108 protein-coding genes and 1 pseudogene (2 of these 109 cut by a window edge) are annotated in these 112,957 nt (G+C 69.5%); 59 read left to right on the forward strand and 50 right to left on the reverse strand.

All coding sequences use genetic code 11. The features are described from left to right. The 4 genes in view from ACQP2E_RS34875 to fdxA are tightly spaced (at most 34 nt apart) and all read right to left on the reverse strand, a layout consistent with a single transcriptional unit that may run on beyond the window. On the reverse strand, positions 1-945 hold the 5' portion of the coding sequence (locus ACQP2E_RS34875; protein WP_433827219.1) for a DUF4407 domain-containing protein. Its footprint begins 303 nt before the window's first position; the window shows 945 of its 1,248 coding nt (coding positions 1-945); it begins with the start codon at positions 943-945; its stop codon lies beyond the left edge, outside the window. Positions 946-979: 34 nt separating this feature from the next. Beyond that, complete coding sequence (locus ACQP2E_RS34880; RefSeq protein WP_433827220.1) at positions 980-1,645, reverse strand: SIMPL domain-containing protein; 666 nt, start codon at positions 1,643-1,645, stop codon at positions 980-982. 5 nt (positions 1,646-1,650) lie between these two features. Beyond that, positions 1,651-2,748, reverse strand: coding sequence for a succinyldiaminopimelate transaminase (gene dapC, locus ACQP2E_RS34885; RefSeq protein ID WP_433834184.1), 1,098 nt, complete (start codon positions 2,746-2,748; stop codon positions 1,651-1,653). Continuing rightward, positions 2,745-3,071, reverse strand: a complete 327-nt coding sequence (fdxA, locus tag ACQP2E_RS34890) for a ferredoxin (RefSeq protein ID WP_181557980.1) — start codon at positions 3,069-3,071, stop codon at positions 2,745-2,747. The genes dapC and fdxA overlap by 4 nt, the downstream gene beginning before the upstream one ends. 82 nt (positions 3,072-3,153) lie before the next feature. Here fdxA and ACQP2E_RS34895 point away from each other — a divergent pair, with 82 nt between their 5' ends. Beyond that, positions 3,154-4,116 carry a GNAT family N-acetyltransferase gene (locus tag ACQP2E_RS34895; protein ID WP_433827221.1) on the forward strand — a complete coding sequence of 321 codons (963 nt, stop codon included), beginning with the start codon at positions 3,154-3,156 and terminating at the stop codon, positions 4,114-4,116. On the opposite strand, the gene ACQP2E_RS34900 is transcribed toward ACQP2E_RS34895, so the two are convergent. From ACQP2E_RS34900 to mshB, 3 genes are all read right to left on the reverse strand, one after another. Further along, positions 4,113-4,580, reverse strand: a complete 468-nt coding sequence (locus ACQP2E_RS34900) for a hypothetical protein (protein WP_433827222.1) — start codon at positions 4,578-4,580, stop codon at positions 4,113-4,115. The two genes, ACQP2E_RS34895 and ACQP2E_RS34900, sit on opposite strands and share 4 nt — an antisense overlap. 66 nt (positions 4,581-4,646) lie before the next feature. Next, positions 4,647-5,150 (reverse strand): hypothetical protein, encoded by a 504-nt coding sequence (locus ACQP2E_RS34905; protein WP_433827223.1) that lies wholly within the window; start codon positions 5,148-5,150, stop codon positions 4,647-4,649. Continuing rightward, positions 5,147-6,025, reverse strand: a complete 879-nt coding sequence (gene mshB, locus ACQP2E_RS34910; protein ID WP_433827224.1) for an N-acetyl-1-D-myo-inositol-2-amino-2-deoxy-alpha-D-glucopyranoside deacetylase — start codon at positions 6,023-6,025, stop codon at positions 5,147-5,149. Before mshB ends, ACQP2E_RS34905 begins: the two co-directional genes overlap by 4 nt. Before the next feature lie 82 nt (positions 6,026-6,107). Here mshB and ACQP2E_RS34915 point away from each other — a divergent pair, with 82 nt between their 5' ends. From ACQP2E_RS34915 to ACQP2E_RS35000, 18 genes are all read left to right on the forward strand, one after another. Next, positions 6,108-7,967 (forward strand): S9 family peptidase, encoded by a 1,860-nt coding sequence (locus ACQP2E_RS34915; RefSeq protein ID WP_433827225.1) that lies wholly within the window; start codon positions 6,108-6,110, stop codon positions 7,965-7,967. Between the two features lie 18 nt (positions 7,968-7,985). Then, positions 7,986-8,516 (forward strand): Uma2 family endonuclease, encoded by a 531-nt coding sequence (locus tag ACQP2E_RS34920; protein ID WP_433827226.1) that lies wholly within the window; start codon positions 7,986-7,988, stop codon positions 8,514-8,516. A gap of 31 nt (positions 8,517-8,547) precedes the next feature. Further along, the gene (locus tag ACQP2E_RS34925) at positions 8,548-9,984 is read left to right on the forward strand and encodes a TldD/PmbA family protein (RefSeq protein ID WP_433827227.1); all 1,437 of its coding nucleotides are present in this window, start codon (positions 8,548-8,550) and stop codon (positions 9,982-9,984) included. Beyond that, complete coding sequence (locus ACQP2E_RS34930; RefSeq protein ID WP_433827228.1) at positions 9,981-11,384, forward strand: TldD/PmbA family protein; 1,404 nt, start codon at positions 9,981-9,983, stop codon at positions 11,382-11,384. The genes ACQP2E_RS34925 and ACQP2E_RS34930 overlap by 4 nt, the downstream gene beginning before the upstream one ends. Positions 11,385-11,584: 200 nt before the next feature. Next, positions 11,585-12,376 (forward strand): hypothetical protein, encoded by a 792-nt coding sequence (locus ACQP2E_RS34935; protein ID WP_433827229.1) that lies wholly within the window; start codon positions 11,585-11,587, stop codon positions 12,374-12,376. 9 nt (positions 12,377-12,385) lie between these two features. Next, positions 12,386-14,281 (forward strand): fumarate reductase/succinate dehydrogenase flavoprotein subunit, encoded by a 1,896-nt coding sequence (locus tag ACQP2E_RS34940; protein ID WP_433827230.1) that lies wholly within the window; start codon positions 12,386-12,388, stop codon positions 14,279-14,281. Then, complete coding sequence (locus ACQP2E_RS34945) at positions 14,278-15,240, forward strand: succinate dehydrogenase/fumarate reductase iron-sulfur subunit (RefSeq protein ID WP_433827231.1); 963 nt, start codon at positions 14,278-14,280, stop codon at positions 15,238-15,240. Before ACQP2E_RS34940 ends, ACQP2E_RS34945 begins: the two co-directional genes overlap by 4 nt. Before the next feature lie 29 nt (positions 15,241-15,269). Beyond that, positions 15,270-15,896 (forward strand): alpha-ketoglutarate-dependent dioxygenase AlkB, encoded by a 627-nt coding sequence (locus ACQP2E_RS34950; RefSeq protein ID WP_433827232.1) that lies wholly within the window; start codon positions 15,270-15,272, stop codon positions 15,894-15,896. Between the two features lie 1,089 nt (positions 15,897-16,985). After that, on the forward strand, positions 16,986-17,771 hold the full coding sequence (locus ACQP2E_RS34955) for an ABC transporter ATP-binding protein (RefSeq protein WP_433827233.1): 786 nt from the start codon (positions 16,986-16,988) through the stop codon (positions 17,769-17,771). A gap of 144 nt (positions 17,772-17,915) precedes the next feature. Next, positions 17,916-18,635, forward strand: a complete 720-nt coding sequence (locus tag ACQP2E_RS34960) for an ABC transporter ATP-binding protein (protein WP_433827234.1) — start codon at positions 17,916-17,918, stop codon at positions 18,633-18,635. Beyond that, positions 18,635-19,513 (forward strand): branched-chain amino acid ABC transporter permease, encoded by an 879-nt coding sequence (locus ACQP2E_RS34965; protein WP_433827235.1) that lies wholly within the window; start codon positions 18,635-18,637, stop codon positions 19,511-19,513. Before ACQP2E_RS34960 ends, ACQP2E_RS34965 begins: the two co-directional genes overlap by 1 nt. 55 nt (positions 19,514-19,568) lie before the next feature. Further along, positions 19,569-20,603, forward strand: coding sequence for a branched-chain amino acid ABC transporter permease (locus tag ACQP2E_RS34970; protein WP_433827236.1), 1,035 nt, complete (start codon positions 19,569-19,571; stop codon positions 20,601-20,603). After that, positions 20,600-21,868: an ABC transporter substrate-binding protein gene (locus ACQP2E_RS34975; protein ID WP_433827237.1), complete on the forward strand. Its 1,269-nt coding sequence runs from the start codon at positions 20,600-20,602 to the stop codon at positions 21,866-21,868. The genes ACQP2E_RS34970 and ACQP2E_RS34975 overlap by 4 nt, the downstream gene beginning before the upstream one ends. 46 nt (positions 21,869-21,914) lie before the next feature. After that, positions 21,915-22,661, forward strand: coding sequence for an SDR family oxidoreductase (locus tag ACQP2E_RS34980; RefSeq protein WP_433827238.1), 747 nt, complete (start codon positions 21,915-21,917; stop codon positions 22,659-22,661). A 14-nt stretch (positions 22,662-22,675) separates the two neighbouring features. After that, on the forward strand, positions 22,676-23,452 hold the full coding sequence (locus tag ACQP2E_RS34985) for an SDR family oxidoreductase (RefSeq protein ID WP_433834187.1): 777 nt from the start codon (positions 22,676-22,678) through the stop codon (positions 23,450-23,452). After that, positions 23,449-24,429 carry a phosphotransferase family protein gene (locus ACQP2E_RS34990; RefSeq protein WP_433827239.1) on the forward strand — a complete coding sequence of 327 codons (981 nt, stop codon included), beginning with the start codon at positions 23,449-23,451 and terminating at the stop codon, positions 24,427-24,429. Before ACQP2E_RS34985 ends, ACQP2E_RS34990 begins: the two co-directional genes overlap by 4 nt. A 6-nt stretch (positions 24,430-24,435) precedes the next feature. Beyond that, positions 24,436-25,641, forward strand: coding sequence for an acyl-CoA dehydrogenase family protein (locus ACQP2E_RS34995; RefSeq protein WP_433827240.1), 1,206 nt, complete (start codon positions 24,436-24,438; stop codon positions 25,639-25,641). Continuing rightward, positions 25,638-26,219: a TetR/AcrR family transcriptional regulator gene (locus ACQP2E_RS35000; RefSeq protein WP_433827241.1), complete on the forward strand. Its 582-nt coding sequence runs from the start codon at positions 25,638-25,640 to the stop codon at positions 26,217-26,219. The genes ACQP2E_RS34995 and ACQP2E_RS35000 overlap by 4 nt, the downstream gene beginning before the upstream one ends. A 266-nt stretch (positions 26,220-26,485) precedes the next feature. Here the strand turns inward: ACQP2E_RS35000 and ACQP2E_RS35005 are convergent, their stop codons facing one another. The 3 genes from ACQP2E_RS35005 to ACQP2E_RS35015 are packed head-to-tail and all read right to left on the reverse strand — an operon-like array spanning position 26,486 to position 29,609. Continuing rightward, entirely contained in the window at positions 26,486-27,574 is a 1,089-nt protein-coding gene (locus tag ACQP2E_RS35005) for an alcohol dehydrogenase catalytic domain-containing protein (protein ID WP_433827242.1), read from the reverse strand. Beyond that, entirely contained in the window at positions 27,571-28,980 is a 1,410-nt protein-coding gene (locus ACQP2E_RS35010; protein ID WP_433827243.1) for an aldehyde dehydrogenase family protein, read from the reverse strand. The genes ACQP2E_RS35005 and ACQP2E_RS35010 overlap by 4 nt, the downstream gene beginning before the upstream one ends. Continuing rightward, the gene (locus ACQP2E_RS35015; protein WP_433827244.1) at positions 28,977-29,609 is read right to left on the reverse strand and encodes a TetR/AcrR family transcriptional regulator; all 633 of its coding nucleotides are present in this window, start codon (positions 29,607-29,609) and stop codon (positions 28,977-28,979) included. The genes ACQP2E_RS35010 and ACQP2E_RS35015 overlap by 4 nt, the downstream gene beginning before the upstream one ends. A 121-nt stretch (positions 29,610-29,730) precedes the next feature. Here ACQP2E_RS35015 and ACQP2E_RS35020 point away from each other — a divergent pair, with 121 nt between their 5' ends. Beyond that, complete coding sequence (locus tag ACQP2E_RS35020; protein WP_433827245.1) at positions 29,731-31,269, forward strand: long-chain-fatty-acid--CoA ligase; 1,539 nt, start codon at positions 29,731-29,733, stop codon at positions 31,267-31,269. On the opposite strand, the gene ACQP2E_RS35025 is transcribed toward ACQP2E_RS35020, so the two are convergent. Next, on the reverse strand, positions 31,261-31,698 hold the full coding sequence (locus tag ACQP2E_RS35025; protein ID WP_433827246.1) for a (deoxy)nucleoside triphosphate pyrophosphohydrolase: 438 nt from the start codon (positions 31,696-31,698) through the stop codon (positions 31,261-31,263). The genes ACQP2E_RS35020 and ACQP2E_RS35025 overlap by 9 nt on opposite strands. A 185-nt stretch (positions 31,699-31,883) precedes the next feature. Between ACQP2E_RS35025 and ACQP2E_RS35030 the strand changes: the two genes are divergently transcribed. The 3 genes from ACQP2E_RS35030 (at position 31,884) to ACQP2E_RS35040 (ending at position 32,859) form a co-directional block, all read left to right on the forward strand. Continuing rightward, entirely contained in the window at positions 31,884-32,195 is a 312-nt protein-coding gene (locus ACQP2E_RS35030) for a 4a-hydroxytetrahydrobiopterin dehydratase (protein ID WP_111651861.1), read from the forward strand. Between the two features lie 24 nt (positions 32,196-32,219). Beyond that, on the forward strand, positions 32,220-32,582 hold the full coding sequence (locus tag ACQP2E_RS35035; protein WP_433827247.1) for a PH domain-containing protein: 363 nt from the start codon (positions 32,220-32,222) through the stop codon (positions 32,580-32,582). A gap of 124 nt (positions 32,583-32,706) precedes the next feature. Next, on the forward strand, positions 32,707-32,859 hold the full coding sequence (locus tag ACQP2E_RS35040) for a hypothetical protein (RefSeq protein WP_433827248.1): 153 nt from the start codon (positions 32,707-32,709) through the stop codon (positions 32,857-32,859). Positions 32,860-32,867: 8 nt separating this feature from the next. Here ACQP2E_RS35040 and ACQP2E_RS35045 read toward each other — a convergent pair whose 3' ends face one another. Genes ACQP2E_RS35045 through ACQP2E_RS35055 form a run of 3 tightly spaced genes read right to left on the reverse strand, consistent with a single transcriptional unit; the run spans position 32,868 to position 35,438 of the window. Beyond that, entirely contained in the window at positions 32,868-33,608 is a 741-nt protein-coding gene (locus tag ACQP2E_RS35045) for a Type 1 glutamine amidotransferase-like domain-containing protein (protein WP_433827249.1), read from the reverse strand. Beyond that, entirely contained in the window at positions 33,605-34,438 is an 834-nt protein-coding gene (locus ACQP2E_RS35050; RefSeq protein ID WP_433827250.1) for a nucleotidyltransferase domain-containing protein, read from the reverse strand. The genes ACQP2E_RS35045 and ACQP2E_RS35050 overlap by 4 nt, the downstream gene beginning before the upstream one ends. Before the next feature lie 46 nt (positions 34,439-34,484). Beyond that, positions 34,485-35,438 carry a G5 domain-containing protein gene (locus ACQP2E_RS35055; protein ID WP_433827251.1) on the reverse strand — a complete coding sequence of 318 codons (954 nt, stop codon included), beginning with the start codon at positions 35,436-35,438 and terminating at the stop codon, positions 34,485-34,487. Positions 35,439-35,638: 200 nt separating this feature from the next. Between ACQP2E_RS35055 and ACQP2E_RS35060 the strand changes: the two genes are divergently transcribed. Together ACQP2E_RS35060 and ACQP2E_RS35065 are read left to right on the forward strand one after the other, a co-directional pair. Next, the gene (locus tag ACQP2E_RS35060) at positions 35,639-36,118 is read left to right on the forward strand and encodes a MarR family winged helix-turn-helix transcriptional regulator (protein ID WP_433827252.1); all 480 of its coding nucleotides are present in this window, start codon (positions 35,639-35,641) and stop codon (positions 36,116-36,118) included. Between the two features lie 45 nt (positions 36,119-36,163). Then, a complete protein-coding gene (locus tag ACQP2E_RS35065) occupies positions 36,164-36,787 on the forward strand; it encodes a phosphoesterase PA-phosphatase (protein WP_433827253.1) in 624 nt (207 codons plus the stop codon). Between the two features lie 11 nt (positions 36,788-36,798). Here the strand turns inward: ACQP2E_RS35065 and ACQP2E_RS35070 are convergent, their stop codons facing one another. Further along, the gene (locus tag ACQP2E_RS35070; RefSeq protein WP_433827254.1) at positions 36,799-37,248 is read right to left on the reverse strand and encodes a GNAT family N-acetyltransferase; all 450 of its coding nucleotides are present in this window, start codon (positions 37,246-37,248) and stop codon (positions 36,799-36,801) included. 64 nt (positions 37,249-37,312) lie between these two features. Here ACQP2E_RS35070 and ACQP2E_RS35075 point away from each other — a divergent pair, with 64 nt between their 5' ends. Then, positions 37,313-37,906 (forward strand): TetR/AcrR family transcriptional regulator, encoded by a 594-nt coding sequence (locus tag ACQP2E_RS35075; protein ID WP_433827255.1) that lies wholly within the window; start codon positions 37,313-37,315, stop codon positions 37,904-37,906. Here ACQP2E_RS35075 and ACQP2E_RS35080 read toward each other — a convergent pair. Next, complete coding sequence (locus ACQP2E_RS35080; RefSeq protein ID WP_433827256.1) at positions 37,885-38,340, reverse strand: nucleoside 2-deoxyribosyltransferase domain-containing protein; 456 nt, start codon at positions 38,338-38,340, stop codon at positions 37,885-37,887. The two genes, ACQP2E_RS35075 and ACQP2E_RS35080, sit on opposite strands and share 22 nt — an antisense overlap. A gap of 53 nt (positions 38,341-38,393) precedes the next feature. On the opposite strand from ACQP2E_RS35080, the gene ACQP2E_RS35085 reads away from it, so the two are divergent. After that, complete coding sequence (locus ACQP2E_RS35085; RefSeq protein WP_433827257.1) at positions 38,394-38,978, forward strand: Uma2 family endonuclease; 585 nt, start codon at positions 38,394-38,396, stop codon at positions 38,976-38,978. A gap of 35 nt (positions 38,979-39,013) precedes the next feature. Here the strand turns inward: ACQP2E_RS35085 and ACQP2E_RS35090 are convergent, their stop codons facing one another. From ACQP2E_RS35090 to ACQP2E_RS35105, 4 genes are all read right to left on the reverse strand, one after another. Next, positions 39,014-39,208 carry a hypothetical protein gene (locus tag ACQP2E_RS35090; RefSeq protein ID WP_433827258.1) on the reverse strand — a complete coding sequence of 65 codons (195 nt, stop codon included), beginning with the start codon at positions 39,206-39,208 and terminating at the stop codon, positions 39,014-39,016. Further along, complete coding sequence (locus tag ACQP2E_RS35095) at positions 39,190-39,474, reverse strand: hypothetical protein (RefSeq protein ID WP_433827259.1); 285 nt, start codon at positions 39,472-39,474, stop codon at positions 39,190-39,192. The genes ACQP2E_RS35090 and ACQP2E_RS35095 overlap by 19 nt, the downstream gene beginning before the upstream one ends. A gap of 67 nt (positions 39,475-39,541) precedes the next feature. Continuing rightward, positions 39,542-40,627, reverse strand: a complete 1,086-nt coding sequence (gene ychF / locus ACQP2E_RS35100; RefSeq protein WP_433827260.1) for a redox-regulated ATPase YchF — start codon at positions 40,625-40,627, stop codon at positions 39,542-39,544. A 24-nt stretch (positions 40,628-40,651) separates the two neighbouring features. Beyond that, positions 40,652-41,446 carry an alpha/beta fold hydrolase gene (locus ACQP2E_RS35105; RefSeq protein ID WP_433827261.1) on the reverse strand — a complete coding sequence of 265 codons (795 nt, stop codon included), beginning with the start codon at positions 41,444-41,446 and terminating at the stop codon, positions 40,652-40,654. Between the two features lie 123 nt (positions 41,447-41,569). Between ACQP2E_RS35105 and ACQP2E_RS35110 the strand changes: the two genes are divergently transcribed. From ACQP2E_RS35110 to ACQP2E_RS35125, 4 genes are all read left to right on the forward strand, one after another. Next, on the forward strand, positions 41,570-43,054 hold the full coding sequence (locus tag ACQP2E_RS35110) for an AlkA N-terminal domain-containing protein (RefSeq protein ID WP_433827262.1): 1,485 nt from the start codon (positions 41,570-41,572) through the stop codon (positions 43,052-43,054). Positions 43,055-43,207: 153 nt separating this feature from the next. Then, a complete protein-coding gene (locus ACQP2E_RS35115) occupies positions 43,208-43,702 on the forward strand; it encodes a methylated-DNA--[protein]-cysteine S-methyltransferase (RefSeq protein ID WP_433827263.1) in 495 nt (164 codons plus the stop codon). Positions 43,703-44,413: 711 nt separating this feature from the next. Beyond that, on the forward strand, positions 44,414-46,951 hold the full coding sequence (gene valS, locus ACQP2E_RS35120; RefSeq protein ID WP_433827264.1) for a valine--tRNA ligase: 2,538 nt from the start codon (positions 44,414-44,416) through the stop codon (positions 46,949-46,951). A gap of 73 nt (positions 46,952-47,024) precedes the next feature. Then, on the forward strand, positions 47,025-47,591 hold the full coding sequence (locus ACQP2E_RS35125; protein WP_433827265.1) for a hypothetical protein: 567 nt from the start codon (positions 47,025-47,027) through the stop codon (positions 47,589-47,591). 8 nt (positions 47,592-47,599) lie between these two features. Here ACQP2E_RS35125 and ACQP2E_RS35130 read toward each other — a convergent pair whose 3' ends face one another. Then, the gene (locus tag ACQP2E_RS35130) at positions 47,600-48,391 is read right to left on the reverse strand and encodes a hypothetical protein (RefSeq protein WP_433827266.1); all 792 of its coding nucleotides are present in this window, start codon (positions 48,389-48,391) and stop codon (positions 47,600-47,602) included. 54 nt (positions 48,392-48,445) lie between these two features. On the opposite strand from ACQP2E_RS35130, the gene ACQP2E_RS35135 reads away from it, so the two are divergent. Further along, positions 48,446-49,585: a DNA recombination protein RmuC gene (locus tag ACQP2E_RS35135; protein ID WP_433827267.1), complete on the forward strand. Its 1,140-nt coding sequence runs from the start codon at positions 48,446-48,448 to the stop codon at positions 49,583-49,585. A 43-nt stretch (positions 49,586-49,628) separates the two neighbouring features. Here ACQP2E_RS35135 and ACQP2E_RS35140 read toward each other — a convergent pair whose 3' ends face one another. Next, positions 49,629-50,675: a 4-hydroxy-3-methylbut-2-enyl diphosphate reductase gene (locus ACQP2E_RS35140; protein WP_433834190.1), complete on the reverse strand. Its 1,047-nt coding sequence runs from the start codon at positions 50,673-50,675 to the stop codon at positions 49,629-49,631. Between the two features lie 67 nt (positions 50,676-50,742). Here ACQP2E_RS35140 and ACQP2E_RS35145 point away from each other — a divergent pair, with 67 nt between their 5' ends. The 3 genes from ACQP2E_RS35145 to ACQP2E_RS35155 are packed head-to-tail and all read left to right on the forward strand — an operon-like array spanning position 50,743 to position 52,817. After that, positions 50,743-51,312 (forward strand): hypothetical protein, encoded by a 570-nt coding sequence (locus tag ACQP2E_RS35145; protein WP_433827268.1) that lies wholly within the window; start codon positions 50,743-50,745, stop codon positions 51,310-51,312. A gap of 9 nt (positions 51,313-51,321) precedes the next feature. Then, positions 51,322-52,614 (forward strand): exodeoxyribonuclease VII large subunit, encoded by a 1,293-nt coding sequence (gene xseA, locus ACQP2E_RS35150; RefSeq protein ID WP_433827269.1) that lies wholly within the window; start codon positions 51,322-51,324, stop codon positions 52,612-52,614. Beyond that, positions 52,614-52,817: an exodeoxyribonuclease VII small subunit gene (locus tag ACQP2E_RS35155; protein WP_433827270.1), complete on the forward strand. Its 204-nt coding sequence runs from the start codon at positions 52,614-52,616 to the stop codon at positions 52,815-52,817. The genes xseA and ACQP2E_RS35155 overlap by 1 nt, the downstream gene beginning before the upstream one ends. Positions 52,818-52,882: 65 nt before the next feature. On the opposite strand, the gene ACQP2E_RS35160 is transcribed toward ACQP2E_RS35155, so the two are convergent. Beyond that, on the reverse strand, positions 52,883-53,434 hold the full coding sequence (locus tag ACQP2E_RS35160; protein ID WP_433827271.1) for a DUF4245 domain-containing protein: 552 nt from the start codon (positions 53,432-53,434) through the stop codon (positions 52,883-52,885). 134 nt (positions 53,435-53,568) lie between these two features. Between ACQP2E_RS35160 and glpX the strand changes: the two genes are divergently transcribed. Beyond that, on the forward strand, positions 53,569-54,585 hold the full coding sequence (gene glpX / locus ACQP2E_RS35165) for a class II fructose-bisphosphatase (protein WP_433827272.1): 1,017 nt from the start codon (positions 53,569-53,571) through the stop codon (positions 54,583-54,585). 44 nt (positions 54,586-54,629) lie between these two features. On the opposite strand, the gene ACQP2E_RS35170 is transcribed toward glpX, so the two are convergent. The 4 genes from ACQP2E_RS35170 to ACQP2E_RS35185 form a co-directional block, all read right to left on the reverse strand. Further along, positions 54,630-55,253, reverse strand: coding sequence for a rhomboid family intramembrane serine protease (locus ACQP2E_RS35170; protein WP_433827273.1), 624 nt, complete (start codon positions 55,251-55,253; stop codon positions 54,630-54,632). A 43-nt stretch (positions 55,254-55,296) separates the two neighbouring features. Continuing rightward, positions 55,297-56,073: a S1 family serine peptidase gene (locus tag ACQP2E_RS35175; protein WP_433827274.1), complete on the reverse strand. Its 777-nt coding sequence runs from the start codon at positions 56,071-56,073 to the stop codon at positions 55,297-55,299. A 64-nt stretch (positions 56,074-56,137) separates the two neighbouring features. Further along, positions 56,138-56,839: a lytic transglycosylase domain-containing protein gene (locus tag ACQP2E_RS35180; RefSeq protein ID WP_433827275.1), complete on the reverse strand. Its 702-nt coding sequence runs from the start codon at positions 56,837-56,839 to the stop codon at positions 56,138-56,140. A gap of 269 nt (positions 56,840-57,108) precedes the next feature. Then, entirely contained in the window at positions 57,109-58,527 is a 1,419-nt protein-coding gene (locus ACQP2E_RS35185; protein WP_433827276.1) for a PhoH family protein, read from the reverse strand. 273 nt (positions 58,528-58,800) lie between these two features. On the opposite strand from ACQP2E_RS35185, the gene otsB reads away from it, so the two are divergent. Continuing rightward, complete coding sequence (gene otsB / locus ACQP2E_RS35190) at positions 58,801-59,607, forward strand: trehalose-phosphatase (protein ID WP_433827277.1); 807 nt, start codon at positions 58,801-58,803, stop codon at positions 59,605-59,607. A gap of 933 nt (positions 59,608-60,540) precedes the next feature. Here otsB and ACQP2E_RS35195 read toward each other — a convergent pair. Together ACQP2E_RS35195 and ACQP2E_RS35200 are read right to left on the reverse strand one after the other, a co-directional pair. Continuing rightward, positions 60,541-61,311, reverse strand: coding sequence for an isoprenyl transferase (locus ACQP2E_RS35195; RefSeq protein WP_433827278.1), 771 nt, complete (start codon positions 61,309-61,311; stop codon positions 60,541-60,543). A 32-nt stretch (positions 61,312-61,343) separates the two neighbouring features. Beyond that, a complete protein-coding gene (locus tag ACQP2E_RS35200; RefSeq protein ID WP_433827279.1) occupies positions 61,344-62,465 on the reverse strand; it encodes a geranylgeranyl reductase family protein in 1,122 nt (373 codons plus the stop codon). A gap of 86 nt (positions 62,466-62,551) precedes the next feature. Here ACQP2E_RS35200 and ACQP2E_RS35205 point away from each other — a divergent pair, with 86 nt between their 5' ends. Next, a complete protein-coding gene (locus ACQP2E_RS35205; RefSeq protein WP_433827280.1) occupies positions 62,552-64,048 on the forward strand; it encodes a glycosyltransferase family 39 protein in 1,497 nt (498 codons plus the stop codon). Between the two features lie 61 nt (positions 64,049-64,109). On the opposite strand, the gene ACQP2E_RS35210 is transcribed toward ACQP2E_RS35205, so the two are convergent. Next, positions 64,110-65,978 carry a phosphoenolpyruvate carboxykinase (GTP) gene (locus tag ACQP2E_RS35210; RefSeq protein ID WP_433827281.1) on the reverse strand — a complete coding sequence of 623 codons (1,869 nt, stop codon included), beginning with the start codon at positions 65,976-65,978 and terminating at the stop codon, positions 64,110-64,112. Between the two features lie 249 nt (positions 65,979-66,227). Between ACQP2E_RS35210 and ACQP2E_RS35215 the strand changes: the two genes are divergently transcribed. Genes ACQP2E_RS35215 through ACQP2E_RS35225 form a run of 3 tightly spaced genes read left to right on the forward strand, consistent with a single transcriptional unit; the run spans position 66,228 to position 68,206 of the window. Then, a complete protein-coding gene (locus ACQP2E_RS35215; RefSeq protein ID WP_433827282.1) occupies positions 66,228-66,992 on the forward strand; it encodes a sigma-70 family RNA polymerase sigma factor in 765 nt (254 codons plus the stop codon). A gap of 46 nt (positions 66,993-67,038) precedes the next feature. Further along, positions 67,039-67,608, forward strand: a complete 570-nt coding sequence (locus tag ACQP2E_RS35220) for a GtrA family protein (RefSeq protein ID WP_375790634.1) — start codon at positions 67,039-67,041, stop codon at positions 67,606-67,608. A 40-nt stretch (positions 67,609-67,648) separates the two neighbouring features. Next, positions 67,649-68,206: a GtrA family protein gene (locus tag ACQP2E_RS35225; protein WP_433827283.1), complete on the forward strand. Its 558-nt coding sequence runs from the start codon at positions 67,649-67,651 to the stop codon at positions 68,204-68,206. Between the two features lie 28 nt (positions 68,207-68,234). On the opposite strand, the gene ACQP2E_RS35230 is transcribed toward ACQP2E_RS35225, so the two are convergent. Genes ACQP2E_RS35230 through ACQP2E_RS35240 form a run of 3 tightly spaced genes read right to left on the reverse strand, consistent with a single transcriptional unit; the run spans position 68,235 to position 70,661 of the window. Next, entirely contained in the window at positions 68,235-68,798 is a 564-nt protein-coding gene (locus ACQP2E_RS35230) for a PH domain-containing protein (protein ID WP_433827284.1), read from the reverse strand. A gap of 4 nt (positions 68,799-68,802) precedes the next feature. Continuing rightward, positions 68,803-69,657: a biotin--[acetyl-CoA-carboxylase] ligase gene (locus ACQP2E_RS35235; protein ID WP_433827285.1), complete on the reverse strand. Its 855-nt coding sequence runs from the start codon at positions 69,655-69,657 to the stop codon at positions 68,803-68,805. A 32-nt stretch (positions 69,658-69,689) separates the two neighbouring features. Continuing rightward, positions 69,690-70,661 (reverse strand): hypothetical protein, encoded by a 972-nt coding sequence (locus ACQP2E_RS35240; protein WP_433827286.1) that lies wholly within the window; start codon positions 70,659-70,661, stop codon positions 69,690-69,692. Between the two features lie 141 nt (positions 70,662-70,802). On the opposite strand from ACQP2E_RS35240, the gene ACQP2E_RS35245 reads away from it, so the two are divergent. Further along, positions 70,803-72,374, forward strand: coding sequence for an acyl-CoA carboxylase subunit beta (locus ACQP2E_RS35245; protein ID WP_433827287.1), 1,572 nt, complete (start codon positions 70,803-70,805; stop codon positions 72,372-72,374). 4 nt (positions 72,375-72,378) lie between these two features. Here ACQP2E_RS35245 and ACQP2E_RS35250 read toward each other — a convergent pair whose 3' ends face one another. The 3 genes and pseudogenes from ACQP2E_RS35250 to ACQP2E_RS35260 all read right to left on the reverse strand — a co-directional run. After that, positions 72,379-73,116, reverse strand: coding sequence for a M50 family metallopeptidase (locus ACQP2E_RS35250; RefSeq protein ID WP_433827288.1), 738 nt, complete (start codon positions 73,114-73,116; stop codon positions 72,379-72,381). Between the two features lie 23 nt (positions 73,117-73,139). Beyond that, a complete protein-coding gene (locus tag ACQP2E_RS35255; RefSeq protein WP_433827289.1) occupies positions 73,140-73,355 on the reverse strand; it encodes a hypothetical protein in 216 nt (71 codons plus the stop codon). A gap of 2,063 nt (positions 73,356-75,418) precedes the next feature. Then, positions 75,419-76,642 (reverse strand): annotated as a pseudogene (locus ACQP2E_RS35260) (protein kinase domain-containing protein); the annotation flags it as partial. 101 nt (positions 76,643-76,743) lie between these two features. Here ACQP2E_RS35260 and ACQP2E_RS35265 point away from each other — a divergent pair. From ACQP2E_RS35265 to ACQP2E_RS35280, 4 genes are all read left to right on the forward strand, one after another. Continuing rightward, positions 76,744-76,941 (forward strand): acyl-CoA carboxylase subunit epsilon, encoded by a 198-nt coding sequence (locus tag ACQP2E_RS35265; protein WP_111651854.1) that lies wholly within the window; start codon positions 76,744-76,746, stop codon positions 76,939-76,941. An 83-nt stretch (positions 76,942-77,024) separates the two neighbouring features. Then, the gene (locus ACQP2E_RS35270; RefSeq protein ID WP_433827290.1) at positions 77,025-77,423 is read left to right on the forward strand and encodes a hypothetical protein; all 399 of its coding nucleotides are present in this window, start codon (positions 77,025-77,027) and stop codon (positions 77,421-77,423) included. Next, a complete protein-coding gene (locus ACQP2E_RS35275; RefSeq protein WP_433827291.1) occupies positions 77,420-78,865 on the forward strand; it encodes a hypothetical protein in 1,446 nt (481 codons plus the stop codon). The genes ACQP2E_RS35270 and ACQP2E_RS35275 overlap by 4 nt, the downstream gene beginning before the upstream one ends. 677 nt (positions 78,866-79,542) lie before the next feature. Continuing rightward, on the forward strand, positions 79,543-80,511 hold the full coding sequence (locus tag ACQP2E_RS35280; protein WP_433827292.1) for a GNAT family N-acetyltransferase: 969 nt from the start codon (positions 79,543-79,545) through the stop codon (positions 80,509-80,511). Here ACQP2E_RS35280 and ACQP2E_RS35285 read toward each other — a convergent pair. Next, on the reverse strand, positions 80,497-80,958 hold the full coding sequence (locus ACQP2E_RS35285) for a gamma-glutamylcyclotransferase (protein ID WP_433827293.1): 462 nt from the start codon (positions 80,956-80,958) through the stop codon (positions 80,497-80,499). The two genes, ACQP2E_RS35280 and ACQP2E_RS35285, sit on opposite strands and share 15 nt — an antisense overlap. Before the next feature lie 97 nt (positions 80,959-81,055). Between ACQP2E_RS35285 and ACQP2E_RS35290 the strand changes: the two genes are divergently transcribed. Continuing rightward, on the forward strand, positions 81,056-82,456 hold the full coding sequence (locus ACQP2E_RS35290; protein WP_433827294.1) for an NAD(P)H-quinone dehydrogenase: 1,401 nt from the start codon (positions 81,056-81,058) through the stop codon (positions 82,454-82,456). On the opposite strand, the gene ACQP2E_RS35295 is transcribed toward ACQP2E_RS35290, so the two are convergent. Continuing rightward, complete coding sequence (locus tag ACQP2E_RS35295) at positions 82,383-83,093, reverse strand: DedA family protein (RefSeq protein ID WP_433827295.1); 711 nt, start codon at positions 83,091-83,093, stop codon at positions 82,383-82,385. The two genes, ACQP2E_RS35290 and ACQP2E_RS35295, sit on opposite strands and share 74 nt — an antisense overlap. Before the next feature lie 344 nt (positions 83,094-83,437). Here ACQP2E_RS35295 and ACQP2E_RS35300 point away from each other — a divergent pair, with 344 nt between their 5' ends. From ACQP2E_RS35300 to ACQP2E_RS35310, 3 genes are read left to right on the forward strand one after another with little or no spacing between them, the layout of a single operon-like run. Continuing rightward, positions 83,438-84,997, forward strand: coding sequence for a circularly permuted type 2 ATP-grasp protein (locus tag ACQP2E_RS35300; RefSeq protein WP_433827296.1), 1,560 nt, complete (start codon positions 83,438-83,440; stop codon positions 84,995-84,997). Then, positions 84,966-85,949, forward strand: coding sequence for an alpha-E domain-containing protein (locus ACQP2E_RS35305; RefSeq protein WP_433827297.1), 984 nt, complete (start codon positions 84,966-84,968; stop codon positions 85,947-85,949). Before ACQP2E_RS35300 ends, ACQP2E_RS35305 begins: the two co-directional genes overlap by 32 nt. After that, positions 85,946-86,803: a transglutaminase family protein gene (locus tag ACQP2E_RS35310; protein WP_433827298.1), complete on the forward strand. Its 858-nt coding sequence runs from the start codon at positions 85,946-85,948 to the stop codon at positions 86,801-86,803. Before ACQP2E_RS35305 ends, ACQP2E_RS35310 begins: the two co-directional genes overlap by 4 nt. Here the strand turns inward: ACQP2E_RS35310 and ACQP2E_RS35315 are convergent. From ACQP2E_RS35315 to ACQP2E_RS35335, 5 genes are all read right to left on the reverse strand, one after another. Further along, entirely contained in the window at positions 86,787-88,541 is a 1,755-nt protein-coding gene (locus ACQP2E_RS35315) for an acetyl/propionyl/methylcrotonyl-CoA carboxylase subunit alpha (protein ID WP_433827299.1), read from the reverse strand. The two genes, ACQP2E_RS35310 and ACQP2E_RS35315, sit on opposite strands and share 17 nt — an antisense overlap. A gap of 67 nt (positions 88,542-88,608) precedes the next feature. Then, positions 88,609-89,223, reverse strand: a complete 615-nt coding sequence (locus ACQP2E_RS35320; RefSeq protein ID WP_433827300.1) for a Maf family protein — start codon at positions 89,221-89,223, stop codon at positions 88,609-88,611. 78 nt (positions 89,224-89,301) lie between these two features. Next, entirely contained in the window at positions 89,302-90,039 is a 738-nt protein-coding gene (locus ACQP2E_RS35325) for an SCO6745 family protein (RefSeq protein ID WP_433827301.1), read from the reverse strand. Positions 90,040-90,097: 58 nt separating this feature from the next. Next, a complete protein-coding gene (locus tag ACQP2E_RS35330; protein ID WP_433827302.1) occupies positions 90,098-91,021 on the reverse strand; it encodes a hypothetical protein in 924 nt (307 codons plus the stop codon). A 1-nt stretch (position 91,022) separates the two neighbouring features. Beyond that, the gene (locus ACQP2E_RS35335; protein WP_433827303.1) at positions 91,023-91,655 is read right to left on the reverse strand and encodes an MBL fold metallo-hydrolase; all 633 of its coding nucleotides are present in this window, start codon (positions 91,653-91,655) and stop codon (positions 91,023-91,025) included. 108 nt (positions 91,656-91,763) lie between these two features. Here ACQP2E_RS35335 and ACQP2E_RS35340 point away from each other — a divergent pair, with 108 nt between their 5' ends. Then, positions 91,764-92,687 (forward strand): DUF4349 domain-containing protein, encoded by a 924-nt coding sequence (locus ACQP2E_RS35340; RefSeq protein WP_433827304.1) that lies wholly within the window; start codon positions 91,764-91,766, stop codon positions 92,685-92,687. Between the two features lie 105 nt (positions 92,688-92,792). Here ACQP2E_RS35340 and ACQP2E_RS35345 read toward each other — a convergent pair whose 3' ends face one another. Beyond that, complete coding sequence (locus ACQP2E_RS35345) at positions 92,793-94,049, reverse strand: amidohydrolase (protein ID WP_433827305.1); 1,257 nt, start codon at positions 94,047-94,049, stop codon at positions 92,793-92,795. Positions 94,050-94,475: 426 nt separating this feature from the next. On the opposite strand from ACQP2E_RS35345, the gene ACQP2E_RS35350 reads away from it, so the two are divergent. After that, complete coding sequence (locus tag ACQP2E_RS35350; protein ID WP_433827306.1) at positions 94,476-96,419, forward strand: serine/threonine-protein kinase; 1,944 nt, start codon at positions 94,476-94,478, stop codon at positions 96,417-96,419. 20 nt (positions 96,420-96,439) lie between these two features. Then, positions 96,440-98,089: a phospho-sugar mutase gene (locus tag ACQP2E_RS35355; RefSeq protein ID WP_433827307.1), complete on the forward strand. Its 1,650-nt coding sequence runs from the start codon at positions 96,440-96,442 to the stop codon at positions 98,087-98,089. A gap of 48 nt (positions 98,090-98,137) precedes the next feature. On the opposite strand, the gene ACQP2E_RS35360 is transcribed toward ACQP2E_RS35355, so the two are convergent. Together ACQP2E_RS35360 and ACQP2E_RS35365 are read right to left on the reverse strand one after the other, a co-directional pair. After that, the gene (locus tag ACQP2E_RS35360) at positions 98,138-98,824 is read right to left on the reverse strand and encodes a GOLPH3/VPS74 family protein (RefSeq protein WP_433827308.1); all 687 of its coding nucleotides are present in this window, start codon (positions 98,822-98,824) and stop codon (positions 98,138-98,140) included. Between the two features lie 49 nt (positions 98,825-98,873). Beyond that, on the reverse strand, positions 98,874-102,380 hold the full coding sequence (locus tag ACQP2E_RS35365) for a bifunctional glycosyltransferase/CDP-glycerol:glycerophosphate glycerophosphotransferase (RefSeq protein ID WP_433827309.1): 3,507 nt from the start codon (positions 102,378-102,380) through the stop codon (positions 98,874-98,876). Positions 102,381-102,556: 176 nt separating this feature from the next. On the opposite strand from ACQP2E_RS35365, the gene ACQP2E_RS35370 reads away from it, so the two are divergent. Next, a complete protein-coding gene (locus ACQP2E_RS35370; protein ID WP_433827310.1) occupies positions 102,557-103,075 on the forward strand; it encodes an NUDIX hydrolase in 519 nt (172 codons plus the stop codon). A 308-nt stretch (positions 103,076-103,383) separates the two neighbouring features. On the opposite strand, the gene upp is transcribed toward ACQP2E_RS35370, so the two are convergent. Next, entirely contained in the window at positions 103,384-104,016 is a 633-nt protein-coding gene (upp, locus tag ACQP2E_RS35375) for a uracil phosphoribosyltransferase (protein ID WP_433827311.1), read from the reverse strand. A 60-nt stretch (positions 104,017-104,076) separates the two neighbouring features. Between upp and deoC the strand changes: the two genes are divergently transcribed. The 5 genes from deoC (at position 104,077) to ACQP2E_RS35400 (ending at position 110,604) form a co-directional block, all read left to right on the forward strand. Continuing rightward, positions 104,077-105,006: a deoxyribose-phosphate aldolase gene (gene deoC, locus ACQP2E_RS35380; RefSeq protein ID WP_433827312.1), complete on the forward strand. Its 930-nt coding sequence runs from the start codon at positions 104,077-104,079 to the stop codon at positions 105,004-105,006. 5 nt (positions 105,007-105,011) lie between these two features. Continuing rightward, a complete protein-coding gene (locus ACQP2E_RS35385; protein ID WP_433827313.1) occupies positions 105,012-106,436 on the forward strand; it encodes an aldehyde dehydrogenase family protein in 1,425 nt (474 codons plus the stop codon). Next, positions 106,429-107,244, forward strand: coding sequence for an aldehyde dehydrogenase family protein (locus tag ACQP2E_RS35390; RefSeq protein WP_433827314.1), 816 nt, complete (start codon positions 106,429-106,431; stop codon positions 107,242-107,244). The genes ACQP2E_RS35385 and ACQP2E_RS35390 overlap by 8 nt, the downstream gene beginning before the upstream one ends. A 95-nt stretch (positions 107,245-107,339) precedes the next feature. Continuing rightward, positions 107,340-108,233: a DNA primase gene (locus tag ACQP2E_RS35395; RefSeq protein ID WP_433827315.1), complete on the forward strand. Its 894-nt coding sequence runs from the start codon at positions 107,340-107,342 to the stop codon at positions 108,231-108,233. 82 nt (positions 108,234-108,315) lie between these two features. After that, positions 108,316-110,604, forward strand: coding sequence for a transposase (locus tag ACQP2E_RS35400; protein WP_433827316.1), 2,289 nt, complete (start codon positions 108,316-108,318; stop codon positions 110,602-110,604). Between the two features lie 940 nt (positions 110,605-111,544). Here the strand turns inward: ACQP2E_RS35400 and ACQP2E_RS35405 are convergent. The 3 genes from ACQP2E_RS35405 to ACQP2E_RS35415 all read right to left on the reverse strand — a co-directional run. Next, positions 111,545-112,132, reverse strand: a complete 588-nt coding sequence (locus tag ACQP2E_RS35405; protein ID WP_111649937.1) for a GTP-binding protein — start codon at positions 112,130-112,132, stop codon at positions 111,545-111,547. A 1-nt stretch (position 112,133) separates the two neighbouring features. Then, the gene (locus ACQP2E_RS35410) at positions 112,134-112,514 is read right to left on the reverse strand and encodes a DUF742 domain-containing protein (protein ID WP_433834192.1); all 381 of its coding nucleotides are present in this window, start codon (positions 112,512-112,514) and stop codon (positions 112,134-112,136) included. Between the two features lie 132 nt (positions 112,515-112,646). After that, positions 112,647-112,957, reverse strand: partial view of a roadblock/LC7 domain-containing protein gene (locus ACQP2E_RS35415; RefSeq protein WP_014447580.1) — the 3' portion only. It continues 94 nt past the right edge of the window; the window shows 311 of its 405 coding nt (coding positions 95-405); the start codon falls outside the window, past its right edge; the stop codon is at positions 112,647-112,649.

Here is a 112,957-nt window from a genome sequence, read left to right on the forward strand (position 1 = left end):
CAGCGCCACGAGCAGCAGCGCGATGCCGAAGTAGAAGAGGCCGACTCCCCAGAAATCGGCCAAGATCAAATTCCATATCGCAGCGGTACGCGCACCGAACCCCGAGTCCCCACGCACCACAGCCGCGTTCGCCGCCTGCTCCGCGCTGATCTGTTCACCGAGCCGCACCTGCTCGGCGGCCCGCTGCGCCCGAGCCGTCCGCTGCTGCTTCTGCAGTGCGGCCGCCTGCCGGTCCAGGGCGAGCGCCTGGTCGTCCAGCCGGCGGGAACGCTGCACCAGCTGGTGGCAGTACCCACCGCGCGGGCAGCCCGGACTGCGGGTGACGCCACGGCCGCCCGCGTCGGCGAGCGCCTGCCGGTACAGCAGCTGGGCGTCGTCGCGTTTACCGGCGGCCCGGTCGGTCAGTGCCCGTACCTCGGTGTCCTCGCGCACGGTGTCCCGGCGCAGCTCGGCGAGACGGGCCGTGTACGCGCCAACCGGCCCATCCGCGTCCAGCCGCTCCCTCTGAGCACCGTGGACCGTGGCGAGCCGGGCGTCGATCTCACCCCGGTACCGGGCCAGCATCAACGGCTCGGTGATCACCACGGCGAACAGCAGCGCCAGCCCGACCCGGCCCAGATAGAGCCCGAGCGTCGGCGGCCGCAGCAGGTGCCGCGGATCGGGCGAGTCGAGCCGCTCGTAGTTGACCGCGACCCGGCCCACCACGCTGCGGTCGTACGCCACCACGCCGATCGCCACCAGCGGGCCGACCAGCCACTGATACCAGGGGTGGGCGTAACCGGTGCTGGCGTCGATGAAGGCGGCGCCGCCGACGGTCGCATAAACGAAGTACAGAAGGATGAAGACGCCGATCGAGCGGTACAGGACGCGATCCGAATGTGTGGTCACGCTTCGCGGATTCACGTTCGCCACCCGCAGCAGCAGGTGGCCGAGGCCCGTGCGCATGCGGTCGAGTCTTGCCGAAAGGCCGTCGGACCGTTCAGGAAACGGCGGGATCGCTCCCCAGCACGGACGGCTCGGTGATGGTGACCGTGAGCCGGACCCGGGCCGACACGGTCTGCGCCTGCGGGAACAGCGTGAAGCCCTCGTCGGCCATCTCGAAGGAGGCCGCTCGCATCATCATCGGGTGCCCGCCGCCACCCGCCTCGGCGTCGGCGATCTCGACGATCCGGTCCACCCGGGCGCCGACGGCATCGGCGTACTCACGGGCTCGCTCCAGTGCGTCGGTGACGGCCTCCCGGCGTACCTCAGCTCCTGGCCGACCGCCTGGCCGCAGCTGCCACCAAGGCCCGGCCACCGCCGTCTGCTCGCCTGAGGCGAGCTGCGCAAGCAGATCGCCGAGCGGATCAAAATCGGACACGGTGACGGTGGTCGTGACGGTGCCCGAATATCGCTGGGCTCGCTCGCCGCGCCGATTGAAGTCGGCGTTCACCTGCACGCCGGTGGTTTCCCGGCGCTCGATCGACGTGCCGAACCGGTCAAGGATCTCGCCGACCTCGGAGGCCCGACGGGTCAGGCGAGTGACCACGGCCGTCTTGTCGCGGTCCGAGGCGGACACCGTCACCGAGAAGACCGCCAGCTCGGGCGGGATCTCCCGGAGCGCCTCGCCGTGAACCACCACGATCGGAGCGCTGCCGGGAGCCATCGCTGTCACCAGTCCGCGAGCCGGCCGGCGGCAGCGGCCACCCGCTCGTCGGTCGCGGTCAGGGCGATCCGCACGTGCTTGGCCGCCGCGGGACCGTAGAACGCGCCGGGCGCGGCCAGGATGCCCCGGCGGGCCAGCGCGTCGACGGTCGCCCAGCAGTCCTCGTCGCGGGTGGACCAGAGGTACAGGCCCGCTTCCGACTGGCTGATCTCGAAGCCGGCCTTGGTGAGCGCCGTCCGCAGGATGTCGCGGCGCGCCGCGTAACGGGCGCGCTGCTCGGCCACGTGCGCCTCGTCGTCGAGCGCCGCGACCATGGCGGCCTGCACCGGCGCCGGCACGATCATGCCCGCGTGCTTACGGACCGCCAGCAGCTCGCGGATCAGGGCCGGGTCGCCACCGACGAACCCGGCGCGGTAACCGGCCAGGTTGGAGCGTTTGGAGAGCGAGTGCACGGCGAGGACACCGGTGTAGTCGCCCCCGGTCACCTCGTCGGACAGCACCGAGACCGGGTTGGTGTCCCAGCCGAGCGAGAGGTAGCACTCGTCGCTGACCACGACGACGCCGCGCTCACGCCCCCAGTCGACCACCTTGCGCAGGTGGTCCGTGGGGAGCACCTTGCCGGTCGGGTTGGACGGCGAGTTGATCCAGATCAGCTTTACTCGTCGATCAGGGCCGATCGCGGTGAGCGAGTCGGCGCGGATCACCTCGGCGCCGGCCAGCTTGGCGCCCATCTCGTACGTCGGGTAGCAGACGGACGGGATCACCACGACGTCGCCAGGGCCGACGCCGAGCAGTGTCGGCAGCCAGGCCACCAGCTCTTTCGAGCCGATCGTGGGCAGCACGCCGAACTCGCCGGACGCGCCACAGGCACGGGCCAGCCAACCGGCGATCGCGGCACGCAGCCGCGGGGTGCCGGCGGTCAGCGGGTAACCGGGCGCGTCGGAAGCGTCCGCCAGGGCCTGCCGGACGGCCTGCGGGACCGGGTCGACAGGGGTGCCGACCGAGAGGTCCACGATGCCGTCCGGATGCGCCGCGGCGATCGCCTTGGCCGGCTCCAGCAGGTCCCAGGGGAAGTCCGGCAGGGCCGACGACAGAGCGCTCAGTGCCCTTCTCCACGCGGAGGCTGCGAGATCACGAACGGGGTGTCCTTGTCGATCTTGCCGACCTTGGAGGCGCCACCGGGCGAACCGAGATCCTCGAAGAACTCGTAGTTCGCGTTGGTGTAGTCCTTCCACTGGTCCGGGACGTCGTCTTCGTAGAAGATCGCCTCGACCGGGCAGACCGGTTCACACGCACCGCAGTCGACGCACTCATCGGGGTGGATGTAGAGCATCCGGTTGCCCTCGTAGATGCAGTCGACAGGGCACTCTTCGATGCATGCCTTGTCGAGAACATCGACGCAGGGCTCAGCGATGATGTAGGTCACGGGTCTTCCCTTCAAAGCCACGCCGCGAGAACCGCCGACGACGAATTGCAGAGCCTAGTATTCCCGCCGAGGGAGGTAATGCGTGCTCCGACAACAGGATGTGGGACACCGGGTGGTGGTACGCCGAATTGTAGGCGTAACCGGTGACCGCACGCTCTTCACGGATGCCCTCGGCGAATTGGTCGACCTGACGGAGACCGATCTCACACTCGCGACCGCCAAGGGTACGGTCCGCGTGCCGCTGCGCGAGGTGCACCGGGCGAAACGGGTTCCGCCGGCCCGCCGCGCCGTCGCCTCCCAGGTGATCGCCCTGGAACTCGCGGCCGACGAGGCCTGGCCGGCGCCGGTCCGCGCCCGGCTCGGCGGCTGGATCCTGCGTGCCGCGGACAACTGGACCGGCCGCGCCAACTCGGCGCTGGCCGTCGGTGACCCGGACCGCACGCTTGAGGAAGCGATCGACGCGGTGGTCCGCTGGTACACCGAGCGCGGCCAGCAACCGTTGATCAACGCGCCGATGCCGCTCGCCGCGCCGGTGAACGCGGCCCTCGACGAGCGCGGCTGGACGTCCCGGCATCTCACGCTGGTGCAGACCACGCATCTGGCGCCGCTGCTGGAGGCGCCGGCCCGGCCCGGCCTGCCACCTGTCGACCTGGCCGACACCGCGTCCGACGACTGGTACGCCATGGTCGCTGAGCACAAAGGTGCCCTGCCCGGGACGGCGTTGCGCATTCTCAACGGCGTACCGGAAAGGGTTTTCGCCCAGGTCCGGGACGCGGACGGATCGCTGCTGGCGGTGGCCCGCGGCGCGGTGACCGGCCCGGACCGGTGGCTCGGCGTCTCGCTGCTGCAGACCGCGCCGGCCGCACGCCGGCGTGGCCTCGGCGCGCATGTCGTGCGCGCTCTCGCCCAGTGGGCGTCGCAGCGCGGGTCGGCACACGCTTATCTGCAGGTGGAGGAGCGGAACGCGGGCGCGGTGGCGCTGTACAACCGGCTCGGGTTCAGCACCCACCACACCTATCTGACCCGCGAAGCGCCGACGGCTTAGCGGCGGACGACCCGGCGCGGCCTGGTGGTGCGGGCCTGGGTGAACGCGGCGAGGGAGCGCGAGCGGTAATCGCGGCCCAGCGCCACCGAGACGCCGTAACCGAGCGCGACGCCGACGATCGCGCAGGCCGCGTAGATCCAGACCTGGGTGAAAAAGTCGCCGGCCCCGTTCGTGAACGGGCTGCTACCGCTCAGGAACGGCCCGGCCAGCACGGTCAGCAGCATGCCGCCCAGCGCGCCGAAGCCGATCTCGGGCAGCCAGGTCTCCGGCTTGACGTCGTGCGATCGGACGAAGGTGAGCGCCGCCAGGGTCAGGCCGATGAGCGCGAACATCGTGATCGACGCCCGGGTCTGTGCGGTGTCCGAGCCGTCGAAACCGAAGCGGACCACCAGCCGGGCGACCGCATTGATCACGAACAAGCCGACCGCCAGCACCGCGATCCGGAACCAGCGCTGCTGCCTCATCTCATCCTCCAGGGGAAACGACCACTCGTTGTCCCGGTCATCTTGGCGGATGACACGCGTGGATTCCTAGACGCTGCCTGAGAGTCGGCTGTCAGCTGCCACAACAGGCTTCAAGATCATTTTGTACGAGTAGACGGCGTAGGTGAGGCTGCCGGTCAGGATCGTCACGAGCGCCACCCAGTTCGTCTCGCTGAGAAGGTAGTCGCCCTCGGTGGTCCGGGTGCCCGCCGCCGCCAGCATGAGCAGCGTCCAGAGCGCCCACGGCGGCCCCAGCCCCCAGCGCCGGCCGGTCACCGTCACGGCGAACCAGCAGATCGCCAGGTTCGCCCCGATCGCCACCGGGACGGCGAGCGGGATCAGCACCCCGCCGCCCTCCCAGGGTGAATTGCCTTTCGCCAGGCTGACCAGGCCGCCGGAGCGCAGCGTGGTCAGCTCCAGCTCGATCAACGCGGTGATCACGGTGGCCAGGACCGCGATCACCACGCCGGCGACCCGGATGATCGTGTCCCAGCCGGCCCACGGCTCGCGGGGCACGACAGTGGGCTGCTCAGTGGCTTCGTCGACAGTCATTCTTTGATCTCCAGACCCGCGAACAGGTCGTCCTCCCACTGGAACGGACCCGAGCCCGGGCCGCGCTCCCCCTTGACCAGTGTGTAGTACTCCAGGCCCATGAACTCGCCGCCGAAGTCGCCGGCGATGCCGTAGAGCCACGAGTTGTCCGGGATCTGGGTCGCGTGCGCGCGCATGGCCGCCGTCTTTTTCGCCGAGTGGTCGGTGCCGTCGATCCGCGCGGCGATCTCCGCGTCCGGTGTGCCGAACGGCAGGTCCTCCACTTTCTCCACCTCGGAGAACGGGTTGCCCTCGGACTCGCGGAACGCGTCCATGCCGTCCTGCATCACGCTCAGCGGCATGGCGCTCCAGTAGATCTTCTCCGGGCCGTCCGCCCCGGCCAGCTCGGCGGCGCGCATCGCCACCCGATGGGCCTGGATGTGGTCCGGGTGACCGTAGAAGCCGTTCTCGTCGTACGTGATCATCACCTGCGGGCGGACCTCACGGATGATCTCCACGAGGTGGGCGGCCGCCTCGTCCAGGCCGGCGCCCCAGAAGGCGCGCGGGTGCTGGTTGGTCGGCAGGCCCATCATCCCGGAGTCGCGGTAACGACCAGGGCCGCCGAGGATCCGGTGGTCGGTCACGCCGAGGGCCGCACACGCCCGATGCCACTCCACGAGCCGGTAACCGCCGAGCTGGTCGGCCTCCGCGGCGGCGAGCTGGGACAGCTCGGGAACGTGGATCTCGCCTTCCTCACCGAGGGTGCAGGTCACCAGGGTCACGTGCACGCCCTCGGAGACGTAGTGCGCCATGGTGGCGCCGGTGCCGATGACCTCGTCGTCGGGGTGCGCGTGCACCAGCAGCAGTCGGCGTGCGGGCAGGGACTCGTTAGTCACGGCCGATACTGTACGCGCGACCACCGACGAACTCGCCGCACGAGCCCGCGGTTTGACCCGCGCGAGACCCTGTTGATCAGCGATGCTGGGTGACGTGGAGTACCCCGGACTCGCCGAGCGCACCGGCGGATTCAAGCACGGCGCGCCGCACACCGTGACGATCGGCGCCGGCGGTGCCCGCGTCGTGTTCCTTCGCTCCGCCGGACCGGACGATCCGGAGTCGGCGCTCTGGGTGCTCGACCGCGACACCGGCGCCGAACGCCAGGTCGCGGACGGCCCGATCACGTCGTACGCGACCGACCGCGAGGCCGGTGTGGCCGCGTTCACCCGGGACGGCGAGCTGTTCCGCGCCGACCTGGTCGCCGGGACGCTCACCGCGGTACCGGCCTCGGGGCCGGTGCACGACCCGCGGCCCTCGCCGTCCGGCCGCGACATCGGGTACGTCTCCGACCCCGCCGGATCGGCGTCCCTGCGGGTGGCCGGGCCGGACGGTGACCGGCTGCTGGCCGGCGAACCCGGTGCGGCCTGGCGGGAGCACGGCGGCACGATCTCCTGGGGCATGGCCGGTGAGCAGGCCGGGGCGTTCGGGCGTACCCGAGGGTGGTGGTGGTCGCCGGAAGGCGGCCAGATCCTTGCGGTACGCACGGCGAAGGCCGCGAGTCTGCACTTGCTCGACATCGACGACGGCTGGGTCGACGTGCACTGGGATCGCGAGACCTATCCCTATCTGGCGCAGGTGTGCTGGGAATCGGGCGGTCCGCTGATCACCGTGCTGCGCCGGATGCAGCAGCACGGCCTCGTTCTCTCGGTCGACCCGCGCACCGGCGAGACCCAGGTGCACGCCGAGCTCGCCGACGCGCGCTGGGTGGAACCGGTGCCCGGTACGCCGCGTCACCTGCCGGACGGGCGGGTGCTGGTCGGTGGCGAGCTGGCACACGACGGCTTCGACGCCCGCTGCCTCTTCGCCGACGGCAGCCTGCTGACACCGCCCGGCTTCTATGTGAACCGGGTGGCCGGCACGCTGCCCCGCGAAGCCGGGCCGGCCGGCGCGCCCGATCTCGTGGTCGAGGGCAGCCTCGGCGATCCGGCGCTGCGCGAGGTGTTCCGGGTGCGTACCGCCCTGATCGGCAGCGGGCCCGAGGTGACCCGGATCGCCGGGCTGACCGGGCGCTCCGGTGTGGTCGTCGGCGGTGACCTGCTGGTCGCCGGTGACCAGGTGTGGCGCGGGACCGAGTTGGTGGCGACGCTGCGGTCGTTCGCGGCCGAGCTGCCGTACCGGCCGGAACCGGTTCTGGAACGGGTCACCGATCGCCGGCTGCCGGCTGCCGTTCTCTATCCGTCCGGATTCGTCGCCGGCTCCCGGCTTCCGGTGCTGCTCACCCTGGGCGCCGGGCCCGGGCACCAGCAGGTCGGCACCGACGCGGCCGCCTGGCAGGAACGGCAGTGGTTCGCCGACGCCGGCTTCGCCGTCGTCAGCGTCGATCCCAGGGGTACGCCCGGAGTGGCCCCCAGCTTCGAGAAAGCGGTGCATCGACGGCTCGGCGACGTGATGCTCGCCGACCTGGCCGACGCGTTGCAGACCCTGCTCGGCAAGCATCCCGACCTGGACCTGACCCGGGTTGCCGTACGCGGCCACGGCCTCGGCGGCTGGCTCGCGGCCCTTGCGGTGTTGCGCCGGCCGGAGGATTTCCACCGAGCCGCCGCCCGCAACCCGGTGCTCGACTGGGCCGATCTACCCGCCCCGATCGCCGAGCGTTATCTGGGCGACCGCACCGACGCGGCCGACGTCTACGCCCACCACAGCCTGCTCACGGCCGGCACATCCTCGTCGGTCCTGCTGATCGGCGCCGATCTGCCGGGCTGCCCGTCGGCCCCGTCCGCGACCCTCCCCGAAGAGCTAGCCTTCCTGTGCGGGCACCATGCGGAGGTCACCCAAACGTAGTCATGGGGAAGGGCGGTCATGAAACCTGTGACGGAGTCGGAGTTCCTGTCGATCGGCGAGACGCCCGAGCGCATCGAGCTTTTCGACGGGAGCTTGCACGTGACTCCATCACCTACACCCCGGCATCAACGCATCTCCACCCGACTCGCCATCATGCTCACTCCGGTGGTCGAGAGTGCCGGGTTACTCCTTCACGAAGCCGTGAACGTCCGCGTGGGACCCGGTCGGATCCCCATTCCGGATCTGGTCATCACCGCGGATATCGACTTCGACCAGCTGGTAGTCGACGCCTCGGCGGTTCGCCTGGTCTGCGAGATTCTCTCGCCGTCCAACGGGGACACCAACAGAGTGCTGAAGATGCACTACTACGCAGCTGCCGGCATCCCGTGGTACCTACTGGTCGATCCGAGGGACGGGACTCTGCAGCTCTTCGCGCTCGACGGGTCGGTTTACCGGGAGCATGCGGCCGGGGCGCCTGGCAGCCCGCTTCAGCTCACCGAGCCGGTGGCCGTGACCATCGATCCGGCGGAGTTGCTGCCGCCTCGCTGACGTTGTCGCACCCGCGGCCTAGGGTCGGTTCATGACCCACTTCGATGAAGCGGGCGCGGCTGTGCAAGCTGCGCTCGACGCGGGCGCGCGATATGCGGACGCCCGTGTCATGGTGCGCCGCACCGAGGCGATGTCGGCACGGGACGGCGACGTCGAGGACATCAGTTTCGACGAGAGCGCCGGCATCGGCGTGCGGGCGCTGGTCGGCTCGGGGTGGGGCTTCTACGCCGTACCCGATCTGTCGGAGCCCGCGGCGCGCGCGGCCGGGCGGCGAGCCGCTCAGATCGCCGCCGCCAGTGCTTCGGTCGCAGGGCGACCGGCCGATCTCGTCCCGGCCGGCGCCGGAGTGGCGAGCTGGGCCAGCGACTGTCTGATCGACCCGCTCGGTGTCTCCCTCGCCACCAAGGGTGACCTGCTGGTCCGGGCCACGGCGGCGGCCAAGGAGGCCGGCGCCGACCTGGCCGAGGCGAATTACTCCATCTGGGACACCCGCAAGTGGTTCGCCTCCAGCGACGGGCACCGCATCGACCAGCACATCCGTGAGTGCGGTGCGGGCGTGACCGCGAGTGCGTTCGGCGACGGGGAGATCCAGCGGCGGTCCTGGCCGTCGTTCCGGGGGCAGTTCGGCACCCGTGGCTGGGAGACGGTCGAGGAGCTCGACCTGGTCGGCAACGCGCCCCGGATGGCCGAGGAGGCCCGCGCCCTGCTGACCGCGCCGCTCTGCCCGTCCGGCGAGACCACCCTGGTCCTCGGCGGTGAGCAGCTCGCCCTGCAGATCCACGAGTCGGTGGGGCACGCCATCGAGCTGGACCGGATCCTCGGCTGGGAAGCGGCCTTCGCCGGCACCAGCTGGCTCGACCTGGACGCACTCGGCTCGCTGCGGTACGGCTCCGACCTGATGAACATCACGATCGACCCGACGTTCCCCGGCGCACTCGGCAGCTTCGGCTTCGACGACGAGGGCACCCCGGCGGCGAAACGGTACGCCGTCCGCGACGGCATCTGGGTAGGCGTGCTCGCCGGGCGTGACTCGGCCGCCGTGGCCGGGCTCGACTACGCCGGCAGCGTCCGCTCGGACGGCTGGTCCCGGCTGCCGATGGTCCGGATGACGAACGTCGGGCTGGAACCCGGCCCGCACACCCTCGACGAGATCATCGCGGCCACCGACGACGGCGTGTTCATGGACGTCAACCGCTCCTGGTCGATCGACGACCGGCGGCTGAACTTCCAGTTCGGCTGCGAGATCGGCTACGAGATCAAGAACGGGAAACTGGGCCGGATGCTGCGCAACCCGACCTACACCGGGATCGGCCCGAAGTTCTGGCAGTCGATGGACATGCTCTCCTCCGAGACCATCGCCTGGGGCACACCGAATTGTGGCAAGGGCCAGCCCGGCCAGATCGGGCACACCGGGCATCCGGCGGCGCCGGCCCGGTTCACCAACGTACGGGTGGGAGTGCACGGATGAGCGCCGAGCTGCAGGTCGCGGGCCGGGTCGTCGAGCTGGTCCGCGAGCTGGCCGGGAGCAGTGCCGAGGCCGAGGTGATGGTCCGGCACGACGCCGAGGCGCTGACCCGGTTCGCGAATTCGTCGATCCATCAGAACGTGGCGAGCGCGACCACCAATGTCCGGCTGCGGCTGCACGCCGAGGGGCGGACGACCGGCGGATCCACCACGGTGGTCGACGCCGATGGTCTGCGCGCGCTTGTGGAGAGGACGCTCGCGGCCGCTCGGGTGAGTCCGGTGGACGCCGCCTGGCCGGGCCTGGCGCCGCCGGCCGGGCTGCATCCCGCTTCTCCGGAGGCCGCCGCGTTCGACGAGATGACGGCCCGTGCCGACCCGGCACTGCGCGCCGCTCGGGTCCGCGACTTCGTGGACGCGGCCGAAGGGCTGGAGACCGCCGGTTACTGCCGGACCGGGTACGTCTCGGCGGCCTTCGCGAACACCGCCGGCCAGGCCGTCGAGGGACGCTCGGTGGAGGCCGCGATGGACGGCATCGCGCGGCTCGATGGAGCAGACGGAGTGGCCCGGCTGGCCGCGTCCCGGCTCTCCGCGATCGACGGCGCGCAACTCGGCGCCCGTGCCGCCGCGAAAGCCCGCGCCGCCGGCAGCCCGGCCGAGCTGCCACCGGGCCATTACCAGGTGGTGCTCGAACCGGACGCGGTCAAGGACCTGCTGGAAAACCTCGCCACCTTCGGATTCAACGGCAAGTCGTGGGCTCAGCGCCAGTCCTTCGCCGAGCTGGGCAAGGAGCAGTTCGACCCGTCGGTGACCATCGTGGACGAACCGCTCGGCAGCCGGGGCGAGCCCGCGGCCGGGCTGCCCTTCGACGACGAGGGCACACCGCGCCGGTCGCTGGTCCTGGTCCGGGACGGCGTGACCAAGGCGGTCACCCACGACCGGACGTCGGCGGCGCAGGCCGGCGCGGAATCGACCGGGCACGCGTCGCCGTACTCACGGTCGTGGGGTCCGCAGGCCGGCAACCTGCGGCTGGAGGCCGCGGGCCTGCCGTCGTCCTCGACCGGCGGCACCGGATCCGTCGCCGAGTCGGCGCGGCCGCTCGTCGCCCGGGTCGCTCGGGGTCTGCTGATCACCGATCTCTGGTACACCCGGGTGCTCGACCCGAAAAGCCTGGTGGTGACCGGCCTGACCCGCAACGGTGTCTGGCTGATCGAGGACGGCGAGATCGTCTCGGCGGTCGGCAACCTGCGGTTCACCCAGTCGTACCCGCAGGCCCTCGGCCCGGGGCGGGTGCTCGGCATCGGCGCCGAGTCGGTGCTGCTGCCGGAGTCCTGGGGCCGGGCCCGGTACGCCGCTCCGGCCCTGCACCTGGCCGGATGGAACATCACCGGCAACGCTTCTGGATGATCCTTTACATCATCCATGATCGTCCAATCGATGCGGGATGGTGGTTTTGTGGTCCACTTCGCATACCCGCCCCGCAAAGTGTCGGACCTTCGGCGTAACGTGTGCCCCACATCACTGTCGCTTCGCGACGGCTGAGGTGGGGCACCGCTGTGTCCGATCCCGGCCGGCCGCGACCTGAACGGCACATTCAGGGAGATGGAATGACGACGGCAACGAAGCCGGGCGGCGGCGGGCGACCTCGCGCGGCCATCGCGGCGAAAACGCTGCGGACCGACCGGTGGTGGCTCGCTCCACTGATCACTTTCGTCGGCCTGGGCGCCTGGGTCACGTACGCGACGGTCCGCGTCTTCATGCACAAGTGGTTCTTCGTGGAGGAGTTCCACTACCTCACACCGTTCTACTCACCGTGCCTCACCGAGCGGTGCGGCGCCGCGGCCGAGTTCGGTACACCACTGCCCAACTTCTTCCTCCTCCCGGAGGCCGCGCTCACCCTGCCGTTCCTGCTGCTCTTCCGCCTGACCTGCTATTACTACCGGAAGGCTTACTACCGAGCCTTCTGGCTGTCGCCGCCGGCCTGCGCGGTCCCGGACGGCCACGAGCGCTACTCCGGCGAGACTCGCTTCCCGCTCATCTTCCAGAACGCACATCGGTACGCCTTCTACGCCGCCGTGATCATCTCGGTGATCAACACGTGGGACGCGGTTCGGGCGCAGACGACCGGAATCGGACTTGGCAACGCGATTCTGTGGATCAACGTGATCATGCTCTGGGCGTACACATTGTCCTGTCATTCGTGCCGGCACATCGCCGGCGGCAGGCTGAAGCACTTCTCCAAGCATCCGGTGCGGTACCGCTTCTGGACCTTCGTGTCGAAGCTCAACACCCGGCACATGCAGCTGGCCTGGATCACGCTCGGCACCCTGGCGCTGACCGACTTCTACGTCATGGGTCTCGCCGCCGGCTGGTTCTCCGACCTCCGCATTCTCAACTGAGGGGCCGTCATGACCACCGCGATCGAGCGACACCTGTACGACGTCGTCGTGATCGGCGCCGGCGGCGCCGGACTGCGCGCGGCGATCGAGGCCCGGCTGGCCGGCAAACGCACCGCGATCATCTCGAAATCGCTGTTCGGCAAGGCGCACACCGTGATGGCCGAGGGCGGCGCCGCCGCCGCGATGGGTAATGCGAACAGCCGCGACAACTGGATGGTCCACTTCCGGGACACCATGCGGGGCGGCAAATTCCTCAACAACTTCCGGATGGCGGAGCTGCACGCCAAAGAAGCACCGGAGCGGATCTGGGAGCTGGAGACGTACGGCGCTCTTTTCGACCGTACGAAAGATGGGAAAATCTCCCAGCGCAACTTTGGCGGCCATGAGTACCCGCGCCTCGCGCACGTCGGCGACCGGACCGGCCTGGAGCTGATCCGCACCCTCCAGCAGAAGATCGTCTCGCTCCAGCAGGAGGATTACGCCGAGACCGGCAGTTACGACGCGCGGATCCGGGTCTTCCAGGAGACCACCGTCACCGAGCTGCTGCTGGACGGCGACCGGGTGGCCGGCGCGTTCGGTTACTACCGCGAGTCCGGCGAGTTCGTGCTCTTCGAGGCGCCGGCCGTGGTCCTCGCCACCGGCGGTGTCGGCCGCAGCTACAAGGTCACGTCGAACAGCTGGGAATACACCGGCGACGGCCACGCCCTGGCCCTGCGCGCCGGCGCGACTCTGATCAACATGGAGTTCCTGCAGTTCCACCCGACCGGCATGGTCTGGCCGCCCAGTGTGAAAGGCATCCTGGTCACCGAGTCGGTGCGCGGCGACGGCGGTGTGCTGCGCAACTCCGAGCAGAAACGCTTCATGTTCGACTACGTGCCCGACGTCTTCCGCAAGCAGTACGCAGAGACCGAGGAGGAAGCCGACCGCTGGTACGCCGACCCGGACAACAACCGCCGCCCGCCCGAGCTGCTACCCCGCGACGAGGTGGCCCGCGCCATCAACAGCGAGGTCAAGGCGGGCCGTGGCAGCCCGGCCGGCGGGGTCTTCCTGGACATCGCGTCCCGGTTGCCGGCCGAGCAGATCATCCGGCGGCTGCCGTCGATGCACCACCAGTTCAAGGAACTGGCCGACGTCGACATCACCAAGGAGCCGATGGAGGTCGGCCCGACCTGCCATTACGTGATGGGTGGCGTCGAGGTCGACCCCGACTCGACGGCGGCTTTCGGCAGCGTGCAGGGGCTCTTCGCCGCCGGTGAAGTCTCCGGCGGCATGCACGGGTCCAACCGGCTGGGCGGCAACTCCCTCTCCGACCTGCTGGTCTTCGGCAAGCGGGCCGGTGAGCACGCTTCGGCGTACGTCGACACGCTCGGCAAACGGCCCAGGCCGTCGAAAGTGGACGTGGCCTCGGCCGTGGAGGTCGCGCTCGCTCCTTTGGTACGCAGCGGGGGCGAGAACCCGTACACATTGCAGCAGGATCTTCAGGCGGTGATGGGCGACCTGGTCGGCATCATCCGCCGCGAGGGTGAGCTGACCGACGCGCTGAAACGGCTGCACGAGCTGCGCCTGCGGGTGGCGAACGTGTCGAGTGAGGGCGGCCGCCGTTACAACCCCGGCTGGCACCTGGCGATCGACCTGCGCAACATGCTCGTTGTCTCGGAGTGCACGGCGAAAGCAGCGCTGGAGCGCGAGGAGTCCCGCGGCGGCCACACCCGCGAGGACTTCCCGAAGATGAGCCCGCAGTGGCGCTTGATCAACCTGATCTGCTCGGTCGACGAGTCCGGCGACGTGCACCTGGAACGCAAACCGGTGCCGCGGATGCGTGACGAGCTGATCGCACTGTTCGAGCGGACCGAGCTCTCCAAGTACCTGACCGACGAGGAACTGGCCGAGTTGGAGGCAGAATGAAACGCCACTTCCGGGTCTGGCGCGGCGATTCGTCGGGCGGCGATCTGACCGATTTCGACGTCGAGGTGAACGAGGGCGAGGTCGTCCTCGACATCATCCATCGACTCCAGGCCACCGAGGTGCCCGACCTGGCCTGCCGGTGGAACTGCAAGGCCGGCAAGTGCGGCTCCTGCTCCATGGAGATCAACGGCAAGCCGCGGCTGGGCTGCATGACCCGGATGTCGACGTTCACCGAGGACGAGACGGTCACGATCACCCCGTTGCGTACGTTCCCGGTGATCCGCGACCTGGTCACCGATGTGTCCTTCAACTACGAGAAAGCCCGGGAGACGCCGGCGTTCGCCCCGCCGGTCGGTGTCGCGCCCGGCGAATACCGGATGCAGCAGATCGATGTGGAACGCAGCCAGGAGTTCCGCAAGTGCATCGAGTGCTTCCTCTGCCAGAACACCTGCCACGTGGTCCGCGACCACGAGGAGAACAAGGAGGCCTTCGCCGGCCCGCGGTACTTCATCCGGGCCGCCGAGCTCGACATGCACCCGCTCGACGATCGCACCGACCGCAAGGAGTACGCACAGGCCAGCCAGGGTCTCGGATACTGCAACATCACCAAGTGCTGCACCGAGGTCTGCCCGGAACACATCAAGATCACGGATAACGCGATCATCCCGATGAAGGAGCGCGTGGTGGACCGCCGTTACGACCCGCTCGTCTGGCTCGGCCGCAAGATTTTCCGCCGGGACGAGCTGGAGTCCGGCACGCCTGACGTCCCCACTCATTTTGTTCCGCTTTCCAGTGCCCGGCTACCCGAAGGGCCCCCGGTCGGACCGGACGGTCACATGGACGTCGCCGAGCTGGCCGCGCCCACTCAGGGCGGGCCGTCCCCGTTCGGGGAGGACCTGACGTTCCCGCTCCCGCCGGAGCACGTGGTCTACCACCACCCGTCCCCGCAGAAGGACTGATGGTCGAACATTCGTACTAACATGGGGGCATGTACCAGCCTTCGATGTTCGACCTGATGACGCCCGGGCCGGCCGGCAGCTTCGCACCGCTGGCCGGCCTGACCCGTCACCGCCTGACCGCGGGCGCCTGGGTCGACGTGCTGCCCGGCTGGCTGCACGGCTCCGACGAGGTCTTCTCCCGGTTGCTCGGCATCGACTGGCGGGCCGAGCGTCGCAAGATGTATGACGACGTCGTCGACGTTCCCCGCCTGCTCCGCTGGTTCGGCGCTCGCGAGGAGCTGCCCCACCCTCTGCTGACCGAGGCCAAGGCGCTGCTCAACTCGCACTACGCCGACGAGCTGGGCGAGGACTTCACGACGGCCGGCATGTGCCTGTACCGCGACGGCCGCGACAGCGTCGCCTGGCACGGGGACACACTGGGCCGCTCAGCCCGCGAGGACACCATGGTCGCGATCGTGTCCTTCGGGTCACCGCGAAACCTGCTGCTGCGCCCCAGAGCGGGCGGCCACGAAACGCTCCGGTTCCCCTTGGGCCACGGCGACCTGATCGTGATGGGCGGCTCCTGCCAGCGCACATGGGAGCACGCGGTACCGAAGACAGCCCGCGCGGTGGGCCCAAGGGTGAGCGTCCAGTTCCGCCCCACCGACGTCGCCTAGCCACCGCCGCACCAGTTACCGACCTACCACCGCTTCACCCCGCGCACCCGCCACCCCGCGCCGCCACCCCGGAACCGCCCAGCGCCGCACCACCCGCCACTTCACCCCGCGCACCCGCCACCCCGCGCCGCTTCACCCCGCGCGCCCACCGCCCCGCGCCGCACCACCCGCCACTTCACCCCGCGCACCCACCGCCCCGCGCCGCCACCCCGGAGCCGCATCACTCACCGCTTTACCCAAGCTCAGCGTCACTCGCCGCCTCACCAGGCGCAGCCACCGCCTCGCCATCCGCCGATTCGCCGCGCCCCGCACCCCGCACCCCGCACCCCGCACCCCGCACCCCGCGCCCCGCGCGATCTTGGCAAGTTGCGGCGGCCCCGTTTGCGCATAACTCCGCAAGATCGCGGGGAGATTTGTAGTCGCAGGGACTGCCGCTGCGGCCGGTGCCGGTTTTGTCATGGTTGGCGCGCGTTGCCGGTCACTTGTTGTGAGTTTGCGCCAGCCCAGCAGCCAGTAACTCACAAGATCTCGGTCGAGCTGGGCAGCTGCCCCTCGGCCGGCGGAGATCTTGTGCGGCTGCGCCGCCCGAGCCGCCCCAAACTCACAAGATCTCAGTGGGTGGCAGGCAGGGGACGAGAACGCACGGTGACCCGGCGGCCCGGCGAGAGCGCAGCACACCGTGAGCCCCCGGCACGGCGAGACCGCAGCACACCATGAGCCCCCGGCACGGCGAGACCGCAGCACACCATGAGCCCCCGGCACGGCGAGACCGCAGCACACCGTGAGCTCCCGGCACGGCGAGACCGCAGCACACCGTGAGCCCCCGGCACGGCGAGACCGCAGCACACCGTGGGCGCTGGGTATGGCGAGACCGTGGTGCACCGTGTGCCCGGGTCTTGGCCGGAGTCGGCGCCGGAATCAGTGCCGGGCACCTGGGTGGGCTGTGGGCACCCCGTCTGAGCTGCTCTGAAATCTCGAGGTAACAGGGGGATTGCAAGTGGTTGACGGCGGGGCCGAGAAAGTTACACTCCTAGTGTAAATAGTTGACCATCACTCCATGTAGGACTTCCACCGGTCCGAGAGGTGGCTATGGCAACAGGTGAGCTCAACCTTCAACACATAGGCGTTCGCTTCGGCGGGCTGGTTGCTCTTGATGACGTGTCCCTGCGCGTGGCGCCGGGGAAGGTTGTCGGGGTGATCGGGCCCAACGGGGCGGGTAAGACGACTCTTTTCAATGTCATCAGCGGCTTCGTGGCGCCGTCCGAGGGCAGCATCACTTTGGACGGCAAGCCCTGGCGGCCCAGGCCGCATCGGCTCAGCGGGCTCGGGATCGCCCGGACTCTGCAGGGTGTCGGGCAGTTCGGCGGCATGACTGTGCTGGAGAACGTGATGGTCGGCGTGCGAGGCCGGCGGGCCGAGGCCGAAGCGTTCGCCGCGCTGGATCGGTGCGGCGTCGCGCAGTACGCGGCGGTTCGCCCCGGCACACTGCCCTACGCGATTCGCAAACGGGTCGAGTTGGCCCGCGCCCTGGCGTCGAAGCCTCGCATCCTGATGCTCGACGAGCCGGCCGGTGGCCTCGACACCGACGAGATCCGCTGGCTAGGCGACCTGATCAAAAACGACCTGGTCAAAAACAATCGGGCCGAAAACGATCGGGCCGAAAGCCATCGGACCGAAAACGATCGGGGCGACAGCAACCCGAGCAACGAGGCCGGCACCACGGTACTGCTGGTCGAGCACCACATGGACCTGGTCATGTCGGTCTGCGACGAGATCCTGGTCCTCGATTTCGGCAAGCCGATCGCGCTCGGCACCCCGAGCGAGATCAGCACGAACGAACGGGTCACCGAGGCATACCTCGGCGCCCCCGCCTAAAAAAGCAAAACCCAAGACACACCCCCAGACCAAGCCGGTCCCACGGACCCGGCTCCCCTCGCCGTACCCGAAATTTCACGAAACGACCGGAGGAGTCACGTCGATGGCAGGAGACACCGCAGGAGACACCGCAGGAGGCACGGCATGAGCAGCGCACTGCTCCAGGTCGAAGGACTCACTGCCGGGTACGGCGCGGCGCCCGTCCTGCACGATGTGTTCCTCAGCGTCCAACCCGGAGAGATCGTCGCCGTCCTGGGTGCCAACGGTGCCGGCAAGACCACGCTGTTGCGTACCCTCTCCGGCCTGGTCCGGACCACCGGCGGCCGCGTCGTCTTCGACGGCGAGGACCTGAAAGGCACCAAGGTCGAGCAAATGGTACGGCGAGGTATCGCGCACGTCCCGGAGGGACGTGGCGTGGTCACCGAGCTGACCGTCGACGAAAATCTCCGGCTCGGCGGCCTGTGGCGACGCGATCAGGCCGACGCGAAACGTGCCCTCGACGAGGTGTACGAGCTGTTCCCGGCGTTGGCACAACGGCGTGCCTCCGCCGGGCACCAGCTCTCCGGCGGGGAGCGGCAGATGCTGGCGCTGGGCCGGGCGCTGGTGAGCGGGCCGAAGTTGCTGCTGCTGGACGAGCCTTCGCTGGGCCTCGCTCCGAAGATCACCGCGCAGATCATGGCGCTCCTGCGCGATCTACAAAAAAGGAAGGGTCTCGCGGTTCTGCTCGTGGAGCAGAACGTGCGCAGCGCACTGTCCATCGCGGACGAGGGTGTGGTGCTCGCCCTCGGCCGGGTGGTGACCCGCAACAAGGCCGCGGCGCTGCGCGACGACGCCGATCTCCGACACGCGTACCTGGGGTTCTGATGAACCAATTCGTCTATCTGACCTTCGACGGGCTGAGCCGGGGCGCTGTCTACGCGGCGTTCGCGCTGGCTCTGGTGCTGATCTGGCGGGCCGCCCGGATTGTGAACTTTGCGCAGGGCGCGATGGCTGTCGCCGCCGTCTACGTGGCGTACTCGGTCACCAGCGCGACCGGGTCGTACTGGCTCGGGTTCGTGGCGGCGCTGGTGGCCGGGCTGGCGCTCGGCGTGATCGTCGAGCGGGTGGTGATGCGGTTCGTCGATCACTCGTCGCCGCTGAACGGCGTGGTGGTGGCGCTCGGCCTGGTCCTGGTGATCCAGGGCGTGCTCGGCATCATCTACGGCAGCGAGTTCCACCCGGTCGAGACGCCGTTCAGCCGGGACGCCTTCGAAATCGGCGGAATCGCACTGCTCTCCCGCTATGACCTGTTCGTTTTCGCCGCGGTGGGCGCGGTGGTCGCTTCACTCACTCTTCTTTTCACCCGTACGCCGATAGGGCTGCGGATGCGAGCAGCAGCATTCGCTCCGGATGTGTCTCGCCTGCTCGGCGTGTCGGTCGGCGGGATGCTGACGCTCGGCTGGGCACTCGCCTCGGCGGTCGGTTCGCTGGCCGGGATGCTCGTGGTCCCCACCGAGCTGGGACTTCATCCGACAGCGATGGACGTGGTGTTCATCTCCGCGTTCACCGCCGCGGTCGTCGGTGGCCTGGACAGTCCGATCGGCGCGGTCACCGGCGGGCTGATCGTCGGGCTGCTGCTCTCGTACGTCAGCGGTTACGTCGAACCGACCGTCGCTCCGATGGCCGTGCTGCTCCTGCTCGTGGTCGTGCTTCTCGGTAAGCCGGGCGGGCTCTTCTCCAGCTCGAAGGCGAGGGTGGCATGACGGACTGCACCGCAGCGAAGCAAGGGCCAGGAGGGCATGCCGGAGGTGGCTCAGCATGACGGATATGAAGACGAAGGCGAGCGCGAGACCCGTACCCACGGAGGGCTTGAAGCGACCCCGGACCGGAAGCCGCCTCGCTCCGATCGCCACGATCCTGGCCGGCGGGGTTTTGGTTCTGATTCTGAGTTACACGCTGGAGCCGTTCCGGAACTATCAGCTCGCGACGGTCGGCGCCTACTTCTGTGTGACCGCCGGGCTGACCGTCCTCACCGGACTGAACGGCCAGCTCAGCCTCGGGCACGGCGCGCTGATGGCAACCGGCGCGTACGCCTTCGCGCTGACCCAGAACACATGGCTCAGCCTGCCGCTCAGCTTCGTCGTGGCGATCGTGGTGACCACTGTGGCCGGCGCGGTGATCGGGCTGGCCGCGGCCCGGCTGCGCGGTCCCTACCTGGCGGGTCTGACACTCGCCGTCGCGATCGTGGTCCCGTCGGTGACCAGCACGTTCGACGAGACGTTCAACAGTGATCAGGGCCTGTCGGTGGTGCTCGACCCGCCGCCCGGGACGATCCCGATGGAACGCTGGCAGGCCTGGCTGGCGTGGACCGGCGCGCTGCTCACCGTGCTGCTGCTGGCCTTCCTGGTACGCGGCGCGTTCGGGCGGCGGCTACGGGCGGTACGCGACGACGAGACCGCCGCGAAGCTCGCCGGCGTCAACGTCGCGCGTACCCAGGTCCTGGCTTTTGTGGTGAGCGCTGTCTGCGCCGGTGTGTCCGGCGCCCTGTTCGCCGTGCTCGCGCAGAGCGTGTCGCCGGGCGCGTTCCCGCTGACGCTCTCCCTCTTCCTCGTCATGGCGATCGTGATCGGCGGCCTGGGCAGCCTGTTCGGCGCTCTGCTCGGCGCGATCCTGCTGGTCGCCCTCCCCACGTTCGCCCAGTCGGTCGCCGAACAGACCGGCTCTCATCGACTCGAAGGGAACCTCGCCCTTGTCGTCTTCGGCGTGGTGCTCATCGTCGTGATGCTCGCCGCACCGGGGGGCCTCGCATCCATCCGCTTCACCTTCATCCGCAGATTCAGGAGGCAACGATGAAACGCATAACGACAGCGTTCGTCGCCGCGGTCGTGCTGCTCGCCGCAGGCTGCAGCGACGATGGCGATGGCGGCGGTGGAACCAGCGGCGCCGACGTGCCGGGGGTGACCGACACCGAGGTCGTGGTGGGAACCCACCAGCCGCTGACCGGTCCGGCAGCCGCCGGGTACGCCAGCATCTCGCCGGCCACCAAGGCGTACTTCGACTTCGTGAACGCGAATGGCGGCGTGCACGGCCGCAAGATCACGTACAAGGTCAAGGACGACGGCTACAACCCGGCGACCACCCAGCAGGTGGTCCGTGAGCTGGTGCTGCAGGACAAGGTGTTCGCGGTCCTCAACGGCCTCGGCACCCCGACGCACACCGGTGTCCTGGACTTCCTGAAGACCAACCGGGTTCCCGACCTGTTCGTGGCGAGCGGCAGCCGCAGCTGGAACCAGCCCGACAAATATCCGGGCACGTTCGGCTTCAACCCCGACTACACCGTCGAAGGCAAGATCCTCGGTACGTACGTGAAGGACAACCTGGCCGGCAAGAAGGTCTGCTTCCTCGGCCAGGACGACGACTTCGGCCGGGACAGCCTGCTCGGCCTGGAGAAGGTCGTCGGCACGGTCGCGGCCAAGGGCACGTACGTGACGAGCAACCCGAACGTCGGACCGCAGTTCGGCCAGTTCAAGGCGGCCGGCTGTGAGGTCGTCGTGCTGGCGACCATCCCCGGCTTCACCGCGCTGTCGATCGGAACGGCCGCGAAGATCGCCTTCAAACCGCAGTTCGTGGTGAGTAACGTTGGCGCTGACCCGACCACCGTCGGCAAGGCCCTCGGTGCCGCCGCCCCGCTGATGGAGGGCCTGGTGGCGGCGAACTACCTGCCGCTGAGCACGGACGAGGCCAACCCGTGGATCTCGCTCTTCAAGAAGGTCAACACGGAGTACAACAACGGCGCCGAGTTCGACAACAACGTCGTCTACGGCATGTCGGTGGCGTACCTGTTCGTGCAGTCGCTGCAGGCCGCGGGCAAGGACCTGACCCGCGACGGGATCGTCGAGGCGGTCAAGAAGAACGGCTTCGGAGGACCCGGATTGGTTCCGCTGCGCTTCTCGGCCACGGATCATGCCGGGTACGGCGGAACGCAGCTCACCAAGATCGAAGGGGGTAAGGCGGTCTTCTTCGGTACCGCGTACACCACCGACGACGCTGAGGGCGCTGTCGCTCCGCACACTGCCCAGGTCGTGACGCCGCCGTCCAACGGCGTACCGGCCGCGTAGTATCTGCACTCACTCTGCATAAACAAGACTTCAGGAGGTTGTAGCGATGGCGGACCAGGTAGCGATCGTGACCGGAGCCAGCCGGGGAATCGGGTTCGCCATCGCGCAACGCTTCGTCGCGCAGGGCGCGAAAGTCTGTGTCACCGGCCGCGACGCCGACGCTCTCGATGCCGCCGTGAAGGAACTCGGCGGCCCCGAGGTGGCGCTCGGCGTCGCCGGCAAGGGTGACGACCCGGCCCACCGGGCCGCCGTGATCGACACGGTCACCGACCGGTTCGGCACGATCACCACATTGATCAACAACATCGGGATCAACCCGGCGTACGGGCCGCTCGCCACCCTCGATCTGGGTGCCGCCCGCAAGATGGCCGAGGTCAACCTGATCGGCACGCTCGGCTGGGTGCAGGAAGCGCTGCGCGGCGGGCTCGGTTCGGCCGGCGGTTCGATCGTGAACATCTCGTCGGTCTCCGGCGTACGCCCGGCGCCCGGCATCGGGTTCTACGGCACCACCAAGGCCGCGCTGATCCACCTCACCGAGGAACTCGCCATCGAGCTGGCCCCGAAGATCCGGGTCAACGCGGTCGCTCCGGCTGTCGTGAAAACGCGGTTCGCCTCCGCGCTGTACGAGGGCCGCGAGGAGCAGGTGGCGGCGACATATCCGCTGGCCCGGCTCGGCAACACCGACGACGTGGCCGGCACCGTGGCGTTCCTCTGCTCGGCGGACGCCGCCTGGATCACCGGGCAGACCATCGTGCTCGACGGTGGCATCACCCTCACCGGGAACGTCCAGTGACCCGGGATGATCAGCTGAAGCGGGTTGTCGTCACCGGCGCCGGTGGCGGGATCGGCGCCGCCCTCGCCCGTAAGTTCGCCGCCGAGGGCGCCCGGGTCGTGGTCAACGACCTGAACGCCGACGCGGCCCGCACGGTCGCCGGCGAGATCGGTGGCATCGCGGTGCCCGGCGACGCCGCCAGCGAGACCGACGTCCAGCATCTGATCGACACCGCTTTCGCCGAGCTCGGCGGGATCGACCTGTTCTGCTCGAACGCCGGCGTGCTGTCGTCCGGCGACGAGAACACCCCGGACGCGCAGTGGCAGCGCGACTTCGGCGTGAACGTGATGTCGCACGTCTATGTGAGCCGGGCGCTGCTGCCCCGCTGGCTCGACAGCGGCTCGCCGAAGCGCCTGCTCATCACGGTGAGCGCGGCCGGCCTGCTCACCCTTCTGGGCAGCGCGACCTACTCGGTCACCAAACACGCGGCCCTTGCGTACGCCGAATGGCTCCGCGCCACGTACGCGCACCGGGGTCTGGTCGTGCAGGCGCTCTGCCCGCAGGGTGTGCGTACCGACATGCTGACCCGGGGCAACGAGCGCGGCAGTGGCAGCGCCGCGGTCCTCGCCGAGGGCGCGCTCGCGCCCGAGGCCGTGGCCGACCTGGTCGCCGAGTCGCTCGGCGGCAGCAACTTCCTGATCCTGCCGCACGCCGAAGTCGCGGACTACTACCGCTTGCGCGCGGGCGATCCGGACCGTTGGCTGGGTGGCATGAACAAGATGCAGCGTGGTTTCGAGGCGGCGTCGTCATGAAAGGCCTTGATCTTTCGAAGCTTCAGGCCTATCTGGACAGTCCACCGCTGACGGCGACGATGTTCGCGGGTGGGCGGTCGAACCTGACCTACGCCGTGACCGACGGGTCGAACCGGTGGGTGTTGCGGCGGCCGCCGCTCGGGCACGTGCTGCCGACCGCGCACGACATGGTCCGGGAATATCGGGTTTTGTCCGCCCTGTCGGCCACGGGCTTCCCGGTGCCGGCGCCGGTGCGCATTTGCGACGATATTTCGGTCATCGGTGCTCCGTTCTATCTCATGGAACACGTTGATGGACATATCTACCGAGATGCCGACGACCTGGCTGCCGTCGATCTTGAAGAGTTGACGCTCCGGCTCGTCGACACGCTCGCCGACCTGCACGCCCTCGACCCGGAGAAGATCGGGCTCGGCGACTTCGGCCGCCCCGAGGGATTCAACGAACGCCAGGTCCGCCGGTGGAAGAAGCAACTCGACGCGTCCCGCAGCCGTGACCTCTCCGGCATCGAGGAGCTGCACGCCCGGCTCGCCATCGACATCCCGGCCGGTGGCCCCGGCGCCGTGGTGCACGGCGACTTCCGCCTCGACAACGTGCTGATCGGCCCGTCGCTGCAGGTCAAGGCGGTGCTCGACTGGGAGATGTCCACACTGGGCGACCCGCTCAGCGACCTTGCCCTGATGCTCGTCTACGCCGGCCGGCCGCTGCTCTTCCGCGACGGCAAGCCGATCGCACCGACCGACATCGACGGCCACCCCTCCCTCGACGAGATGGCCACCCGGTACGCCGGACGCAGCGGCCGCGACGTCAGCGACCTGCACTGGTACGTCGGTTTCGCCGCGTTCAAGCTCGCCGTCATCCTCGAGGGCGTGCACTACCGATTTACCAAGGGCCAGACCGTCGGCGCCGGTTTCGACACCGTCGGCGCGATGGTGCCCGAACTGATCGAGCAGGGCCATCGAGCGCTGGAAGGACACTGAATTCCCATGGACTTCGAGTACGACGCGAAGACTGAGGATTACCGCAAGAGGTTGCTCGCCTTCATGGACGAGTACGTGTATCCGGCAGAGTCCGCTTTTCACACCGCTGACGGCAGCTGGGAGCCGCCGGCAGCGCTGGCCTCGTTGCAGGCCGCCGCGAAAGAGGCCGGCCTCTGGAACCTCTTCCTGCCCGGCGAGCACGGCGCCGGCCTGACCAACCTCCAGTACGCGCCGCTCGCCGAGATCACCGGCCGCAGCCCGGGCATCGCCCCGGCCGCGCTGAACTGTGCCGCGCCGGACACCGGCAACATGGAGGTCCTCGCCGAGTTCGGCAGCCCTGAGCAGCAGGAACGCTGGCTCAAGCCGCTGCTGGCCGGGGAGATCAGGTCCGCGTTCGCGATGACCGAGCCGCAGGTCGCCTCCTCCGACGCCACAAACATCGGCACCCGGATCGAGCGCGACGGCGACGACTACGTCATCAATGGGCGCAAGTTCTACATCACCGGCGCGATGAACCCGAACTGCAAGATCTTCATCGTGATGGGCAAGACCGACCCGGACGCCGCCCGGCATGTGCAGCAGAGCCAGATCCTGGTTCCGCGGGACACCCCCGGCGTCACGGTCTCCCGCGGCATGACCGTTTTCGGTTACACCGATGGAGACCACGGCGGGCATGCCGAGATCATCTTCGAGAACGTACGCGTACCGGCCACCAACCTGATCGGCGAGGAGGGCGGCGGTTTCGCCATCTCGCAGGCCCGGCTCGGACCGGGGCGGATCCACCACTGCATGCGGCTCATCGGGATGGCCGAGCGGGCTCTGGAACTGCTCTGCCTTCGGGCGCTGTCGCGTACGCCGTTCGGCAAACCCCTCGCCGAGCAGGGCGTCGTCCAGGACTGGATCGCCGAGTCCCGGGTCCGGATCGAGCAGGCCCGGTTGCTGGTGCTCAAGGCCGCCTGGCTGATGGACACCGTCGGCAACAAGGGCGCGCACACCGAGATCCAGGCCATCAAGATCGTGGTGCCGTCGACCGTCGAGTGGATCCTCGACAAGGCGATCCAGGCCCACGGCGCCGCCGGGACCAGCCAGGACACCCCGCTCGCAGCGCTCTGGGCGTCCGCGCGCACGCTGCGCCTCGCCGACGGCCCGGACGAAGTACACAAGCGATCGCTGGCGCACCGCGAGCTGAAGCGTTACCGGAGTGGTTCGTGACGACACCGCCCCGTGTCGACGGTCGCACCGCCCGGTCCGAACGGACCCGCAACGCGATCGTGGACGCCCACCTCCGCCTGATCGGCGAAGGCGACCTGCGCCCCACCGCGGACCGGATCGCCAAACTGGCCGGGGTGTCACTGCGCGCCCTGTGGAGCCACTTCGCCGACATGGAAGCCCTGATGACCGCTAGTGGTCAGCGGGTGCTTGACCAGCGGGACACCTCGTACCAGCCGGTTCCCGCCGATCTGCCGCTGACCGAGCGGATCGCGGCGTTCTGCGAGCAGCGAGCCCGCCTGCTGGAGGAGATCGGGCCCGCGGCGCGGGCCTCCGCACTCAAGGAACCTTTCTCAGCCGGGTTGCAGCACTACCGCAGGCTGCATGTCGCCCGGGTACGCGACGAGCTGACCACCACGTTCGCCACCGAGATCGGCCAGGACGAGGAGTTGCTGAACGCCCTGACGTCGATCAGCCAGTGGCCGACCTGGTCAACCTGGCGCGACGTGATGGAGATGCCGGTGGAGACAGCCCAGTCAGCCCTCCACCGATCCGTCACAGCCCTGCTGGCGCCGGCCTAGCCAGGGCCATATGTGTTGATAGAACGCCACACCCGTTGCGGGTGTAACCACACCCGCAACGGGTGTGGGCGTCATCAAGCACTTGGCCCCCGAGGACGAGCGTTGCGCAGGCGGATGCGACCAGGTCACCGACCCGGCCCCGACGATCCGATCCCGGTCTCGCCAAGATCTCGCAGGTCCGCGCAGGTGGTCAGCAGCAGCGCCAGCGCATCCGGCCAGCAGGCTCACTGCTGCCTCGCATACGCTGAGGCAGCAGTGAGCTCGGGTCAGAACTCGACCACTGAGCGGGCGCCCTCGCCCCGGCTCATGCGGTCGAAGGCGGCCGGCACGTCGGCCAGGCCGATCCGGTCGGTCACCAGGAAGTCCAGGTTCAGCTCGCCGGCCAGCACAGCTCGCGCCAGGGCCGGGACCTCCAGGTCGGTGTCCGCCTGGCCGTAGACCGACGCCCGCAGGATCCGCGCCGAGCTGAAGATCTCCAGAGCGCTCAGCTGGACCATGTCGTCGGCCGCGCCCATCCCGACCACGGTGACCTGGCCGCCGGAACGGGTGGCTCGCCACGCCGCCCGGATCGTCGACGCACGGCCCACGCACTCGATGGCGTGGTCGACGCCGCGCCGGGACGTGCGGGAGCGGATCTCCTTGGACAGGTTTTCCGAGGACACCACGAAATCAGTGGCGCCGGCCGCCTCGGCGAGGCCCTTTTTCGCCTCGCTGACGTCGACCGCGATCACCTGGCCGGCACCGGCCGCGCGGGCTGCCGCGACTGCCGACAGTCCCACTCCACCCAGCCCGATGACCAGCACCGATTCACCGGGCTTGACCTGCGCGGTGTTGCGGATCGCGCCGGTTCCGGTCAGAACCGCACACCCCAGCAGAGCGGCCAGATCAAAACCCAGCGACGACGGTACGGAGATGACGGCGTTCTCCGGCACGACGACCTGCTCCGCGAACGCGCCCACGCCGAGCGTCACGTGCACCGGAGCGTCGTCGAGAGTCATGCCGTTCTCCAGCGCGGCGACACCGTGCGAAGTGGAGCAGAGCCACGGCTCGCCGTTCTCGCAGAACCAGCAGGTCCGGCAGGCCGGCTGCCAGTTCAGCACCACGTGGTCGCCGACGGACGTCCGGGTGACGTGCTCGCCCACCTCCACGACCTCGCCGGCCGCCTCGTGGCCGAGCACCAGCGGGTGCGGCGGCCGGAGCGTGCCGTTGATCATCGAGAGGTCGGAGTGGCAGACGCCGGCCGCGCGGATCTTCACGCGTACCTGGCCCGGGCCGATCTCGGGGAGCCGCAGCTCGACGAGCTCGGCCGGGGTGCCTTCGGTCCGCACGACCAGGCCGGTCATGTAATGGGTCATCGCTGAATGGCCTTCACCTGCTGGAATTCCGCCAGGCCGTACGCGCCCAGCTCCCGGCCGATGCCGGACTGCTTGTAACCGCCGAACGGCGCGAACGGGTTGAACGAGCCACCGTTCACGTCGACGGCTCCGGTGCGCAGCCGCCGGGCCACGGCAAGAGCCCGCTCGTCGGAGCCCCAGACCGCGCCGGCCAGGCCGTACTTCGAGTTGTTGGCGATCGCCACGGCCTCGTCGTCGGAGTCGAAGGGGATGATCGAGAGGACCGGGCCGAAGATCTCCTCCTGGGCCAGCTCGCTGTCCGGGTCGACGTCGGCGAAGACGGTCGGCGCCACGAAGTGCCCGGTGGCCGGCAGCGGTGCGTCCAGACCACCGGCGACCAGCCTCGCTGTCGCACGTGAGATGAATCCGCGTACCCGATTCTGCTGGGCTGCGGAGACCAGCGGGCCGAGCCGGGTCGCGGGGTCGAAGGGGTCACCCAGTGTGTAACCGGCGGCGGTCTTGGCGGCCAGTTCCACCGCCTCGTCGTAGAGGTCGCGGTGCACCAGCATCCGGGTCCACGCCGTGCACGTCTGGCCGGAGTTGAGGAACGCGTTGCCGACACCGACCTTCACGGCCCTGACCACGTCGGCGTCGGCGAGGATCACGTTGGCGGACTTGCCGCCCAGCTCCAGGGAGACCTTGGCGATCCGGTCGGCGGCCGCGTGCGAGATGGCCCGGCCGGTCGCAGTGGAGCCGGTGAACGAGACCAGGTCGACGTCCGGGTGCCCGGCGATCGACGCGCCGACCGCCTGGCCGGTGCCGGTGACCAGGTTGAGGACGCCGGCCGGCAGGCCCGACTCATGTGCCGCGTCGGCGAGCAGACAGGCCACCAGGGGCGTCAGCTCGCTCGGTTTGAGCACCACGGTGCAGCCTGCGGCCAGGGCCCCGGCGACTTTCGCCACCACCTGATGCAGGGGGTAGTTCCACGGGGTGATCGCGCCGACCACCCCGGCCGGCTCGTGGACGACGAGCGAGTTTCCGATCGTCTCGTCCGGCTCGGGGCGGGCGGCCATTTCGGCGTACCCGGAAAGGACCGTGAGCGGAAGTCCTGCCTGGACCGCCTTCGCGATCTTGAGAGGCGTGCCGAGCTCGCGCCCGACGGTCTCGGCGATCTCGCCGGCGCGCGCCGCGAGGGCCTGGTGCAGGCGCCCCAGCGCCGCGCCGCGCTCACCGGCCGGCGTCGCGGCCCAGCCCTCGAAGGCCTGGCGAGCCGCGGAGACAGCGAGGTTCACGTCCTCAGCGGTGCCCGCGGGCACGTGCCCGAAGACCTCCTCGGTGTACGGGTTCTCCACTTCGATCCGCTCGGCGGACTCCGGCGGCACCCACTGGCCGCCGATGTAGAGCTGATCACGGAATACCGACGTCATCGGCGTACCCCCTGGTCGTAGCGTTCGGTGAGGCCGGCGATCAACAGGTCCAGCCCCAGTTCGAATGCGCCCTCGTCGACCGCGTCACGGTGTGCCGCGAGTTCATGGGCGCGGTGCAGGTGCGGATAGCGCTCGTCGTAGAGCCCCGGGTCCGCGTCGAAGCCCAGCGCGAAGGATCCGAGCGCCGAGCCGGTGATCAGGTAGCGCATCAGCGCGCCGATGTGGGTGGCCCGGGCTCGCGACCATCCGGCATCCAGCAGCGCGCCGTAGACCGCCTCGGCCATCGCCAGACCGGCCGGCCGGCGCCCGGGACCGGTGGCCAGCACCGGAACGATGTTCGGATGCGCGGTGAGCACCGCGTGGTACGACTTCGCCCAAAGCCGCAGCGCCTCGCGCCAGTCACCGCGGTGAAAGACGTCGATGTCGACCTGCGCGACCACCGACTCGGCCACCGCGTCGACGATCTCCGCCTTGGTGGCGAAGTGGTTGTAGAGCGACGGACCCTGCACGCCGAGCTCGGTGGCGAGCCGCCGCATCGAGAGCGCGTCCAGGCCTTCCGCGTCGATCAGCGCGGCCGCCGCCTCGACGATGCGCTCCCGGGTGAGCAGCGCCTGCCGGGGCCGAGCCATCCGAACTCCCTGGGTCACGAAGCGAAATTACGAAATCAGCACTGGACGTGTAAAAACTTACACCGCTAGTTTAGGCAGAACTGCGACCTACATCACTGTGTTTGTTTCAAGGAGGTTCAGCATGACGACGCTGTCGCTGGCGACCGTTCTGGCCGAGGCCGCACGCCGGCATCCCGACAAGGTGGCGATCGTCGACGCCGGCGGTGAGCGCATCACCTACCGCGAACTCTGGGCACAGACCAGGGCGTACGCGGCGGGCCTCCAGGAGCTCGGCATCAAGCGGGGCGACACGATCGCCGTGATGATCCCGAACGTCGGGGACTTCCCGCGGGTCTACTACGCGGCCCTCGCGGTCGGTGCCCGGATCGTGCCGGTCTCGCTGCTCCTCACGCCGGAGGAGGTCGGTTATGTCCTCACCGACAGCCAGGCCGACCTGCTGGTCACGCATTCCGCGTTCCTGCAGGCCGGCGGGGCCGCGGCACACGCCACCGGCACCAAGCTGGTGAACGTCGGCCCGCTTCCGGCCGAGCTTCCGAACCCACCGGCCCGGCTCGAAGAGATATCAGCGAAGGTCGAGCCGCTGGTCACGTACGCGACCACCCAGGCCGAGGACGTCGCGGTGATCCTCTACACCAGCGGCACCACCGGCAAGCCGAAGGGCGCCCTGCTCACCCACCTCAACCTGGTGATGAACGCGGCCGTCAACGTCTTCGACGTGCACCCGCTGACCGGCGACGACGTGGTGCTCGGCTGCCTGCCGCTGTTCCACACGTTCGGCCAGACCGTCGGCATGAACGCGACGTTCCGTCTCGGCGGCACGCTCGTGCTGCTGCCGCGCTTCTCCGGCGAGGCCGCGATCGAGCTGATGATCCGGGAGAACGTGACGATCTTCCACGGCGTGCCGACGATGTACATCGGCCTGCTGGAGGCCGCGCCGAAAGCCGCGGTGCTGCCGAAACTCAAGCTCTGCGTGTCCGGCGGCGCCTCACTGCCGGTCGCGGTGCTGGAGAAGTTCGCCGAAGCGTTCGGCTCACCGATCTGGGAGGGGTACGGGCTCTCCGAGACCTCACCGACCGCCACCACGAACCAGCCGGTGTTCGGCGCGAAGCCGGGCACCGTCGGACACCCGATCTGGGGCGTCGACGTGGAGATCGCCCGGCCGGAGATCCCGGAGCGCATCGAGTTCGTACCGACCGGCGAGCTCGGCGAGATCGTGATCCGCGGCCACAACGTCTTCGCCGGTTACCTGAACCGGCCGGAGGCGACCGCCGAGGCCCTGGTCGACGGCTGGTTCCGTACCGGTGACCTGGGCGCGAAGGACGACGAGGGCTTCATCCGTATCGTCGACCGGACCAAGGACCTGGTCATCCGCGGCGGGTTCAACGTCTACCCGCGCGAGGTGGAGGAGGTCCTGGCCCGGCACCCGGCGATTCAGCAGGTCGCGGTGATCGGGGTGCCGGACGCCACGCTCGGTGAGGAGATCTGCGCCGTGGTCGTCCTGGAGGACAAGGGCCTCAGCGAGCAGGAGCTGATCGAGTGGTCCAAGGAACGGCTCGGCAAGCACAAGTACCCGCGGCAGATCCGGTTCGCCGAGACGCTCCCGCTCGGGCCCAGCATGAAGGTTCTCAAGCGGGAGCTGCGTAAGCAGTACTCAGAGTAGTTTTCCTGCCCCGAGTAGCGCGGGCAACTCCGCGACGATCGGTTTGTCGGCGGGCAGCCAGGTGACGCTGTCCAGCTGGTCCACGGTCAGCCAGCGCATGGAGGTGTGCTCCAGCGCCTGCGGCACGTCGCCGTCCTGCACGGTGACGGCGTAAACCCGCAGTACGGCACGGCCGTGGGCCAGCGGCACGTCTGGTCCGACCCGTTCGCCGACCTTTACGCGTACGCCGAGCTCCTCGACGCACTCACGGGCGAGAGCTTGGTCGTCGGTCTCCCCCGACTCGACCTTTCCACCCGGGAATTCCCATTTGCCCGCCGCCTCGGGCGGTGCGCTGCGCTGGCAGGCGAGCACCCGCCCGTCGGTGATGATCACCGCCGCTACGATCACCCTGGGTGATGGCGAGGTTTTGACGTTCGGTTCCGGCGGCATGGATACAAAGATCGCACAAAAGTTCACCGATCAGGTTGCCCGTTGGTGCCCCGATCGTCACGCAAACACGGATATGTGGGCGTGGACAGTTGTGTCCCAACGGACGAAACTGTGGGGCACCGACCATGACGACACGGCGACAGTTCGGCCACAAGCCGGCAACGACGCCAAGGGGGGTGCGGCAGATGCGGTCCAGACGACGCCGGAGCAACGGCGCCGACTATCTGAGCGACGCGATCACGTTACTGAGCGGGTGGACACGAGACGGAGTGCAGCTCCGGCGGGATCTTCCCTGTGACGACAGTCAGCATGCCGCATTGACCGAACGGATCAAGGTGGCGGCGGACACACTGCACATCCGCCCCAGCATCCGCCGGGTCGACGGTCACACTCAGATCTGCCTCGGCTCCTCCGACGGCGCGGCGATTACCGATGGTGAGGTGACCCTCGCCGCTCGGATCGAGGATTTCTATCGCACCGTGGTGGGCCGGCCCTAGATCAGCGGCGATACGCTGCGCCGCATGAGCGATGTGGTGTACGACAACAAGGGCCAGCTCGAGCAGGTGCAGAGCGGGCTGATCGAGGGCGAGCAGGTCATCGCCGTCTATGACGCGATCGGTGCGGGCACCGGGTTCATCGGTCTCACCGACCGCCGGATCATCGTGCAGGACAAGTCCTTCGTCGGGAAGCGGGTCGCCATCACCAGCATCCCGTACTCCAAGGTGAGCAGCGTGAGCGTGGTGAGCAACAAGAGCTGGGCCGGCCAGTTCTTCTCCTCCGGCATCATCGCGATCACGGTGGGCACCCATGTGTACGAGGTCGAGTTCCGCGGGTCCGACAAGGCGCACGCCGTGCACAACCTGATCCTGAGCCGGGCCGCCTGAGCAGTCCGGAGACGTGCCACTTCGGGCATCCGCAATGGTTACCCGCCGGTAACCATTGCTTCCCGATTTCCCGGCGCTGGATGCTACCGATGACCGCACCCTCTATCCCCGGAGGCGATCACCGGTGCTGACTCACTTCGAGCGACCGCAGACCCAGAGATACCGTGCCGAGCTGGTCCTTCCCAGCCCGCCGCACCGCTTCGGCAACGCTCTGCTCGCGACGGCATTCCTGCTCTGCGCGGTGCTGGTGGGCGTGGTCACGATCGTTCTGAACTAGGGCCTGTTTTACAAGGAGGGCAGGACCCGGGTCGGCAGCGCGGTCTCGACCACCGAACCGTCGGCCGCGCGCTTCAGCTCGTACCCGAGCGGCCCCTCCCGGTCGGCGACCACCTCAGCGAGCGCGGTGCCCCGATAGACCAGGCCGGCGCCGTCGTCGGTCGCGTACCCGTCACCGAGTGTCCCGTCGCTGATCAGCTCGTGCATCTTCGGCCGGCGCTGCTCCTCGGCGTCGTAGTGCACGCCGTTGCTGTACGGCAGCCAGCCCAGCCCTTCGGTGAATCCGCGCAGCTTCAGCCCGTAACTGTCGGTGCTGCCGCCGGCGTGCCAGCAGATCGAGCCGGCCGACACCCCGCTCATCACCACGCCGGCCTGCCACGCCTCGTGCAGGATCTCGTCCAGGCCGTGCACCCGCCACACCGCGCAGAGGTTCGCCACGCTGCCGCCGTCCACCCAGATGATGTCCTGGGCCAGGATGTGCGCGCGGATGTCCTCGACGTTCGGCATCGGGAACAGCTGCAGGTGCGACATGGTGAACTCGCTGCCGGCGAAGGCCGCGTAGAACGCGCCGATCCGCGACTCCGGATCACCGGTCGCCTGGGTCAGCACGCAGATCTTCGGCGCTTTCCGCGCGTTCGCCAACTCCGCGGCGAAGTAGTGGATCGCGCCGGGTCGCAGGCTCATCGGACCGTAGCTGCCACGCCGGAAAAACGCACTTGTGGCCAGGATGGTGGGAACGTCGGCTGTCACCGCAACATCATGGCGCACGCGTCGACGGTCTCCAGCACGAGATCCGCCGCAAGGTCGATCGCCAGGCTCAGATGCAGCGGATCACCGCTCACCGCCGTGAACACCGCGTCCACCCGGGTCGCGAACCGCGCCGGTGCTCCGGGCAGCGCATCTGCTGCCGCCACTGCGCCCTTCTCGTTGATCAGCCACTGGCCGGCGGCGCCGTGCAGTGCGTGCGTACACACCCCGACCAGCCGGAACAGGCACCCCGAGACGTAGGCGCTGTCACCGCGCGACACCGCCTTGCGGGCCAGCCCGATCAGAAAATCGGCCTCCCACAGCCCTTCGACCAGCGCCTGCGCAAGCGGCCGCGGATAAACCCGGACGCGGCCCTGGAGCGCGGCCAGCTCACCGGTCGGGTCACTCAGGATGCGCCCCAGCGCCAATTCACCGGGGTACGCGTGATCGGCGGCGCCGAGGGGATGGCCGGCCTGCGTATGGAAGGCGTAACGGCCCTGCTCGGCCTCCGCCCAGCAGCCGTGCACCCGGTCGAGATCCCGGTAGATCCAGTCGACCGTGCTGCCGCCGATGTCGAGCCAGCCGCCGCCGTCGACCCACGGGCCCCACCCGCCCGGCTCGGTCACCGTGGCGCCCGGGCCGCCGGCGGCGGTCGCGACCATCCGCAGACCGGCCGTGTCCAGCGGCGCCCGGTAGTAGATGCCGAGGTCGGTGTCCGAGTCCGGGGTGTGCGTGCCCCGGGCCCGGCTGCCGCCGAGCACCACCCCGATCACACCGGGCACGGCGACCAGCCGGGCAGCGAGCTCGGTCAGGTCAGCGTCGGTCAGAGCCATGCCAATACGGTGATCGGCTCGGCCCTCCCGGCGCAATCGTCAATGGTCATCGACACATTCCGGCGGTGTCGAGGCGTACCCGATCCAGGGTTTCCGCGTCGAGCAGGCCGAGTTCCTCCTGAGTCAGGATCACCGGCGTGCCGAGCAGGCCGCCGCGCCGCTCGCCGGCCTCGTCCTCGGGCTTCGCGGCCAGGTCGGCCGGCTGCTTGATGCCCTCACCGGAACCGTCCGCCGGGCAGATCGCGGACCGGCCCAGCGGCACGCAGACCCGCAGTGGACCTTCGCAGTCGCGGTCCCACTTGCGCCGGGCGCCGAAGACCACGACCCGCGGCTCCGGATCGCGGGTGATCTCGCTGCCGGTGAGAATCCGGGCAGTCGGCCGGCCGTCGGTCAGCGTCACCAGGTAGCTCAGCGTCTCCTCGCCGAACTCGCCCGGCGACTCGATCATGCGGGTGCCCCGGGGCAGCGACGGATCCCGGATCACCCGCGTGTCGTACGGGATCGCCCGCGTCTCGACATCGGTCCGGGTGGTCACGATCGGTTGCGCGGCCGCGGGCGGTGCGGCCGCCTGGCGAGGCGACTCCCTCTCCGAGGAAGCCTTCCCAGGGGTACGCGTGAGGCGCGGCCCGGTCCGATCCGCGTGCTCGTCCTTCGTCCGGGCCTCGCTGAGCTTCTCGGCATCAGCCTCGGCCGCTGTCGTGGCCGCGCGCGACGGTGCCGGCAGGTGCCGCCTCGGCAGCGGCTCGGCAGCGGCCGCGGCCCGGCTCACCACCTCGGGGCTCTCCTCGAGCTCCGGCGCGCCGAGGTCCGGGCCGCCCTCGTCGGACGGCTGCCCCGCGTCACCCATCTCACCGGCCGCGACCGAACCTCGCGAGTCGTCGCCGCCGGTCAGGGTCGCCACCCCGGCCACACCGCCTCCGACGAGCACGAGCAGCGCGGTCGTGCCCGCGGTCATCCGGACACCGAACGGCAGACGAGCCCACCAAGACTTTCGTGGCATTTCGAGCATTTGCTGGAGAGAGTCACTAGTTGTCTGGTTTTGCACCGATGCATTGTTACGTGGAACCGCCCGCAGACAAATCACCACAATGTCACCCGAAATGCTTACCGCCATGCCCCGCGACCACTCTCACGCGTTTGCCCTGCGAGGCGGAAAGTCGACAGGGACCCGGTAAGCGCCCCAGCCGTACGATCGGAACCATGTCCGCCATCACGTCGTCCGCGGCCTCGCGCATGTCACAGGTTCCGCTGACCCCGCAGGAGGAAGCGGTGATGCGCGCGCTCGGCCGGTTCCTGCTCGTGATGCCCCGCGCGCTGGACGCCGACCTGATGCGCGAGCAGCGCATGTCCGCCAGTGAGTACTCGGTGCTGCGCCACCTCTCCGAGACACCCGGGCGAATGATGCGGATGAGCGAGCTGGCCACCGCGTGCGACATGTCGTTGAGCGGCATGACCCGGCTCGCCGCGAAGCTGGAGTCGCTCGGCCACCTGCACCGCACCCGGTGCGTCGAGGACGCCCGCGGCGCGAACGCGGTGCTCACCGAGAAAGGCCTGGCCCGTCTTCAGGAGGCCTGGCCGACCCACCTGGCGAGCGTGCGCCGGCACATCTTCGACCACCTCGACGGCCTCGACCTGGAGCGTCTGGCCGGCGCGTTCTCCGCGATGACCTCCGACACCTGAGCATGCCTTTCCGGCTATTCGGGCCTCGGGTTGCGATGATGGGGCGTGCTCAACGCTGGTGCCACGCTCGTCGCCGAGCCCCGCGACGACTTCCCGACCCGGCTCGCCCGGATCGTGTCCGAAGTGCTCGCCCCGGCCGTTCTGGTCGCGGCCCTGCTGCTGATCGTCGGCTGGCACGCCGGCGACACGCCGGGGGTGTCCCGCTGGTGGGGCCTGCCCGGCGCGCTCTTCGCCGCCGTCATCCCCCTCGGTTACGTGCTGCACGGCGTTCGCAAGGGCCGGCTCACCGACCACCACATCCCGGAACGCGCCGACCGGCGGATCCCGCTGCTCTTCGGCACCGCGTCGCTGGTGGTCGGCCTGGTTTTCTTGATACTGCTCGGCGCCCCGCGCGAGGTGCTCGCCCTGCTCGGCGCCGGCGGCTGCGGCCTGGCCGTCTTCGCCCTGGTCACGCACTGGTGGAAGATGTCCATCCACGCCGGCGTGGCGGCCGGCACGGTGGCCGCGCTGGCCGCTGTCTACGGCCCGATCGCCCTGCTCGGGGTGCCGCTGGTGCTGCTCGGCTGCTGGGCCCGGGTCCGCCTCACCGCGCACACACCCGCGCAGGTCGTGGTCGGCGCCCTGGCCGGGGCCCTGATCGCCGGCACCATCTTCCCGGCGCTGCGCTGAGCGCCTGGTCCTCATAGGGTCCGTTCGTAACAGACCGACAGGTCAGAGCCGGCGTAGGCGCCGAAGAGCGGGATCTCCCGATAACCCTCGCGCTCGTAGAACCGCATCGCGTCGGGCTGCGCCGGCCCGGTCTCCAGCCGGATCGTCGTCCAGCCGCGTTCCACCGCGGCCGCCTCCAGCGCTCGCAGGATCGCCGTCGACACCCCGGATCCACGGGACTCCGGCGTCACGTACATCCGCTTGACCTCGGCACTGGCCTCGTCCAGCCGGCGCAGTGCCCCGCACCCCACCGCCTTGCCGGCTGCGGTCGCCACGAGGAACAGGTCGATGTCGGCGGCTGACGGTGGCGTACCCGGCTCGTGGTCGCCGGTCCCGTAGCGCGCGTCCAGCTCAGCCCGTTGCGCGGTCCGCAGCGCGACACCGTCGGCGTCGTCCCAGGCACGTTCGGCGATCTCCACCATGATGCTCTCCCTCCGTAACAAGCGTTACGGTAACATCCGTTACGACTGGAGAGAGGTGCGACGCGTGTCACGAACAGCAGACCGGCCGGCCCAGGGCGAACGGCTGTCCCAGGCGGTCTGGAGCGTCCTGGCCGAGCAGGGCCTGGAACGGCTCACCGTGCGAGCGGTGGCAACTGCCGCGGGCTGCACGACCGGCCTGGTCATGCACCGGTTCCCGAACCGCCGGGCGCTCCTGCTGCACGCGCGCGAGCTGCTGCACGCGAGCACCCGGGCCCGGGTGGAGGCGCTGGAGGCCGCCGCGCAGGGACCACGAGAGGCACTGCGGGCGGTACTGCACCAGGGCATGGCGATCGACGAGCAGACCCGCCAGGAGGCGATCGTCTGGATGGGCTTCCTCGCGGCCGCCGTCTCCGACGACAACCTGATCGAGGAGCACCGCCGCAACAACCGGGCTTGGCGCTCCCGCGTCGAACGCCTGATCACCGCGGCCGCGCCCGGGTGGCCGCCACACCGGGTGGCAACGACAGCCCTGGCCCTGATCGCCATGACCGAGGGCGTCGCTGCCTACGCCGCCGCCGACCCGGATTCCTTCCCCGCGGCGGATCAGGAGGCGATGCTGGACGCGGCTCTGGCGGCTTACGACCTGAATCCTTCGTAGCCCTCCGCCGCGGCACAGGTCGCCTGAAGGCTGTCGTGGACGGTGAGCCCGGGGCGGATCAGGGCAAGCTGGTGGACCACGTCGAAGCGGCGGGCGTAACCCGGGTGGGCACCGACAGCAAGGGGCTTGTCCGAGGCCGCCCAGCGCCCCAGTTCGAAGAGGACAATCGGCTGAACCGTCTCGTGGGAGAACCAGAAGAGGATCGCGTCAGCGTTCGCCAGATGGTCGAACTCCCATCTGATCTGCCGGGCGCCCTCAGCCGCGTCACCCATCGGGAAATCATCACGCCGGGGGTTGTAGATGACCGGCCAGGCGTCCCGGAGGAGCTCGACCGCCACCTGTTGCCAATCACCGACCCCACTGATGCCGCCGGCCAGAAAAATTCCCGCCCCCGGCACCCCCCGGAGCCTCTCCGGCGCGACGACCACGGTCATAGCCGCTCATTCTGGCAGCTCAACCGCTAAATACGGAATGCTACGGTGGCGGAATGACTGCGGTGCCCGAGTGGATGCGGCCGCCTCGCATCGAGGGATGGTTCGCCGACGACCTCGATCATCTTCCCGAGGCGCCTCGGCACACCGAGCTGATCGACGGAGCACTCGTCTTCATGATGTCCCCCCAGCGGGCTTGGCACGGCCGGGCTGTCTCCGCCCTGTTGCTCGCTCTTTCAGAGCAGGCACCGGCGGGCGTCGAGGTGGAGCGGGAGATGACGATCCGGCTCGACGAACGGAACCGGCCCGAACCCGATCTCCTCGCCACGAAGGCGCCCTACTACGAGCCAGATCGCACCTTCTACCTGCCTGACCAGGTGCTATTGGTCGTCGAAGTCGTCTCGCCGGAATCGGCGCACCGTGATCGGACCGTCAAGCTTCGGAAGTACGCGGAGGCCGGCATCGCGCACTACTGGCGGGTCGAGGACGAGGACGGATCACCGGTGGTCCACGCCTACGAAATCGACGGACCCACTCGGTCTTACGTGCCGACCGGAATCCATCGGCATGAGCTGCGCACCACCAAACCGTTCGCGATCACGATTGATCTGAACAGGCTGGTGCCCGGCCGCAAGGGTTGAGCCATTGAACGGCTGCCCGTGCAGCTTCGCCTCCTTCAGGAGACCGGCGCTGCCGCGGCAGGCCTCACACAACCGGCATCGATCAGCAGCTTTGACGCCGCCCTCGCCTCCTCGTCGCCGACCGGGACCACTCGCAACCCAGAAAGCACCCAGTTGAGGCGTGCCTTGTGTGTGCGGGCGTGGACGGCCTCGATCAGCGTGCCTTGGTGGATCAACTTGCGGCGGGCCATTCGCCCTCCTCAGCGAACACCTCGTCGAAGACCTGCCGCGCCCGCTGACGAGCCTGCTTGGAGACTGGCCCGTTGCGGCTCTCATAGTCGGCCAGGTACTCATCGAGCACCTGGCCACGCAATGCCCGCTCGACCACCTCGGCGATGAAGGCAGAAAACTCCCGTTTACCCACCCTCGCCCGGATGGCCTCAACGGTTCCCTCCGGCAGCGACAGGCTTACCCGCGTCGCCGGCCCTTCCCCGATACGGAACACCGCTTCGCCCATAGCCCTAGTGTGTCAACGAGTAGGAAAGCTGCCACGCACAACCTGGGCGGCAGACGATGAACCGGAATCAGACGTTGAAGCGGAACTCGACCACGTCGCCGTCTTTCATGATGTAGTCCTTGCCCTCCATGCGAACCTTGCCGGCGGACTTGGCGGCTGACATGGAGCCCGCGGCGACCAGGTCGTCGAAGCTGACGATCTCGGCCTTGATGAAGCCTCGCTGGAAGTCGGAGTGGATGACGCCGGCAGCCTCGGGGGCGGTGGCGCCGACCGGGACGGTCCAGGCGCGGGACTCCTTCGGGCCGGCCGTCAGGTAGGTCTGCAGGCCCAGGGTGTCGAAGCCGACGCGGATCAGGCGGTTCAGGCCGGGCTCGGACTGGCCGGTGGACTGGAGAAGCTCGAGGGCCTCCTCGTCGTCCAGCTCGATCAGCTCGGACTCGATCTTCGCGTCCATGAAGACGGCCTCGGCCGGGGCGACCAGGGCGCGCAGCTCGTCGAGGAACGCGGCGTTGCCGAGCTCGGCCTCGTCGACGTTGAAGACGTACAGGAAGGGCTTCGTGGTGAGCAGGTGCAGCTCGTCGAGGAGCTCCAGCTCGATGCCCGCCGCCTTCGCGCCCTGGTAGAGGGTCACGCCGTCGTTGAGCAGCTTGAACGCGGCCTCTGCGGCGGCCACCGTGGAAGCCTTCTCCTTCTTGAGCTTCGCCTCTTTCTGCAGGCGGGGCAGCGCCTTCTCGACCGTCTGCAGGTCGGCCAGGATCAGCTCGGTGTTGATCGTCTCGATGTCGTCGGACGGCGAGACCTTGCCGTCGACGTGCAGCACGTTCGGGTCGGAGAACGCGCGGACCACCTGGCAGATCGCCGACGCGTCGCGGATGTTCGCGAGGAACGCGTTGCCGCGGCCCTGGCCTTTCGACGCGCCGCGGACCAGGCCGGCGATGTCGACGAAGCTGACCGGCGCCGGCAGGATCTTCTCACTGCCGAACAGCTCGGCCAGCTTGTTCAGCCGGTCGTCGGGCAGGCCGACCACGCCGACGTTGGGCTCGATCGTCGCGAACGGGTAGTTCGCGGCGAGCACGTCGTTCTTGGTCAGGGCGTTGAAAAGGGTGCTCTTGCCGACGTTGGGCAGGCCGACGATCCCGATGGTGAGGCTCACGGAACGCCAGTCTACGGGGTTCGGCTATCCGAAGAACCGCCGCAGTTCGGCCGCGACCAACTCAGGCTTACCACTGTTGTCCGCAGCGAGATGACCCACGCCGGTCAAGGTCACCCGCCGCACTCGCGGCAGGACCGGCTCCAGGCCGTTCAACACCCCTTTCAGGTACGCCGATGAGCGCTCGCCGCCGAGCAACAGCGTGTCGGCCTGGACGCCGCCGTACAGGTTCAGCGGACCGGCCGCGTCCTCGACCACCGCCGCGTCCAGCCGCATCGTCGGGATCAGATCGCCGATCTCCCGGCCCCGCCCGTTGCGGATGACGAGACCGATGAACGGGACGACCGCCGCGCGGGGGACGTGTGGCATGTCGCCGGCGCCCTTCGCGGCGGTGACGAACGCGGCGGCTCGACGGCCGCCGGCGAGCTCCTTCTCGTACCGGGGAAGCCAAGCGACCGGGTCGTGATCGCCGTGCTTGAGCGGCGGTTCGTAGAGCGCGAGGCGCGCGATCGGCAGCTCCATGGCCGCGCGCAGCGCGATCACCGCGCCCGAGCTGAGACCGAACACGTCACGCGCGCCGGTCTCGTCGAGGACCGCGCGCAGGTCGTCGATCTCCGCGCGGAGGCCGTGACCGGCGGCGGCGGGACCGCTGTGCGCCCGGCCGCGCCGATCCGGGACGTAGACGGTGTGCGTGGTTGCGAGCAACCGCGCCAGTTTCGTGAAGTTGGCCGAGGTCTGCATGCCGCCGTGCAGAAGCACGACCTTGGGGCCGCCACCGAAGGTGCGCCAGCCGATGTCCGTTCTCACCGCGATTCCGTCCATGTGTCAACCGTAGTTGACATATAGGCCGGCGTCAACTTTGGTTGACACGGGCCTTCGTCCCCGGCACGGCCATGTCCGATTCCCGCCAGCATGAGGGTGGGAACGGGGAGCAGACTCGACAGCATGGAGCTGGACTTCGAGCGTTGTTACCGCGCTGTCGACAGCCGTGATCAGCGGTTCGACGGGTGCTTCTACACGGCTGTGCGGACCACCGGGATCTACTGCCGGCCGTCCTGCCCCGCCGTCACACCGAAACGGGAGAACGTCACGTTCTATCCGAGCTCGGCCGCCTCCCAGCGCGCCGGCTTCCGTGCCTGCCGCCGATGCCGGCCCGACGCCGCACCCGGATCCCCCGAATGGGACGTACGTGCCGACACCATCGGACGGGCCATGCGGCTCATCGGCGACGGCGTCGTCGACCGCGAAGGAGTCACCGGGCTGGCCGGCCGGCTCGGATACACCGAACGGCACCTCAACCGGATGCTCACCGCCGAACTCGGCGCCGGACCGCTCGCGCTCGCCCGCGCGCAACGGGCACAGACCGCGAGGATCCTCGTCGAGACAACCGAACTGGGGTTGGCCGAGATCGCGTTCGCGGCCGGGTTCGGGAGCGTGCGGCAGTTCAACGACACGATGCTTGAGGTATATGCCGGATCGCCCAGCCAGTTGCGGGAGAAACGGCCCGCCGGCCGCGCCGAAGCCGGCGTGATCAATCTGCGGCTGGCGTATCGGCCACCGTTTCACGCGGCGTCGCTTCTCGAATTTCTTGAGGCACGAACCCTGCCGGGTGTGGATGAAGTGTGCGGTGACACGTACCAAAGGGGCCTGGTCCTGCCGCATGGGAGCGCGACTGTGGCGCTCAGGCCTGGGGAGCGGTGGGTTTTCGCGACGTTGAGGCTCAGCGATGTGCGGGATCTGGCGCCGGCGGTGGCGCGGTGCCGGAGGTTGTTCGATCTGGATGCGGATCCGGTGGCGGTGGACGGGATGTTGGGGGCGGATCCGGCGTTTGCAGAGGCGGTGCGGAGGGAGGCGGGGGTGCGGGTGCCGCGGGCTGTTGATGGGTTTGAGATGGCGGTGCGGGCTGTGGTGGGGCAGCAGGTGAGTGTGGTGGGGGCGCGGACTACTTTGCGGCGGATTTTGCGGGCCGCTGGGGATTTGGGCGGAGTGGTGGCCCTCTCCGAGGGCCCCTCCCCCACCACCGAACCAACCGCCCTGGCGGGCGCCTCCGAACTGACCGGCTTTCCCACGGCAGCCGTCATCGCCGGCCTTCCCGACTCCGCGTTCGGGATGCCGGCCTCTCGCCGGGCGACCATCCGCGCCCTGGCCTCCGCGGTAGCCGACGGCAAACTCGACCTCGAACCGGGCGCCGACCGGCCAGAAACCGTCGCCCGCCTGCTCGAACTCCCCGGCATCGGCCCGTGGACGGCCGGTTATGTCGCCATGCGCGCGATCGGCGACCCGGACGTCTTCCTGGAGACCGACCTGGCGGCTCGCCGCGGTGCGGCCGCGCTGGATCTCCCGGACTCGCCGAAAGCCTTGGCAAAGCACGCGGAACGCTGGCGCCCCTGGCGTTCGTACGCGCTGATCCGGCTCTGGCGGGCCGCCTGAAACTTACTCGCCTGACAGCAGCCCGTTGGAGTTATCCACATTCCACGGTTATCCACAGGCCTGCGTCTGGCGATCCGCATTTCGCGCCATCATCGGGCACTCATCAAGCCCCAGCGAGCTCTCATCAAGCTCTCATCGAGCAAGGAGACAACGATGCTTCGTCATTCGACGTTGGACACACCCACCGGCCCATTCACCGTGATCGCCACGGATACCGGCGCGGTTCGGGCAGCCGGTTTCACCACGGACGTTCCCGAGTTGATGCGGCTCGTGCATCCCCAGCTGAGGGGACCGGTCGAGCCTGACGACGTGGGCCCGGTACGCGACGCGGTGCGTGCGTATCTTGACGGCGACCTGGGCGCGCTGGATGCGATCGAGGTGCAGCAGTTCACCAAGGGCGGCTTTATGGGTCACGCCTGGGAAGTGATGCGGGAGATCAAGCCGGGTACGCCGGTGACATATACCCAATATGCGGAGTTGGCCGGTCGACCGGAGGCTATCCGGGGTGCGGCGCAGGCTTGTGCCCGCAATGCGGTGGCGCTGATCCTGCCGTGTCATCGGGTGTTGCGTACGGACGGTTCGCTGGGCGGTTATCGGTGGGGGCTGCCAGTGAAGTCCTGGCTGCTGGCGCACGAATCACGGGGCTGATCTCCGGCAAGCCAATCCCGGGTCAATTCGTCGCAGTCGGCTCGTCGCAGCCGGCTCATCGCGGGCCGGTCAGTCGCGGGCCGGTCAGTCGCGGGCCGGTCAGTCGCAGGCCGGTCAGTCGCCGGCAGTCAGCCACGGGCCAGGTCGTCGCGGGCAAGCCGGCCGAGATGCGGGCACACGTTGAATGCCGCCAGCGGTGACGAGCGCTCACATTACTCGTCCGTGTGCCGCTGTCTCGGCCCTGGCGTAGATGAAATCGCACGTTGCCATTGCGTGTTCCCGCATCCACGCTGCCGACCGATTTGTCCAGGCCACTGCCCCGCCAGCTACCCACAGAAGGGGGCGGTCAGCGCACACAGAACGCGGGCGCGTGCGCTCGCCACCGCCCTGGGGCCGGCCGGTCAGCGCACACAGAACACGTGCGCTCACCGCCACCCTGGGGCGGTAAGCGCACAGAACGCGTGCGCCCACCACCCCTTGTCAGCGGTCCGCCCCGCGAACGGCGCGCGGCGAACGACGACGAACGACGACGAACGACGGCGAAGGGCGGCGAAGGGCGCGCGGCGAGACAAGGCCTGAAGACGTCGAAGCAAGACCGGAACCCAGTCAAAACAGGACCCCGAAGAAAACCGGAGCCCCGGACGACCCCACAACCCCCCGACCCGCAAACCGCCTCGCCGACACCCGCACCGGAAAACTAGGCTGGCCGGCATGACTGATACGGGAACCGGCCGTCACGGTCTCCCCGAGCGCCCGTCGCTGGACGGCCTCGAGGAGAAGTGGGCGCCACACTGGCAGGGGGAGGGTACGTACGCGTTCGACCGTTCCAAGGAGCGTTCGGACGTATTCTCGATCGACACGCCCCCGCCGACCGTATCGGGGTCGCTGCACATCGGGCACGTCTTCTCCTACACGCACACCGACACCATCGCGCGCTTCCAGCGGATGCACGGAAAGACCGTCTTCTATCCGATGGGCTGGGACGACAACGGCCTGCCCACCGAGCGCCGCGTCCAGAACGTCTACGGCGTGCGCTGTGACCCGAGCCTGCCCTACCAACCGGACTGGGAACCGCCGGCGAAGCCACCGAAACCGCCTGTCTCCATCTCCCGGCGCAACTTCGTCGAGCTCTGCGAGAAGCTGACCGCCGAGGACGAAAAGGCGTTCGAGTCCCTGTGGCGCAAGCTCGGGCTGTCCGTCGACTGGGGACTGACCTATTCGACGATCGGGCGCAAGTCGCGGGCGGTGTCGCAGCGGGCGTTCCTGAACAACCTGCAAAACAATCTCGCCTACACCGCCGAGGCCCCGACTCTCTGGGACGTCGGCTTCCGTACCGCGGTCGCGCAGGCCGAGCTGGAGGATCGGGAGCGGCCGGGCGCGTACCACAAGCTGCGCTTCCACAGCCAGGACGGCCCGATCGAGGTCGAGACCACGCGACCGGAGCTGCTGCCTGCGTGTGTCGCCCTGGTGCATCATCCGGGCGATCCCCGCTTCGCGGGTCTCACCTCGGTCCGGACCCCCTTCTTCGATGTGAAGGTTCCGGTTCTGGCCCATCCGCTTGCCGCAACCGACAAAGGTACGGGAATAGCAATGGTCTGCACGTTCGGTGACCTCACCGACGTGACGTGGTGGCGTGATCTGAAACTCGACACGCGCGTGGTCCTCGGCCGGGACGGGCGTTACCTGCCGGACGCGCCCAAGGGTGTCCCGGTCGCCGCCTACCAGGGTTTCGCCGGGCTGACCGTGGCAGCGGCCCGCAGGGAGATGATCCGGCTGCTGCAGCAGACGGGTGATCTTCTCGGGGAGCCGCGGCCGATCACGCATCCGGTGAAGTTCTACGAGCGCGGCGAGAGCCCGCTGGAGATCGTCACGAGCCGGCAGTGGTTCATCCGCAACGGCGGGCGTGACCCGGAGCTGCGGGAGCGCCTGCTGGCGCGCGGGCAGGAGCTGCGCTGGGTGCCGGAGAGCATGCGCCATCGGTACGACCACTGGGTGGGCGGCCTGACCGGCGACTGGCTGATCAGCCGGCAGCGGTTCTTCGGCGTGCCGATCCCGATCTGGTACCGGGTCGGTGAGTCGGGGGAACCGGACTACGACCAGCTGCTGACACCGGACGACGCCACGCTGCCGGTGGACCCGTCGTCGGACTGCCCGCCGGGCTTCACCGAGGAGCAGCGTGACGTGCCGGGTGGCTTCACCGCCGATCCGGACGTGATGGACACCTGGGCGACGTCGTCGCTGACCCCGCAGATCGTCACGGGCTGGAGCACCGACGAGGACCTGCACGCCCGGACGTACCCGATGGACCTGCGCCCGCAGGGTCAGGAGATCATCCGGACCTGGCTGTTCACGTCGGTCCTGCGCGGTGAGCAGTTGTCCGACGCGCTGCCGTGGGAGCGGGCGGTGGTGTCCGGCTGGATCCTGGACCCGGACCACAAGAAGATCTCCAAGTCGATGGGCAACGAGGTGGAGACCCCGGGCCCGCTGCTGGAGAAATACGGTTCGGACGCCGTCCGGTACTGGGCGGCGAGTGGCCGGCCCGGCGCTGACCTGGCGTTCGAGCCGGCGCAGCTGAAGGTCGGCCGGAGGCTGGCGACGAAGCTGCTGAACGCGTCGAAGTTCGCGCTCGGCCTTGGCGCGGCCGAGGCGCTGCGGCAGCCGGTCACCGAGCCGCTGGACCGGGCCATGCTGGGCCGGCTCGCCGAGGTCGTGACCGAGGCGACGGCGGCTTTCGAGCGGTTCCAGCACACCGACGCGCTGCAGGTCACCGAGACGTTCTTCTGGACGTTCTGCGACGACTACATCGAGCTGGTGAAGGAACGGGCGTACGGCGAGGGCACGGGCGCCGACTCGGCGCGGGCGGCTCTCGCTGCCGGCCTGTCGGTGCTGTTGCGGCTGTTCGCGCCGTTCCTGCCGTACGTCACCGAGGAGGTCTGGTCGTGGTGGAGTCACGGTTCGGTGCACCAGGCGACGTGGCCGACTCGGCACGAGCTGACCCGGGTGGCGCCGGACAGTGACCCGTCGCTTCTCGATCTGGCGGGTGACGCGCTGCGGCAGGTCCGCCGGGCCAAGTCCGACCGGAAGCTGTCGATGAAGACGGAGGTGCCGCTCGCCGAGGCGCTCGGCCCGGCAGAGCTGCTCGACCGGCTGACCCTGATCGACGGCGATTTCCGGGCGGCGGGCCGCATCGTGAAACTCGACCTGCTCCGCGACCGCACCCCGGAGCTGGTCATCGCCTGCGCGTTCTGATCACCGCGAAGGCCCCTCGCTACCTGGCCCAAATGCCGGTAGTGAGGGGCCTGAGCAGTCCATCATTGAAGGCATGTCCTTCGCCCCGGAACAGGTCGAGGCCCCGGCTCGGGACGCGGTGCTGTTCCGGTCCTCGCCGGCGCGCTCCTTCGCGACGCTCTTCGCCGCGCTGATCGTCGCGTACCTTCTGGCCTCGCCCGCGGTGGCCTGGTTCGCTCGCGAGACGGGCGACCCCTGGTGGGTGATCGCCTTGCAGGCGATCGCGGTCGCGGCCGGCGCCGCCGGCCTTTACACGGTCTCAGCGCGCGCGGCACTTCCCACTTGGGTACGCGTATCCGAGGTCGGCCTGGAACTGGCCGCCCAGGACAGCGACCCGATCCTGCTGGAGTGGCCGGACATCTCCGCAGTGGTGATCCGCCGCGTCGGACTGCGCACGGTGCTCGAAGTGGTGCCGGGCGACATGGACACGGTGCATCCGGTGCAGGACGCCGCCGACGGCGCCCCGGCGCTGACCGACACCCCGCGCGGCCAGGCGTTCACCGCCGACCTGAGTCAGCTGTGGCCGAACCCGAAGGCGCTGCGCCGGGAGCTGGAGCACTGGATGCTGGTCAAGAAGAACCAACCGGTCCGCCGGTTCTGACGGCAGGGTCAGAAGTCCCCGCCGCCGCCGAAGTCGCCGCCGCCGCCCCAATCTCCGCCGCCGCCGCCCCAGTCGCCGCCACCGCCGAAGTCGGAACCGCCGCCGAAGTCGGAGCCGCCGTCGAAGCCGCCGGCCGTCACGTCGCCGCCGCCCCAGTCGCCGCTGTCGAAGCCCGGGTCGCCGAAGCCACCGTCACCGAAGCCCGGCGAGAAGAGCGCGTCGAAGATCAGCATGCCGCCGAGAACACCGGCACCGGCGCCGAGCGCGGTTTTCCACACCGGTGTCGAGTACCACCCGGCGGGCACCGGCCGGCCCTGCACCCGGCCGCCGGGGTAGTAGTAGGGCGTCGCCGTACCGGGCTGCGGGCCGGCGCGGTACTGATGGCCCTGCACGGTGACCTCGCGCTCCTGGGTGAGCCGCCCGGTGCCCTGGGAGGCGGCCAGCGGGGGCACCTCGGGACCAGGGTCGAGGCCCATCGCGGAGCGGGCGGCCCGCACGTACGCCAGGCCTTCGAGCGCTGACTCGCGGGCCAGCTCGAACTGGCGTACCGAATTGGCCTGCTGGAGCTGACCGCCGGCCGCGTTGTAACGCTCGCTCGCGTCAGCGAGCGCCTGGCGCGCGGCCGGGTCCTCGGAGACCAGGTTCATCACCTGGCCGCCGAGCCGTTCGTACCACCTCTGCGCCTCGGCCCGGGCGTCGTCGAGCTGCGTCTGCTTGCGGGCTTGTCCACTGCGTTGTGCCACGGCGATGACCAGGGCGACGATCGCGAGGATGACCAGGATGAGTAACACGCCCTTCATGTTTCACACGGTACCTCCGCAAGGCTTGTCCTACCTTTCTGGCAATCTGCGGAGGTGACGTTCTCGACGCTCGCTGTGATCCTCGTCTGCCTCGCTGCCGGCGCCGCCCTGGGATGGCTGGTCGCCCGGGCGCACGCCGCCACCGACATCGCCCGGCTGGAGGCGACCCTGGCCGCCGCCCGCGAGGGTGAACAGCGTCTCGAACAGTCGCTGCGGGCGCTGTCCTACGAGTCGACCGCCCAGTCGCAGGAGGCGGTGGCCCGTGCCGTGGCGCCGCTGCAGGACACCCTGCGGCGTTACGAGGACCGGGTCGCCCAGCTGGAACATGACCGGGTGGACGCGTACGCGGAACTGCGCGAGCAGGTCCGGGCCATGGGTGTCGTCTCCGGTGAGCTGCGCACCGAGACCCGGCAGCTGGTGTCGGCGCTGCGTGCCCCGCAGGTGCGGGGCCGCTGGGGTGAGCACCAGCTGCGGCGCATCGTGGAGGCGGCCGGCCTGCTGGAGCACTGCGATTTCGCCGAGCAGGTCACCGCGTCCACCGACGATCAGGGTGTCCGCCCCGACCTGGTGGTGAGGCTGCACGGCGGCCGGGCCGTGGTGGTCGACGCGAAAGCGCCGCTGGAGGGTTATCTGTCGGCGATGGAGGCCCGCGACGAGCGGACCCGCGACTCCCACCTGGACATGCACGCCCGCCACCTGCGGGCGCACGTGGACCAGCTGTCGGCGAAGAAGTACTGGGCGGCGTTCGACGAGGCCACCGATTTCGTGGTCCTGTTCGTCCCGGCCGACCCGTTCCTGGACGCGGCCCTGCAACGCGACCCTTCGCTGATGGAGCACGCGTTCCGCCGCCACGTGGTGCTGGCCACCCCGGCGACGCTGATCGCGCTGCTGCGCACGGTGGCGTACTCGTGGCGGCAGGAGGCCCTGGCCCGCAACGCGGTGGCGGTGCACACCCTGGCCCGTGAGCTGTACGGGCGGCTGTCCACGCTCGGCGACCACGTGTCCAAGCTGGGCACGTCGCTGACCGGGGCGGTCACCGCGTACAACAAGGCGGTCGGCTCGCTGGAGTCACGGGTGCTGGTGAGCGCCCGCAAGCTGGCGGAGATGGGCGTGACCGGCGACGACCTCGTCGAGGTCCCCCAGGTCGAGGTGATGCCCCGCCAGCCCCAGGCCCCCGAACTCAGCCAGCCCTAGCCGCCGCGAGCCGTCAGCCACGAGCGCCCCGCCTCCTCACCGGTTACGAGGCGTTTTGCCCGCGGAGCGAAGCGGAGCCGGCAAGCCCAGCGAGCTTCATGTCGCGGCGCAGCTCCTGCGGCAGCGAGAAGGTCAGCCGCTCCTCGGCTGTCGTGTACTCGGTGACCTCGCCGAAGCCGCGCGAGCCGAGGTGTGCGAGCACCTCCATGACCAGCTCTTCCGGAACGCTCGCGCCGGACGAGACGCCGACCGTGGTGGCGCCCTCCAGCCACTCGTCCTGGATCTCGGAGGCGAAGTCGACGAGGTGACCGGCCCGGGCGCCGGCGCCGAGGGCGACCTCGACGAGGCGTACCGAATTGGAGGAGTTCGTCGAGCCGACGACGATGACCACGTCGCAGTCCGGGGCGATCTCCTTGATCACGTGCTGCCGGTTGGATGTCGCGTAGCAGATGTCGTCGCTCGGCGGCGACTGCAGCAGCGGCAGCCGGGTCTTGAGCCGGGCCACCGTCTCCATCGTCTCGTCGACCGACAGGGTGGTCTGTGACAGCCAGACGACCTTGTTCGGGTCGCGGATGACGATGTTGTCCACGTCGTCGGGGCCGTCGACCAGCTGGATGTGCGCGGGAGCCTCACCGGCGGTGCCGATGACCTCCTCGTGCCCCTCATGGCCGATCAGCAGGATGTCGTAGTCGTCGGCGGCGAACCGTTTCGCCTCGTGGTGCACCTTCGTCACCAGCGGGCAGGTCGCGTCGATCGCCTTGAGGTTGCGCTCGCGGGCCTGCTCGTGGACCTCGGGCGCCACGCCGTGGGCGGAGAAGACCACGGTTGACCCCTCGGGGACCTCGTAGTTCTCCTCCACGAAGATCGCACCGCGGGCTTCCAGGGTGCTGACCACGTGCTTGTTGTGCACGATCTGCTTGCGCACGTAGACCGGGGCGCCATAGAGCTTCAGCGCCTCCTCGACGGTCTGCACGGCGCGGTCGACGCCGGCGCAGTATCCACGCGGCTTGGCGAGCAACACACGCTTACGAGGTTCAGTCACCCGGCCATGGTACGTGGACCGCTCCCTTGCCTGTCGATGTGCGATCAGCGCCACAGGGCGGGCAGAGCGACCGTTTTGCCCCGAAAGTCAGAGATCGGGCGCGATACTGACGTTCATGGGCGGCGCGCATCGGGGTGAGGATCCCTGGGCCGCGTGGCCGTCGATCCCGGCCGTGCTGCGGGTGATGGCCGGCTGGTTCTTCGTCGGTATCGGCGTACTGAATCTCGCGGTCGAGGTGGACGGCGGCCTGACCGCCCCCTATCTGACCTTCCACGCGGTGCTGCTGGCCGGCGGGATGCTGCTGCTGTCCTGGCACCGGTTCGCCCCGAGCCGGGCCGCTGGCCTGGTCGCCGCGCTGCTCGCGCTGGCCGGCATGGCGGCCACCGCGGTCCCGGTCACGTCCGGGTGCTGCCTCGCTGATCATCCGCAGCGGCGCGGTTACCCGTTCCCGTTCCTCGGCACCGGCGACGGTGTGCACGTCGACCCGGAGTACGTCGTCACCGACCTGATCTTCTGGGGTTGCGCGGGCCTGATGCTGCTCGTCGTGCTCAGCGGAATCGAGCGGCTGCTGCCGGAACGGCGTACCCCGGTCGACCTCGGCGGTTATCAGGCCAAGCACGCCGAGACACGAGCGATGGACGCCACCACCGATCGTGCCGAGGAGAATGTCGGTGGTCTTACGTAATCTAGCCGGGTGACCCAGCCAGAAGCCAACGGGACCGATCCCAAGAGCAGCGCCGACGAGCCGTGGCCGGTCCGCGTGGTCAGCCAGAAACTCGGCGCCTGGATCGCGAAACTCGGCTGGGTCTGGGTCGACGGGCAGGTCGCCCAGATCAGCCGCCGTCCCGGCTCCGGCGTGGTCTTCCTGACCCTGCGCGACCCGTCCGCCGACCTCAGCCTCACCGTCACCGCCCACCGCGACGTGCTCGACGCCGGCGCGCCGGAGCTGGCCGAGGGCGCCCGGGTCACCATGCACGCGAAACCCGAGTTCTACCCCGGCCGGGGGACGCTGAGCCTGCGCGCCGACGAGATCCGCCAGGTCGGTCTCGGTGAGCTGCTGGCCCGGCTGGAAAAGCTGAAAAAGCTGCTCGGCGCCGAAGGCCTGTTCGCCCGCGACCGCAAGCGGCGGCTGCCGTTCCTGCCCGGCCGGATCGGCCTGATCACCGGGCGGGCCAGCGCCGCCGAGCGCGACGTCCTGATGAACACTCGCCGCCGCTGGCCGGCCGTGGACTTCCGCGTGGTCAACGTCGCGGTGCAGGGCCCGACCGCGGTGCCGCAGATCATCGACGCGCTCAAGGTGCTGGACAACGACGACACCATCGACCTCATCGTGATCGCGCGCGGTGGCGGCAGCGTCGAGGACCTGCTGCCCTTCTCCGACGAGGCGCTGTGCCGGGCGGTCTTCGCGGCCCGCACCCCGGTGGTCAGCGCGATCGGGCACGAGACCGACGCGCCGCTGCTCGACTACGTGGCTGACCTGCGCGCCTCCACCCCGACCGACGCGGCGAAGCGGATCGTGCCGGACCTCGCCGACGAGATGCGCCTCATCGAGATGGCCCGTAACCGGCTGGACCGCGCGGTCATCACCCTGATCGAGCGGGAACGGCAGCGGATCGAGGCGTGGCGGTCCCGGCCGGTGCTGGCCCGGCCGGAGTCGCTCATCGACCAGCGGTCCGCCGAGGCGGTCGCCCTGCGGGAGCGGGCCGGGCGCAGCCTGGAGCACCGCCTGCGCCGCGCCGACGACGACCTGCGGCACACCGTGGCCCGGCTGCGCGCGCTGTCGCCGGCCGCGACCCTGCAGCGTGGTTATGCGATCGTGCAGCGCGCCGACGGTCACGTCGTCCGCGCCGCGGACGACGTGACCGCGAAAGACCTTCTCCGGATCCGGCTCGCCGAGGGCGAGATCCAAGCGACGGTACGCGTCAAAGCAGCCAAGCCAGCCAAAGCAGTCGAACCAGTCGAACCAGTCGATGCACAGGAGAACTGATGACCGACGAGAACCTCAGCTACGAGCAGGCCCGCACCGAGCTGGCCTCCGTGGTGGAACGACTGGAGCAGGGCGGCGGCTCGCTGGAGGAGTCGCTGGCCCTGTGGGAGCGCGGCGAGAAACTGGCCGACGTCTGCCAGCGCTGGCTCGACGGCGCCCGCGAGCGGATCGAGGCCGCCCGCGCAGCCCGAGCCGGCGACTGACCGCCCGCCCAGCCCGAGCCGGCGACTGACCGCCCGCCCAGCCCGAGCCGGCGACCAGCCGAGCGTCAGGGCAGCGCCGACGCCAGCGTCTCCAGGTTCTTCTGGTCGGTCTTGCCGACCAGCACGATCGTGCGGTTCTCCTCGGTCACGATGAACGCGATCTCGCCCGGCCGCCCGGCGTACGTCATCCAGGCCCGGTTCGCCGAGCGGAACGTGCCGGTCCGCTTGCCCTCGTCGCCCACCTCGGCGGGGACCAGGGTGGCCGCCGGCACAGTGCTCTGCACCATCAGGATCGGGTCGGCGTCCGGATCGGCGTAACCGATGCGCAGCGTCGCCCCGCCGTTCTCGTTGCGGAAATTGGCCGACGTGACGGTCCAGTCCTCGCCGAGGCCGGTCGGCTGCACGACGGTGAAATGGGCCGAGGCCAGCTGGACGGCCGACGACGGGTCCTTCGCGATCGGCTTGTCGCCGTCGAGCACCACGCGCCAATACGTCATCCCCAGTCCGATCGGGATGAGCAGCACCAGCAACGACAGGATCATGTCGCGGTGACGGCGGCCCTCACGCGGGGCGAGCCGCGGGGACGGAGCGGCAGGGGCAGACGCAGCGGGTTCCACGCATCCCATTGTTAACCATGTCGCTGAACCGAGACTTGGCGCGTCCTCGGATGCCAGGATCGGAAGACTTACCAGGAACCGGCTCCGCTTCACCGCGCCCGGCTTCTGCCCCGCAACGTCGCGAGGAGGCCCCCGTGCCAGCCCGAGTCCCCCAGGACCTCGACCGCAACATCGCCCTCGACCTGGTCCGAGTGACCGAGGCGGCCGCCATGGCCGCTGGGCGCTGGGTCGGTCGCGGTGACAAGAACGGCGGAGACGGCGCCGCCGTCGACGCCATGCGCAAACTCATCAACTCGATCCAGATGCGCGGCGTCGTGGTGATCGGTGAGGGTGAGAAAGACGAAGCGCCGATGCTTTTCAACGGGGAGCGGGTCGGTGACGGCACCGGTCCTGAGGTGGACGTCGCGGTCGACCCGGTCGACGGCACCACGCTGATGAGCAAGGGTATGCCGGGCGCGGTGGCGGTCCTCGCGGTGGCCGAGCGCGGCGCGATGTTCGACCCGAGCGCCGTCTTCTACATGGAGAAGATCGCGGTCGGCCCGGACTGCGCCGACGTCATCGACATCAACGCCGGTGCCACCGAGAACCTGCGGCGCATCGCCAAGGCGAAGAAGTCGAGCGTCTCCGACGTCACGGTGTGCATCCTGGACCGTCCGCGGCACTCCAAGCTGGTCGAGGAGGTCCGGCAGGCCGGCGCGAACATCCGGTTCATCTCGGACGGTGACATCGCCGGCGCCATCGCGGCGGCGCGGGAGGAGTCCGATGTCGACGTGCTGATGGGCATCGGCGGCACCCCCGAGGGCATCACCGCGGCGTGTGCGCTCAAGTGTCTCGGCGGCATGATCCAGGCGAAGCTGTGGCCGCTCGACGAGTCGGAGCGGGAGAAAGCGGTCGCCGGCGGGCACGACCTGGACCGGGTGCTGTCCACCGACGACCTGGTCACCGGCGACAACTGCTTCTTCGTGGCGACCGGCGTGACCTCGGGCGACCTGCTCAAGGGCGTGCGGTACCGGGCCGGTGGCGCACACACCCAGTCGATCGTGATGCGATCCAAGAGCGGCACGATCCGGGTGATCGACTCGTATCACCGGCTGGAGAAACTCGCGCTGTACTCAGCGGTGGACTTCGACGGGCACCTGCCCACTCTGTAAACGAAACGCGGGTAAAACGAAACGCGGGTAGAACGAAACGCGGGTCAGCGCCGGCGGCGGAACAGCACCGCCGCCAGCGCGCCGCCCACCAGGCCGAGCAGGTGCCCCTGCCAGGAGACCCGCGCGTCGGTGGGCAGGATGCCGTACAGCTGGTACCAGTACAGCAAGCCGATGAAGACGGCCACCGCGAAGTTCCACCAGCTGCGCTCGACCAGGCCGCGGGTCAGCAGGATGCCGAGGTATCCGAAGATGACGCCGCTGGCGCCGACCACGACACTGCGCGGGTCGCCGATGATCCAGACGCCGAGCCCGGACACCCCCATGATCAGTACGGTCGACCAGATGAACCGGCGCACGCCTCCGGCCAGCACGAACGTGCCTAGCAGGATCAACGGGACCGCGTTGCCGTACAGATGCTCCCAGTCGGCGTGCAGGAACGGGCTGAACAGGACGCCGTCGAGCCCCTGGATGTGCCGGGGAATGATGCCGCCGGCCACGTCGAGCGTGCCGGGACCGAGGGCGACGTCCAGCGCCTCGATCAGGAAGAGTCCCGGGACGATGGCGCACATCGTGACGAAGGCGCGGCCCAGCGCCGCGTAGAACGCCTCGGTGCCGAACTTCGCCGCCTCGTCCTCACGTGCCTGCTGCGCCCACCCGCCGTACCCCATGCTCCTGATGGTGTCAGCCGGGCGCACCCGCGGCCACTCAGGTTCAGCTCAGCTTGCGAGTAGCTGCAAGGATCGCCTCACGAAACTTCGACACCTGCGTATATACGCCGAAATAGCCGTCGCGGGCACATCCGAGTCCCCAGCTGACGATCCCGACCTGTACCCACTTGCCGTCCCGGTCCCGGCGCACCATCGGACCCCCGGAATCCCCCTGGCAGGTGTCCACGCCGTGCTTTCCCGCGCAGATCGACTCGTCGCGGACCAGATCGACGCCGACCCGGTGGAATGCCTTGGCGCAATCCTCGTCCGGGATGGTGGGCACGTCCGCGTAGTGCAACCGGCGCTCCTGCCGCAGCGCGGTCTCCTGGGTCTGCCCCCAGCCCATCACGGTGAACGTGCCCTCGTCGCGGCTGCCGTCCGGGACCAGATCCAGGGTGGGCAGGTCGAGGGCGCGTTCCAGCCGGACCACGGCCCAGTCGTCGCCACTGGTCTCGGTGATGAAATCGGGTGATCGAAACACCTCGACCGATTTCACCGTGATCGCCTTCTTCGACTTCAGATCGGGCGCCCCGGCCGTGACGGTGATCTTCCGGTTCGGACCGGTCTTGCCGACGCAGTGGCCGGCCGTGAGCACCACCCGGGGCGCGGTCAGCGTCCCGCCGCAGCCCATCGAGAGCCGCACCGCCCACGGGAACCTGCCGGCCGTGGCGACCTTGCCGCCGATGACCTCTCGGATGCGCCCGTCCGCCCGGGCCGGCATGGCTCCGACCGGCAGCACCAATGCGGCAGCCAGGACAAGCGAAGCGGCATTTCGGACCATACGGACATTGGATCACAGCAAAAGAGGGCTGCGCGGCGTGCCGCGCAGCCCTCTTTACGTCAGATCAGTACCAGCCGACGTTCTGCGAGTGGCTCCATGCTCCACAGGGCGTGCTGTACCGGCCCTTGATGTAGCCGAGGCCCCACTCGATCTGGGTGGCCGGGTTGGTCTTCCAGTCCGAGCCCTCCGACGCCATTTTGCTGCCGGGCAGGGCCTGCGGGATCCCGTACGCGCCGGAGCTGCGGTTCGTGGCCTTGTAGTTCCAGCCACTCTCCTTTTTCCACAGCTTGTCCAGGCAGGGGAACTGGGCGAGGCCGAAACCGGCGTCGAGCATCAGGGCACAGCCGATCTTGCGGCTGCCGCTGTAGTCGTTGCAGGAATCCGGGATCTCGCCGGTGTAGACCACCGGTCCGCCGGACTCCTCGGCTTTCTTCGCCTCGGCCGCCTTCTTCTCGGCTGCCTCCGCGGCGATCGCCTTTTTCTCCAGCGTGCGCGCCTTGCCGGCGGCGGCCTTGGCCTCGGTGGCCGCCTTCGCCGCTGCGGCGTCCTCCGCCTTGCTCCGGAAGGCCCGGGCAGCCGCGTGTTCCGCCTGACGCGCTTTCAGCAGCTGAATCTCATCCGCGTTCGCCTGCATGACGAGCTGGGACTCAGCGCTGGCTTGCTGGATCTCCCGGTTCTGTCCGAGGTAGACACCGCCGACCAGTCCCGCGAGGAGAAGACCGACAGACGCCGCACGAACACCGAGCCGGCTCCAGAGCCGCTTCACGAAGAATCCCTTCGTCGGGGGCAATGACGCGGTGCGATCCTGCCGTCACCGGCAGTTACGCACCGCGAGCACCGCGACCACGTGGGGCCGCCACCTCGAACTACCGAGGGGGTGGCTCCAGTCGATCTCCGACGTCGTTGCCACGCGATGGCGCTCGCCAGACACCATGGCGCAACGTGAAGTGGATGTGAAATGCCAACGCGGTCTTGTGACGTTAGTCACTCGTTTTTTTAGCTCATTTCGGCACAAAGTCCCGCGCTGGCGTCATCTCACAGGGGGATTTCCTCCAACAGGTCGGTGACCACCTCAGCGATGGGAGACCGCTCCGAACGGGTCAGCGTGACATGGGCGAAGATCGGATGCCCCTTCAGCGCTTCGATCACCGCGGTCACACCGTCGTGCCGGCCGACCCGCAGATTGTCACGCTGGGCCACGTCATGGGTGAGCACCACCCGTGAGTTCTGGCCGATGCGGGACAGCACGGTCAGCAGCACGTTGCGCTCCAGCGACTGTGCCTCGTCGACGATGACGAACGCGTCGTGCAGGCTCCGGCCCCGGATGTGGGTCAACGGCAGGACCTCGAGCATCCCGCGGGCCATCACCTCCTCGACCACGTTGGCGTGCGCCACCGAGCCGAGGGTGTCGAAGACGGCCTGCGCCCAGGGCGACATCTTCTCCGACTCGCTGCCGGGCAGGTAGCCGAGTTCCTGGCCACCGACCGCATAGAGAGGCCGGAAGACGATCACCTTCTTGTGGCGGTTGCGCTCCATCGTCGCTTCCAGGCCGGCGCAGAGCGCCAGCGCGGATTTGCCGGTGCCGGCCCGGCCGCCCAGCGAGACGATCCCGACCGACTCGTCGAGCAGGATGTCCAGCGCCACCCGTTGCTCGGCCGAACGGCCCCGCAGCCCGAAGGCATCCCGGTCACCGCGGACCAGCCTGACGCTCTTGTCCGGGTTGACCCGGGCCAGCGCCGAGCCCTTCGAGGAGTGGATCACCAGGCCGGTGTGGCAGGGCAGGTTCTCCGCCTCCTCCAGCTCCAGCTCGTCGCCGGCGTAGAGGGAGACCACCTGATCCTCGGTAAGTTTCAGGTCGGCCATGCCGGTCCACGTCGGGTCGCTGGCCTGGCCGTGCCGGTACTCGTCGGCGGTCAGACCGACCGAGGCGGCTTTCACCCGTAGCGGCATGTCCTTGCTGACCAGCGTGACGTCGCGGCCTTCCGCGGCCAGCCCGAGCGCCACCGACAGGATGCGGGTGTCGTTCGAGTCGTTGCGGAAGCCCTGCGGCAGCGCGCTCTGGTCGGCGTGGTTGAGCTCGACGCGGACCGTGCCGCCCTCGTCGTTGCAGAGCACCGGCTGATCCAGCCGGCCGAACTTGATCCGCAGCTCGTCCAGCATCCGCAGAGCCTGCCGGGCGAACCAGCCGAGCTCGGCGTGGTGACGTTTGCCCTCCAGTTCGGAGATGACCACGAGGGGAATGATCACCTCGTGATCGGTGAACCGGCGGAACGCCGCCGGGTCGGACAGCAGGACCGAAGTGTCCAGGACGAAGACGCGGCCGGCCGGGGCGGGCTCAGCGTCGGTGTGCCGGTCTCGCACCTTGCGGCGCGAGGTGGTGGCACGAGTCGTGGTCACCTTGTCGGCCGGGTCGGAGTTCGAAGCGACACCGGCATCGGTACGGCGAGATGTCACAGGCCTGCTCCAGCGAGCGTGCAACCCGCCGCCCGCGGTCCGCCACCTCCGGCCGCCGGCACATGCACAGGGCAGGATTGCGGGCCCTGTGGCGCAAGTTGTCGCAGGTCCGGGCCGGCCGGCTGGCTCGGGATGACCCCGTGCCATGACTCAAACGCTAGCGGTCAACTGCGTCCTGCGGTAGTGCGCAAATTCGGGCACTCAGGGGTGACGCTCACCCCACGCGAAATCGTCGCGCTTAAAAGACGACCTTCCGCGGGTAGTCTGGCTTGCGTGGCAGAGATTGCGCGTCCGACACATCCCCTGACCACCGACGAGGCCTGGGCTTTCACAGCCGAGCGGGCCTCCTCCACCACCTTCTTCTTTGATTTCGACGGTGTGCTGTCGCCGGTGACCGACGACCCCGACGCCTCCCAGCCGGTTCCGGCCGTCCTCGGCGTGCTGGATCGGCTGGCGTCGGTGGTCGCTCGTGTGGCGATCGTCTCAGCCCGACCAGTCAGTTTCCTGCGGTCGCGCTTCGAGACTCTGGAAGGCGTCGACCTCTACGGGCTCTACGGCCTCGAGGTGTGGCACGACGGTCAGGTGGTGACCGAGCCGGCCGCGCTGGAGTTCGTGCCCACCATGAGCGAGCTCGCCGAGCAGGCACGCACCGAGCTGCCCGCCGAGACCCTGGTGGAATACAAGCGGCTCTCCGTCGCCCTGCACTACCGGACCGCGCCCGACCTGGCCGGGACCGTCGAGCGCTGGGGTCACGAGCAGGCCGAGCGCCTGGGCCTGCGGATTCAGAACGGCCGCATGGTCGTCGAGCTCAAACCCCCGGTCGACCAGGACAAGGGCATGGTCATCACCGAGGGCGTGCGCAACGCGGGCTGCGCGTGGTACTTCGGCGACGACATGTCCGACATCAAGGCCTTCGACGCGCTGCGCGCCCGGGAGGCCGTCGACCCGCGCTTCTTCGGCATGGCGGTGGCCGTGGCCAACCCGGAGACCGGCGCCGAGGTGTCCAGCGCCGCCGACCTCACGCTGGAGTCACCGGACGCCGTGGCAGCTTTCCTGACCGAAGGCCTGCGCCGCTTCTGACCCATCCCGATCTCGGCGATGCACCCGCCACTCGGGCCTCGCCCCCGCGCCGCTGTGCCCCGCCCTGCCCGCCCCGCTGTGTCCCGCGCCGTTCTGCCCGCCCCGCTGTGTCCCGCGCCGTTCTGCCCGCCCCGCTGTGTCCCGCGCCGTTCTGCCCGCCCCGCTGTGTCCCGCGCCGTTCTGCCCGCGCCGCTGTGCCCGCGCCGCTGTGCCCGCGCCGCTGTACCCGCCCTGCCCCGCTCTGCCCGCCCCGCTGTGTCCCGCGCCGCTGTGTCCGCGCCGCTCGCCCCGCCCCGCTGTCCCGCGCCGCCCCGCGCCGTTCTGCGCGCGCCGCCCTGCCCCGCCCCGCCCCGCCCCGCCCCGCCCCGCCCCGCCCCGCCCCGCCCCGCCCCGCCCCGCCTGGATCTTGTGAACTTCCCCGCAGACGTGTTCGCACAACTCCACAAGATCGAACAAACCCTGCCGATCTTGCGGAGTTACGCACAAACGGTTCGCCGAACTCCACAAGATCGGCGGGGCTCCGCGTTCACGACGCCGGAACTATGGAGCACATGTTCACCACATCGAACCGTGAAGCACCGCGCTCACCACATCGAACCGTGAAGCACGTCGGCCGAAACTTGGAGACCGGCGGGGCATAGAACACCCACGACTCTCCAAGATCCAGCACCGTCCACCTGCCGTGGTGACAGAGCATCACCACAAAGCCCCCACACCACCCGAAACCGACATGCCACGGGTGGCCCACCCGCGAACTCGTGCACTCGTGGTCGATCGGCCGGCCAAACCGCACAAGATCTCCGAGCGGCACCTCGCATCGAGAATCCGCTACACAGCCCCCGCCCCGCTACCGCCCCGCTACCGCCTACAAATGGCGAAACCCGAGTGCCGCACAGAACCATCAAGATCGCGACGAAGAAGCGGGAAGCGCCCTCACGCCCCGTAACGGCGCTGCCTGCTGCCGTACGACCGGAGGGCCCGCAGGAAGTCGATCCGCCGGAAATCTGGCCAGTTCGCGTCGTGGAAGTAGAACTCCGAGTGCGCGGACTGCCAGAGCAGGAACCCGGAGAGCCGCTGCTCGCCGCTGGTCCGGATGACCAGGTCCGGGTCGGGCTGGCCGCGGGTGTACAGGTGCTCGGCAATGTGCTCCACGTCGAGGATCTCGGCGAGCTCCTCGATGGTGCCGCCGGTCGCCGCGTGTTCGTAGAGAAGCGAGCGCACCGCGTCGGTGATCTCGCGCCGGCCGCCGTAACCGACCGCCATGTTGACCTCGACACCGTCACCGCGGTTCTGGGTCTTCTCCTGTGCGGCCTTGAGCGTCGCCGCGGTCGCCGACGGCAGCACATCGAGCGCGCCCACCATCCGCAGCCGCCACGGGTTGCCTTCCTCGGCCAGCTCGGTCGCGAGGTCCTCGATGATCCTCACGAGCGGGTCCAGCTCGGCGGACGGGCGTTGAAGGTTGTCGGTTGCCAGCAGGTAGAGCGTGACGTGCTCTATGCCGGCCTGATCGCACCAGGTCAGCAGCTCCTTGATGCGGGACGCGCCGACTCGGTGGCCGTCGTTGGGGTCGACGAAACCCATCTCGCGGGCCCAGCGCCGGTTGCCGTCGCACATGACGCCGACGTGCCGGGGCACGGGCTTGCCGACGAGCTTTCCGGCAAGCCGCCGCTCGTAAAAGGAATAGACCAGGGAACGCAGACTCATCACCGCAAAGGGTAGCCACACCCGCCGAGGGCTCAAGCGGCGACGGCCCGCCACTGCACCATCTGCCATCCGATGCGCCCGATCGTGCGAGCGTCCAGCAGCCCGTCCGCGAGTCCCAGCTCCACCATCCGGTTGAACGTGCGGGCGTCCGAGGCGGCCGCGCTGACCGCGGCGTCGGCGACATGCGGCCATCCGGTCAGCCCGGCCGCGAGCGCCGAATGCCGCAGGTGACGCCCGAGCCGCCGCCGCAGCGCGTCCCGGTAACGCCGCGCCACGTCCTTCGGGCCGCGTGCCGCTTCGGCGCCGGCCAGCGCGCCGGAGAGCACCGCGTAGAAGATCCCCTCCCCGGTCAGCGGGTTGATCAGCGACAGCGCGTCGCCGGCGAGCAGCACGCTCCCGCGACCCGCCGCCGGGCGGCGGGTGGACAACGGCAGGTGGTGCCCGCTCACCCTTTCCGGTTCGCTGCCGGGCAGCAGTTCGTCGAGCCGCTTGCGCAGGTACGCCCGAGACACCCCCCGCCCCCGCAACAGTTCCCCGTAACCCACGTTCGCCGTCCCGTCCCCGATCGGGAACCGCCAGGCGTACGCCGGCCAGCGCTGCCGGGTCGTCACGATGACCTGCTCGCCGGTGTCCGCCGCAGGTGCGTAGCCCCGGATCGCGATCGCCAGATGCCCGGCCGGGTTCGCGCCGTGCCCGAGCGCGCGGCGCACCACCGATCCGGCCCCGTCGGCCCCGATCAGCACCCGTGCCCGGTACGTCTCGTCGATCACGATCGGGTCGTCCTCGCGTACCCGATGGGCCTTGTGCAAGCGCAGGTCCGCGCCCTGCGCGACCGCCGCACGGACCAGGCGTTCGTCGAAGATCTCACGCGGCACGGTGTGCGCCGGGCGCGGCAGCGTCCGGGCCACCGCCGCGCCGCCGGGAGCGACCAGCCGCAGCCGTTCGACGGACCGGAACCCGGCGGCGGCGTCCGGCACGCCCAGCTCGGTGAGCACGTCGAGGGCCTCGGCGGCGATGCCGTCACCGCACGTTTTGTCCCTGGGGAAGGCGGCCCGGTCCAGCAGCAGCACGCTGGCGCCGGACCGCAGCGCGGCCAGGGCGGCGGCGGAACCGGCCGGACCGGCGCCGACCACGGCCACGTCATAGACGTCCATCAGCACAGCCTGCCGACTCCCCGGCTCGGGGGCCACTGTTCACCCGCAAGGCCCGTGCTGGTCATCCACTGCTCGTACCCCGGAGCATGACCCTCACGATCCCGGACCTGCGGGTGATCGCGCCGGCCGGGACCCGGCGGTGGCCGCCGCTGTACCCGTCGGTCTTCCCGGCACTGATCATGCTGGCGATCGGGTCGACAGCGCTGCGGCGGCCGGCGCTCGGCTGGGACGAGCACGCCACCTGGTCGGTCGCGACCCGCACGCCCGCCGAGATCGTCCGGATGGCCGGCGAGATCGACGGGGTGATCGCGCCCTATTACCTGTTCATGCATTACTGGATCGAGATCTTCGGCGACAGGACGGCGGTGATGCGGCTGCCGTCGCTGCTGGCCGTCGCGGTCGCGGTGGGCATCGCCGGCGAGTGGGGTCGCGTCCTGTTCGGCCCGGTCACCGGCCTGACCGGCGCCCTGATCCTGGTCACCGTCCCGCAGCTGTCCCGTTACGCCACCGAGGCGCGGGTTTACGGGATCGCGCTGCTCGCCGGGGTGCTCACGATGTGGCTCTTCCACCGCGCCACGGCGCGGCCCGCCTGGCGGCGATGGCTGGGCTACGGACTTTCGGTGACCATTCTTGGGTACGCCCACCTGCTCGGCCTGCTGATCCTGATGGCCCACCTGACGATTCTCGGCAGCCGCCGGCGTGGCGGCGATCGGCGGCTGTGGCGCGGGCCGCTGGTGATGGCCGGCGCCGTGGCGCTGACCGCTCCGCTGATCCGGCTCGGCCTGGCCCAGCGCGGCGCCCAGCTGGACTGGATCCCGCCGGTGAACGCGCACGACGTGCTGACCGCGCCCGGCGCCGTCTTCGGCGCGACCGTGACCGCGCCGGCCGGGCTGCTCTACGGCGCCCAGCTGGCCGGCCTCTTCCTGATCGGGCTGGCCTTCACCGCGCGGTTGCCGGGACCGTGGTCCGCCCAGCGGCCGATCGTCGAGCTGGCCGTCCTCGCGGTGCTGCCGCCGGCGCTGCTGCTGGGCGCGTCGTTGGCCGGCGCCTCGATCTGGGTGCCGCGGTACGTCCTCGTCGTCATCGTCCCGGTGGCCCTGCTCGCTGCCCTGGCCCTGCGCGAGTTCCGGCTGCGGCAGATCGCGGCGCTGCTCCTGCTGGTTGCGCTCACCCTGGAGACACACCAGGCGGTACGCCGGCCGGCGAGCCGCGACGGGATGAACTTCCGTACCGTCGCCTCGGTCGTCTCGGCCGGGCTGCGGCCGGGCGACGGAGTGGTCTACGGCCGGGTCGGCACGTGGTCGCTGCGGGCCGGGCTCGACTACGAGCTGCGCGACCGTCCCCGGCCGGCGGACGTGCTGCTGGTGCGGCCGGCCGCGCGGGCCGGCGCGCTGGACGCCGACGAGTGCGCGACGCTGACGTGCTTCGACACAGCCCGGGTCTGGTATGTCGGGGCGCGGCGCGGCGAGGATCCGATGTCCGATGCTGCGGGTCCGCTGGGGGCGAAGCTGGACCGGGATTACCGGCGGACCGAGGTCTGGCTTCAGCCGCTCGGAGTGGTTGCCCTGTTCGAGCGGCGCTGAACGTGTTCTCGGCGCGGGGCCGCGCCCGCCCCCGGAGGTCCGGAAGCGGGCGCGGACTGGCTCACGCGTCGGCGAGGCGGGCGCGCAGCGCGTCCAGCTCGGCCCAGAGCACGGCCGGCAGCTTGTCACCGAACTTGTTGAACCACTCGGTGACCTGCGGGATCTCGGCCAGCCACTCCTGCGGGTCGACCCGGAGCACCGCTTCCAGAGCGGCCGGGTCGATGTCCAGGCCGGTCAGGTCGAGCGACTCCGGCGTCGGCACGTGGCCGATCGGGGTCTCGACCGCGTCGGCCTTGCCGTCGAGGCGGTCGACGACCCACTTGAGCACCCGGCTGTTCTCGCCGAAGCCCGGCCAGAGGAACCCGCCGTCCTCGTCACGCCGGAACCAGTTGACGTAGAAGACCTTGGGCAGCTTGTCGGCGTCGCCCGAGGCGCCCTTCGCCATGTCGATCCAGTGCTGGAAGTAGTCGCCGGCGTGGTAACCGATGAACGGCAGCATCGCCATCGGGTCGCGGCGCACCACACCGACCTGGCCGACCGCGGCCGCGGTGGTCTCGCTGGAGAGCGTGGCCCCGAGGTACACCCCGTGGACCCAGTCCCGGGCCTCGCTGACCAGCGGGATGGTGGTCTTGCGGCGGCCGCCGAACAGGATCGCGTCGATCGGCACACCACGCGGGTCGTAGTACTCGTCGGCGAGGATCGGGCACTGTTCGATCGGCGTACAGAAGCGGCTGTTGGGGTGGCTGGAGACCGCTTCCGAATCCGGCGTCCAGTCCTTGCCCTTCCAGTCGGTCAGGTGCGCGGGCGGCTCGCCCATGCCCTCCCACCAGATGTCGCCGTCGTCGGTGAGCGCCACGTTGGTGAAGACCGAGTTGCCCTTGGCGAGCGTGCGCATCGCGTTCGGGTTGGTGTGGAAGTCGGTGCCGGGCGCGACGCCGAACAGCCCGAACTCGGGGTTGGTGGCCCAGAGCCGGCCGTCCTCGCCGAAACGCATCCAGGCGATGTCGTCGCCGACCGTCTCGACCTTCCAGCCGGGCAGGGTCGGCTCCAGCATGGCGAGGTTGGTCTTGCCGCAGGCCGACGGGAACGCGCCGGCGACGTACCGGACCTGGCCCTCAGGCGAGGTCAGCTTCATGATCAGCATGTGCTCGGCGAGCCAGCCCTCGTCGCGGGCGGCCACGCTGGCGATCCGCAGCGAGTAGCACTTCTTGCCGAGCAGCGAGTTGCCGCCGTACCCCGAGCCGAACGACCAGATCTCCCGGGTCTCCGGGAAGTGCGAGATGTACTTGGTCTCGTTGCACGGCCAGGCGGCGTCCTCCTGGCCCGGCGCCAGCGGCGCGCCGATCGAGTGCAGCGCCGGCACGAAGTCCGCGTCGTCACCCATCGCCTCCAGGACCCCGGCCCCCATCCGGGTCATGATGCGCATGCTGGCCACGACGTATGGGCTGTCCGTGAGCTCGACACCGAACATCGGCTGCTCCGCGTCGAGCGGGCCCATGCAGAACGGGACCACGTACAGCGTGCGGCCGCGCATGGAACCCCGGTACAGCTCGGTCATGAGCTGCTTCATCTCGGCCGGGGCCATCCAGTTGTTCGTCGGGCCGGCGTCGGCCTCGTCGACCGAGCAGATGTACGTACGCTCCTCGACACGCGCCACATCGGACGGGTCGGTACGCGCCCAGAACGAGTTCGGTTTCTTCTCCGGATCGAGCCGGACCAGTGAGCCGGCCTCGACGAGCGCGTCGGTGAGGCTGGTCCACTCGGCCTCCGAGCCGTCGCACCAGACGATCCGGTCAGGCGTGGTCAAGGCTGCGACCTCGTCGACCCACGCCAGCAGGCGGGGATGCGAGGTAGGGGGCAGAGACAAGATGAAGCTCCTTCGGTCGGCACTGACCAATGACGAATCAGCCGGAAAATCCGGCGCTGTCATGGGAGTCACATCAGCGTAAGCCCGACTGTGCATGGAGTTCATCGGTAGAACTTGTGGACAACCGCACAATCTATGGTTGCGATGCTCGTAGACGATCGATTCTTCGCCGCTTAGCGCACCTGCGCGCAGCCGAGTCCGTTACGAAGCCGAGGCTCACCGTCCCGCCTGACAACTTTCACAAAAAGGACTTAACGACCTAGACTTTCACCTAATGGGGCTTTCCTCGCGGTTCCTGCCACAGGAGGCGGAATGACGACCCCGGACAACGTCGCGGACTCGGACACCGATCTGCTGAGCGCCGTCCGGGCTGGCGACACCGCCGCGTTCGGCACGCTCTACGAGCGGCATCGTGCGGCAGTGCGGCAGTTCGCGTTCGGCCTGGTTCGCGATCCTGCCGACGTCGACGACCTGGTCGCCGAGACGTTCGCCAAGGTGTTCGCGACGCTGCGCGCCGGACGGGGACCGCTCGTGGCGTTCCGGGCGTACCTGAACACCACGATGCGGCACGTCTGTTACCACCGGGCCAAGCAGGACCGGCGGCTGGAGTTCACCGACGACCTCACCCCGTACGACGAGGGTGAGCCGTACACCGACCCGGCCCTGGACCGGCTGGAGCGCAAGTACGCCGCTGCCGCGTTCCGCCAGCTGCCCCCGCGCTGGCGCGACGTGCTCTGGCAGACCGAGGTGGAAGGAACCACGCCGGCCGAGCTGGCGCCGCTGATGGGCCTCACGCCGAACGCCGTGGCGGTCCTTGCCCACCGGGCACGCGAGGGCCTGCGCAGTCTCTATCTGCAACAGCACGTGACCGTTGCTGATCACCCGGAGTGCCGGTGGGCCGGCGAACGGCTGGGCGGGCAGGTACGCGGCCGGCTCGCCGCCCGCGACGCCCACCGGATGCGCGCCCACCTCTCCTGGTGCGGCGACTGCCGGGTCCGGCTCGCCGAGATCCGCGAAGTGGACGGATTTCGGCACACACCGTTACGGCCACGTCACCATGCCGGGAGCCACGGTTAAGACTCGGTCGCGAGCGGTAAAGACTCGGCAGCGCGGACAGCGACACGTGACCCCCACCGGTACCCTCGGAGCCGTGCCCCCGAACCCAGCGCAGCCATCCAGCCTGCGTACACGGCTGCGGGCCCTCGTTCACGAGGTGGGCAAGTTCGGCACGGTCGGTGGCATCGCGTTCGCCATCGACTTGATGATCTTCAACGTGCTGCTCCGCGCCGGCGCCGAGACGCTGACCGCCAAGACGGTCTCCACGACCATCGCGACGACGTTCGCGTTCCTCGGCAACCGGTTCTGGACCTGGCGCGGCGGCCGGCACACCAACATGGCCCGGCAGTACACGACATTCTTCGTGCTGAACGCGATCGGCCTCGGCATCGCCCTGGCATGCCTCGCCATCAGCCATTACGGTCTCGGCCAGATCTGGCCCGCACTGCGGAGCCCAGTGGCCGACAACATAGCGGGACAGTTCGTGGGAACCGCTATGGGTACCATGTTCCGCTTCTGGTCATATCGCCGCTTCGTCTTCCGGGCCACCGACGCCCCGGTCGAGGACAACGAGGCGAAACCGGCCGGATCCCCGCCGAACCGGAGCGTGACGCCATCGTCGTCGTCCGCGCTGTGACACATCGGCGTCATTGCCCCTGTTCCCGTAAGGTTGCCCAATGCCCTCAGCCAGCACGCTGACGGAACGCCTGCGCCGTCTCGCCCCGGAAGCCATCGCCTTCGGCATCATCGGGGCCGGCAACACGCTGCTCTACATCGCGATCACGTACGCCCTGCTCGACATCGGCGCCGTCAAGGCCAGCATCGTCGGCACGGTCGTCACCACGACGCTGGCGTACGTGGCGAACCGGTACTGGACGTACCGGCATCACACCCGCACGGCGCTGCGCCGGGAGTACAGCCTCTTCTTCGGGTTCAACCTGATCGGCATGGTGATCCAGTCGGGCACCATCGCGATCGGCAAGTACGGCTTCGGTCTCACCGAGGAGCACGACGAGCTGCTCTTCATGATGACCACCCTGATCGGCATCGGCATCGGCACGATCTTCCGCTTCTGGGCGTACCGCACGTTCGTCTTCCTGAAGCCGCCGGTCGACGGGCACGAGGCCGCGATCACCGAGCTGGACGCCACGGCCGGTCTCGCCGAGCTGAGCGCCGCCGACGAGCCGGGCAGTGTGGCAAGCCTCGACCTGCAGGCGGAGCTCGACGCCCGCTAGGTGTTCCGCCCCGAGAGGTTAGGAAAGGTCAGCGCCGGAACAGGCCGCGACGCGGCGCCGGCGCTGTTTCTTCTTCCGGTTCGGCCTCTTCGTCCTCGTCGTCCGGCGCCGGGCTGTGCTCGATCAGCTCGTACAGCGTGTTCTGCACTCGCTGGGCGTGCGGCAGCCCGGCCAGCACGGCGCTCTGGTCGCCGATCGAGTCGACAGTGAGCGTGCCGCTGCCGAGCATCCGGTCCAGCACCGACTGGGCCAGAGCGTGGTCGTTGACCCGGTTCAGCGGGAGGTCGCGCCGCTCCCGGACGAGCACACCGTGCTGGAGCAGGATCCGCTCGTCGGTCAGCACGTAGTGGGTGAAACGCCAGATCACCAGCGGGCGGACGGCGTACCGCACCGAGTACCAGAGCAGGATCGCGGTGACCAGCCACAGGCCGATCCGGCCGCCCTCGGTGCCCGGCAGCATCACCCAGGCCAGGATCTCGCCGGTCACCGACAGCAGCAGGACCGCGATCGGCAGCACCGCCACTTTCCAGTGCGGAGCCAGGTGGAGGACAACCTCCTCCTGCTCCGTGAGCACATCCTCCGGGAACGCCACGCGGTCAGCGTACGTGCAGCACGTCACCCGCTGAGACACGATGTTCGGCGCCGTCCACCGTACGGATCACCAGCTGGCCGTCCCGGTCCACCGTGGTCGCCTCGCCGGTCAGCTCGCCACCGCTGGGCAGCAGCACCCGGACCTGGCGGCCGATCGTGGCGCAGCCCCGCCGGTACTCCCCGGTCAGCCCGCACATCTCGGCGTCGCCGCCGGCGTCCCGCCAGCCCTCGTACCACCTGGCGAAACTGCGCAGCAGGGCACGCAGCAGCGGGTCCCGGTCGAAGGTCTCGGCGCCGGCCACCCGCAGCGAGGTGGCCGGCACACCGTTCGTGGGCGGCAGCTCGTCCTCGCGGGTGCTGACGTTGAGGCCGATTCCGATCACGATGGCGTCGCCCGCGACCTCGGCCAGGATCCCGGCGCACTTGCGGTCGCCGACGAGCAGGTCGTTCGGCCATTTCAGCGCGGCCTCGACACCGGCCACCCGGGTCACCGCCTCCCGCAGGGCAACCCCGGCGAGCAACGGCAGCCATCCGTACGCGCTGGGCGGCGCCGCCGGCCAGTCCCGCTCGGCGATCGGCGCCGACGGTCGCAACAGGACACTCAGGGTGAGGCCGGCCCGGGGTGGTGAACTCCACAGCCGGTCCCGGCGGCCCCGGCCGGCCGACTGGCTCTCGGCGATCACGACCAGGCCCTCGGGCTCGTCGTGGCGGGCCGCCTCGGCGGCGTCGGCGTTCGTCGAACCGGTCTCGGCACGCACGTCGATCCGGGACCAGAAGCCGCCCGGCACCACCACGGCGCGGGTCAGCGCCCGTCCGGACAGCGGCGGCCGGTCAAGATCGGCGTACGACGAAGAACTCATCCCGGAAGCCTATGCCGCACGCCGAAATCGGCTCAGGGGTGCGGGCCCGCCGCGTGCCGGCTCACATAACCGGAGGCCTGCGCGGTCGGGCGAGGGCGAGGACGCGGTCGCTCGCGGCGGCCGCGGCCCTCCTGCTGGAAGTCACGGTCACGCCAGGAGCGACGCTCGTCGTAATCCCGGAAGGCGCGCAGCTCGTCGGGACGCTTCTCGTCCCGGTCACGCCACGAGCGAGGCTGCCGTACGCGCAGGTCCTCGGACTCCGGCGGCCACGTCCTCGGCACGGACCTCGGCACGAAGGCGGTCGGTTCGGCGGCCTCCACCGGGCTCAGATCAAAACCGGTCGCCGGCTCGTACGCGGGCGCCTGCGGCAGCCGTTCCACCGGCACCGGCCAGCCGTAACCGCGGGCCGACGGCTCCGGGTCGGCGTACAGCTCGTCCGGGACGGGGGTCCAGTACTCGCCGGACGGCGGGCTGTCGTCCAGGTCCTGGTAGTCGGGCCGGACCCAGCCCTTGACCCGGTCGCCGTACCCCAGATCGGTTCGGTCGACGGCGGATCGGGCTTCGGGGACGCGGCTTTGGGCGTACCCAAGAGGGTTGAAAGCGCCCGCGAAGCAGGCGTCCTCAAACGGCTCCGGCAGCTCCACAAAAACCTGCGGCTCCTCCATGAAGGCCTGCGGCTCCTCCGCGAAGACCTGGGGCTGCTCCACGAAGACCTGGGGCTGCTCCACGAAGATCGGGCCCGGCTTGGTGGGCAGCGGCGCCGGCTCCAGGAGCATCGGAGCGGCGGGCAGAGCCAGGAGCACCGGCTCGGGTTCGATCGGCGGGGCCTCAGGCAGCGCGATCGCCGGACGGTTCTGCGCCTTCGCGCGACGGCCTCGGGGATCGGGGCCGTTCCGGTTCGCGCGACGGGCACCGCCACCGAAGATCACCGACCAGAAACTGATCAATGTGGCGAGGCCGCCTGCGATGAGCGCTAGTCCTGCCGCTGTCATCCAGTTCGTCACGGGGGGAGTAACGAATGGGGAGCGAATGGGGCATTGGGTACCAAACTCTCCCGTAACGACGGCCTCTCGCCTGAACGCCCGCTTGGTTACGATCAACCCCGAGTGCACCGTCGCACCGTCACATCGGAGCGGGAGATCACCGTGACTACGCAGCCCGACATACACACCACCGCGGGAAAGCTCGCCGACCACGCTCGCCGCACAGACGAGGCCGTGCACGCGGGATCCGAGCGGGCAATCGAGAAGCAGCATGCCCGCGGCAAGAAGACCGCCCGCGAGCGCATCGAGTTGCTGCTCGACAAGGACTCGTTCGTCGAGCTCGACGAACTGGCGCGGCACCGCTCCACCGCCTTCGGCCTGGAGAAGAACCGTCCGTACGGCGATGGCGTGGTCACCGGCCACGGCACCATCGACGGCCGGCAGGTCTGCGTCTTCTCCCAGGACTTCACGATCTTCGGCGGGTCGCTCGGCGAGGTCTTCGGCGAGAAGATCGTCAAAGTGCTCGACCTGGCCATGAAGATCGGCTGCCCGATCATCGGGATCAACGACTCCGGCGGCGCACGGATCCAGGAGGGCGTCGTCGCGCTCGGCCTCTACGCCGACATCTTCTTCCGCAACGTCCGGGCCAGCGGCGTCATCCCGCAGATCTCGCTGATCATGGGCCCGTGCGCGGGTGGCGCTGTCTACTCCCCCGCGATCACCGACTTCACCGTGATGGTCGACCAGACCTCGCACATGTTCATCACCGGTCCGGACGTCATCAAGACGGTCACCGGTGAGGAGGTGGGCATGGAGGAACTCGGCGGAGCGCGTACCCACAACACGCGCAGCGGCAACGCGCACTACCTCGCCAGCGACGAGGAGGACGCGATCGACTACGTCCGGGCGCTGCTCTCCTACCTGCCGTCGAACAACCTCGACGAGCCGGTCTCGTTCTCGTCCGAGGCTGACCTCGGTGCTCTCGATGCGGACCGCGCTCTCGACACACTCATCCCGGACTCACCGAACCAGCCGTACGACATCAAGAAGGTCGTCGAGACCGTCGTCGACGAATTCCTCGAGGTCCAGCCGCTCTACGCGCAGAACATCGTGGTCGGGTTCGGCCGGGTCGAAGGGCGGCCGGTCGGGGTCGTCGCCAACCAGCCGATCAGCCTGGCCGGCACGCTCGACATCGCCGCCTCCGAGAAAGCGGCCCGGTTCGTGCGTACCTGCGACGCGTTCAACATCCCGGTGCTGACGTTCGTCGACGTGCCCGGCTTCCTGCCCGGCACCGGACAGGAGTGGGACGGCATCATCCGGCGCGGCGCCAAGCTGATTTACGCGTACGCCGAGGCCACGGTTCCGAAGGTCACCGTGATCACGCGGAAGGCGTACGGCGGCGCTTACGACGTGATGGGCTCCAAGCACCTCGGTGCCGACGTCAACTTCGCCTGGCCGACCGCGCAGATCGCGGTGATGGGTGCACAGGGCGCGGTCAACATCCTTTACCGGGGCGACCTGGCTTCAGCGGAGGATCCGGTCGCGCGGCGGTCGGAGCTGATCCAGGAGTACGAGGACACGCTGGCGAATCCGTACATCGCGGCCGAGCGGGGTTATGTCGACGCGGTCATCCAGCCGTCGCAGACCCGGGCCCAGGTGACCCGGGCGCTGCGGATGCTGCGGACCAAGCGGGAGACCTTGCCGCCCAAGAAGCACGGCAACATTCCGCTGTAGCTTTTTACACCGTCGCGGTGTCGGGGAGCCACTGGCCGGCCAGGAGGAAGGCGCCGACCGCCAGAGCGATCAGGTTGACCGCCAGGAACACGCCCACCCAGAAAACGGCGGGCAGGTGGGTCAGCCGGCTCAGCTGGTCGGCGTCCGAATCACGCATCCGGCCCCGGCTCCGCAGCTTCTGCAGCTCGAAGACCGGACGAACCCCACCGAAAAGCAAGAACCAGACACCTGCGTACGCGAAAGCGGCCTGCACCTGCGGGGACGCGTACCAGGAGACGGCGAAGACGATCGCGCCGGTGATGACCAGCGAGACCACGCCGAACAGGTTCCTGATGTTGATGAGCATGAGCAGCAGCAGGACCACGGCCAGCCAGAGCAGCAGCGTGATCCGGTTGCCGCCGAGCAGCCAGGCGCCGAGAACACCGACAAGCGACGGCGCGATGTAACCGCCGAGCAGGGTCAGGATCATGCCGGGCCCGGTCGGCCGGCCGGCCGACAGAGTGAGGCCGGACGTGTCGAACTCGAGACGGATGCCGCGCAGCTTACGACCGGTCAGCAGAGCGATCAGCGCATGACCACCCTCGTGAGCGATCGTCACCGCGTTGCGAGCGACCCGCCACGCCGGACGGAACGCGACCGCCACGAACCCGGCCACCGCCGTGAGCAGAACGAGCAGTCCGGGCGGATCGGGCTGGGCGCCGAGAAGTTGGTCCCAGAGGTCAGTCACACCGTCGATCGACACGCCGGGGACTGTATCCGATCACGCTATGCCCGGCGGCGCACGACCGCTTCGACCGGCTCGGACTGTGGCCTGCGCAACGAGCGGACAGCGATGAAACCGCCGGCCACGACGGCCAGCACGAGTACGGTGAGCAGCGCGGTGAGAAGACCGGTGGCAGCGACGACCAGAGCGATGTCGGCGACAGCGACAAGCATCCAGAGAGCGATCGTCGGCTTACTGCCGTGACGTCGGCAGTTCATGGTGTACCTCCATCCGTGATGCTGGATCTACTACCCAGCAACTCGGATCTCACGCCTTACCGGGTTTTGAAGCCCTGGAAGATCGCGTCGAGGTCCGCCTTGGCCGCGTCCCAGTCCTCCGGCGAGGTGTAGAAGCCCAGCGTCCACGCAGTGTCGTCGATCTCGAAGACCCGCTTCACCACGTGCTGCGCGTTGTTGCCGCTGTTTGTGGTGTAGGTGAACTCCCAGTCCGCGGCGTCGTCCTGGTAGTCGACCTCTTTGACACCGAGGTTGTTGTAGTTCCGGTAGTGGCTGGTGCTCTGCTGCTCCAGGTACTCCACCGGGTCGTCGATCTCCTGGTTCACCTTGTTGATGATGAGCAGGCGATTGCTGTAGTTGACCCGGGTCTCGCTGCCGCCACCGGAGACCGAAGCGCCCTTCGGCAGCGACAGGCTGAACCCGGAACCGCTGTAGGAGCGCCAGCCCGCCGGGATGCCGGCCGCCGCGGAACTCGCGGCCGTGCTCGGTGCCGCGCTGGGTGAGTTGTTCGCCGCCGGTTTGGAGGCCTCACCCTGGCTCGCCGGGCTCTCCGCTTCCGACGGGTTGCCGGCCGCGACAGCGCCCTTGCTCGGTGTCGTGCCGGTGGCGCCCTCGGCGTCGTCACCGAACGCCTGCACCACGATGATGCCGATCAGCAGGATGAACGTGAGCACGATGCCGAGACCGATCGCCGCCTGGCGGTGGGTCAGCGTCGTGCCGAGCACGGTGATGCCGCGGCGCTCGGACGGGCGCATCGGCATGGGCGTCCACGCCGGACGGCTCGGCCGATTGAACTCGGCGCCCGCACCGGCACCTGCGCGCGCGCCTCCGCCGACGATCGAGGTCCGGTCGTTGTCCGGGGTCGGAACACGCCGCGGACCGGGCGGCGAGAGCGGAGCGACGATCGAGGTCCGGTCCGCGTCCGGCCCACGTCCGACAACCGAGGTCCGGTCATCATCCGGGATCCGGTTGACGGCCGGGGTGCGCTCGACGATCGAGGTCTTGTCGGCGTCCGAGGGTTTCCGGGCGGCCGGGGTCAGGATCGCGGCCGGGGCCACGATCGTGCGGTCGTCGGAGACCTCGGTGGCCGGCTCTTCGGTGGCTGACTTTTGCTTGACCGGCTCATTTGTGGCCGGCTCATCTGTGGCCGGCTCATTGTTGGCCGGCTCTTTGTTGGCCGGCTCATCTGTGGCTGGTTCTTCGGTGGCTGGTTCTTCCTTGGCGGCCGGGGCCGCTTGCGGAGTTTCCGGCTGCTCGGTGGTGGCTTCCGGCTGGTGCTCGGGGGCAGCGTCCTGGGCCTGACCGGCGTTGCCGGCCGAATCGGCCTGGTCCGCCTGGGCTGCTTGCTGCTCCGGGAGCGGCCCAGCCTCGACCAGGTCTGTCTGGTCTGCATCGTTCGCGGTGGCCGGTTCGTCCTCCTGGACGATCGCGACAGCCGCGTCCTGGGATGTCTCGTCCTGGGATGTCTCGTCCTGGGACACCCCGTCCCGGGACGTCTCGTCCGAGGGCCAGGGCTCCGGGGTGACCTGCGCCTGAGCATCGGTCGCGGAGTCCTGAGGAGTCGCCTCCTGGGAGGTTGGCTTCCCGGGCGGGGAGGCTTCTTTCGCCGGCTCGACCACGGTCTCCTGGGAGCCCGACGGCTGGGAGCCCGACGACTGGGAGCCGCGTTCCTGGGACGGGACCGGTGGGGTGCCGGTGGGCATCAGCGTGGTTGCCTGTGCGGCCTCGGACGCGGCCACGATCGGGTAGGCCCCGGTCGCCGCGGCCAGCGACTTCTCGTGCTCCGGTGCTGCCTTCTTCCGCCGGTTCGCGGCCACGTCGGCCGCGGTGAACCCGACGCGGGCCGGGCTCACCGGGGCGCTGGACGGCGTACCCGTGGAGAACTGCGGGCGGCCGGGCGGCGCGGGCGGATAAGGCGTACCCGGGATGTCGTGAACCGCGGGTGAATCGACGCGCGTGGCATCGAGGGGTTTCGGGTCGCGGCCGGGAGGCTGCAGGCCGCGCGGCGGAGCGTCCGACGGCGCGGGACCACCGACCGGCGCCTTGCCCGGCGCGTAGATCGGCGGGCGACCGTCAGCGGGACGGCCCTGCTGCGGGTTCCCACCCGGCCGGTTCCCGAACTGCGGGTTCCCACCCTGGGGATTGCCGGCCTGGGGATTTCCGGCCTGCGGGCGGCCCGGCTGCTGCGGGTTGGCGGCGGCGGGGCGCTGAGGCGGGTTGCCGGCGGGCGGGCGGCCCTGCGGCGTGTTCGTGACCGGCGGGCGGCCCTGCGGCGTGTTCGTGACCGGCGGGCGTGGCGTGGGCACCACCGGTGCCGAACCTGTCGCGGTCACCCAGCCGGAACCGGGCAGAACGGGCGGACCACCCGGGCCGCTCGGCAGCGAGGGACGCTCCCGGCCGACACCCGGGCGGCGCATCGTCGGGCTCATCGGGAAGGCGATCTTCGATCGCCGGCCGGCGGCTCGCGCCAGCAGGCGCTCGGCCTCCTCCGCATCGATGCGGTGAGCGGGATCCTTGCGCAGCAACCCGTTGAGTACGGACTTGAGCGGTCCCGCGTTCCGTGAAGGCGGAACGTTTTCGGTCGCCAGCGCGGCGAGCGTGGCGATGGCGGACGGCCGCGCGAACGGCGACTGGCCCTCCACCGCGGCGAACAGCGTGGCGCCGAGCGACCAGAGGTCGGCTGCCGGACCCGCTGTGCCGTCCCGGGCACGCTCCGGCGCGATGTACGCCGGGGAGCCCAGAACGAGGCCGGTGCGTGTCACGTTGGGGTCGCCGGGCACTGTGGCGAGACCGAAATCGGTCAGCACCACACGGCCGTCGGCGCCCATCAGCACGTTGCCCGGTTTGACGTCGCGGTGCACGACGCCGGCCCGGTGCGCGGCGCGCAACGCGTTCAGCACACCGAGACCGATCTCGGCGGCACGAACCGGATTGAAGGGACCGTCGGCGGCGAGGGTGTCCTGCAGCGAACGGGAAGCCACGTACTCCATGACGATCCATGGGTCGGCGTCCGTCCGCAGCACGTCGAAGACACGCACCACGTTGACGTTGTTGAGCCTGGCGATGGCGCGTGCCTCACGCAGTGAGCGCTCGCGCATCTCCTGCCGCTCGGCCGGGGTCAGACCCGGAGGCGGAACGAGCTCCTTGATGGCGACGTCCCGGTGAAGGACGACGTCAGTGGCCCGCCAGACACGCCCCATCCCGCCCTGACCGAGCGGCGCAACGAGCCGGTACCGATCAGCGACAACGAGTGGGGGAGAAGAAGACATCACGCAGAAAATACCTGGTTCTGTCGAGCGGCCGCGAATTGATCAGCCGAGTGTGGGACACGTGTCACCGGATCTCCGGTCACCCGTCGTACGCTCGGTTGATGAATGCGGAACCGCTGGTCAGCGTCGTACGAGGAAGCCTAGACGATCATGAGCTGGCCGCGCTGGCCGCCATCCTGACATCTCGATCCACTTCGGTCAATTCCGAAACTCCGTCGCAAGACACCTCCGAATGGACGCGATCCGCCCGCCCAGCAGGTGCTGCGCGCGGGTGGCGAGCCTCCGGCCTGCCCCGATAACGGCTGTCCACAGGGGGCAGTCATACACGGTGTGAGCGGATAACCTCGGAGGGAAATCACACCACACGTTCCGGGAGGCCGGGATGACCGTCCCACTGGGCGACCACTGTCACATCGAGGCGGACATCCGCGCCATGGAAAAGATCGCAGCCGGGCTGGCGGATTCGGTCGAACGTGACTACACCCCTCGCGCGATCACAGTCAGCGACACGATGCTCACGCAGATGACCGGCAACGCTAGCTTCACCGAGCTTGACCTCTTTGTGCACGCTCACGCACGGGCACAGGAGGTCACGCTGCGCAACGTCTGCGACTACGCGGACGGGACCTACGGCCTGGCGGCGGCGGCACGCGAGGCCGGCGCGCTATACGCGGAAAGCGACGCGAACGCGCAGGCCGTTCTTGAAGGACTGGCCTCACCCGGCTCGCAGATCGCTCCCGGCCGGCAGACTGCACCCGGCTCGCGGGCCGCTCTCGGATGATCGCGGCGACGGGCGGCGGCGGGGGTACGAACTGGGCGTCGCTGCGCGTCGACCAGATGTGGGCCATGCTCGCCTCCCACGACGAGGCCACCCACGCCCGCCTGGCCGGTGGCTGGCGCCGATCGTCCGAACTCGTGCAGGAACACATCGAACAGGTCCGGCGATACCGGGAGAGCCTGGCCGACGCCTGGCCTCCGTCCCGCAGCCCGGCCGCGGCGGCATATTTCACCCGGTTGGACGCACTGATCACCAACCTGGAGGAGACGTACGAGGCCGCGGTCGCGAATCAGCGCGCCTTCGGCGGGGCATCGGGCGCCCTGCGAGCAGCCCGGCGGGAGATGGCGGCGATCGCCCGGGAGCACGCGGCCAACGAGATGCTGCTCGCCGGCTTCGCCGAGGAGAAGCGGCTGCACCAGCTGGTCGGCGGCAAGGCCCGCGGCCCGGCGCCGCAGAGGCCGGTGTCGGTGGGCCGGCAGGCGGTGCTGGAGGCCAGGGCGCGGGCGGTGATGCAGTCACTGAGCGCCGAACTGGCCCAGGCACAGACGGCGCTGGTGGTCCCCTCCCCCTACAAGCCGGCCTCCTATTCACTTCCGGTCAGACCGCCCGGGTTGCTGGACGCAGGTCGCCAGCCGGCCGGGGTCCAGCCGAGGGCAGGGCGGGGTGCGGGCTTGGGCGCGGGCTTGGGCGCGGGCTTGGGCGCGGGCTTGGGCGCGGGTGCCGGCCTGGCCTCAGGTGGCGATCCAGACCGAAATGCCGGTTCCGGCGCGAGTGCTGGTCTTGGACCACGTGCTGGTCTCGGACCACGTGCTGGTCTTGGACCACGTGCTGGTCTTGGCGCAGGTGCAGGTGCAGGTGCCGGCCGCGGTGCGAGCACTGACGCGTCCGGTGGCACGGGCCCTGGTCCTGGCCTTGGTGCAGGCGCCCGCGGTGGCGCGGGCAGTGATGGAGCGGGCGGCGGCGGGGGCGAGGGCAGTGGTGGAGCGGGCGGCGGGGGCGCGGGCGGCGGGGGCGCGCGTGCTGGGCTCGGCGCGAAACCGGAGCGGACGGCGGCCGGCACGGTCATCGGCTCGGTCCCGGCCGGACGCTCCTCGGGAAGCTGGCAAAACGGAGTTGTCCAGCCGAATGAAGCGTCCGAACCTTCGGAGGCCGCACCCTCGAAGGACCCGCGAACGCACCCGGTCGGCGGCGTAATCGGCGGCGTTCCCGCCACAGGCCAGCACCCGTCGTCAGATCAGCGGCCGCCCACCAGGGTCAACCCGGTCGGCGGGCTGATCGGGCAGCCGCACCAGCCGTCCCAGCCCAGTCCACCGCAGCAGGCCCGGCCCGCCAGAGGAAAGCCCACCGAAGCCCACTGGAAGACGAAAAAGGGCGTGAACCCCGTCATTTCGCCAGCTCCGGAGCAACCGATAGACCCCGGCCCCGTAATCGGCCATAACCCCTGACGAACCGGTAGCTCCTCCAGCCATAGCCGAGCGCTCTTGTCGGACTGCAGTGGCATGTCTGGCCTACGCATTCGGGTGCTCTACGCCCCGGTCCCCGATCTTGAGAACTCCCCCGAACCGTTTGCGGCGAATTCCACAAGATCGGGAGGCCCTCGTCGATCTTGTGGAATTGAGCGGCAGCGTGTTCGGGAAACTCACCAAGATCGAGGAAAGCCAGCCACCACCGACCCGGCAGGACCGGCACCCGACACCCGGCGGTCGGCGCGGCGCCCAGCGGTCAGCGCAGTACCCAGCGGTCAGCGCAGTACCCAGCGGTCAGCGCAGTACCCAGCGGTCAGCGCAGTACCCAGCGGTCAGCGCAGTGCCCAGCGGTCAGCGCAGTGCCCAGCGGGCGGCGGGCGGCGGGCGGCGGGCGGGTCGGCGCCTGACGGGCGGCGGGCGGCGGTACTGCACGCTCACCCGTCCGTCGATCTTGCTGGATCCCGCGATGCCGTCGGCCGACTGGCGCTTGTGGTCGTCATGTGGGTGGAACTCACCTAGATCAGGACAAGCCTCCCGCTTTACCTGGAAGCGAGTTCGCGTGACACCTGCCAGCGGCAGTGGCTGGCTCGCCGTCGGGCCGGTACGCCGGCTGAAAATTGGTTGGCGAGGGCCGGAGGGCGTGGTCGGATGCCGGGGTGGGTGAGCTTCCGGATGGGTGGGTTCTGCGGCGGCCGACGCTTGGCGACGCCGGCGCGATTCTTGCGATGGTGCACGCCAGTGACGTTGCCGCTGTGGGTGAGCCGGACTTCACGCTGGACGAGGTCCACGAGGAGCTGACCGGGCCGCACACCGACATGAGCCGGGACAGCTGGCTCGCGATCGAGCCGGGTGGTTCGGTCGCCGGGTGGGCGTACCCGCGTAACCCCACTGGGAAGGCCCGTGACTTCGTCGAGGTCTACGTTCACCCGGAGACCGGGCTGCCGGCTCAGCGGCCGCTCCTGCGCCTTCTGATGGCGCGGACGGCCGAGCGGGCGGCGGAGCTCGGGCACGAGGTCTACACGGTGCGGGCCGCGGCAATTCCGAGCGAGATCGCGTACATCGCGGCGCTTGCCGACGCGGGCTTCGTCTTTGTGAAGCAGCACGCTCGGATGCAGATGCCGCTCGCCGGTGTGCCGCACGAGGCGCCCCCGCCGCCGCCGGGCGTGGTCGTCCGGCCGGTCCGGGCCGGCGACGAGGGCGAGATGCGCCGTTTCCACGGGGTTGTCGAGGAGGCGTTCCGCGACTCCGACCACCGGGCGCCGGGCTTCGAGGACTGGCGGGAGCAGTTCCTGGCCGAGTCCGGGGTCGACTTCGGCGAATGGTTCGTCGCCGAGGTGGACGGCGTGCTCGCTGGCGCACTGCAGTCCGGCGGCTCGGGTGGCGACGACGCCAACGACGAGGGCTGGGTCAAATCACTGGCGGTGCTCCGGGCGTACCGAAGGAGGGGTGTCGGTGAGGCGCTGCTGCGCCGAGCGTTCGCGGCGTATGCGGCTGGAGGGCGCACCAAGGCCGGCCTCGGCGTCGATCTGGCGAACCCGACCGACGCCGCGAGCCTCTATCGCAAGGCCGGGATGACCGCGCTGTACCGCGCGAACATCTATGAGACGACGCTAGACCTCGGGTGAGGCCGTCCCGGTCGGGCGGCTGCGCAGTTCGTGCACGTAATCGTCGGGCGCGCCGGCTTTCTCCGCTGCGTTGGCGATCTCGGAGAGGTACCACGCGGTGGGCAGGCCGCCCTCGTAACCGGCGTAGACGTAGATCCAGGCGGGTATGTCACCTTCAAGTGTCGATACACGGACGGTGAGCTTCTGGTAGGCGCCGGCAGTCACCCCCTCGACTTCGTCGAGCTGGGAGGCATCCCATGGGTGGACGTCGTAGAGCGAGACGAACACCCGGTCGCCCGGTGACTCGACGACCGTGGTTACTGCCCCCTCCCAGCCCATTTGTCCCTCACCGGCAAAGGTGAGGCGCCAGCCTTCGATCCACCCCACGCCAACCATCGGCGAGTGCGGACAGTAGGCCCGCATGCGGGCAGGGTCCAGGTTCGAGCCATACGCGGCGTAGTGACGCACGGCGACGACGATAGCCGCAGTGAGGGGTGGTGAGAATATGGAACGTGCGTGTCGGCACGTCTGGTCGGATTTAAATGGTTTTGTGGAGGTCGTTAGCGTGAGTCGGATCGTGATCATCGGTGGGGGACCGGGGGGATACGAGGCCGCCCTGGTCGCCGCGCAGCTCGGCGCGGACGTCACCCTCGTCGAGGCGGACGGTCCGGGTGGCGCATGCGTGCTGACCGACTGTGTGCCCTCCAAGACGTTCATCGCCAGTTCGGAGGTGATGACCGGTTACCGGCACAACGAGCGGTTCGGCATCTCCTCGTCCGGTCTGGACGGGGTGAGCGTCGACGCGGCAGCGGTGAACCAGCGGGTCAAGTCGCTGGCGCTGGCTCAGTCGGGCGACATCCAGACCAAGCTGATCAAGGCGGGCGTGGACGTGGTCCGCGGCCGGGCCCGGCTCGGCGAGGACCGGCTCGGTCACACCCACCAGGTGCTGATCACGCCGGAGAACGGCGAGACGTACGCGGTGGAGGCCGGCACCGTCCTGCTCGCCACCGGCGCCACCCCGCGGGTGCTCTCCTCGATGCGCCCGGACGGCGAGCGCATCCTCGACTGGCGGCAGGTGTACGACCTGACCGAGCTGCCCAGCCACCTCGTGGTGATCGGTTCCGGTGTGACCGGCGCCGAGTTCGCGAGCGCCTACCTCGCGATGGGCGTACAGGTGACGCTCGTCTCCAGCCGTGAGCGGGTGATGCCGCACGAGGACGCGGACGCCGCGATGGCGATAGAGCGGGTGTTCCGTGAGCGGGGCATGACGATCCTGAGCCAGGCCCGTGGTCAGTCGGTGGTGAACACCGGCGACGGCGTCCAGGTCACCCTCGGCGACGGCAAGGTGATCGAGGCCTCGCACGCGCTGATCGCGGTCGGCGCCATCCCGAACACTGCTGACCTGGGTCTCGCCGAGTACGGCGTAGGGGTCGGCGACGGCGGTTACGTGACCGTCGACCGGGTGTCCCGGACCAACGTGCCGGGCATCTACGCGGCAGGCGACTGCACCGGTGTGCTGCCGCTGGCCAGTGTCGCCGCGATGCAGGGCCGGATCGCGATCTGGCATGCGATGGGTGAGGCGGTGGCACCGTTGCGGCTGCGTACCGTCTCGGCGAACGTTTTCACCGACCCGGAACTCGCCACGGTCGGCATCTCGCAGAACGAGGTGGACTCCGGGCGTACGCCGGCCCGCCAGGTGATGCTGCCGCTGACCGGTAACGCCCGGGCCAAGATGGCCGGCCTGCAGGACGGTTTCGTCAAACTGTTCTGCCGCCTGGCGACTGGCCAGATCATCGGCGGTGTCGTGGTGGCGCCGAAAGCCAGCGAGCTGATCCTGCCGATCACCATGGCGATCGAGAACAACCTGACGGTCGATCAGCTGGCGCACACCATCACGATCTACCCGTCGCTCTCCGGCTCGATCGCGGAAGCGGCGCGGCAGCTGATGCAGCACGAGATTCAGTAGGAGCTGCGGCAGGCTCTTCGGCGGCCGGTCCGCCGCCGAAGAGCGCGAGGACCCAGCCGGCCGTGCCGAAGATCACAGCGGCCGCTGCGGCGACCGCGAAGAGCCGCCAGGCCGACTGGGTGATGGCGGTGCCGCCCAGGTGGCCGACCAGCCCGCCGTAACAGGCCCAGCACAGCGAGGCCAGTCCGTCGTACGCGACGAAGAGCTTGACCGGGTAACCGGAGCGGCCCGCGTGGTAACCCGACGCCATCCGCCCGCCGGGGACGAACCGGCAGAGCAGCATCACCAGCGGACCGGGCCGGCGCAGGCCGCGGGTGAACCGTTCGGCCGCCCGCCGGGTCCGGCCGGGCTCGCCGGCATCCTCGCCGCGCGGGGCGAACCGTTCGCGTAATGCGCTCAATCGGGCACCGGTTGAGCGTCCCAGGACGAACGCGACGGCATCACCGGCGAACATGCCGATCGCGCCGACGGCGATCACCGCGGCGAGATCGAGATTGCCGTAAACGGTGAGTGCCCCAGAAGTGATCATGATGGCCTGGATCGGTACGACCGGCACCAAAGCGTCCACCGCCAGGAAGCCGAACAGGGCCAGGTAGGCCCATGCCGGCGTGGCCAGCATGGTCAGCAGTTCGGTCATCGGCGTGTCACCTCGCGGCTTCGGGGCTCACGGCATTGTGCGTGGCCGTAGCTGAGAGTGCGCTGTGCTGGTGTAAGAACTCTTTATTCAGAATGCTCCCCGTCCAGACGCTCTCCGTCGTGACGCCGGACACGGTACGTCCGAAGTTCATCCCTGCGCGCCTGGTTTTCGATGGCACCGGGGTCCGCGGCGTACGGTTGGACTAGCCCGTGCCGCCGGGTCTCGGAGTGCCCCGGCAGTGCGGCGCGGGCCGCCGGTAGGTCCCGTATCGGCGGCCCGCCCACGGTGACATGCGATGACACAGCTGAAATCCCTGCGCAACGAACCGTCCGTATGTTCGCGCCATGGCGGATCTTTTCGAGGAGTACCGCCTCGGCCCCGGCTGGGACGAGATGTTCGCCGAGCTGGGTGTGCCCCGTGAGAGCTACGAGGCGCTGCACGCTACGTTGCAGCCGCTGTCGAGCGCCGAACTGGGCGTGCGCGCCGAGGTGCTGGCCCGGGCGTTTCTCGACCAGGGCATCACTTTCGCCCTCAAGGGCGTGGAACGGCCGTTCCCACTGGACATCGTCCCCCGGATCATCGCTGCTCAGGAGTGGCGCTCGGTCGAGGTCGGCGTCGCACAGCGGATTCGGGCGCTGGAAGCGTTCCTGGCCGACGTGTACGGCGCGGGCCAGGTCCTTGCCGACGGCGTGGTGCCGCGACGGATCATCGCGACGAGCGCACACTTCCTGCGCGCGGCGGCCGGGATCAACCCGCCCAACGGGGTACGCGTACACGTGGCGGGCGTCGACCTGATCCGCGACGAGCAGGGCACGTTCCGGGTTCTCGAGGACAACGTACGGATCCCGTCCGGGGTCAGTTACGTCATGGAGAACCGGCGGGCCATGGCCCAGGTGCTGCCCGAGGTCTTCGCGGCGTCCCGGATCCTGCCTGTCGAGTCGTACCCGGCCATGCTGCTGCGGGCGCTGCGCGCGGCAGCGCCGACCGGGGTGAACGATCCGACGGTCGTGGTGCTCAGTCCGGGTGTCTTCAACTCGGCGTACTTCGAGCACACGCTGATCGCCCGGGAGATGGGTGTCGAGCTGGTCGAGGGACGTGACCTGATCTGCGTCGGCAACGGGGTCGCGATGCGGACCACGGCCGGCGAGCAGCGGGTCGATGTGATCTATCGCCGGATCGACGACGACTTCCTCGACCCGGTTCAGTTCCGGGCCGACTCGATGATCGGTGTCGCGGGCCTGCTCAACGCGGCCCGGGCCGGCCGGGTCACCATCGCCAACGCGGTCGGCAACGGTGTCGCCGACGACAAGCTGCTCTACACGTACGTGCCGGACCTGATCCGGTACTACCTGAACGAAGAGCCGCTGCTGCCGAACGTCGACACGTACCGGCTGGACGAGCCCGGCGTGCTGGAGCACGTGCTGGACCACCTGAACGAACTGGTGCTCAAGCCGGTCGACGGCGCCGGCGGCGCCGGCATCGTGATCGGCTCGGCCGCGATGAACCACGAGCTGGACGCGGTACGCGAGAAGATCGTCGCCAACCCGCGCGGCTGGATCGCCCAGCGCGAGGTGAAGCTCTCGATGGTGCCGACCCTGATCGGTGACCGGCTGCGTGGCCGGCACGTCGACCTGCGGCCGTTCGCGGTGAACGACGGCGAGAAGATCTGGGTCCTGCCCGGTGGACTGACCCGGGTGGCGCTGCCGGAAGGCGAGCTGGTCGTCAACTCCAGCCAGGGCGGTGGCTCCAAGGACACCTGGGTCCTGGCGTCGCCGGACGACACCATCCCGTTCGAGGTGCCGCATCTGCCCGCCGACCCGGCGCCGCTCAAGGCGGCCGGGCGTCCCGAACCCGGGCCGGCCGGCGCCGCCGATGCGGCCGAGCAGCAACAGCAGCAGCAGTGAGGCGGGCGCGGACATGCTGAGCCGGATCGCGGAGTCCCTCTACTGGATAGGCCGGTACGTCGAGCGGGCCGAGGACACCGCCCGCATCCTGGACGTGCACCTGCAGCGGATCCTGGCCGACCCGTGGACCAACGAGGAGACGGCAGTCCGGTCGCTTTTCGGGGTCATGGGCCTGCCGGTGGAAGCGGGCCAGGTCACCTCCGCGCAAGTGGTGGACCTGCTCGGGCTCGATTCCCGGAACCCCAGCTCGGTGGTGGGCGCCCTGGCCGCGGCCCGGGAGAACGCCCGTGGCTGCCGGGAGATCGTCTCCTCGGAGATGTGGGAGTGCCTGAACGCCACGTACCACGGCCTGCCGAGTGCTCGCCGCACGGTGGAGCAGCAGGGTGTGCACGCGTTCTTCCGCTGGGTGCGGGACCGCTGCGCCGTGATGGCCGGGCTGACCGACGCCACCATGAGCCGTGACGAGGGCTGGGTCTTCCTGGTGCTGGGACGCAACATCGAGCGCGTCGACATGACCGCCCGGCTGCTGCGGACCCACGAGCGGGCCGGCGGCAGCATCCCGTCCTGGCTGACGCTGCTGCGGTCCAGCGGGGCGTGGGAGACATTCTTGCGTACCTATCGAGGCTCGCTCGACGATCGGCACGCGGCCGAGTTCCTGCTGCTCGACCGGCTCTTCCCGCGGTCGGTCTTCGCGGCGCTGTCGGCGGCCGAGGGCTGCCTGGCCGACCTGGAACCGGACCCGGGCCGGGCCGGCGTGGCGACCGACGCGCAGCGCATCGTCGGCCGGGCCCGCACCGGCCTGGAGTTCCGCGGCGCCGACGAGCTGATCAACGACCTGGGACCGGTGCTGGCCAGCCTGGAACACACGTGTTCGCAGGTCAACGACGCGGTGTCGCGCCGCTATTTCCGCCACACGTCGGCGGTCACGTGGAGCAGTGGAGCGGTGGCATGAGCGTGGACAGCTGGCGGCTCAAGATCCAGCACAAGAGCGGTTTCGAGTACGCCGGACCGGTGTCGTCGTCGTACAACGAGGCCCGGATGTGGCCCCGCAACGAGGCGCGGCAGGCGGTGCTGGACGCCAAGGTCGAGGTCTGGCCGCCGGCGCGCACCTACAAGTACGAGGACTACTGGGGCACCGTCGTCACGGCGTTCGACGTGCACGCGCCGCACGAGCAGCTGACCGTGACGGCGTCCTCCACGGTGGAGACCCTGCCGCCCGGCGACCTGGTACCGCCCGGCGAGGGCGCGAGCTGGTCCGATCTGGAACAGCACGTGGACCGCTGGTACGAGATGCGGCTGCCGACCCGGCGTACCGGTGTCGACGAGGAACTCCGGTCGATCGTGGCGGACCTGCGGGGCACCCACGGCACACCGCAGGAAGCGGCCATGGCGGTCTGTGCGTTCGTGCGGGCCGAGGTGGCGTACGTGCCCGGGTCGACCGGCGTGCAGAGCGACGCCCTGCACGCCTGGGCCCAGCGCAAAGGCGTCTGTCAGGACATCAGCCACCTCGCGGTGGGGATGCTGCGGGAGATGGGCCTGCCGGCCCGGTACGTCTCCGGTTACCTGCACCCGAAACCCGGCGCCACCATCGGCGAGAGCGTCGTCGGGCAGAGCCACGCCTGGGTCGAGTGGTGGGCCGGGCGGTGGACCTCGTTCGACCCGACGAACGGGATCCCGATCGGCGAACGGCACGTCAGCGTCGGCCGAGGCCGGGAGTACGCCGACGTGCCGCCCCTGAAAGGGATCTATTCGGGCCCGAAGAGCACCGGGCAAGGGGTCGAGGTGACGATCACCCGGCTGCGTTGATCTCGCAGATCAGCGTGCCGGCGGTGATCGTGGCGCCGACCTCAAGCGCCAGGCCGGAGACGGTGCCGGCGCGGTGGGCCGCGAGCGGCTGCTCCATTTTCATCGCCTCGATCACCACGATCGTGTCGCCCTCGGCCACCTCGTCACCGTCCTGCACCGCGACCTTGACGATGGTGCCCTGCATCGGAGCGGTGAGCCCGCCGCTGGTGACGGCGGACGTCGCCTTCTGAGCGCCTCTCGGACGGGCAGAACCGCGTTTCGGGGTGCTTCCACCCGTACCGAAAAGGGTTTTGGGAAGACGCACCTCGATGCGCTTTCCGCCCACCTCGACCACGACGGTCTCGCGTTCCGCGGCCTCGGCAGAGGCCGCGGCAGGCGCCGCGAAAGGCGGCACCGTGTTGTCCCACTCGGTCTCGATCCAGCGGGTGTGCACGGTGAACGGGTCGCCGGTGAACGCGTCGTCGCGGATCACCGCGCGGTGGAAGGGCAGCACCGTGGCGATGCCCTCGATGATCGTCTCGTCCAGCACCCGGCGGGAACGCTCCAGCGCCTCGGCCCGGGTCGCACCGGTCACGATGATCTTCGCTAGCATCGAGTCGAAGTTGCCGCCGATCACGCTGCCCGTCTCGACGCCCGAATCAACCCGGACGCCGGGGCCGAACGGCCAGGTCAGCGCGGTGACCTGGCCGGGCGCCGGCAGGAAGCCGCGACCGGCGTCCTCGCCGTTGATCCGGAACTCGATCGAGTGGCCGCGCGGAACCGGGTCCTCGGTGATCGCCAGCGGCGCGCCCGAGGCGATCCGGAACTGCTCGCGCACCAGGTCGATGCCGGTGGTCTCCTCGCTGACCGGGTGCTCCACCTGCAGGCGCGTGTTCACCTCGAGGAACGAGATCGTCCCGTCCTGGCCGACCAGGTATTCGACAGTGCCGGCACCGTAGTAGCCGGCCTCGCGGCAAATCGCTTTGGCGCTCTCGTGGATCTTGGCGCGCTGCTCGTCGGTGAGGAACGGCGCGGGCGCCTCCTCAACCAGTTTCTGATGCCGGCGCTGCAGCGAGCAGTCACGGGTGCCGACCACCACGACGTTGCCCTGGGTGTCCGCGATGACCTGCGCCTCGACGTGCCGGGGACGGTCCAGGTAACGCTCCACGAAACACTCGCCGCGGCCGAACGCGGCCACCGCCTCGCGGGTCGCGCTCTCGAACAGCGCCGGGATCTCCTCGATGGTGCGAGCCACTTTCAGACCCCGGCCGCCACCACCGAACGCCGCCTTGATCGCCACCGGCAGGCCGTGCTGCTCGGCGAAGGCGACGATCTCCGAGGCGTGGGCCACCGGGTTCGGCGTGCCGGGCACCAGGGGCGCGCCGGCGCGCTGCGCGATGTGCCGTGCGGTGACCTTGTCGCCCAGGTCGCGGATCGACTGAGGGCTCGGGCCGATCCAGGTGAGGCCTTTTTCCAGGACGGCCTCGGCGAACTCGGCGTTCTCCGACAGGAAGCCGTAACCCGGGTGCACCCCGTCGGCGCCGCTGCGCACCGCCACGTCCAGCAACTTGTCGATGCGCAGGTAGGTGTCGGCGGCGGTCTCACCGTCCAGCGCGTAGGCCTCGTCGGCCGCGCGCGCGTGCAGCGCGTCCCGGTCGCTGTCGGCGTAGACGGCGACGCTCGTGAGGCCGGCGTCCTTGCAGGCCCGGATCACCCGGAGGGCGATCTCGCCACGGTTGGCGATCAATATCTTCCGCACGGGAAGAGCCTAACGGTCGTTCCGCTCTTTTGGCCTCGATGCGAATCCGAATTTACTTCCAGGAGATTCAGTTTCGCCACAGGCTGGTGATCGGTACGCCCATCTCGCCGAGAAGCGTGCGCAGCAACGGCAGCGACAGGCCGATCACGTTGCCCGGGTCGCCCTCGATCCGCTCCACGAACGCTCCGCCCCGGCCGTCCAGGGTGAAGCCGCCGGCCACCTGAAGCGGTTCGCCGGAGGCCACGTACGCCTCGATCTCCGCGTCGCTGACGTCGGCGAAGTGCACGGTGGTGGTGCCGACCGCCTCCGCCTGAAGGCCACTGACCAGGCCGGTCAGGTGGTGGCCGGTGTGCAGCACCCCGGACTTGCCGCGCATCGCGGACCAGCGCTTGATCGCTTCCTCGGCGCTCGACGGCTTGCCGAAAATCTCGCTGCCGAACGCCAGCACCGAGTCGCAGCCGAGCACCAGCGCGCCCGGGTCGGCCGGTAGGTCGGCGGCCACGGTGCGTGCCTTCATCCGGGCAAGGGCGAGACAGAGCGTGGACGCGTCCTCGGCATCAACGACGCTTTCGTCCACGCCACTCACGATGACCTCGGCGTCGATGCCGGCGCCGGTCAGAAGGGCACGGCGGGCCGGACTGGCCGAGGCGAGGATCAGTCGGTACGTGATGTCGGTCTGCACGGAAAGGGAGCCTACAAGGCATCAGTGTGGGCTTGTGGGCGCAAGCGGCAGGTTTACGCCCTTTTATGGTCAGCGGGGTCAGCGGGTCAGGCGGTGGCTCAGGGATTCGAGGAGACCGGCGAATTCAAGGCGCTCGCCGCGGTCCAGCGTCGCGTACGCCTGACCGGCCAGCGAGTTGGCCACCGCCTCGGCCCACATCAGGCGGCGGACCAGGGGGCCGGCGTGCGGGTACGGCGGCTGCCAGCCGAACGCCACCGCTCCGGTCTCGCCGTCCGGGCCCGCGATGATCGCTTCGAGCGGGGTGAGTCCGCTGGCCCGGACCGCGATGACGTGCACGCCCTGGCGGTGCTCGTGCAGCAGGTGCAGCAGGACGGCCGCCCGCGCGCCAGGCGCCGGGTCCGGCACCGGCATGGCCCGCCAGGCGGCGAAAAGGGTCAGGCCCGCGGCGTCGACACCGTCCACCACCCGGCCGGCGAGCTCCAGCAGCCGGGCCAGCCGGGGGAAGGCGCCGAGCTGCTCAGTACCCCAGGCGCACAGCTCGTGCAGGTGCCAGGTGGCGACCTCGACCGGGGCGGACGTCTTCGCTGTTGCCTCCCAGCCGTCGGTGACCGCCTCGGGGGCGATGAAGGCAAGCGCGGCGGCCACCGTCTCCGGCCGGACATCGCCGAGCGCACCGGCCCGGGCCGACACGTGGTAGGCCCAGCCGGAGAGCCCGAGCAGCCGGGCACGACGCAACGTCTGCGGTGATTCCGCGAAGGCTCCGACTATGGCGGCGAGTCCCGCCTTGGCGTTGGCGGCAGCCTGTTCGGGGGTCACCCGCCCGATTCTGCCCTCCCTGACCGGTTAAAGAAAACGCTCCCTACCGATCTCAGCCTCAGGATTCCAGGTCGTCCAGCGCCGCCTGGACGTCACCGACCTGACGCCGGGCCGCCGCTGCCTCGCGCTCAGCGGTACGCCGGGCCAGCTTGCGCCGTGCCACGTCGGCCACCGCCTCGGTGCGCCGCCGCTCCAGCTCGGCCAGTTCGGCGTCCAGGTCCTCGACCAGGTGGCCGGCGTCGCGTTCGGCGGTCTCGGCCCGTTCCAGCTGGGCGTCGGCACGCCGCTCGGCGGCCATCGCCGTGGTCAATTCCCGGTCCAGCTCCCGGCGCCGGCGTTCCTGCTCGCGTTTGCGCTGATCGGCTGCCGCACGCTCCCGGACGGCCGCAGCCTGGTCACGAGCGGACGGCCTCGCTATTTCAGTATCCTCGGGTTCTGGATCCAGGGTCTCGGATGGCGAGCCGGCAGGCTCGTCGGTGACCAGGCGCAGGCGGGGTCGCGGCACCTCGCCGAAGCCCGCGTAGGTCGCGGCCCGGATGAGCCGGCCGGTGCGCACCTGCTCGGCGATCTCCGGCTCGGCGAGGGCGGCGGTGAGCGTCGCCTCCACCTCGGCGAGCGGCAGTTTGCTGGTGCTGGCCCCGGCCTTGACGGCCAGCTTGCGTGCCGCCGCGACCAGCGCCGACACGAACTGGCGGCGCTGGGTGGACAGCTCGCGCAGCTGGTCGCCCTGCAGGTCACGCTGGGCGCTGCGCAGGGCGGCGGAAAGCTCGACCAGCTCGTCGATGAGATCGGGGCGGTGCAGGGCGAGCAGGTTGACCACCCAGGCCGCCACCGTCGGTTTCTTCAGCCCGGCGAGACGTTTGGCCGCGTCCCGGTCGCCGGACCTGCGGGCCTCTTCGATCGCGGCGGCCCGGGCCGCGACGAAGCCGTCCGGCGGCTCCTCATAGAGACGCCGGACCGTGGCATCGGTGCCGGTGACCACGTCAGCCGAGCACGGTTCCGGGCGTCACCTGCTGGAACTTGGTATCGGAGAAACTCTCCAGGTGCTTGCCGTAAACGGCCGCACCGCGCTCGTTGAGCAGGCCGTCGTGCAGCGCGAAGGCTCGGCCGGGACGCACCGCCCGGACGAATTCCACCGACTCGGCGATGGTGGCCCAGGGCGCGTTCATCGGCGCGAAAAGGGTCTCCACCTCGACGCCGGGCAGTGTGAACGAGTCGCCTGGGTGGTAGACGTTGGCGGCGCCGTCGTCGATCAGGAAGCCCAGGTTCGCGAAGACCGGCACGTACGGGTGAATGATCGCGTGCTGTCCGCCGTACGCACGGACCCGGAAACCGGCGGCCTCGAACTCCTCGCCGGACGACACCGCGGTCGTCGAGCCGGCCACGCTTTCGAGCAGTGGCAGCACCGCCTCGTGCGCGAAGATCCGCAGGTCCGGTCGCCGGGACACCGCCGCGGTCACCGCGTCCACGTCCAGGTGGTCGAAGTGCTCGTGGGTGATGAGCACGGCATCCGCGCCGTCCAATGCGGCCTTCTCGGAGAATTCGCCGGGATCCACCACGAGAACTCCCGCGCCCTCGAGTCGCAGACATGAATGCGTGAACTTCGTGACGCGCACGGGACTCCTCCGCCGTTGAATCGTGACCGCTGAACAAGCAGTCTGCCGGAACCAAGTGCCGTGTGGCGTACGTCCCAACCCCTCAAGCATGAGCGGATCGGAGTGACGATGCATAAACGGGGTGCCACCAAACTGATCGCCGCGGCGTTGCTCGCGGGGGCGTTGCTCACCGGTTGCGGTGCGGACAGCACCGACTCGGGAAGTTACTCGCAGGCCGAGCCGGCCGTGGGCGGCGCGGACCAGGAGGCCCCGGCGGCGGCCGACCGCGCCGGAGGCGGCGAGGCGGACAGCGCCGGAAAGGCGGACGAGGGCGCGAACACCACCGCGCAGGCGCCCGACCTGCGCGTCGACCAGCGTTCGATCATCTACACCGGCTCGATCACGGTACGCGTCGACAACGTCACCACGGCCGCCGCGCAGGTCACCGGCATCGCCTCGGCGTCCGGAGGTTTCGTCGGCGGCGACGAGCGGCACAGCGGCACCGGCGCGGACACCGCGAACCTGACCCTGCGGATCCCGGCCGACAAGTTCAGCTCGGTGGTCGACCAGCTCGCCAAGCTGGGCACCGAGGAGACCCGCGGGATCAACACCGAGGACGTCACCGAGCAGGTCGTCGACCTGGACGCCCGGATCTCGGTGCAGACGGCCCGGGTGGAGAGCGGCAAGAAGCTGCTCGGCCAGGCCAAGTCCCTCGACGATCTGGTGATGCTGGAGCGCGAGGTGGCGACCCGGGAGGCCGACCTGGCCTCGCTGGAGGCGAAGAAGCGCCGGCTCGCCGACCTGACCTCGCTCTCCACGATCACCGTGGTGCTGCTCGACCCGGACGCCACGAGCGCCGAGCCGGACGACGAGACGCCGGGCTTCCTGGCCGGCCTCTCCGGCGGCTGGGACGCGCTGAAGGCGTCGCTGGCCGTGCTGGCGACCGTGCTCGGCGCGCTGCTGCCCTGGCTGCTGGCGATCGGAGTGCCGGCCGCGGTGGTGGTCCATCTGGTCCGGCGGTACCGGCGGCGACCGCCGGTACCGGCACCCTGAGCCGGCCCTCATCCCGATCTTGTTGACTTCCACCGGACCGTTTCTGTGGAAATCAACAAGATCGCGAAGGCGGGGGAAATCAACAAGATCGCGAAGGCGGGTGGGTCAGAAAGCGCCCGACGCCAGTGCCGCCAGGGCGGTGTGCGTCATGACCCGTACGCCGTAACCGATGCTGCGCTCGTCCACGTCGAAATCGCCCTGGTGCAGGTCGTGACGCACGTCCGAGCCGGGGACGGCGGTGCCGAGCCGGATCATCGCGCCCGGCACGTGCTCCAGGTAGAACGAGAAGTCCTCGCCGCCCATGCTGAGCTCGGCCTCGACCACCCGGTCGGCGCCGAGCGCGGCACCGGCGGCGCCGGCCACGATCGCCGACGCCATCCGGTCGTTGATCACTGGCGGGACACCCCGCTGGTAATTGACCTCGACCTCGGCGCCGGTCGCCGCGACCACGTCGTGGATCAGCCTGGTGACCAGTTCCGGCGCCTCGCGCCAGGCCTCCCGGCTGAGCACCCGGACGGTGCCGCGTACCTCGCCGGCGCCCGGGATCGCGTTGAACGCCTGCCCGGCGTGCACAGCGCCCCAGACCAGGGAGAGTCCGGCCCGCGGGTCGATCCGGCGGGCCAGCAGAGCCGGCACGTCGACGATGACCCGGCCCAGCGCGTGCACCAGGTCGGCGGTGAGGTGCGGGCGGGCGGTGTGCCCGCCGGGGCCGGTCAGCTTCACCGAGACCGCGTCGGCGGCCGCGGTGAACGGGCCGGACCGGACACCGACCAGACCGGCCGGCAGCTGCGGGTAACAGTGCAGCGCGAAGATGGCAGCGACGTCCTTGAGGGCACCCGCAGCGATCACCTCGGGGGCGCCGGACGGCATCGCCTCCTCGGCCGGCTGAAAGATCAGCCGCACCCGGCCGGCGAGCTCGCCCTGCTCGTGCAGTTTCGCGCAGGCCAGGCCGAGGCCGAGCATCACGGTGGTGTGCACGTCGTGGCCGCAGGCGTGCGCCAGGTCGTCCACGGTGCTGCGGTACGGCACATCCTTGAGGTCCTGCAGCGGCAGCGCGTCGATGTCGGCGCGGAACGCGATGACCCGATCACCCTCGCCGATGTCGCAGACGACGCCGTTGCCCCTGGGCAGCATCCGCGGGGAGAGACCGGCGACGGTCAGCTCACGGGCGATCAGCGCGGCGGTCTCGAATTCGGAGTGTGACGGCTCGGGGTGAGCGTGGATGTGCCGGCGAATCGTTACCAGCTCTGAACCCCGCGCGGCGAGCCAGCGATCGAGCTGGCCAGGGAGCGGGTCGGCACCGGGCAGCGTCCCGGGCCACGGCGTATCGACACCTTCCGGCGCCGTCAGAGCAGCAGTCACGTCGGCTTCCGTATTCGTTCTAGAGGTTTGTCGGGTTTCGAGACGCGCGCCAGCGTAACCCGAATTCCATCACGCTGTGTAACGGGAGGGTAAAGAGGTTGCCACTCCACAGCAGGGGTGAGACGAGCCCACGGGAGATCGTCCCGGCCCGCCAACCCCTCAACGGGTACTGAATCGCTGAGGTGACGCGACACACCACCTGTACGTCACCTCAACGGTAGGACGTTCGCGCTCGCTCTGACGACCAACCGCCGACAGTGAGGGTTTTTGCACCCTGAGTTCGCCGGCGTCCACACTCGGCCACTTCACGGCTACCCACCGTCGAAGTGTGTTGAACACTCCACCCGTGACTTTCATTGAGCGCCACCCAGCGGGCAAGATAGCGGGGTTGGCGACAGCCCCTATACCCCCTCGGTGGCATCCTCAGTGACTCAGATTCCGACGTGGAGCGGTGGCAACACCTCCCCTCTCAGCGGACGTGCGGCCCCGGGCACGCTCATCGGCGGGCGGTACACGCTGCGCGCCGCGGTGGGTCATGGCGGCATGGGAACGGTGTGGCGCGCGGCGGACACGCTGCTGCGCCGCGACGTGGCGATCAAGGAGGTGATCCTCCCGCCCGGTCTCGCACCCAGCGACCGCGACTCGATGTACGAGCGCACCATGCGGGAGGCCCGCGCCGCCGCCGCGCTCCAGCACCCGGCCGTCGTCCAGGTCTACGACGTGGTCCACGAGAACGGCCGGCCATGGATCGTGATGGAGCTGCTGGACGCCCGCAGCCTCGCCGACATGGTCATCGAGGACGGCCCGGTCTCCCCGCGGGTGGTCGCGAAGATCGGCATTGCTCTGCTCGGCGCTCTCGAGGTCGCGCACGCCCACGGCGTGCTGCACCGCGACGTGAAGCCGGCGAACGTGCTGATCTGCCAGGACGGCCGCTGCGTGCTGACCGACTTCGGCGTCGCCCGGATGCCCACCGACGTGCAGCTGACCACGCCCGGCATGGTTCTGGGCTCGCCGCACTTCATCTCGCCGGAGCGGGCCATGGGCCACGACTTCGGTCCGCCGAGCGACCTGTTCTCGCTGGGCGTCACGCTCTACACCGCGATCGAGGGACGCCCGCCGTTCGACAAGGGCGACCCGATCGAGACCATGCACGCCGTGGTCGAGGACCCGCCGGCGCCGGTCGTGCGCGCGGGCTCGCTCGCCCCGGTGCTGATGGGCCTGCTGGAGAAAAACCCGGGCCAGCGGATGGACGTCACGACCGCCCGCACCATCCTGCGTCAGCAGCTGGCCGGCCCGCTGGCCAGCAAACAGCCGCCGCACATGATGACCGACCCCTATTCGGTGGTCTCGTCGTCCCGGCCGACCAGCCCCGCGCCGGCCGCTGACACTCAGCAGATCCCGCCGCAGCCCAGCGGCCAGATCGGTGGCCGGGCCATGCTCTCGCCCGGTGAGTCGCTCACCGACCACCTCAACAAGCTCCAGCAGCAGAACTCCCCCGGTGGCCGCCGCCGCGCCCCGGAGCCCGCCGGTGAGACCCCCGGTGGCTTCCCGACCAGCATGATGCAGCAGCAGCCGCAGTCGGGTGACCCGACGAGCGTGATCCCGCCGCACAATCCCCCGTCACACAATCCCCCGTCGCACAACCCGTGGAACAGCGGCGACCAGCGCCCCGGCACCGTGGTGATGAGCCCGGCGGCGAAACGGCGCGCCACCATGAGCAAGGTGACGACCGGCGCGCGGGAGACCACCGACAAGCTGGTCACCACGTTCAAGTCCTGGCCGCGTAACAAGCAGCTGGCCTCGGCCGGCGCCGCCGCGGCCGTCGTGCTGGTGCTGATTCTGGTCTTCTCGCTGGGCGGTGGCGACGACCCGGCCGGGCAGGACGCTCAGGCCCAGCCGGCGCCGAGCGCCGCGGCCGCGCTGCCTCCGGTGCAGACCCAGGACTTCCAGGGCAACGCCTCGATCAGCGTGCAGGTTCCGGCCGGCTGGACCCGCACCTCCGGCCAGACGTACGTGGACTACGTGAACCCGGACAACAAGGCGATCAAGGTCCGCGTCCTGCTGGAGAAGGGCTCGATCTCACCGAACCGGTTCGTCAACGAGACCGCGCCCGGCACCTTGAAGAAGTCGAAGAACTGCCCGAAGCCGTACACCCAGGGCGAGACCATCGAGGTCGAGGTCGCGGGCAACGCCGGTGCCCAGTTCGAGTACACCTGCGGCGCGGGTGACGCCATGCGTCACGGCATCTGGCGGATGACCACCATCGGCAACAAGATGTACTCGTTCTACCTGACCACTCCGGAAGTCGACTTCGCCGCGAGCAAGCCGTACTTCGACAAGATGGCGGAGACCTTTCAGATCGCCGGGTGACGCTGTGCTATCAATCCCTGATGGTGTCCGAAGTTGATGTTGACCTGAGAGAGCGGGCCGAGGCCTGGCTCACCGACGATCCCGACCCGGTGAGCCGGTCCGAGCTGCGCGAGCTGATCGACCGGCTGCCGGCGACCACCGCGGAGCTGCGCGACCGGTTCGCCGGCCCGCTCACCTTCGGCACGGCAGGGCTGCGCGGACCACTGCGCGCCGGCCCGAACGGCATGAACCTCGCGGTGGTCACCCAGGCCGCCGCCGGACTGGTCACCTGGCTGGCCGCGCAGGGTGGCGAAGGCCCGCTGGTGATCGGTTACGACGCCCGGCACGGTTCCCGCGAGTTCGCCGAGCGGACCGCGAGGGTGGCGACCGGCGCCGGCCGCCCGGCCCTGGTCATGCCCCGCACGCTGCCCACCCCGGTCCTGGCCTATGCGGTGCGCGCCCTCGGCGCGGTCGCCGGCGTGATGGTCACCGCCAGCCACAATCCGCCGCAGGACAACGGTTACAAGGTCTACCTCGGCGAGCAGCTCGGCGGACCTGCCGGTCACGGCGCGCAGATCGTGCCACCGGCTGACGCCGGCATCGAGGCGGCCATCCGCGCGGTCGGCAGCCTCGCGTCGGTCCCGCTCGGCGGTCCCGGCACGCTCCTCGACGAGAAGATCTTCCAGGGGTACGTGCGGAGCGCCGCGAACGTGCTCATCGAGGGCGGCCCGCGTGAGCTGACCATCGCGTACACCCCGATGCACGGGGTGGGCGGGGAGACTGTGGAGGCCGCGTTCGCCGCTGCCGGGTTCGCCGTGCCGGCCGTGGTGGCCGACCAGGCCGAGCCGGACCCGGAGTTCCCGACCGTGGCGTTCCCGAACCCGGAGGAGCCGGGCGCGATGGACCGGCTGCTCGCGCTGGCCGGCACGAACCACGCCGACCTGGCGATCGCCAACGACCCGGACGCGGACCGCTGCGCCGTCGCCATCCCGGTGGCCGGCGGATGGCGGCCGCTGCGCGGGGACGAGCTGGGCGTGCTGCTAGCCGACCACCTGATCCGGCGCGGCGTCACCGGCACGTACGCCACCACGATCGTGTCGTCGTCGCTGCTGGGCCGCCTCTGTGCCGCCCGTGGTGTGCCGTACGCGGAGACCCTGACCGGCTTCAAGTGGATCGTCCGGGCCGCCGAGGAGCTGGCGTTCGGGTACGAGGAGGCGCTCGGGTACTGCGTCGCCCCGGCGATGGTCCGCGACAAGGACGGTGTCACGGCCGCGCTGACGGTCGCCGAGCTGGCCGCCCAGTTGCGGGCCGAGGGCCGTACCCTCGGTGACCGCCTGGACGAGCTGGCGACCGAGTTCGGGGTGCACGCCACCGACCAGCTCTCGGTCCGGGTCGACGACCTGTCCGAGATCGGCCGCGCGATGGGCCGGGCCCGTCAGGCGCCGCCGGCCATCCTGCTCGGATCACCGGTGACCGAGGTCGCCGATCTGCTGCCGGACAACGACGTCCTCACGTTCCGGACGGCCGGCGCCCGGGTGGTGATTCGTCCTTCGGGCACGGAGCCGAAGCTCAAGGCGTACCTGGAAGTGGTCGAACCGGTCGCCGAGGGCGACCTGGAAACGGCCCGGACCCGCGCCGCGGCCGCGCTCGTGACCCTGCGCGGCGAGATCGCCGCCACGCTGGGCGTGTAGCGGACCCCATCCGGCTGGCTCAGCAGTGAGCCAGCCGGTCCAGGGGCGTCACAGCGGCTTCGGAGCGCCCAGGGCAGCCTGGATGGCCCGGCCCAGCGTCGCGACCACGAGCGCCACGCTGGGACGCACGATCGAGTCCTCCAGCGACACGTCGCCGACGAACCCGGCGTTGCTGGCGATCTCCTCGAGCCGCTCGTGTGCGCGCTCCGCGTCCTCGGGCGGCAGCTTCAGCGCCGGCTCCATCCGGGCGGCGACAAGCAACGTGGCGAGAGCGGCGGTGCGCTCGTCGGGAAGCGTGTTGCCGACCAGAGCGGCCGCGAGCCGCTGCCGGATCTCGGCCTCGTAAGCCGGGTCGCTCGTGGGGTAACGGTGCACGTGGATCACGCCGAGCTGGGTCTCGTCGACGTCGCGCACGACACCGCGGTCACACAGATCCTCCAGGATCCGGGTGCGCAGGCGGTGACGCAGACGCTGGAGCCACTGCGCGGGGGTGTGCGGCTCGTCCGCCGCGACCTTCGCCAGCACGGCGTCGGCGACCACGTCACCGAGCGGGGTGGCGTCGACGACCTTGAGGTAGCCGTCAGCGGCGTACGCGACACGGTTCGCCAGGGCGAGGTCGATCAGGATGGCCGCGGCCATACCCAGGTCGAGCCCGATACGCGAACCTGTCGCCTTACCGGTCTGGTCGTCGTACGCGAGGAGGAGGAGTTCCTCGGCGAGCGGGATGGGGGTCATATTTGACAACGATAGTGCTCCGCGTCACGGGATCCGATCCCCAGGTCGGTCACTTGCTCTTGCGCCCAGCCGACAGCATCGCGTCGACCAATCGGGCCGATGCGTGTCCGTCGTCGAGGTCGCTGGCGCGCCGGGTGAAGGCTTGGTATTGAGTGGCGTACTTCTCCACCACCTGGTCCGAGGTACGGATCGCGTCGATCACCTCGTCGGAAGTGCTCAGCAGCGGTCCGGGCGCCTCGGCCTCGAAGTCGAAGTAGAAGCCACGCAGGTTGTCCCGGTAGTTCTCCAGGTCGTACGTGAAGAACAACATCGGCCGGCCGGTGCTGGCGAAGTCGAACATCACCGAGGAGTAATCGGTGATCAGGACGTCGGCGATGGCCAGGAGATCCGCCATGTCCGGGTACGTCGAGACGTCGTACACGAAACCGTTGCCGGCGCCGCGGATCTCGTCGACGACGTTCGGGTGGCGCCTGATCAGCAGCACGTGGTCGTCGCCGAGACGCTCCCGGGCCGCCTCCAGGTCCAGCTGCATGTTCATCTTGTACGCGCCACCGGCGTAGTACTCGTCGTCACGCCACGTCGGCGCGTACACAACGACCTTCTTGCCGGCCGGCAGCCCGATCCGGCGGCGTACGTCGGCCACCAGGGTGTCGCGCTTCTCCCCTTCGAGGAAGAGCACGTCGTTACGCGGGTAACCGATCTCCAGGATCTCACCCGGGAAGCGGAAGGCGCGCTTCAGGATCGGCGTGCTGAACGTGTTCGGCGAGACCAGGTGACTCCAGTTCTTCGCCTCCGACTCCAGCTTCTCGAAGTACTGCTTGTCGGCGAAGTGCAGGTCCTCGATGTCGAAGCCGATCCGCTTCAGCGGGGTGCCGTGCCAGGTCTGGATGACGACCTGGTCGGGGCGGCGCTCGAACCAGCCGGGCAGGTGCTGGTTCGTGACGATGTACCGGCTCGTGGCGAGGGCTTCGTACCACTCGTGGCGCCAGAGGGCGACCGCGCGGGCCGAGTCCGGCACCGCGGCCTGGCCGTCGGTGATCACCCAGAGGTGGCCGAGCGGCAGGCCCCGGGCGACGAGTTCCTCGTGGACCGCGCGGGGGCTGTCCGAGTACTGCCGGCCGGTGAAGCTGTTGTAGAGCACCACGTCGCGCAGCGGCGCCTTGCGCAGCTTCGGATAGAGCTCGGTGCGGTTGCGGAAGCCGTTCGCCTTACCGCGCTCCTCGTCGGTGAGCGCGGTCCGGACGCGGATCACGCTGCGCTGGTCGGTGAGCCATTCCAGGGTGACCCGTTTCGGATCGGCCGGGTGGCCCAGCGGCAGGCTCTCCATGCTCCCGGCGGCCAGCGGCAGCGGGCGGATCGGGCCGTCACCGAGGCGGTAGTAGACGTTCCAGGTGCCGGCCCGCAGCCGGATGTCCCAGCCGAAGCTCGGCACCCGTAGCGGGTCCAGGTCAAGGCTCCAGGTGTCGCCGTCGACCTTCACCGGGAAGTGCCGGGTCTCCCGCGCGTTCGAGATCCGGGCCACCACCCGCATGTCGCTCCAGTCGCCGCTCGGCGGGAGCGTGCCGGTGAGCCGGAAACCGGTGCTCAGCGAGGTGACACCGGAGACCGCCGGGGTCAGCGGCAGCGCGGTCAGCACCGGGTGGCCCTTGCGGTCCGGCAGCAGGTTGAGTGTCCGGCTGTCCAGGTAGATCGGCGGGAACGTGAAGTAGTCGTGCATGGCGAGGTGGATCGGTGCGGCGTGCTCGTCGCCGGCCGACAGCTCGACCTCCCAGCGCTCCCCCGGCTCGCCGGGCAGCAGCTCCGGATATGCCAGCGTCTCGTCCTGCAGGTCGGTCACCGGGACCCGGAACGTGAACTGGTCGTCGGAGATCTTCACCGGGTAACTGCGCCAGGCGATCCCGGACGTGCGCGACAGCCGGGCTGTGGCCGGTTTCCGGTTCGCACCGGTCACCTCGCCGCGGATCTCCAGGTGGTCGCCGTCGAGGCGGCCGCCGGTGAGCCGGGCGCCGATGTGCTCGATGTGCAGCTGGAACTTGCCGTTCGTGACCACCGGCGTGATCCGCACGTCGGAGTCGACGTAGAGGCTGGTGAGCCGGATCGGGTTGGCGTGCTCGCCGACGGTCAGCGGGCCCTTGCTCTTCTGGCCGAGGCCGAGGACGCCGACCACGACGGTCCAGATCCCGTCGTGCCACTTGCCGTCCTCACCGCGCAGCGACTGGACGTCGATCTCGGCCTCGAAGCCGGACCAGTCGTACGAGATCGTCGGGCTGCCGTGCACCGCTGTCGCGTCCAGGCACTTGTGGTTGACCAGGGCCTGCCGCTTGGTCCGCCGGCCGTCCTCGTCACGCAGCCAGACCAGCCGGGTGGTCGACCAGGCGTGCCCGGCGGCCTGGCCGGGGATGAAGGCGTGACCGCGTACCTGGAGCTTGTCGCCACGCCAGTGCGCGTCGTGCACCCGGGTCCGCGGACGCGGGGTGCCGGCCAGGAAGAGCGACCGGGGCACGGTCGGCAGGCGCTCCTCCAGGAACATCAGCTTGTGGTAGCGCCGCAGGCCCTTGCGGACGATCCGGTGCCGGGCCCGGACGGTCGGGATCATCTCCAGCAGCTCGGGCAGCATCCGGTTGCGCACCAGGCGCCAGAGCACCCGCTGCGCGGCCGGGATCTCGTCGTAGACGCGGGCGTCCACGGTGTCCAGGAAGCGGTTGCAGCCGTCCAGGAACTGCTGGTGGTAATCGTCGTCGACCTGCGGGAGCACCCGCATGAACAGCATCAGGTCGCCCTTGAGCGCGGAAGCGTCGTAGAGGCGCTTGAGCTTGTTCTGCTTGTGCTTGGCGAGGAACTTGCTGACCTGCTCGACGCCGGCCAGCCGGTCGATGAAGCCGCGGATCTCGTCACGCCGCTGGGTGATCGACTTGTCCGCGCCCTCGCGCTCACGCCAGTAGTAGACCGGCACGTCGAGGACGTCGACGCTTTTCGCCAGCACGTGTGCCGGGACCATGACCGGGGTGTCCTCGTAGAGCACACCCTCGGGGAAGGCCAGCTTGTGCTGGTCCCAGAACGAGCGGCGGAAGATCTTGTTCCACGCGGTGCGGTCGTCCATCAGCGAGACCTGCTTGCTGACGTGGGTACGCAGGTTCGTGGTGGCGAACGGGGTGCGGTGCAGCCCGGACTGGTGCACGCCACGGCTGGTCAGCCGCATCACGTTGCCGGAGGCGAAATCCGAACCGGTCTCGGCGATCGAGGCGATGAGCAGCTCGCAGGCGGCCGGCGGCAGGACGTCGTCGCTGTCGACGAACATCAGGTACTCGCCGGTGGCGTGCTCCACGCCGGTGTTACGCGCGGCGCCGAGCCCAGCGTTCGCCTTGGTCACCAACTTGAACCGAGAGTCACGACTCGCGAAGTCCGCGGCGATCTCGCCACTGTTGTCCGTCGAGCCGTCATCGACCATCACGACTTCGAGCTGGCGGTAATACTGAGCCGCGATGGAGGAGAGGCATTCCTCCAGGTAGGGTGCCACGTTGTAGACCGGCACGACGACGCTCAGCACGGAATGCATCCCGTGACCCTCCTGGAGAACTAGACAGCCCGGGACCGGTTGACGGCGCACCCGACTCTTCACTCTATGCGCCTGCTGTTCGGCGAACGTTAGCAGAACAGCCAGGTGCTACGTGAGCGCGCTTCATCATCATATGCGCCGTTTGTCACCCATCGACATGCTCTAGGCTTGGCCGGGTGCAGGCCATCGTCGCCACTTTGGGATACGTCTACTCACCCGATCGGCGCCAGATCTTGATGATCCGCCGCGACGCTCGCCCCGACGACATCCATTTCGGTTACTACAACGGCCTGGGCGGCAAGCTCGAACCCGGCGAGGACGTGGTCGGCGGGATCCGCCGGGAGATCTTCGAGGAAGCCGGCATCGAGTGCACCGGCATCGAGCTGGCCGGCACCATCTCCTGGCCCGGTTTCGGCCGCGGCGGTGAGAACTGGCTGGGCTTCCTCTTCCGGATCACCGAATGGACCGGCACGCCGCACCGGAACAACTCGGAAGGCTCGCTGCACTGGGTCGACATCGACGACGTGCTGGCCGGGAAACTGCCGATGTGGGAGTCCGACCGGCACTTCCTGCCCCTGGTCTTCGCCGCCGACCCGCCGGTCTTCCACGGCGTCATGCCATTCACCGACGGCAAGGCAACCTCATGGAATTACACCACCCTTGGGTACGCCCGAAGCACCCCCGAACCCCGCTGAACGGGCCACCCCGGCCGGCTGCCACCGCCGAGGGCGAGTGTGTTGATTTAGGGTTCGATCCGCACCCAATGTCCACACGCACTCCATGAAATGGCTGCTCGTGTGGACTTCGGGTTCGAATCGAACCCGAGGTCGACACGCATGGGAGGGCTGTGGCCGGTTGGCGCGCTGTGGCCTTGGGTGGCAATGGGTCGCGTCGTAGTCCGGGGCGCGATTGTTGCGTTTGTTGGCCTTGTTGACGCGTACCAAAGCAATGAAGGCCGCGTCTCGCCAAGAGTGAGAGAGACGCGGCCTTTGGTGGAGTTTGGTCAGAAGCGGCGCATGCCGCCGAACTGACGGTCGCCGGCGTCGCCGAGGCCGGGGACGATGTAGGCCTTCTCGTTCAGCCCCTCGTCGATCGACGCCGTGATCAGGCGAAGCGGCAGGCCGGACGACGCGAGGCGCTCGATGCCCTCGGGGGCGGCCAGGACGCAGCAGATGATGATGTCGGTGCAGCCGCGGTCGGCGAGAAGCTTGCAGCAGTGCAGCAGTGAGCCACCGGTGGCGAGCATCGGGTCGAGGACCAGGACCGGCTGACCGGCGAGGTCCGCCGGTAGCGACTCCATGTAAGCGCGGGGCTCGTGGGTCTCCTCGTCGCGGGCCAGACCCACGAAGCCCATCGAGGACTCGGGGAGCAGGCCGAGCGCGGCGTCGGCCATGCCGAGGCCGGCGCGAAGGACCGGGACGATCAGCGGCGGGTTCGCCAGGCGGGTGCCCTCGGTCTGCGCGACCGGCGTCTCGATCGGGTACGTCTCGACGGCGAAGAGGCGCGCCGCCTCGTAGACCACCATCGTGGTCAGCTCGTGCAGCGAGGCGCGGAAGACACCGGACTCGGTCTCGGTGCGGCGCATCGCGGTGAGCCGGGTCTGTGCCAGCGGGTGATCTACAACAAGGACGTCCACGGGCCTCAACCTACCGTTCATTCAAGATCAATTGTCACAGGCCTGCTTAGAATCGGTTTCATGACTGCGACAGCGTCCATCGGGCTGTCCGACCTCCGCTCCTTCCTGCACGGCCTCCCCGGGGTCGACAAGGTCGGGGTCGAGTCGAGGGCGGCGGCACTCGGCACCCGGTCGGTGAAGGCGAGTTCCAAGGCAAGCGCCATCGACCTGGCCATACGCATGGTCGACCTGACCACCCTCGAAGGCGCGGACACCCCCGGCAAGGTCCGGGCTCTCTGCGCCAAGGGCCGGCGGCCCGATCCCGCCGATCCGAGCTGCCCGGCGGTGGCGGCCATCTGCGTCTACCCGGCGATGGCCCCGGTCGCCGCGGCCGCGCTCGCCGGCTCGGGGGTGCACCTGGCCAGCGTCGCCACCGCGTTCCCGTCCGGGCAGGCGCCGCTTTCGGTGAAACTCGCCGACACCCGCGCCGCGGTCGAGGCCGGCGCCGACGAGATCGACATGGTGATCAGCCGGGGTGCGTTCCTGGCCGGTGAGTACAACCGGGTCTTCGACGAGATCGTCGCCGTCAAAGAGGCGTGCGGTGAGGCACATCTGAAAGTGATCCTGGAGACCGGGGAGCTGGCGACGTACGACAACGTTCGCCGCGCCTCCTGGCTCGCCATGCTGGCCGGGGCGGACTTCATCAAGACCTCCACCGGCAAGGTCGCGGTGAACGCGACGCTGCCGATCACGCTTGTCATGCTGGAGGCGGTCCGGGACTTCCGGGATCGTCACGGACGGCAGGTCGGGGTCAAGCCCGCCGGTGGCATCAAGAACACCAAGGACGCCATCAAGTACCTGGTGACGATCAACGAGACGGTCGGCGACGACTGGCTCAGCCCGGACTGGTTCCGGTTCGGCGCGTCGTCGCTGCTCAACGACCTGCTCATGCAGCGGACCAAGCTCACCACCGGTCACTATGCCGGTCCGGACTACTTCACCCTGGACTGAGGCCGATGTTCTCTTACGCACCAGCGCCCGAGTCTCGTTCCGTCGTCGAGATCGCGTCGTCCTACGGTCTTTTCATCGACGGTTCTTTTGACCCTTCGAAGGACGGCAACGTTTTCAAGACCGTCAATCCGGCTACCGAGGAAGTCCTCACCGAGGTCGCTTCGGCCGGCTCGGAGGACGTCGATCGAGCTGTCGACGCGGCCCGGCGCGCCTTTGAACCGTGGTCCACGCTGCCCGGGTCGGAGCGCGCCAAATATCTATTCCGGATTGCTCGGATAATTCAGGAAAGATCGCGAGAACTCGCGGTTTTGGAGTCTCTGGACAACGGAAAGCCGATCAAGGAGTCACGCGACGTCGACCTGCCTCTTGTCGCGGCACACTTCTTCTACTACGCCGGCTGGGCGGACAAGCTTGGGTACGCGGGCTTCGGCCCCGACCCGAAACCGCTGGGCGTGGCCGGTCAGGTCATCCCGTGGAACTTCCCGCTGCTGATGCTGGCGTGGAAGATCGCGCCGGCGCTGGCGACCGGCAACACCGTGGTACTCAAGCCGGCCGAGACCACCCCGCTGTCGGCGCTGTTCTTCGCCGACATCTGCCGTCAGGCCGAGCTGCCACCGGGTGTGGTCAACATCGTCACCGGCGCCGGCGACACCGGGGCCTATCTGGTGCAGCACCCGGACGTGAACAAGGTGGCCTTCACCGGCTCGACCGAGGTGGGCCGGGAGATCGCCCGCTCGGTGGCCGGCACCGGCAAGCGCCTCACGCTGGAGCTGGGCGGCAAGGCGGCGAACATCGTCTTCGACGACGCGCCGATCGACCAGGCGGTCGAGGGGATCGTCAGCGGCATCTTCTTCAACCAGGGTCACGTCTGCTGCGCGGGCTCCCGGCTGCTGGTGCAGGAGTCGATCGCCGAGGAACTGCTCTTCTCGCTGAAGCGGCGGATGTCCACGTTGCGGGTCGGCGACCCGCTGGACAAGAACACGGACATCGGCGCGATCAACTCTGCGGCACAGCTGGCCCGTATTACCGAATTGTCGGAAATAGGTGCACAAGAGGGTGCGGAGCGCTGGTCGCCGGAATGTCAGCTGCCCGATCGCGGCTTCTGGTTCGCTCCGACGATCTTCACCGGCGTGACCCAGGCCCATCGGATCGCCCGGGAAGAGATCTTCGGACCGGTGCTGTCGGTGCTGACCTTCCGGACTCCGGCCGAGGCCGTCGAAAAAGCCAACAACACTCCGTACGGGCTCTCGGCCGGCATCTGGACCGAGAAGGGTTCCCGGATCCTCGCGATCGCCGGCAAGTTGCGGGCCGGCGTGGTGTGGGCGAACACGTTCAACAAGTTCGACCCGGCGTCGCCGTTCGGCGGTTACAAGGAGTCCGGTTACGGCCGTGAAGGCGGCCGGCACGGCCTGGAGGCCTACCTTGCCTAAGTCTGCTCGTCTTGCCGTCCGCAAGACCTACAAGCTGTTCATCGGCGGCGCTTTCCCCCGGAGCGAGTCAGGACGGACCTTCTTGGTGAACGGCGACAACGCTGCCCTCGCCTCCCGCAAGGACGCCCGCGACGCGGTGCTGGCCGCCCGTGCCGCCCAGCCGAAATGGGCCGGTGCCACGGCGTACAACCGCGGCCAGGTGCTCTACCGGATCGCCGAGATGCTGGAAGCGCGCCGGCGCGAGTTCACCCCGTTCGGCGTCAAGTCCGACGAGATGGACGCCACGATCGACCGCTGGGTCTGGTACGCGGGCTGGTCCGACAAGATCGCCCAGGTCACCGGCGGGGCGAACCCGGTGGCCGGCCCGTTCTTCAACATCTCCTCGCCGGAGCCGACCGGCGTGGTCGCGGTGGTCGCGCCACCCACGCTGCTCGGCCTGGTCAGCGTGATCGCCCCAGCCGTGGTGACCGGAAACACCGTGGTCGTCCTCGCGCCGGACGCTCAGATCGCGATCACCCTGGCCGAAGTGCTCGCCACCTCGGACGTCCCCGGCGGCGTGGTGAACATTCTCACCGGCAAGTACGCCGAGACCGCACCCTGGCTGGCCGCGCACGCCGACGTGAACGCGCTGGACCTGACCGGGGTGGAGCACTCCGAGCTCGCCGCCGAGCTGGAACGGGCCGCCGCAGGCACGTTGAAGCGGGTGATCCGCCCTCGCCCGGACGCCGACTTCACCGCCGATCCCGGGTTACGGCCGATGACGGCGCTGCTCGAGACGAAGACCGTGTGGCACCCGAAGGGCGAGTGAGACCACCGGGGCCTTTGTCACACAGCGTTGCCGACTAGGGTGTGTGCCCAGAGTCACCCGTCCCGCCACCCCCATAAGTAATCCGGAGGTCAACCGTGACCAGCCAGTCCGACGAGCCCGAGGCGTCCGCGCCGGTGGCCGAGAAGTCCTCGTCCGAAGGGCTGTCCGGGCGTGAGCTTTGGGATTCCGTCCGCATCGAGCCGGTGGAGATCGCACTCCCGGGCGGTGTGGGTCTGACCCTGCGGGCGTACCGGAAGGCCGGCGAGGTCACGCCGACCGAGGTCGAGGTCGACGAGGACGACCCCTTCGAGGCGCGTAAGCGCGTCATCGAGGAGGACGGTGAGGAGTTCGTCGAGGTCAGCGACGAGGAGCTGGAGCGTCAGGCACTCAGCGCGACCGACTCCTCGGAGAAGCCTGTCTCGTCTGACGAGGAGCCGGGAGACAAGGTCGAGTCGGCTGACGTCGAGGACGAGCCGGAGGAGACGGCCGGCCAGGCGGACGACGAGGAAGTCCCCCTGTTCCTCAGCCACAAGGGCCGGCTGCTCGCGTTCAAGAGCACCGAATCGCTCGTCTCCTTCCTTCGTTCGGGTGCTCCGCACGATCTCGCACAATTGGACACCTGGGAGGCCCTGGCCGAGCGGGTACAGTCGAGCGACATCGACCCGCAGCCGGATGATCGCTACGAGCTCGACCTCGTGGTTGAGAACCTGCGCGGCGGGCACGACACGTGGGATCTGCCGCTTCTCATCGCCGCCGGCGAGGTGGCCCGCGACCTCGGACACGCTCTCCGCATCAAGCCGGTGATCCTGGCGCTGTCGCCCGGTTCTCCGCTCGATGACCTGGACGAGTCCCTGCGCTCCGCGGAAAACGGTGGGATGAGCGGATTCTTCGGACGTCGCCGGCTGAAGAAAATCGGGGCACAACAGGCGAGTCTGGGTTGGCGTTCGGTGATCAGCAAGATCTCTGTCGCTGTGGACTGGCGTGACTGACCGATTACCAGGGAACATCAGTCCTTGGCCGACGAGAAGCAGGCCAGAGAGAAGCAGCACTCCCGGGGAGGAGGACGACGCCGTGGCGCTCGTGCGCGTGTACTGCGGTCTGGCGTCGGCTGATGATTCGGTGCGTACGGCTTCGGCCGCACCACTGACCATCGCCGTGGTGGATGACGCAGGCCGGCTGCTCGGCGTCCACGAGATCAGCGACGACCCGGCGGGCTACGCCCAGCTGGGAACGCTGCTCGTGGAACGGACGACAGGTTTCAGCGACGCGGCGGTTGCCGCCGACAGTGACGACCACGTCGTCACGTCGCTGCTCACCGCAGCCGGACGCCCATTGGTCGTTGTCGACGACGACGACGCGGACGACTACGCCGAGCGTTTCTCCGACGACGACTCCCCAGAGGAGATCGCGGCGCCGGTCGCCGCCCGCCGGGCCGTCGGCCTGGCCCGGGCATTGCAGGCCGGCGCGATCGCCGCGATAAACCTTCCGACGCCACGCGAGCTGGTCAGCTACAAGCCGGTCCTGGCAGCCCACGTGGCGATGCTTGTCGGGCGCAACTCAGCTGCCGTCGCTCTGCGCGAGGTGCTGCGTGAGCTTTATCCGGCGGCTCTCCGGGCGTACCCGGACCCGGCTCACCCGCTCGCCCTGGCCGTCCTCGACGCCGTGCCCGAGCCCGGGCGGATCACCAGCCGCCCCGGCGACACCGGGCACGTCACCCGCGAGATCGCCGGTGAGCTGGCCCGTAACGGCGCCGGCAGCGACGACCAGCTGATCGCGGCCGTCACCGCACTCCAGGTGGCCATCAGCGAGTCGCCGCGGCGCGGTGGCGTCAACAAGTCTCTGGCCCCTGCCGCCGCCGACGCGGTGCGTCAGGCCATCGGCGCGGTCCGTGCCTGCGACTCGGCCTGTTCGGCGCTTGTCGGCACGCTGAGCGCCCGCAACGGCACCTCGGTGACCGGACCGAGCACCGGCCGGCGGTCGTCCCGTCGGACTCCGGACCCGATTCCCACGCTGCAGCCCGTGCCGACCGGTGAGAACTCGCGCTTCGGCCGGCGCAGCCGTCCCGAGCCGGCGACCACCGGCACCGGTCCGGCCATGCCGCGGCCGATGACGGCTCCCCCTGTCGCTCCGGACCCGATCGGACCGCCGCCGATCGCCCCGGCCGCGGCGAACGGCCTTCCCAGCCGTCCGAGCACGCCGGGCAACCGGCCGGTCTCGGTGCCGCCGCCTCCGCCCGGCATGACACCGATCACCCCGGGTTCGCGTCCGGTTCCGGCGTCCCGGCCTCCGGCCATGCCGACCTCGGCGCAGCCGGGTGGTCGTTCGATGCCCACCTCGGCGCAGCCGGGCAGTCGTTCGATGCCCATCTCGGCGCAGCCGGGCAGTCGTTCGATGCCCACCTCGGCGCAGCCGGGTGGTCGTTCGTCCCCGGCGGACGCCGGCGAGCCGTTCCGGCCCACTCTGGCCAACGCCGAGCTCAACCGGGCACGGTCCGAGCGTTCGCGCACGGTCATCCCGTCCCGGCCGAAAACAACACCGGCCAACGGTGTGCCCGGCGGCCCGACCGACTTCAGCCTGCCGTTGCCCCCGCAGTCGCCGGCCCCCGCGCCGACGCCCACGCAGCGTCCCGGCCAGGAGATCTCGGACCCGGGCTCACGGGCCAACTGGCCGCTGCTCAACAGCGGCAAGGACGACCTGGTCACCCCGCCTCCCGCAGCGGCACCGGTCAGCCCGCCCGCCTCGGGCCGGGTCAAGCCGCCGTGGCAGGACATGCCGAAAGAGCCGCCGTCACTGCGGGCCATCGACCCGCAGCTGGGCAGCCGGGCGAACGGTTCGGGCCGGGCCACGCCCAGCACCCCGCCGTTGCGGCTCGTCGACGGCGCACCGAAGCTGACGGCCCTGGATCGCAGCACCACGCCGCCGGTCTCCGCCGACGGCAACGACGGTGACCTGCTGATCTTCGCGGCGGCCCGTTCGGCGTGGTTCACCGGACCCGCCGAGGAGGACTCGGTCGACTGGTCCAACCCGAACGACAGCGGCTGGCGCGCAGCGGAAAAGGCGTCCACACCGGCCGTCGCCGCCGAAACGTCGGCCGGCCTGCCGAAACGTGTGCCGCAGGCCAACCTCGTGCCGGGTTCGCCCCTGCGCGAGGAGCGCCCGGTGCGCATCGTCCGAGACGCGGCCTCGATCGCGGCGCACACCACGGGTTATTTCCGCGGGTGGCGGCGCGGCCAGGAGATCGGCGGGTTCGCCATGGGCGGCCGCCCGGGCCGGGAAGCAGCCGGCGGGTGGGACTTCACCCGCGACGGCCAGCCGGCTGATGAGTACCGCGACAACAACGCTGGTTTCGGCGGTCGCTGAGCCAGAGGCTTGAAAGGGCCGCGCTCCCTGTTGGGGGCGCGGCCTTTTTGCGCTCGCCTCAGCTTCTTCAAGTCGGCAGCTGGCTGGCAAGGTGCGCGCGTTGCTTCTTCGCCGGCGGGTAGCGGCCAGCCGGCTGGTCGGCAGAGGCGTGAGCACACGTAAGGGGTCCGGCAGGGCTGATGAGGTCGCACTGAGTGGTTGGGTGCGCCTCCGCCTCGGCCCTGGCGTCACTGAAGTCGCACCGAGCGGATAGGTGCGACCTGGTCAACCCGAAGCAAGCGTTCCGTGCGCTCCCGTTCTCGCTCCCGCTGAGCTTCGCGTGCTCCCGGGCATTGTGATCGGTCAAGCCACGAGGGTGGTAGGGCCGTCGGGGCGGTGAGCGGTCCGCATCACCTTCGGTCGCTTCATTGGCACGGATCGTGGACCTCGCCCCATCCGCGCCGGACGCACCATTCAGCGCGAGAGCGTCCTGGCCGCCCGGACTCTCCCGCCGCGTCGCCACCCCGTCGCCCCCCCCAGCCTCGCCGCCCCGCGGCGTCGCCCTGCCGCGTCGGCCCCGCAGCCTCGCCGCCTCGCCGCCTCGCCGTGCCGCAGCCTCGCCGCCCCGCATCCTCGCCGCCCCGCAACCTCGCGGAGCCGCCGTGCCGCCTCCCCGCCGTGCCGCCGTGTGGCCGTGCCGCCGTGTGGCCGTGTGGCCGTGTGGCCGTGTGGCCGTGTGGCCGTGTGGCCGTGTGGCCGTGTGGCCGTGTTGGCCGTGTGGCCGTGTTGGCCGTGTTGGCCGTGTTGGCCGTGTTGGCCGTGTGGCCGTGTTGGCCGTGTTGGCCGTGTGGCCGAATGACGGAAGTCGCTACTCTGAGCGACCGGCAGACTCCGCCGGCGACCTGATCTCGGGCAGGCAAAAGCCCCGCTCCGGCGACCGGAGCGGGGCTTCAACCGTCTGTCAGGCGGGCGCCACCGCGCGCGTACGACGCATGGTCAGAACGTACTCCACCAGGGAGATCAGCACGTTCTTCGTCGACTCGCGGTTACGGGCGTCGCAGCTCACGACGGGCACGTCGCTTGAGATCGCCAGAGCGTCTCGCACGTCCTGCGCGTTGTGGTACTGCATGCCATCGAAGCAGTTTATTGCGATGAGGTACGGAAGTCGTCGATGCTCGAAGAAGTCGATGGCGGCAAAGCAGTCGGCGAGCCGACGCGTGTCCACCATCACGACCGCACCGATGGCACCCCGAACCAGCTCGTCCCACATGAACCAGAACCGAGTCTGGCCAGGCGTTCCGAACAGGTAGAGGATCAGGTCCCGGTCGATGCTGATCCGGCCGAAGTCCATAGCCACGGTAGTGGTCATCTTGCCCGGCACCTGCCGGTTGTCATCGACACCCACACCGGCCGAAGTCATGATCGCCTCGGTGGTCAGTGGGGTGATCTCCGAAACCGACCCCACCAGCGTCGTCTTGCCAACGCCGAAGCCACCGGCGATGACAATCTTCGCCGATGTCACGCGTCCCGCAGCGGGACGTTGCGACATGTCAGAGCCTGCGAAGTCCACTCAGCACCCTTTCCAGCAGTTCCGTGCCTACCGCGTCGGTCTCGTCTTCCAGCGAGGTGGGCTCGTAGACCGCGAGCAGGCCATCCGAGGCCATGTCCGCGACGATCACTCGAGCCACACCGAGCGGCAGTTGCATGCGTGCGGCGATCTCAGCGAGCGATTGAACGCGCCCGCCGTCACACATCTGCGCGATGTACTGATGCTCGCTTCCACCCTGACCGCCACGCATCATTCCTGAGCGGCCGCGTGTGGTTGTCTCGACCAGCGCTTCCAGCGCTATCTCAAGCTTCGGCCGGGTCCGACCACGGGTTACGGCGTACGGCCTGACCAGTGCTCCAGTCGGCTCATCGCGTTCGGGCATAGTCACCGTCAACCCCTCCCTCGGCCCCTCGAAGTGTATTAGTTGTCAAGGTTTTTACCAGTAGCCGGCTGAGCTTACCCGCGGTAGAAAACCGAGGACAAACGTGCGATTGACGCCGGCTCACTGTCCGTCTCAGCCCAGCACCCCGGCCGCAGAACGCGGCGCGGGAGTCAAAGCCTCACCGACCCGGTCGACCAGGAGAGCCATTTCGTAGCCCACCTGCCCGACATCACAGCTGCGCGCCGCGAGAACCGCGAACGACGAACCGTCGGAGATGGACATCAGGAACAGGAATCCATTGTCCATCTCGACGACCGTCTGCAGAACGGCGCCACCCTCGAAGCAACGTGCGGCACCCTGGGTGAGGGATACCAGGCCGGACGCGATGGCCGCCAGCTGGTCGGCACGGTCCCGCGGAAGGTCCCGTGAGGCCGCCAGGAGCA

The sequence above is a fragment of the Actinoplanes sp. CA-015351 genome, assembly GCF_050955685.1.
GTDB lineage: Bacteria > Actinomycetota > Actinomycetes > Mycobacteriales > Micromonosporaceae > Actinoplanes.

Excerpts from the sequence above, each read along its gene's own strand:
- ACQP2E_RS34880 (WP_433827220.1), bottom strand. The coding sequence starts at position 1,645 with ATGGCTCCCGGCAGCGCTCCGATCGTGGTGGTTCACGGCGAGGCGCTC.
- ACQP2E_RS34900 (WP_433827222.1), bottom strand. The coding sequence starts at position 4,580 with ATGAGGCAGCAGCGCTGGTTCCGGATCGCGGTGCTGGCGGTCGGCTTG.
- ACQP2E_RS34905 (WP_433827223.1), bottom strand. The coding sequence starts at position 5,150 with ATGACTGTCGACGAAGCCACTGAGCAGCCCACTGTCGTGCCCCGCGAG.
- ACQP2E_RS34915 (WP_433827225.1), top strand. The coding sequence starts at position 6,108 with ATGCTGGGTGACGTGGAGTACCCCGGACTCGCCGAGCGCACCGGCGGA.
- ACQP2E_RS34920 (WP_433827226.1), top strand. The coding sequence starts at position 7,986 with ATGAAACCTGTGACGGAGTCGGAGTTCCTGTCGATCGGCGAGACGCCC.
- ACQP2E_RS34925 (WP_433827227.1), top strand. The coding sequence starts at position 8,548 with ATGACCCACTTCGATGAAGCGGGCGCGGCTGTGCAAGCTGCGCTCGAC.
- ACQP2E_RS34930 (WP_433827228.1), top strand. The coding sequence starts at position 9,981 with ATGAGCGCCGAGCTGCAGGTCGCGGGCCGGGTCGTCGAGCTGGTCCGC.
- ACQP2E_RS34935 (WP_433827229.1), top strand. The coding sequence starts at position 11,585 with ATGACGACGGCAACGAAGCCGGGCGGCGGCGGGCGACCTCGCGCGGCC.
- ACQP2E_RS34940 (WP_433827230.1), top strand. The coding sequence starts at position 12,386 with ATGACCACCGCGATCGAGCGACACCTGTACGACGTCGTCGTGATCGGC.
- ACQP2E_RS34945 (WP_433827231.1), top strand. The coding sequence starts at position 14,278 with ATGAAACGCCACTTCCGGGTCTGGCGCGGCGATTCGTCGGGCGGCGAT.
- ACQP2E_RS34950 (WP_433827232.1), top strand. The coding sequence starts at position 15,270 with ATGTACCAGCCTTCGATGTTCGACCTGATGACGCCCGGGCCGGCCGGC.
- ACQP2E_RS34955 (WP_433827233.1), top strand. The coding sequence starts at position 16,986 with ATGGCAACAGGTGAGCTCAACCTTCAACACATAGGCGTTCGCTTCGGC.
- ACQP2E_RS34960 (WP_433827234.1), top strand. The coding sequence starts at position 17,916 with ATGAGCAGCGCACTGCTCCAGGTCGAAGGACTCACTGCCGGGTACGGC.
- ACQP2E_RS34965 (WP_433827235.1), top strand. The coding sequence starts at position 18,635 with ATGAACCAATTCGTCTATCTGACCTTCGACGGGCTGAGCCGGGGCGCT.
- ACQP2E_RS34970 (WP_433827236.1), top strand. The coding sequence starts at position 19,569 with ATGACGGATATGAAGACGAAGGCGAGCGCGAGACCCGTACCCACGGAG.
- ACQP2E_RS34975 (WP_433827237.1), top strand. The coding sequence starts at position 20,600 with ATGAAACGCATAACGACAGCGTTCGTCGCCGCGGTCGTGCTGCTCGCC.
- ACQP2E_RS34980 (WP_433827238.1), top strand. The coding sequence starts at position 21,915 with ATGGCGGACCAGGTAGCGATCGTGACCGGAGCCAGCCGGGGAATCGGG.
- ACQP2E_RS34990 (WP_433827239.1), top strand. The coding sequence starts at position 23,449 with ATGAAAGGCCTTGATCTTTCGAAGCTTCAGGCCTATCTGGACAGTCCA.
- ACQP2E_RS34995 (WP_433827240.1), top strand. The coding sequence starts at position 24,436 with ATGGACTTCGAGTACGACGCGAAGACTGAGGATTACCGCAAGAGGTTG.
- ACQP2E_RS35005 (WP_433827242.1), bottom strand. The coding sequence starts at position 27,574 with ATGACCCATTACATGACCGGCCTGGTCGTGCGGACCGAAGGCACCCCG.
- ACQP2E_RS35010 (WP_433827243.1), bottom strand. The coding sequence starts at position 28,980 with ATGACGTCGGTATTCCGTGATCAGCTCTACATCGGCGGCCAGTGGGTG.
- ACQP2E_RS35015 (WP_433827244.1), bottom strand. The coding sequence starts at position 29,609 with ATGGCTCGGCCCCGGCAGGCGCTGCTCACCCGGGAGCGCATCGTCGAG.
- ACQP2E_RS35020 (WP_433827245.1), top strand. The coding sequence starts at position 29,731 with ATGACGACGCTGTCGCTGGCGACCGTTCTGGCCGAGGCCGCACGCCGG.
- ACQP2E_RS35025 (WP_433827246.1), bottom strand. The coding sequence starts at position 31,698 with ATGCCGCCGGAACCGAACGTCAAAACCTCGCCATCACCCAGGGTGATC.
- ACQP2E_RS35030 (WP_111651861.1), top strand. The coding sequence starts at position 31,884 with ATGCGGTCCAGACGACGCCGGAGCAACGGCGCCGACTATCTGAGCGAC.
- ACQP2E_RS35035 (WP_433827247.1), top strand. The coding sequence starts at position 32,220 with ATGAGCGATGTGGTGTACGACAACAAGGGCCAGCTCGAGCAGGTGCAG.
- ACQP2E_RS35050 (WP_433827250.1), bottom strand. The coding sequence starts at position 34,438 with ATGGCTCTGACCGACGCTGACCTGACCGAGCTCGCTGCCCGGCTGGTC.
- ACQP2E_RS35055 (WP_433827251.1), bottom strand. The coding sequence starts at position 35,438 with ATGCCACGAAAGTCTTGGTGGGCTCGTCTGCCGTTCGGTGTCCGGATG.
- ACQP2E_RS35060 (WP_433827252.1), top strand. The coding sequence starts at position 35,639 with ATGTCCGCCATCACGTCGTCCGCGGCCTCGCGCATGTCACAGGTTCCG.
- ACQP2E_RS35070 (WP_433827254.1), bottom strand. The coding sequence starts at position 37,248 with ATGGTGGAGATCGCCGAACGTGCCTGGGACGACGCCGACGGTGTCGCG.
- ACQP2E_RS35080 (WP_433827256.1), bottom strand. The coding sequence starts at position 38,340 with ATGACCGTGGTCGTCGCGCCGGAGAGGCTCCGGGGGGTGCCGGGGGCG.
- ACQP2E_RS35085 (WP_433827257.1), top strand. The coding sequence starts at position 38,394 with ATGACTGCGGTGCCCGAGTGGATGCGGCCGCCTCGCATCGAGGGATGG.
- ACQP2E_RS35090 (WP_433827258.1), bottom strand. The coding sequence starts at position 39,208 with ATGGCCCGCCGCAAGTTGATCCACCAAGGCACGCTGATCGAGGCCGTC.
- ACQP2E_RS35095 (WP_433827259.1), bottom strand. The coding sequence starts at position 39,474 with ATGGGCGAAGCGGTGTTCCGTATCGGGGAAGGGCCGGCGACGCGGGTA.
- ACQP2E_RS35105 (WP_433827261.1), bottom strand. The coding sequence starts at position 41,446 with ATGGACGGAATCGCGGTGAGAACGGACATCGGCTGGCGCACCTTCGGT.
- ACQP2E_RS35110 (WP_433827262.1), top strand. The coding sequence starts at position 41,570 with ATGGAGCTGGACTTCGAGCGTTGTTACCGCGCTGTCGACAGCCGTGAT.
- ACQP2E_RS35115 (WP_433827263.1), top strand. The coding sequence starts at position 43,208 with ATGCTTCGTCATTCGACGTTGGACACACCCACCGGCCCATTCACCGTG.
- valS (WP_433827264.1), top strand. The coding sequence starts at position 44,414 with ATGACTGATACGGGAACCGGCCGTCACGGTCTCCCCGAGCGCCCGTCG.
- ACQP2E_RS35125 (WP_433827265.1), top strand. The coding sequence starts at position 47,025 with ATGTCCTTCGCCCCGGAACAGGTCGAGGCCCCGGCTCGGGACGCGGTG.
- ACQP2E_RS35130 (WP_433827266.1), bottom strand. The coding sequence starts at position 48,391 with ATGAAGGGCGTGTTACTCATCCTGGTCATCCTCGCGATCGTCGCCCTG.
- ACQP2E_RS35145 (WP_433827268.1), top strand. The coding sequence starts at position 50,743 with ATGGGCGGCGCGCATCGGGGTGAGGATCCCTGGGCCGCGTGGCCGTCG.
- ACQP2E_RS35155 (WP_433827270.1), top strand. The coding sequence starts at position 52,614 with ATGACCGACGAGAACCTCAGCTACGAGCAGGCCCGCACCGAGCTGGCC.
- ACQP2E_RS35170 (WP_433827273.1), bottom strand. The coding sequence starts at position 55,253 with ATGGGGTACGGCGGGTGGGCGCAGCAGGCACGTGAGGACGAGGCGGCG.
- ACQP2E_RS35175 (WP_433827274.1), bottom strand. The coding sequence starts at position 56,073 with ATGGTCCGAAATGCCGCTTCGCTTGTCCTGGCTGCCGCATTGGTGCTG.
- ACQP2E_RS35195 (WP_433827278.1), bottom strand. The coding sequence starts at position 61,311 with ATGAGTCTGCGTTCCCTGGTCTATTCCTTTTACGAGCGGCGGCTTGCC.
- ACQP2E_RS35200 (WP_433827279.1), bottom strand. The coding sequence starts at position 62,465 with ATGGACGTCTATGACGTGGCCGTGGTCGGCGCCGGTCCGGCCGGTTCC.
- ACQP2E_RS35205 (WP_433827280.1), top strand. The coding sequence starts at position 62,552 with ATGACCCTCACGATCCCGGACCTGCGGGTGATCGCGCCGGCCGGGACC.
- ACQP2E_RS35210 (WP_433827281.1), bottom strand. The coding sequence starts at position 65,978 with ATGACAGCGCCGGATTTTCCGGCTGATTCGTCATTGGTCAGTGCCGAC.
- ACQP2E_RS35215 (WP_433827282.1), top strand. The coding sequence starts at position 66,228 with ATGACGACCCCGGACAACGTCGCGGACTCGGACACCGATCTGCTGAGC.
- ACQP2E_RS35225 (WP_433827283.1), top strand. The coding sequence starts at position 67,649 with ATGCCCTCAGCCAGCACGCTGACGGAACGCCTGCGCCGTCTCGCCCCG.
- ACQP2E_RS35235 (WP_433827285.1), bottom strand. The coding sequence starts at position 69,657 with ATGAGTTCTTCGTCGTACGCCGATCTTGACCGGCCGCCGCTGTCCGGA.
- ACQP2E_RS35255 (WP_433827289.1), bottom strand. The coding sequence starts at position 73,355 with ATGAACTGCCGACGTCACGGCAGTAAGCCGACGATCGCTCTCTGGATG.
- ACQP2E_RS35265 (WP_111651854.1), top strand. The coding sequence starts at position 76,744 with ATGAATGCGGAACCGCTGGTCAGCGTCGTACGAGGAAGCCTAGACGAT.
- ACQP2E_RS35270 (WP_433827290.1), top strand. The coding sequence starts at position 77,025 with ATGACCGTCCCACTGGGCGACCACTGTCACATCGAGGCGGACATCCGC.
- ACQP2E_RS35275 (WP_433827291.1), top strand. The coding sequence starts at position 77,420 with ATGATCGCGGCGACGGGCGGCGGCGGGGGTACGAACTGGGCGTCGCTG.
- ACQP2E_RS35295 (WP_433827295.1), bottom strand. The coding sequence starts at position 83,093 with ATGACCGAACTGCTGACCATGCTGGCCACGCCGGCATGGGCCTACCTG.
- ACQP2E_RS35300 (WP_433827296.1), top strand. The coding sequence starts at position 83,438 with ATGGCGGATCTTTTCGAGGAGTACCGCCTCGGCCCCGGCTGGGACGAG.
- ACQP2E_RS35305 (WP_433827297.1), top strand. The coding sequence starts at position 84,966 with ATGCGGCCGAGCAGCAACAGCAGCAGCAGTGAGGCGGGCGCGGACATG.
- ACQP2E_RS35310 (WP_433827298.1), top strand. The coding sequence starts at position 85,946 with ATGAGCGTGGACAGCTGGCGGCTCAAGATCCAGCACAAGAGCGGTTTC.
- ACQP2E_RS35340 (WP_433827304.1), top strand. The coding sequence starts at position 91,764 with ATGCATAAACGGGGTGCCACCAAACTGATCGCCGCGGCGTTGCTCGCG.
- ACQP2E_RS35355 (WP_433827307.1), top strand. The coding sequence starts at position 96,440 with ATGGTGTCCGAAGTTGATGTTGACCTGAGAGAGCGGGCCGAGGCCTGG.
- ACQP2E_RS35360 (WP_433827308.1), bottom strand. The coding sequence starts at position 98,824 with ATGACCCCCATCCCGCTCGCCGAGGAACTCCTCCTCCTCGCGTACGAC.
- ACQP2E_RS35365 (WP_433827309.1), bottom strand. The coding sequence starts at position 102,380 with ATGCATTCCGTGCTGAGCGTCGTCGTGCCGGTCTACAACGTGGCACCC.
- deoC (WP_433827312.1), top strand. The coding sequence starts at position 104,077 with ATGACTGCGACAGCGTCCATCGGGCTGTCCGACCTCCGCTCCTTCCTG.
- ACQP2E_RS35385 (WP_433827313.1), top strand. The coding sequence starts at position 105,012 with ATGTTCTCTTACGCACCAGCGCCCGAGTCTCGTTCCGTCGTCGAGATC.
- ACQP2E_RS35405 (WP_111649937.1), bottom strand. The coding sequence starts at position 112,132 with ATGTCGCAACGTCCCGCTGCGGGACGCGTGACATCGGCGAAGATTGTC.
- ACQP2E_RS35410 (WP_433834192.1), bottom strand. The coding sequence starts at position 112,514 with ATGCCCGAACGCGATGAGCCGACTGGAGCACTGGTCAGGCCGTACGCC.